Source organism: Sedimentimonas flavescens, assembly GCF_025154035.1.
Classification (GTDB): Bacteria; Pseudomonadota; Alphaproteobacteria; order Rhodobacterales; family Rhodobacteraceae; genus Rhodobacter; species Rhodobacter flavescens.
Window position 1 is genome coordinate 1 of the sequence record NZ_JAOALJ010000001.1, and the last position, 114,058, is coordinate 114,058.

At 63.2% G+C, this 114,058-nt stretch carries 105 protein-coding genes, 1 tRNA gene and 1 pseudogene (1 of these 107 cut by a window edge); 45 read left to right on the forward strand and 62 right to left on the reverse strand.

Features of this window, described 5'->3' with window-relative positions:
• Positions 1–2 precede the first annotated feature (2 nt).
• The gene (locus tag N3C64_RS15255) at positions 3–95 is read left to right on the forward strand and encodes an integrase core domain-containing protein (RefSeq protein ID WP_375546091.1); all 93 of its coding nucleotides are present in this window, start codon (positions 3–5) and stop codon (positions 93–95) included.
• Positions 96–143: 48 nt separating this feature from the next.
• Here N3C64_RS15255 and N3C64_RS00005 read toward each other — a convergent pair whose 3' ends face one another.
• Positions 144–1,052, reverse strand: a complete 909-nt coding sequence (locus N3C64_RS00005) for an ATP-grasp fold amidoligase family protein (protein ID WP_260010531.1) — start codon at positions 1,050–1,052, stop codon at positions 144–146.
• Between the two features lie 656 nt (positions 1,053–1,708).
• Between N3C64_RS00005 and N3C64_RS00010 the strand changes: the two genes are divergently transcribed.
• Positions 1,709–4,498 carry a bifunctional aconitate hydratase 2/2-methylisocitrate dehydratase gene (locus N3C64_RS00010; protein ID WP_218631044.1) on the forward strand — a complete coding sequence of 930 codons (2,790 nt, stop codon included), beginning with the start codon at positions 1,709–1,711 and terminating at the stop codon, positions 4,496–4,498.
• Between the two features lie 634 nt (positions 4,499–5,132).
• Positions 5,133–7,301, forward strand: coding sequence for a SulP family inorganic anion transporter (locus N3C64_RS00015; protein WP_260010535.1), 2,169 nt, complete (start codon positions 5,133–5,135; stop codon positions 7,299–7,301).
• A 64-nt stretch (positions 7,302–7,365) separates the two neighbouring features.
• On the opposite strand, the gene pta is transcribed toward N3C64_RS00015, so the two are convergent.
• The 9 genes from pta to N3C64_RS00060 form a co-directional block, all read right to left on the reverse strand.
• Positions 7,366–8,409, reverse strand: coding sequence for a phosphate acetyltransferase (pta, locus tag N3C64_RS00020; RefSeq protein ID WP_260010536.1), 1,044 nt, complete (start codon positions 8,407–8,409; stop codon positions 7,366–7,368).
• A 3-nt stretch (positions 8,410–8,412) separates the two neighbouring features.
• Positions 8,413–9,426, reverse strand: a complete 1,014-nt coding sequence (locus tag N3C64_RS00025) for a YeiH family protein (RefSeq protein ID WP_260010537.1) — start codon at positions 9,424–9,426, stop codon at positions 8,413–8,415.
• Positions 9,427–9,528: 102 nt separating this feature from the next.
• Entirely contained in the window at positions 9,529–11,310 is a 1,782-nt protein-coding gene (gene xsc, locus N3C64_RS00030; RefSeq protein ID WP_260010538.1) for a sulfoacetaldehyde acetyltransferase, read from the reverse strand.
• 26 nt (positions 11,311–11,336) lie between these two features.
• Positions 11,337–12,734, reverse strand: coding sequence for an NAD(P)/FAD-dependent oxidoreductase (locus tag N3C64_RS00035; protein ID WP_260010539.1), 1,398 nt, complete (start codon positions 12,732–12,734; stop codon positions 11,337–11,339).
• Between the two features lie 27 nt (positions 12,735–12,761).
• On the reverse strand, positions 12,762–13,151 hold the full coding sequence (locus N3C64_RS00040) for a nuclear transport factor 2 family protein (protein ID WP_218631050.1): 390 nt from the start codon (positions 13,149–13,151) through the stop codon (positions 12,762–12,764).
• Positions 13,152–13,168: 17 nt separating this feature from the next.
• Entirely contained in the window at positions 13,169–13,660 is a 492-nt protein-coding gene (locus N3C64_RS00045; RefSeq protein ID WP_218631051.1) for a universal stress protein, read from the reverse strand.
• Positions 13,661–13,671: 11 nt separating this feature from the next.
• Positions 13,672–15,012 carry a TRAP transporter large permease gene (locus tag N3C64_RS00050; RefSeq protein WP_218631052.1) on the reverse strand — a complete coding sequence of 447 codons (1,341 nt, stop codon included), beginning with the start codon at positions 15,010–15,012 and terminating at the stop codon, positions 13,672–13,674.
• Positions 15,012–15,548, reverse strand: a complete 537-nt coding sequence (locus N3C64_RS00055) for a TRAP transporter small permease (RefSeq protein ID WP_218631053.1) — start codon at positions 15,546–15,548, stop codon at positions 15,012–15,014. The genes N3C64_RS00050 and N3C64_RS00055 overlap by 1 nt, the downstream gene beginning before the upstream one ends.
• 54 nt (positions 15,549–15,602) lie before the next feature.
• Positions 15,603–16,607, reverse strand: a complete 1,005-nt coding sequence (locus N3C64_RS00060; protein ID WP_260011767.1) for a TRAP transporter substrate-binding protein — start codon at positions 16,605–16,607, stop codon at positions 15,603–15,605.
• Between the two features lie 128 nt (positions 16,608–16,735).
• On the opposite strand from N3C64_RS00060, the gene pdxR reads away from it, so the two are divergent.
• Positions 16,736–18,244 (forward strand): MocR-like pyridoxine biosynthesis transcription factor PdxR, encoded by a 1,509-nt coding sequence (pdxR, locus tag N3C64_RS00065; RefSeq protein WP_260010541.1) that lies wholly within the window; start codon positions 16,736–16,738, stop codon positions 18,242–18,244.
• On the opposite strand, the gene N3C64_RS00070 is transcribed toward pdxR, so the two are convergent.
• Entirely contained in the window at positions 18,204–18,521 is a 318-nt protein-coding gene (locus N3C64_RS00070) for a hypothetical protein (RefSeq protein WP_260010543.1), read from the reverse strand. The genes pdxR and N3C64_RS00070 overlap by 41 nt on opposite strands.
• 248 nt (positions 18,522–18,769) lie before the next feature.
• On the opposite strand from N3C64_RS00070, the gene N3C64_RS00075 reads away from it, so the two are divergent.
• From N3C64_RS00075 to N3C64_RS00100, 6 genes are all read left to right on the forward strand, one after another.
• Positions 18,770–25,108: a hypothetical protein gene (locus N3C64_RS00075; RefSeq protein ID WP_260010545.1), complete on the forward strand. Its 6,339-nt coding sequence runs from the start codon at positions 18,770–18,772 to the stop codon at positions 25,106–25,108.
• A 66-nt stretch (positions 25,109–25,174) separates the two neighbouring features.
• Positions 25,175–26,890 (forward strand): type I secretion system permease/ATPase, encoded by a 1,716-nt coding sequence (locus N3C64_RS00080; RefSeq protein ID WP_260010549.1) that lies wholly within the window; start codon positions 25,175–25,177, stop codon positions 26,888–26,890.
• Between the two features lie 15 nt (positions 26,891–26,905).
• The gene (locus tag N3C64_RS00085) at positions 26,906–28,348 is read left to right on the forward strand and encodes an HlyD family type I secretion periplasmic adaptor subunit (RefSeq protein WP_260010551.1); all 1,443 of its coding nucleotides are present in this window, start codon (positions 26,906–26,908) and stop codon (positions 28,346–28,348) included.
• 93 nt (positions 28,349–28,441) lie between these two features.
• A complete protein-coding gene (locus N3C64_RS00090) occupies positions 28,442–29,011 on the forward strand; it encodes a glycosyltransferase family protein (protein WP_260010553.1) in 570 nt (189 codons plus the stop codon).
• Positions 29,012–29,062: 51 nt separating this feature from the next.
• Positions 29,063–29,887: a ferritin-like domain-containing protein gene (locus N3C64_RS00095; RefSeq protein WP_260010555.1), complete on the forward strand. Its 825-nt coding sequence runs from the start codon at positions 29,063–29,065 to the stop codon at positions 29,885–29,887.
• A 95-nt stretch (positions 29,888–29,982) separates the two neighbouring features.
• Positions 29,983–31,110 carry an aminotransferase class V-fold PLP-dependent enzyme gene (locus N3C64_RS00100; protein ID WP_260010557.1) on the forward strand — a complete coding sequence of 376 codons (1,128 nt, stop codon included), beginning with the start codon at positions 29,983–29,985 and terminating at the stop codon, positions 31,108–31,110.
• 41 nt (positions 31,111–31,151) lie between these two features.
• Here N3C64_RS00100 and N3C64_RS00105 read toward each other — a convergent pair whose 3' ends face one another.
• Positions 31,152–32,801: a thiamine pyrophosphate-binding protein gene (locus N3C64_RS00105; protein WP_260010558.1), complete on the reverse strand. Its 1,650-nt coding sequence runs from the start codon at positions 32,799–32,801 to the stop codon at positions 31,152–31,154.
• 243 nt (positions 32,802–33,044) lie between these two features.
• Here N3C64_RS00105 and N3C64_RS00110 point away from each other — a divergent pair, with 243 nt between their 5' ends.
• Positions 33,045–33,212 carry a hypothetical protein gene (locus N3C64_RS00110; protein WP_260010560.1) on the forward strand — a complete coding sequence of 56 codons (168 nt, stop codon included), beginning with the start codon at positions 33,045–33,047 and terminating at the stop codon, positions 33,210–33,212.
• A 118-nt stretch (positions 33,213–33,330) separates the two neighbouring features.
• Here the strand turns inward: N3C64_RS00110 and N3C64_RS00115 are convergent, their stop codons facing one another.
• Positions 33,331–33,519 carry a DUF1127 domain-containing protein gene (locus tag N3C64_RS00115; RefSeq protein ID WP_260010562.1) on the reverse strand — a complete coding sequence of 63 codons (189 nt, stop codon included), beginning with the start codon at positions 33,517–33,519 and terminating at the stop codon, positions 33,331–33,333.
• Positions 33,520–33,606: 87 nt separating this feature from the next.
• Here N3C64_RS00115 and N3C64_RS00120 point away from each other — a divergent pair, with 87 nt between their 5' ends.
• The gene (locus N3C64_RS00120; protein WP_218631063.1) at positions 33,607–35,019 is read left to right on the forward strand and encodes an aminotransferase-like domain-containing protein; all 1,413 of its coding nucleotides are present in this window, start codon (positions 33,607–33,609) and stop codon (positions 35,017–35,019) included.
• 104 nt (positions 35,020–35,123) lie between these two features.
• Here N3C64_RS00120 and typA read toward each other — a convergent pair whose 3' ends face one another.
• The 4 genes from typA to N3C64_RS00140 form a co-directional block, all read right to left on the reverse strand.
• The gene (gene typA, locus N3C64_RS00125; RefSeq protein WP_260010564.1) at positions 35,124–36,941 is read right to left on the reverse strand and encodes a translational GTPase TypA; all 1,818 of its coding nucleotides are present in this window, start codon (positions 36,939–36,941) and stop codon (positions 35,124–35,126) included.
• Positions 36,942–37,012: 71 nt separating this feature from the next.
• A complete protein-coding gene (locus N3C64_RS00130; protein WP_218631065.1) occupies positions 37,013–37,345 on the reverse strand; it encodes an SMR family transporter in 333 nt (110 codons plus the stop codon).
• Positions 37,345–37,959: a YitT family protein gene (locus N3C64_RS00135; RefSeq protein ID WP_218631066.1), complete on the reverse strand. Its 615-nt coding sequence runs from the start codon at positions 37,957–37,959 to the stop codon at positions 37,345–37,347. Before N3C64_RS00135 ends, N3C64_RS00130 begins: the two co-directional genes overlap by 1 nt.
• Positions 37,960–38,027: 68 nt before the next feature.
• The gene (locus N3C64_RS00140; RefSeq protein WP_260010568.1) at positions 38,028–38,645 is read right to left on the reverse strand and encodes a YitT family protein; all 618 of its coding nucleotides are present in this window, start codon (positions 38,643–38,645) and stop codon (positions 38,028–38,030) included.
• 403 nt (positions 38,646–39,048) lie between these two features.
• Here N3C64_RS00140 and N3C64_RS00145 point away from each other — a divergent pair, with 403 nt between their 5' ends.
• Positions 39,049–39,288, forward strand: coding sequence for a hypothetical protein (locus tag N3C64_RS00145; RefSeq protein WP_260010570.1), 240 nt, complete (start codon positions 39,049–39,051; stop codon positions 39,286–39,288).
• Positions 39,289–39,351: 63 nt separating this feature from the next.
• Here N3C64_RS00145 and N3C64_RS00150 read toward each other — a convergent pair whose 3' ends face one another.
• The 4 genes from N3C64_RS00150 to N3C64_RS00165 form a co-directional block, all read right to left on the reverse strand.
• The gene (locus tag N3C64_RS00150; protein WP_260010573.1) at positions 39,352–40,566 is read right to left on the reverse strand and encodes an NADP-dependent isocitrate dehydrogenase; all 1,215 of its coding nucleotides are present in this window, start codon (positions 40,564–40,566) and stop codon (positions 39,352–39,354) included.
• Positions 40,567–40,661: 95 nt separating this feature from the next.
• Positions 40,662–41,258 (reverse strand): HD domain-containing protein, encoded by a 597-nt coding sequence (locus tag N3C64_RS00155; protein ID WP_260010575.1) that lies wholly within the window; start codon positions 41,256–41,258, stop codon positions 40,662–40,664.
• Positions 41,259–41,522, reverse strand: a complete 264-nt coding sequence (locus N3C64_RS00160; protein ID WP_218631071.1) for a hypothetical protein — start codon at positions 41,520–41,522, stop codon at positions 41,259–41,261.
• Complete coding sequence (locus N3C64_RS00165; protein WP_218631072.1) at positions 41,522–42,181, reverse strand: alpha/beta hydrolase; 660 nt, start codon at positions 42,179–42,181, stop codon at positions 41,522–41,524. Before N3C64_RS00165 ends, N3C64_RS00160 begins: the two co-directional genes overlap by 1 nt.
• A 199-nt stretch (positions 42,182–42,380) precedes the next feature.
• Between N3C64_RS00165 and iscR the strand changes: the two genes are divergently transcribed.
• The 5 genes from iscR to N3C64_RS00190 all read left to right on the forward strand — a co-directional run bounded on the left by iscR (position 42,381) and on the right by N3C64_RS00190 (position 47,216).
• Entirely contained in the window at positions 42,381–42,839 is a 459-nt protein-coding gene (iscR, locus tag N3C64_RS00170; protein ID WP_218631073.1) for a Fe-S cluster assembly transcriptional regulator IscR, read from the forward strand.
• A 28-nt stretch (positions 42,840–42,867) separates the two neighbouring features.
• On the forward strand, positions 42,868–43,947 hold the full coding sequence (locus N3C64_RS00175) for a cysteine desulfurase family protein (protein ID WP_260010577.1): 1,080 nt from the start codon (positions 42,868–42,870) through the stop codon (positions 43,945–43,947).
• A gap of 13 nt (positions 43,948–43,960) precedes the next feature.
• Positions 43,961–45,481, forward strand: a complete 1,521-nt coding sequence (gene sufB / locus N3C64_RS00180) for a Fe-S cluster assembly protein SufB (protein ID WP_218631075.1) — start codon at positions 43,961–43,963, stop codon at positions 45,479–45,481.
• A gap of 50 nt (positions 45,482–45,531) precedes the next feature.
• A complete protein-coding gene (locus tag N3C64_RS00185) occupies positions 45,532–46,428 on the forward strand; it encodes a component of SufBCD complex (RefSeq protein ID WP_260010578.1) in 897 nt (298 codons plus the stop codon).
• A gap of 239 nt (positions 46,429–46,667) precedes the next feature.
• On the forward strand, positions 46,668–47,216 hold the full coding sequence (locus N3C64_RS00190; RefSeq protein ID WP_218631077.1) for a hypothetical protein: 549 nt from the start codon (positions 46,668–46,670) through the stop codon (positions 47,214–47,216).
• Here N3C64_RS00190 and N3C64_RS00195 read toward each other — a convergent pair.
• Positions 47,153–47,599, reverse strand: a complete 447-nt coding sequence (locus tag N3C64_RS00195; protein WP_260010579.1) for a hypothetical protein — start codon at positions 47,597–47,599, stop codon at positions 47,153–47,155. The genes N3C64_RS00190 and N3C64_RS00195 overlap by 64 nt on opposite strands.
• On the opposite strand from N3C64_RS00195, the gene sufC reads away from it, so the two are divergent.
• From sufC to N3C64_RS00230, 7 genes are all read left to right on the forward strand, one after another.
• A complete protein-coding gene (sufC, locus tag N3C64_RS00200; protein WP_260010580.1) occupies positions 47,576–48,346 on the forward strand; it encodes a Fe-S cluster assembly ATPase SufC in 771 nt (256 codons plus the stop codon). The two genes, N3C64_RS00195 and sufC, sit on opposite strands and share 24 nt — an antisense overlap.
• Positions 48,346–49,638: a SufB/SufD family protein gene (locus tag N3C64_RS00205; protein ID WP_260010581.1), complete on the forward strand. Its 1,293-nt coding sequence runs from the start codon at positions 48,346–48,348 to the stop codon at positions 49,636–49,638. The genes sufC and N3C64_RS00205 overlap by 1 nt, the downstream gene beginning before the upstream one ends.
• A 1-nt stretch (position 49,639) precedes the next feature.
• Positions 49,640–50,131 (forward strand): YIP1 family protein, encoded by a 492-nt coding sequence (locus tag N3C64_RS00210; protein WP_218631080.1) that lies wholly within the window; start codon positions 49,640–49,642, stop codon positions 50,129–50,131.
• Complete coding sequence (locus N3C64_RS00215; protein ID WP_218631081.1) at positions 50,128–50,718, forward strand: YIP1 family protein; 591 nt, start codon at positions 50,128–50,130, stop codon at positions 50,716–50,718. Before N3C64_RS00210 ends, N3C64_RS00215 begins: the two co-directional genes overlap by 4 nt.
• 11 nt (positions 50,719–50,729) lie before the next feature.
• Positions 50,730–51,950 (forward strand): cysteine desulfurase, encoded by a 1,221-nt coding sequence (locus N3C64_RS00220; protein WP_260010584.1) that lies wholly within the window; start codon positions 50,730–50,732, stop codon positions 51,948–51,950.
• Between the two features lie 130 nt (positions 51,951–52,080).
• Entirely contained in the window at positions 52,081–53,784 is a 1,704-nt protein-coding gene (locus N3C64_RS00225; RefSeq protein WP_260010587.1) for a tetrathionate reductase family octaheme c-type cytochrome, read from the forward strand.
• Positions 53,777–54,427 (forward strand): cytochrome b/b6 domain-containing protein, encoded by a 651-nt coding sequence (locus N3C64_RS00230; protein WP_218631084.1) that lies wholly within the window; start codon positions 53,777–53,779, stop codon positions 54,425–54,427. Before N3C64_RS00225 ends, N3C64_RS00230 begins: the two co-directional genes overlap by 8 nt.
• Before the next feature lie 114 nt (positions 54,428–54,541).
• Here N3C64_RS00230 and mepK read toward each other — a convergent pair whose 3' ends face one another.
• Positions 54,542–55,102 carry a peptidoglycan L,D-endopeptidase MepK gene (gene mepK / locus N3C64_RS00235; RefSeq protein ID WP_260010591.1) on the reverse strand — a complete coding sequence of 187 codons (561 nt, stop codon included), beginning with the start codon at positions 55,100–55,102 and terminating at the stop codon, positions 54,542–54,544.
• Between the two features lie 342 nt (positions 55,103–55,444).
• Between mepK and N3C64_RS00240 the strand changes: the two genes are divergently transcribed.
• The 4 genes from N3C64_RS00240 to N3C64_RS00255 are packed head-to-tail and all read left to right on the forward strand — an operon-like array spanning position 55,445 to position 59,658.
• Complete coding sequence (locus N3C64_RS00240) at positions 55,445–57,016, forward strand: L,D-transpeptidase family protein (protein ID WP_260010595.1); 1,572 nt, start codon at positions 55,445–55,447, stop codon at positions 57,014–57,016.
• 46 nt (positions 57,017–57,062) lie between these two features.
• Complete coding sequence (lpxD, locus tag N3C64_RS00245) at positions 57,063–58,163, forward strand: UDP-3-O-(3-hydroxymyristoyl)glucosamine N-acyltransferase (protein WP_260010597.1); 1,101 nt, start codon at positions 57,063–57,065, stop codon at positions 58,161–58,163.
• An 8-nt stretch (positions 58,164–58,171) separates the two neighbouring features.
• On the forward strand, positions 58,172–58,447 hold the full coding sequence (locus tag N3C64_RS00250) for an acyl carrier protein (protein ID WP_218631088.1): 276 nt from the start codon (positions 58,172–58,174) through the stop codon (positions 58,445–58,447).
• A 2-nt stretch (positions 58,448–58,449) separates the two neighbouring features.
• Positions 58,450–59,658, forward strand: coding sequence for a beta-ketoacyl-[acyl-carrier-protein] synthase family protein (locus tag N3C64_RS00255; protein ID WP_260010600.1), 1,209 nt, complete (start codon positions 58,450–58,452; stop codon positions 59,656–59,658).
• Between the two features lie 59 nt (positions 59,659–59,717).
• Here the strand turns inward: N3C64_RS00255 and N3C64_RS00260 are convergent, their stop codons facing one another.
• Positions 59,718–60,326, reverse strand: a complete 609-nt coding sequence (locus N3C64_RS00260; protein ID WP_218631090.1) for an invasion associated locus B family protein — start codon at positions 60,324–60,326, stop codon at positions 59,718–59,720.
• A 428-nt stretch (positions 60,327–60,754) separates the two neighbouring features.
• Here N3C64_RS00260 and N3C64_RS00265 point away from each other — a divergent pair, with 428 nt between their 5' ends.
• Positions 60,755–62,320, forward strand: a complete 1,566-nt coding sequence (locus N3C64_RS00265) for a helicase HerA-like domain-containing protein (protein ID WP_260010602.1) — start codon at positions 60,755–60,757, stop codon at positions 62,318–62,320.
• On the opposite strand, the gene N3C64_RS00270 is transcribed toward N3C64_RS00265, so the two are convergent.
• Positions 62,307–62,618 carry a DUF6477 family protein gene (locus N3C64_RS00270; RefSeq protein WP_260010604.1) on the reverse strand — a complete coding sequence of 104 codons (312 nt, stop codon included), beginning with the start codon at positions 62,616–62,618 and terminating at the stop codon, positions 62,307–62,309. The two genes, N3C64_RS00265 and N3C64_RS00270, sit on opposite strands and share 14 nt — an antisense overlap.
• A 219-nt stretch (positions 62,619–62,837) precedes the next feature.
• Between N3C64_RS00270 and N3C64_RS00275 the strand changes: the two genes are divergently transcribed.
• The 3 genes from N3C64_RS00275 to lipA all read left to right on the forward strand — a co-directional run bounded on the left by N3C64_RS00275 (position 62,838) and on the right by lipA (position 65,936).
• Positions 62,838–63,950 (forward strand): DUF6456 domain-containing protein, encoded by a 1,113-nt coding sequence (locus N3C64_RS00275; protein WP_260010606.1) that lies wholly within the window; start codon positions 62,838–62,840, stop codon positions 63,948–63,950.
• Between the two features lie 56 nt (positions 63,951–64,006).
• The gene (locus tag N3C64_RS00280; protein WP_260010608.1) at positions 64,007–64,906 is read left to right on the forward strand and encodes a hydrogen peroxide-inducible genes activator; all 900 of its coding nucleotides are present in this window, start codon (positions 64,007–64,009) and stop codon (positions 64,904–64,906) included.
• Between the two features lie 79 nt (positions 64,907–64,985).
• Positions 64,986–65,936: a lipoyl synthase gene (gene lipA, locus N3C64_RS00285; RefSeq protein ID WP_218631095.1), complete on the forward strand. Its 951-nt coding sequence runs from the start codon at positions 64,986–64,988 to the stop codon at positions 65,934–65,936.
• A gap of 97 nt (positions 65,937–66,033) precedes the next feature.
• On the opposite strand, the gene N3C64_RS00290 is transcribed toward lipA, so the two are convergent.
• Positions 66,034–66,110, reverse strand: a tRNA-Arg gene (locus N3C64_RS00290).
• 158 nt (positions 66,111–66,268) lie between these two features.
• Here N3C64_RS00290 and N3C64_RS00295 point away from each other — a divergent pair.
• On the forward strand, positions 66,269–68,494 hold the full coding sequence (locus tag N3C64_RS00295; RefSeq protein WP_260010612.1) for a glycosyltransferase family 2 protein: 2,226 nt from the start codon (positions 66,269–66,271) through the stop codon (positions 68,492–68,494).
• A gap of 28 nt (positions 68,495–68,522) precedes the next feature.
• Here N3C64_RS00295 and N3C64_RS00300 read toward each other — a convergent pair whose 3' ends face one another.
• From N3C64_RS00300 to N3C64_RS00325, 6 genes are all read right to left on the reverse strand, one after another.
• The gene (locus N3C64_RS00300) at positions 68,523–70,463 is read right to left on the reverse strand and encodes a glycosyltransferase family 2 protein (protein WP_260010614.1); all 1,941 of its coding nucleotides are present in this window, start codon (positions 70,461–70,463) and stop codon (positions 68,523–68,525) included.
• 14 nt (positions 70,464–70,477) lie between these two features.
• Positions 70,478–72,049, reverse strand: coding sequence for a class I SAM-dependent methyltransferase (locus N3C64_RS00305; protein WP_260010617.1), 1,572 nt, complete (start codon positions 72,047–72,049; stop codon positions 70,478–70,480).
• Between the two features lie 151 nt (positions 72,050–72,200).
• The gene (locus N3C64_RS00310; protein WP_218629018.1) at positions 72,201–73,517 is read right to left on the reverse strand and encodes an HlyC/CorC family transporter; all 1,317 of its coding nucleotides are present in this window, start codon (positions 73,515–73,517) and stop codon (positions 72,201–72,203) included.
• 32 nt (positions 73,518–73,549) lie between these two features.
• Positions 73,550–74,500 (reverse strand): site-specific tyrosine recombinase XerD, encoded by a 951-nt coding sequence (locus N3C64_RS00315; protein WP_260010619.1) that lies wholly within the window; start codon positions 74,498–74,500, stop codon positions 73,550–73,552.
• A complete protein-coding gene (locus N3C64_RS00320) occupies positions 74,497–75,990 on the reverse strand; it encodes a hypothetical protein (RefSeq protein WP_260010622.1) in 1,494 nt (497 codons plus the stop codon). The genes N3C64_RS00315 and N3C64_RS00320 overlap by 4 nt, the downstream gene beginning before the upstream one ends.
• A 70-nt stretch (positions 75,991–76,060) precedes the next feature.
• Positions 76,061–76,207: a hypothetical protein gene (locus N3C64_RS00325; protein WP_218629021.1), complete on the reverse strand. Its 147-nt coding sequence runs from the start codon at positions 76,205–76,207 to the stop codon at positions 76,061–76,063.
• Positions 76,208–76,397: 190 nt separating this feature from the next.
• Here N3C64_RS00325 and N3C64_RS00330 point away from each other — a divergent pair, with 190 nt between their 5' ends.
• Together N3C64_RS00330 and aroB are read left to right on the forward strand one after the other, a co-directional pair.
• The gene (locus tag N3C64_RS00330; protein WP_260010624.1) at positions 76,398–76,961 is read left to right on the forward strand and encodes a shikimate kinase; all 564 of its coding nucleotides are present in this window, start codon (positions 76,398–76,400) and stop codon (positions 76,959–76,961) included.
• Position 76,962: 1 nt separating this feature from the next.
• Positions 76,963–78,075, forward strand: coding sequence for a 3-dehydroquinate synthase (aroB, locus tag N3C64_RS00335; protein ID WP_260010627.1), 1,113 nt, complete (start codon positions 76,963–76,965; stop codon positions 78,073–78,075).
• Between the two features lie 8 nt (positions 78,076–78,083).
• Here aroB and N3C64_RS00340 read toward each other — a convergent pair whose 3' ends face one another.
• From N3C64_RS00340 to N3C64_RS00350, 3 genes are all read right to left on the reverse strand, one after another.
• Positions 78,084–79,241 carry a multidrug effflux MFS transporter gene (locus N3C64_RS00340; RefSeq protein ID WP_260010629.1) on the reverse strand — a complete coding sequence of 386 codons (1,158 nt, stop codon included), beginning with the start codon at positions 79,239–79,241 and terminating at the stop codon, positions 78,084–78,086.
• Between the two features lie 159 nt (positions 79,242–79,400).
• Positions 79,401–80,042, reverse strand: a complete 642-nt coding sequence (locus N3C64_RS00345; protein WP_260010631.1) for a DsbA family oxidoreductase — start codon at positions 80,040–80,042, stop codon at positions 79,401–79,403.
• Positions 80,039–81,571, reverse strand: coding sequence for a class I adenylate-forming enzyme family protein (locus N3C64_RS00350; protein WP_260010633.1), 1,533 nt, complete (start codon positions 81,569–81,571; stop codon positions 80,039–80,041). Before N3C64_RS00350 ends, N3C64_RS00345 begins: the two co-directional genes overlap by 4 nt.
• 48 nt (positions 81,572–81,619) lie before the next feature.
• Here N3C64_RS00350 and N3C64_RS00355 point away from each other — a divergent pair, with 48 nt between their 5' ends.
• Positions 81,620–82,243, forward strand: a complete 624-nt coding sequence (locus tag N3C64_RS00355) for a helix-turn-helix domain-containing protein (RefSeq protein ID WP_218629027.1) — start codon at positions 81,620–81,622, stop codon at positions 82,241–82,243.
• Here the strand turns inward: N3C64_RS00355 and N3C64_RS00360 are convergent, their stop codons facing one another.
• The 3 genes from N3C64_RS00360 to N3C64_RS00370 all read right to left on the reverse strand — a co-directional run bounded on the left by N3C64_RS00360 (position 82,244) and on the right by N3C64_RS00370 (position 84,607).
• Entirely contained in the window at positions 82,244–82,567 is a 324-nt protein-coding gene (locus N3C64_RS00360; protein ID WP_218629028.1) for a hypothetical protein, read from the reverse strand. It abuts the gene before it with no gap.
• 103 nt (positions 82,568–82,670) lie between these two features.
• A complete protein-coding gene (locus N3C64_RS00365; RefSeq protein ID WP_218629029.1) occupies positions 82,671–82,787 on the reverse strand; it encodes an entericidin EcnA/B family protein in 117 nt (38 codons plus the stop codon).
• The gene (locus tag N3C64_RS00370) at positions 82,784–84,607 is read right to left on the reverse strand and encodes an extracellular solute-binding protein (protein ID WP_260010636.1); all 1,824 of its coding nucleotides are present in this window, start codon (positions 84,605–84,607) and stop codon (positions 82,784–82,786) included. Before N3C64_RS00370 ends, N3C64_RS00365 begins: the two co-directional genes overlap by 4 nt.
• Positions 84,608–84,895: 288 nt before the next feature.
• Here N3C64_RS00370 and N3C64_RS00375 point away from each other — a divergent pair, with 288 nt between their 5' ends.
• Positions 84,896–85,669, forward strand: a complete 774-nt coding sequence (locus N3C64_RS00375; RefSeq protein WP_260010650.1) for a 3-hydroxybutyrate dehydrogenase — start codon at positions 84,896–84,898, stop codon at positions 85,667–85,669.
• A gap of 53 nt (positions 85,670–85,722) precedes the next feature.
• Here N3C64_RS00375 and N3C64_RS00380 read toward each other — a convergent pair whose 3' ends face one another.
• From N3C64_RS00380 to N3C64_RS00390, 3 genes are all read right to left on the reverse strand, one after another.
• Positions 85,723–86,415, reverse strand: a complete 693-nt coding sequence (locus tag N3C64_RS00380; RefSeq protein ID WP_260010652.1) for a DUF502 domain-containing protein — start codon at positions 86,413–86,415, stop codon at positions 85,723–85,725.
• Positions 86,416–86,479: 64 nt separating this feature from the next.
• Positions 86,480–87,394, reverse strand: a complete 915-nt coding sequence (locus N3C64_RS00385; protein ID WP_260010654.1) for a pseudouridine-5'-phosphate glycosidase — start codon at positions 87,392–87,394, stop codon at positions 86,480–86,482.
• Positions 87,391–88,296, reverse strand: coding sequence for a PfkB family carbohydrate kinase (locus N3C64_RS00390; protein ID WP_260010657.1), 906 nt, complete (start codon positions 88,294–88,296; stop codon positions 87,391–87,393). The genes N3C64_RS00385 and N3C64_RS00390 overlap by 4 nt, the downstream gene beginning before the upstream one ends.
• Positions 88,297–88,486: 190 nt before the next feature.
• Here N3C64_RS00390 and rpsB point away from each other — a divergent pair, with 190 nt between their 5' ends.
• Together rpsB and tsf are read left to right on the forward strand one after the other, a co-directional pair.
• Entirely contained in the window at positions 88,487–89,242 is a 756-nt protein-coding gene (gene rpsB, locus N3C64_RS00395; protein ID WP_218629034.1) for a 30S ribosomal protein S2, read from the forward strand.
• Between the two features lie 72 nt (positions 89,243–89,314).
• Positions 89,315–90,226, forward strand: a complete 912-nt coding sequence (gene tsf / locus N3C64_RS00400) for a translation elongation factor Ts (RefSeq protein ID WP_260010660.1) — start codon at positions 89,315–89,317, stop codon at positions 90,224–90,226.
• A 267-nt stretch (positions 90,227–90,493) separates the two neighbouring features.
• On the opposite strand, the gene N3C64_RS00405 is transcribed toward tsf, so the two are convergent.
• From N3C64_RS00405 to N3C64_RS00445, 9 genes are all read right to left on the reverse strand, one after another.
• Positions 90,494–91,267, reverse strand: a complete 774-nt coding sequence (locus N3C64_RS00405; protein ID WP_260010662.1) for a LuxR family transcriptional regulator — start codon at positions 91,265–91,267, stop codon at positions 90,494–90,496.
• A 176-nt stretch (positions 91,268–91,443) separates the two neighbouring features.
• Positions 91,444–93,195 carry a SulP family inorganic anion transporter gene (locus N3C64_RS00410; RefSeq protein WP_260010665.1) on the reverse strand — a complete coding sequence of 584 codons (1,752 nt, stop codon included), beginning with the start codon at positions 93,193–93,195 and terminating at the stop codon, positions 91,444–91,446.
• Positions 93,196–93,216: 21 nt separating this feature from the next.
• On the reverse strand, positions 93,217–93,645 hold the full coding sequence (locus N3C64_RS00415) for a TIGR01244 family sulfur transferase (RefSeq protein WP_218629038.1): 429 nt from the start codon (positions 93,643–93,645) through the stop codon (positions 93,217–93,219).
• Positions 93,646–93,669: 24 nt separating this feature from the next.
• On the reverse strand, positions 93,670–94,536 hold the full coding sequence (locus N3C64_RS00420) for an MBL fold metallo-hydrolase (RefSeq protein WP_260010669.1): 867 nt from the start codon (positions 94,534–94,536) through the stop codon (positions 93,670–93,672).
• A gap of 59 nt (positions 94,537–94,595) precedes the next feature.
• Positions 94,596–95,273 (reverse strand): phosphoglycolate phosphatase, encoded by a 678-nt coding sequence (gene gph, locus N3C64_RS00425; protein ID WP_260010672.1) that lies wholly within the window; start codon positions 95,271–95,273, stop codon positions 94,596–94,598.
• Between the two features lie 2 nt (positions 95,274–95,275).
• Positions 95,276–95,827 (reverse strand): thioredoxin family protein, encoded by a 552-nt coding sequence (locus N3C64_RS00430; protein WP_260010674.1) that lies wholly within the window; start codon positions 95,825–95,827, stop codon positions 95,276–95,278.
• An 86-nt stretch (positions 95,828–95,913) separates the two neighbouring features.
• Positions 95,914–96,822 carry an MBL fold metallo-hydrolase gene (locus tag N3C64_RS00435; protein ID WP_260010676.1) on the reverse strand — a complete coding sequence of 303 codons (909 nt, stop codon included), beginning with the start codon at positions 96,820–96,822 and terminating at the stop codon, positions 95,914–95,916.
• Between the two features lie 68 nt (positions 96,823–96,890).
• Positions 96,891–97,583 (reverse strand): ribulose-phosphate 3-epimerase, encoded by a 693-nt coding sequence (gene rpe / locus N3C64_RS00440; protein WP_260010678.1) that lies wholly within the window; start codon positions 97,581–97,583, stop codon positions 96,891–96,893.
• A 66-nt stretch (positions 97,584–97,649) separates the two neighbouring features.
• Positions 97,650–98,636, reverse strand: coding sequence for a class 1 fructose-bisphosphatase (locus tag N3C64_RS00445; RefSeq protein WP_260010679.1), 987 nt, complete (start codon positions 98,634–98,636; stop codon positions 97,650–97,652).
• Between the two features lie 122 nt (positions 98,637–98,758).
• On the opposite strand from N3C64_RS00445, the pseudogene N3C64_RS00450 reads away from it, so the two are divergent.
• Together N3C64_RS00450 and N3C64_RS00455 are read left to right on the forward strand one after the other, a co-directional pair.
• Positions 98,759–99,164 (forward strand): annotated as a pseudogene (locus tag N3C64_RS00450) (carboxymuconolactone decarboxylase family protein).
• A gap of 2 nt (positions 99,165–99,166) precedes the next feature.
• Positions 99,167–100,138: a quinone oxidoreductase family protein gene (locus N3C64_RS00455; protein ID WP_260010680.1), complete on the forward strand. Its 972-nt coding sequence runs from the start codon at positions 99,167–99,169 to the stop codon at positions 100,136–100,138.
• A gap of 205 nt (positions 100,139–100,343) precedes the next feature.
• Here N3C64_RS00455 and N3C64_RS00460 read toward each other — a convergent pair whose 3' ends face one another.
• From N3C64_RS00460 to N3C64_RS00490, 7 genes are all read right to left on the reverse strand, one after another.
• On the reverse strand, positions 100,344–100,673 hold the full coding sequence (locus N3C64_RS00460) for a DUF1330 domain-containing protein (protein WP_218629047.1): 330 nt from the start codon (positions 100,671–100,673) through the stop codon (positions 100,344–100,346).
• A gap of 47 nt (positions 100,674–100,720) precedes the next feature.
• Positions 100,721–101,206 (reverse strand): nucleoside deaminase, encoded by a 486-nt coding sequence (locus N3C64_RS00465; RefSeq protein ID WP_260010681.1) that lies wholly within the window; start codon positions 101,204–101,206, stop codon positions 100,721–100,723.
• Entirely contained in the window at positions 101,206–101,919 is a 714-nt protein-coding gene (locus tag N3C64_RS00470; RefSeq protein WP_260010682.1) for a dimethylsulfonioproprionate lyase family protein, read from the reverse strand. The genes N3C64_RS00465 and N3C64_RS00470 overlap by 1 nt, the downstream gene beginning before the upstream one ends.
• Positions 101,920–101,997: 78 nt before the next feature.
• Positions 101,998–102,774: a helix-turn-helix transcriptional regulator gene (locus tag N3C64_RS00475; protein ID WP_260010684.1), complete on the reverse strand. Its 777-nt coding sequence runs from the start codon at positions 102,772–102,774 to the stop codon at positions 101,998–102,000.
• A 53-nt stretch (positions 102,775–102,827) separates the two neighbouring features.
• On the reverse strand, positions 102,828–104,246 hold the full coding sequence (locus N3C64_RS00480) for an aminotransferase (protein WP_260010687.1): 1,419 nt from the start codon (positions 104,244–104,246) through the stop codon (positions 102,828–102,830).
• A gap of 291 nt (positions 104,247–104,537) precedes the next feature.
• Complete coding sequence (locus tag N3C64_RS00485) at positions 104,538–106,163, reverse strand: alpha-D-glucose phosphate-specific phosphoglucomutase (RefSeq protein ID WP_260010690.1); 1,626 nt, start codon at positions 106,161–106,163, stop codon at positions 104,538–104,540.
• Positions 106,164–106,948: 785 nt separating this feature from the next.
• Positions 106,949–107,995 carry an ATP-binding protein gene (locus N3C64_RS00490; RefSeq protein ID WP_260010693.1) on the reverse strand — a complete coding sequence of 349 codons (1,047 nt, stop codon included), beginning with the start codon at positions 107,993–107,995 and terminating at the stop codon, positions 106,949–106,951.
• A gap of 172 nt (positions 107,996–108,167) precedes the next feature.
• On the opposite strand from N3C64_RS00490, the gene N3C64_RS00495 reads away from it, so the two are divergent.
• Positions 108,168–108,566, forward strand: a complete 399-nt coding sequence (locus tag N3C64_RS00495; protein ID WP_260010696.1) for a hypothetical protein — start codon at positions 108,168–108,170, stop codon at positions 108,564–108,566.
• A 3-nt stretch (positions 108,567–108,569) separates the two neighbouring features.
• Here the strand turns inward: N3C64_RS00495 and N3C64_RS00500 are convergent, their stop codons facing one another.
• From N3C64_RS00500 to N3C64_RS00515, 4 genes are read right to left on the reverse strand one after another with little or no spacing between them, the layout of a single operon-like run.
• Positions 108,570–108,740: a hypothetical protein gene (locus N3C64_RS00500; protein ID WP_218629055.1), complete on the reverse strand. Its 171-nt coding sequence runs from the start codon at positions 108,738–108,740 to the stop codon at positions 108,570–108,572.
• Positions 108,740–109,261 carry a gamma carbonic anhydrase family protein gene (locus N3C64_RS00505; RefSeq protein ID WP_260010699.1) on the reverse strand — a complete coding sequence of 174 codons (522 nt, stop codon included), beginning with the start codon at positions 109,259–109,261 and terminating at the stop codon, positions 108,740–108,742. The genes N3C64_RS00500 and N3C64_RS00505 overlap by 1 nt, the downstream gene beginning before the upstream one ends.
• On the reverse strand, positions 109,258–109,893 hold the full coding sequence (gmk, locus tag N3C64_RS00510; protein WP_218629419.1) for a guanylate kinase: 636 nt from the start codon (positions 109,891–109,893) through the stop codon (positions 109,258–109,260). The genes N3C64_RS00505 and gmk overlap by 4 nt, the downstream gene beginning before the upstream one ends.
• A gap of 12 nt (positions 109,894–109,905) precedes the next feature.
• Positions 109,906–110,811 (reverse strand): YicC/YloC family endoribonuclease, encoded by a 906-nt coding sequence (locus tag N3C64_RS00515; protein ID WP_260010702.1) that lies wholly within the window; start codon positions 110,809–110,811, stop codon positions 109,906–109,908.
• Between the two features lie 163 nt (positions 110,812–110,974).
• Between N3C64_RS00515 and N3C64_RS00520 the strand changes: the two genes are divergently transcribed.
• The gene (locus tag N3C64_RS00520) at positions 110,975–111,625 is read left to right on the forward strand and encodes a PAS domain-containing protein (protein WP_260010705.1); all 651 of its coding nucleotides are present in this window, start codon (positions 110,975–110,977) and stop codon (positions 111,623–111,625) included.
• Positions 111,626–111,677: 52 nt separating this feature from the next.
• On the opposite strand, the gene N3C64_RS00525 is transcribed toward N3C64_RS00520, so the two are convergent.
• Positions 111,678–113,048, reverse strand: coding sequence for a class II 3-deoxy-7-phosphoheptulonate synthase (locus tag N3C64_RS00525; RefSeq protein ID WP_218629058.1), 1,371 nt, complete (start codon positions 113,046–113,048; stop codon positions 111,678–111,680).
• Positions 113,049–113,216: 168 nt separating this feature from the next.
• On the opposite strand from N3C64_RS00525, the gene N3C64_RS00530 reads away from it, so the two are divergent.
• Positions 113,217–114,058 carry the 5' portion of a GlxA family transcriptional regulator gene (locus tag N3C64_RS00530; RefSeq protein ID WP_260010709.1) on the forward strand. Its footprint extends 253 nt past the window's final position, so 842 of the gene's 1,095 nt are visible here — the first part of the coding sequence; it begins with the start codon at positions 113,217–113,219; its stop codon lies beyond the right edge, outside the window.

Below are 114,058 nucleotides of genomic sequence, written 5' to 3' on the forward strand. Positions count from 1 at the left end.
TCATCGGCGACTGGATCGCCTTCTACAACCACCGCCGCCCTCATCAGGCCCTTGCCATGCGCACACCGGCCGAGGCATTCACATTAGCGGCTTAACCTGAGCAGATTCCGCTGGGTCGATACAAGAACTCTAAACGACTGCTCTCAGATATCAAATATACCCGCTTCTGTCGGGTTGAAGCAAGGTGATGTCTGATGCCACATCTCGCCGAGTTTGAAGTCCCATTCGACCGGCTTGATTGGTTTCTTTCCACCCCCGCCAAAGGGAGAAACTTCGCCCAAGTACACTTTGCCTTCACTTAGGAATAGATCGACCCGAATGTAGTCAAAGCCAGCGGCGATTTGCTTTGCAATTCTGAACATCTCGTCAATCTGATCCGGAAAGCGCGGAAGTTCGTCATGCTCCCTATGAGTTCCGTACTCGATTGAAAGCTTTTCAAGAGCCTCATCGAACCAAGTCAGGCGCAGCTCCTGTGAGCGTCCATCACCATATCTCAGTAGTGCTTCGTAGCTGCCATCTTTCTGCCGAAAGCAGTGGAATTTGTAGTCCGCAGCCGGCTCTCCGTATGCCGGACCTAAGTGTTCATCAAAAACAGCACAGTAATATGGAAATTCATGGCGATGCGCGTTTTTCCTATGTGGCAGGATGCGGTTGAACCTTTCACAAACTGCCGGAACATCCAGCGATGCCTTGTCATTCACGATTTCAGTAAGGCCGGAGCCATAGGATGTTTTGACGACGAAGCGATTGGGAAGGTCGTCAAAATCCGATGGGACCAAGGTGCGCCGGACTTTGAACCTTTTGGCGAAGTGTAGGCCTTCAATCTTGCGCTGCCCGAAGAAGATTGGCGCGTATGCCTTGTTTCCATACAAAAGATAGTAGGGTTCGTGATCAAACAAGATACGCTTGATAAGTTTCTCAGAGAATCGCTTTGGATTATCAAAGTTCGGCGTGTATCCGTGCTGCTTTTCGAATTCCCGAACTTTCATATTCTTGTAATCCCATCTTCTTAGAAACGGGATATTCGCAAGATTAATGAATTCCTTGGGCATTTCTTACCGCGCTTTGATGAAGCGTTCGTCTTGGAGCACGCGCGGACCAGCACCATGGGGTTTACCGCTATTAAGGCCCACATGGCGAGCGTCCAGCTTGCTATCTTGTTTGATTGTGGGCCACAAACGTGTTTTCCTCAAGTGCCCAAGGGGGCTGATCGCGGGGCTGGAGAGGTCGCTTCGGCACTGTCAGGCAAACTTGGCTTGAGGCGGGGCAGGGTGCCCGCTCGCGTCTGTCCATGCCAGACTCAATCCTTTCAGCGGTTTGAGGCATCGCCAAAGGTCGTGCGGCGCTCCACAAATGCGGTATACGCGAGTGCCAGCAGATAAGCCGGTTGATGTAGAGGCGCGCGGGAATTCACATTTGCCAACCGCGCTGCCGCTCTTGCCGAGTGGCGCGGCTTTCTTGCTGCCTGACATACTGCCAAGGCTGGGAAACTGAGGCGACTTGGCATTCGCCTGACTGCTCCCTCTTGCAGAGCGGCGCGATCTCTGCGTGGAATAAGAGGCCGCTCTACTGACCTTGTGGAGGCCGGTTCGAGTTCGTCTGGCAGCCCTTTCCCCGAAGGCTTGCGTTTTTCCGTATAGTCTGTATACAACTGCATACCGAAGCTGCCGCGCTCAGCCGTCATGTCATTCAGCCATTGGGAACGCAGATGACTCTCTATGCACGCTACCTCGAAGAGATCGAAACCCGCAAAGCACAAGGCCTCAGCCCCAAACCGATCGACGACGGCGCACTGACCGCCGAAATCGTCGCGCAGATCCGCGATGCCGCGCATCCGCACCGCGCCGACTCGTTGCAGTATTTCATCTATAACACTCTGCCCGGCACCACCGCTGCCGCGGGTGTGAAGGCGGAGTTCCTGAAAGAGATCGTGCTGGGCCAGGTTGTGGTGCCGGAGATCACGCCTGCCTTCGCGCTGGAATTGCTGTCGCACATGAAGGGCGGGCCCTCGGTGCGCGTTCTGCTCGATGTGGCGCTTGGTGCGGACAAGGCGATCGCCGAACAGGCCGCCGCCGTGCTCAAGACCCAGGTCTTCCTCTATGACGCCGATACCGACCGCCTGAAGGCCGCGCATGAGGCGGGCAATGCGATCGCCACCGATATTCTGCAAAGCTATGCCCAGGCCGAGTTCTTCACCAGCCTGCCCGACGTCGAGGACGAAATCGAGATCGTCACCTTCGTCGCGGCCGAGGGCGACATCTCGACCGACCTGCTTTCGCCGGGCAACCAGGCGCACTCGCGCGCCGACCGCGAGCTGCACGGGCTGTGCATGTGCGACGAGGCTGCCCAGAAGACGATCCGCGAGCTGAAGATCCAGCATCCCGGCAAGCGCATCATGATGATCGCCGAAAAGGGCACGATGGGCGTGGGTTCGAGCCGGATGTCGGGCGTGAACAACGTGGCCCTCTGGACCGGCAAGCAGGCCAGCCCCTATGTGCCCTTCGTCAACATCGCCCCTGTAGTCGCGGGCACGAACGGCATCTCGCCGATTTTCGCGACCACGGTCGACGTGACCGGCGGGATCGGGGTCAACCTCAAGAACTGGGTCAAGAAGACCGATGAGAATGGCAAGGCGATCCTGAACAACGACGGCAACCCGGTCCTTGAGCAGAAGTTCTCGGTCACCACCGGCACCGTGCTGAAGATCGACACGAAGAAGAAGAAGCTGCTGAACGAGGCCGGCGAGGAAGTGGCGGATCTGTCCTCGTCCTTCACGCCCCAGAAGGTCGAGTTCATGAAGGCTGGCGGCTCCTATGCCATCGTCTTCGGCAAGAAGCTGCAGACCGTCGCGGCCGAGATCCTCGGCGTCGAGGCGCCTGCGGTCTTCGCCCCCTCGAAGGAAATCAGCATCCCCGGTCAGGGTCTGACGGCGGTTGAGAAGATCTTCAACGCCAATGCCCGTGGCGTCGCGCCCGGCAAGGTGCTGCATGCCGGTTCGGACGTGCGTGTGCGCGTCAATATTGTCGGCTCGCAGGACACCACCGGCCCGATGACCGCGCAGGAACTCGAGGCCATGGCCGCCACGGTCATCTCGCCGCTGGTTGATGGCGCCTATCAGTCGGGCTGCCACACCGCCTCGGTCTGGGACAAGAAGGCGCAGGACAATATTCCGAAGCTGATGTCCTTCATGAACAGCTTTGGCCTTGTCACCGCGCGCGACCCCAAGGGCGAGTATCACGCGATGACCGACGTGATCCACAAGGTGCTCAACGACATCACCGTGGATGACTGGGCGATCATCATCGGCGGCGACAGCCATACGCGTATGTCCAAGGGCGTGGCCTTCGGCGCCGACTCGGGCACCGTGGCGCTCGCGCTGGCCACCGCCGAGGCCGAAATGCCGATCCCGGAATCGGTCAAGGTCACCTTCAAGGGCAAGATGGCCGAGCACATGGACTTCCGCGATGTTGTCCATGCGACCCAGCAGCAGATGCTCAAGCAGTGCGGCGACAACGTCTTCCAAGGCCGCGTGATCGAGGTTCATATCGGTACGTTGCTGGCCGATCAGGCCTTCACCTTCACCGACTGGACCGCCGAGATGAAGGCGAAGGCGGCGATCTGCATCTCGGAAGACGAGACGCTGATCAAGTCGCTGGAACTCGCGAAGTCGCGCATCCAGATCATGATCGACAAGGGCATGGAGCAGCAAAGCGGCATGCTTGCCAAGCTGATCGGGCTTGCTGACAAGCGCATCGCGCAGATCCGCTCGGGCGAGAAGCCGGCGCTGGCGCCCGACGCCAACGCGAAATACTTCGCCGAGGTGGTGGTCGATCTCGACATCATCGACGAGCCGATGATCGCCGACCCCGACGTGAACAACGCCGATGTCTCGAAGCGCTACACCCACGATACGATCCGTCCGATTTCCTACTATGCGGCGGAGAAGAAAGTGGATCTGGGCTTCGTGGGTTCGTGCATGGTGCACAAGGGTGACATCAAGATCGTCGCTCAGATGCTCAAGAACCTTGAGGAACAGACCGGTCGCGTCGAGTTCAAGGCGCCCCTCGTGGTGGCCGCGCCGACCTACAACATCATCGACGAGCTGAAGGCGGAAGGCGACTGGGAGATCCTCGAGAAATACTCGGGCTTCGAGTTTGACGACATGTTCCCGAAAGCCAAGGCACGCACCGAATACGAGAACATCCTGTATCTCGAGCGTCCCGGTTGCAACCTGTGCATGGGCAACCAGGAAAAGGCCGAAAAGGGCGACACGGTGCTGGCCACCTCGACCCGCCTCTTCCAGGGGCGCGTCGTGGCCGACAGCGAGACCAAGAAGGGCGAGTCGCTCCTGGCCTCGACGCCGGTTGTCGTGCTCTCGGCGATCCTCGGGCGTACGCCCACCGTTGAGGAATACAAGGAAGCGGTGAAGGGCATCGACCTGACCAAATTCGCGCCGCCGGTGCAGGCGCCGCTCGACAGCAAGTCGGTCCATTTCTGAGGACTAGTGCTGAACAGAAAGAACGGCCCGCGCACAGCGCGGGCCGTTTTGTTTCATGGGCTTCCGGCAGAGCCAAGCCCCTGACTGCGCGCGCTCAGCGGTGCCACCATGCTGGTCAGCCCTTTGCAAACCAGACCGTTTGAAGCGGGAGTTCTCCTGTCTGATTGGAGACGCGCGAAGACTGATGCTGGCCCCGTCCCAAGGCTTGCGTTCGGCCAGACTGCGAGAGGGGCTCCCCCGAAAGACGGGCCTGCCGCGTCGAATCTTACCCGAGCGATTGGCTGGTTTTTCCGCCCTGGCGGCAACACGACGCTGAATCCTAAGCGCTTGTCGAGGGGCTCGCTGACGCGGATCGGTCGTCGTTCCCGGCGGGTTTCCGATCTGCCGGACCACAGGTTTTCGACGTGCTCGGGGGTGCCGGGCGCAGAGCAAAGCCCCGCCTGGGGCGATCATCCGGGCGGCTGGCCCGCTGCGTGCAGGCGATAGCTGGCATGGCCCGCAGACCCGGATTCAGACGCTTGCTGACTTTTACGAGCAGGCTGAAAAACCAAGGGTGTCGGGTCTAAGTGCTTCCCAAGCATGGCCATATCGGGCAAGCCTAGTGATTGTGGGGGAAAAGTGTGAAGGCGGCCTGATGACGGCAGGATTGAAAAAGGTCACTCAGCCAGGTGCGCTGCTTGCCGTCGCCGTCGCGATGAGCGTCATCGCGATCCTGACGGTTTCCTTCGCGATTGCCTTCGCCTCCATCATCTATACCGGACCGTTGGCGGCCTACGCCCATCAGGGGATCGGTCTTGCACTACTGGGCGGGATATTGCTTCCCATCGTTGCGGCGCTGCTCAGTTCCTATCGCGGTATCGTCTCGCATCTGCAGGAGGTGCCCGCGGTTCTGCTGTCGATATCTGCGGCGTCGATCATGGCCAAAGCATCCTCCCCGGATATCGGCTTTGCTTCGGTCGTTACCTTCATCGGTTTCACGTCGATCATTACCGGCCTGGTCATCTATCTTGCCGGTTCCCTGAAGCTGGGGTTTGTCGCCCGCTTCATACCTTATTCCGTGATTGCGGGTTTCCTTGCCGCGACCGGGCTTTTGCTGGTCCTCGGTGCGCTGGCCATGATCACCAAGCAGGAGGTCTCCGTCGTCCATCTCGCGCGGATCTTTGGCCCGGGGATGCCCGCAACCTGGTTGCCGTGGATGGGCTTTGGCCTCGGTGCCGTTGCTCTGACCCGGCTGATCAAACACTCGCTGGTATTGCCGGGGATCATTGTGCTGGCGGCCAGCGCCTTCTACCTCGTTCTGTTTATTCGCGGCGTCAGTATTGAGCAGGCCGGGCAGATGGGTTTGCTGATCGGACCTTTTGACGGTGCCGATCTGCTTGAGGGGCTGTCACCGACATTGGCGCTCGAAGCCGACTGGAATGCCATTCTCGCGCAGATGCCAACGATCTTTGCTGTGGCGTCGATGGCGTTACTGGGGCTGTTGCTGAATGTCAGCGGAATCGAGATCTCCATCGGGCGAGAGCTGAACCCGGAGCGGGAGCTTAAAGCGCTCGGCGTGGGGAATGTGCTGACCGGGCTGACTGGTGGATCGATCAGTTACCATCTGCTTGGGGAAACCACCCTGGCGAACAAGATGGGCGTAACCGGCTTGGCCGCGCCCTTTGCAGTCGCCATTAGCAGCGCCTCCGTCCTGTTCTTCGGTGCTTCGCTTATCGGAAATCTTCCGGTCGGACTCATGGGCGGGATTGTCGCCTATCTGGGGTTTGATTTTCTGTACGAGTGGGTCTGGAAGAAACGCGAGAAGCTTCCGGCGGCCGACAGGGTGGTCATCCTTCTGATCGTCGCTATCGCGGGTTCAGTCGGCTTCCTGACAGCCTTCAGCGTGGGGTTGATCTTGGCCACCGTCCTCTTTGTCGTCTCCTATGCCGGGATCGATATCGTTCGCCTGCGCTCCACCGGTGCTGTGCGAAGATCCTCGGTTGAACGCGGTGCCGAAGACCTGGCGCGTCTGGAAGTAGAGGCGGCGGATGTCGTCATTTACGAACTCGCAGGGTTTCTCTTTTTCGGAACAGCAAATGGGCTCTACGAGCGTATCAACAGCGAGATCCATTGCGGGGCGCCCCCGAGACACGTGATCCTGGACTTTCGCGGGGTCAAGGGACTCGATACCTCCGCCAGCTTTGCCTTGACCCGTATCGCCGCCTTGCTTGATCGATCTGGGCTTGAACTGACGCTGACCGGCTTGAGCCCGAAGGTGAAAGCCGATGTCTTGCGCCCAAGCGATTTTCCTGACCGCGTCACGATCATGGACACGCTGGATGATGCCTTGATGCAGATCGAGGCGGGCATTCTGTCTGACGTCGTTCCCGAAGGGAGCCCCGAAGAGATCCTCAATGCGCTCTCGGAGCGTTATCCTTCGTTTGATTTCTCGACCTTCGCCAGCGTGGTGTCGCTGGCTCCGGGCGAGACGCTGTTTGTTCAGGGGGCCGCGTCGAATGAAGTCTTTCGGCTGGTCTCTGGCGTTCTGAGGGCGGAAGCGACTTCCGGCGACGGCCAGCCGCTTCTCATCGCGCGCTTTCTGCCCGGAGCGATCATCGGCGAGATTGCATATTATGCCGACATACCGCGTACCGCTTCGATGCGTGCGGATACCAAGGCAGTCGCCCTGCGTTTCGATCTTGATCGCATTGCGGATACGCCAGACGGTCTCCGGCTAGCGAACGAATTCCATCGAGAGGCCGCGCGCCACCTTGCGCTTCGTCTCAATCGAATGACGCTATTGCTGCGGCAAGCGGGGATCTGATGACACGCCATTTCAGAGCATGGGCACGCGGCGGGGTATTCAGCGAACACCCCGCCTTTCGAGCTTAGTAGTAACGCGCGCAGCCCAATCCGTAGACCCCCTTTGCCTGCGGATGCATCTGGGACTGGACCGCCGTGATCGCGATTGCGCTGACGACATCTTCGACCGAACAGCCGCGCGAAAGATCGTTGGCCGGATGGGCAAGACCCTGAAGGACCGGGCCGATGGCCTGCAATCCGCCAAGCCTTTGGGCGATCTTGTAGCCGATGTTGCCCGACGCGAGATCGGGGAAGATGAACACGTTGGGCCGACCGGCAAGACGGCTGCCGGGGGCCTTGCGCGCCCTGATTTCCACATCCAGCGCAGCGTCGAACTGGATTTCACCGTCGATATTCAGATCCGGCTCCTCCTCGCGCACAATCGCAAGCGCCTGGCGGATACGGTCGATGCTCTCGTGACTTGCCGATCCGGCAGTCGAGAACGACAGCATCGCGACCTGCGGTTCGACCTTGAGCAACTGGCGGCAGCTTTGGGCGGCGGCGCGGGCAATCGCGGCCAGTTGGCGCGCGTCGGGCGACACGACGAGGCCGCAATCGGAGAAGATCATGCCGCCCTTGAAGGGTGCGGTGTCGGCGCAGGCCATCATTAGAAAGAAGCTTGAGACGACACTGTTGCCGGGCGCGCAGCCAAGGGACTGCAGCGCGACCCGAACCGTTTCGGCAGTGGTTGCGACGGCGCCACCGACTGTGCCATCGGCATGGCCCAAGCGCACGCGCAGCGCAGCCTGCAACATCGGATCGGCGACCGCGCGTCGGGCCTCGTCCAATGTCGTTCCCTTGTGGGCGCGCAAGGCGTGCCACGATTGGGCCAAGGCCTCGTAGTCGGCGCAGGTTCGAGGGTCTTCCACCTCAATCTCGCCCGGCGCTGCGCCAAGCTCGCGCAGGCCGCTCTCGATTGCGGCGACATCGCCCAGTAGAACGGGGCTGGCGATCTCAAGGCGCCGGGCGCGCAGCGCGGCGGCCTGAATGCGCGGGTCTTCGCCTTCGGGCAAAATGATGATGCGGTTATCCGTTCGGGCGGCCGCGTAGATATCGTCCAGAACTTTCATGTCTTACCCCAGGAAACGAAGGCCGATCAGGACGAATGCCCCGATGAACACGGTCTGCGCGACGATGGTCGCAATCGCGCCGGTGCCGACAGAAAGCACTTTGGCAAGCGACGTCTTGACGCCGACGGCGGCGATGGCAGTCAGCAGGGCCCAACGCGAGACCACATTGGCGGCTTCCGCGACAACGGAGGGGATCAGCCCGAAGGAGTTCAGCGCGGCAAGTGCCAGGAAGCCGAGCACGAAGCCGGGCAGGATCGGGGGGCGTTTGCCCTCGGTCCCGTTATGCGCGCCGCTGGCCCGGATGATGAGCGACGCCCCCAGAACGACGGGTGCAAGCATGGAGACGCGGATCAGCTTGACCAGCGTGGCGGTCTCGCCGGTTTCGGGGCCGATTGAGAAGCCGGCGCCGACAACCTGTGCAACATCGTGGATCGTGCCGCCAAGGAACACGCCACCCGCGCGCGCATCGAAACCGAGCTGTGCGGAGAGCATCGGATAAAGGACCATGGCGATGGTGGACAGGACGGTCACCGACAGGACCGTGAAGCTCAGGTCGCGCTCGGCCCGGTCGTGGCGCGGAAGGATGGCCGCGATAGCCATGGCCGCCGACGCACCGCAGATGGCAACCGAGCCTGCGGTCAGAAGCGAGAAGCGCCAGTCGCGCCCGGTGATCTTGCCAAGGACAAAGCCAAAGGCAATCGTGGCCAGAACACCGCCGACCACCAGCGTGATCAACTGCGGCCCCAGTTGCGCCAGCATCTCGACAGAGATACGCGCGCCAAGAAGTGCCACGCCGAACCGAAGCACCGTGCGCGCCGTCATGGCGATGCCGGGGGCCGTGGCGCTGCCGTCTTCGGCCAGAAAGTTCAGCGCAAGCCCCAGTAGCAGCGCCATCAGCATCGCCGGCGCGCCGTAGTGCTCGGACAGGAACTGGGCGGTCACCGCGATCAGCAGGGCGACGACAAAACCGGGGAAATGGCTGCGCATGGCAGCCTGAGAAGCCAGCAGGGCGGTCATGGAAGATCCAATCTGGTCAAGACGGGGTGTTGCCCGGCCCCGGGGTAGGGTGGAGGGGGGCCGGGCAGGTTCTGGGGGCGGATGGGCGCCGCCCCCAGTGGCTCAGAGTGCGCCTTTCTGCGCACGCATATCCGCGGGGTCGATGCCCGCCACGACGACCGGCTTCTTCATCGCGTCGCGACGGAAGGGCTCACCGAGTTCCTGGTTCAGGAGAACCTCGATGAAGGTGGTCTCTTTCGAGGTCATCTGACGATCGACTGCCTTGCGCAGCTCCTCGGTCAATTCCTCGGTCGAGCGCACCTGCACGCCATGTGCCCCGCAGGCCCGGGCGATCCCGGCATAGGTGGTGTCGCGGTCCAGTTCGGTGCCGACGAAGTTGTTGGCATACCACAGCGTGGTGTTGCGCTTTTCCGCACCCCACTGGTAGTTGCGGAAGATCACCATGGTGATCGCTGGCCAGTCGTCGCGACCGCAGGCGGTCATCTCGTTCATCGAGATCCCGAACGCGCCGTCACCCGCAAAACCGATGACCGGGACATCCGGGCAGCCGATCTTCGCGCCAAGGATCGACGGGAAGCCGTAACCGCAGGGGCCAAAGAGGCCGGGCGCCAGGTATTTGCGGCCCTTCTCAAACGCCGGGTAGGCGTTGCCGATGGCGCAGTTGTTGCCGATATCCGACGAGATGATCGCATCCTCGGGGATAGCAGCCTGAATCGCACGCCATGCCTGACGCGGGCTCATCAGATCGGCGTCGCGGGTGCGGGCGTCCTCGTTCCAGACCGTGCCCGGATCGTCCTGCTCATGGTCGAGCGAGGTCAGTTCCTGCGCCCAACGCGACTTGGTCTGGGAGATCAGCTCACGCCGTTCCTTGCGGCCCTCGTCACCCGCGGTGCCCGACAGTTGCGCGAGGATTCCGCGCGCCACCTTGGCCGCGTCGCCCTCGATCCCCACGGAGACCTTCTTGGTCAGGCCGATGCGGTCGGCGTTGATATCGACCTGGATGATCTTGGCCTCCTTCGGCCAGTAGTCAATGCCATAGCCCGGCAGGGTCGAGAACGGGTTGAGGCGCGTGCCCAGTGCCAGAACCACATCGGCCTTGGCGATCAACTCCATCGCGGCCTTAGAGCCGTTGTAGCCGAGCGGACCAACCGCCAGACGGTGCGAGCCGGGGAAGCTGTCGTTGTGCTGGTAGTTCGAGCACACCGGCGCGTCCAGACGCTCGGCCAGGTTCGCGAGATCGGCGATTGCTCCCGACAGCACCACGCCCGCACCCGACAGGACCACCGGGAAACGCGCCTCGGACAGCAGGCGAGCGGCTTCGGCCACGGCCTCTTCGCCACCGGCGGGGCGCTCGAACTTCACGATCTGCGGCAGATCGACGTCGATCACCTGGGTCCACATGTCGCGCGGGATGTTGATCTGCGCCGGGGCCGAGCCACGCAGCGCCTTCAGGATCACGCGGTTCAGCACTTCGGGGATACGCGAGGCATCACGCACCTCTTCCTGGTAGCAGACGCTGTCGGTGAACAGGCGCATCTGCTCCATCTCCTGGAAGCCGCCCTGGCCGATGGTCTTGTTGGCGGCCTGCGGGGTCACCAGCAGCATCGGCGTGTGGTTCCAGTAGGCGGTTTTCACGGCAGTCACGAAACCGGTCACGCCGGGGCCGTTCTGGGCGATGGCCATCGCCATCTTGCCGGTGGCGCGGATGTAGCCGTCGCACATCAGCCCGCCATTGGTTTCATGGGCGCAATCCCAGAACTTGATCCCGGCCTTGGGGAACAGGTCCGAGACCGGCATCATGGCCGAGCCGATGATGCCGAAAGCCTGATCGATGCCATGCATCTGGAGGACTTTGATGAAGGCCTCTTCAGTGGTCATTTTCATGTGTGTTTCTCCTTGTTCACGCGGGTTCAGCCGCGCTCGTCCTGAAAGTGGTAGAGTTTGTAGAGGCCCCACTGGCCAAGGCGCCGGAACGGCGTCTTCCAGCCTTCGTGCGGCAATTCGCTGCGAAAGATCGGCAGTTTGGGAATGTCGGCGGCGCGGCCCGCGACCAGTTGCGCCATGCGCCGCCCGGCTTGTGCGGAATACATCACCCCGTTCCCGCCGTAGCCCATCGCGTAATAGGCATTCGGCACATCGGGCATTGCGGTGATGCGCGGCATCATGTCGTGGCTGACATCGACCCAACCCCACCAGCTGTAGTCCAGCGGGATGCCGCGCAGCGCGGGGAACTTGCGCGCCAGCCCCTCGCGCAGGGCGGCGAGGTGCGCGGGATTATCCGCGTCGCGCCCGGTGATCGCCGCGCGCGAGCCGATCTGCACGCGGTTATCGGGCAGCAGCCGGTAGTAGTGGCGCAGCGTCCGCGTATCGGTCAGCGGCGAGGTCACCTTGAAATCGCAGTCGGACAGTTCCGACGCCGTCAGAACCCGCGTGGTGATCGAGTTCGACATGATCGGCATGATCCGGTCGCGCAGCCGACGATGCAGCCCGCGCGGCGCATAGCCCGCCGTTGCGACGGCGACGGCGCGGGCGCGAACGATGCCACCCGGCGTGCGCAGGTGGTGCACGCCGTTCTTCGTCTCCCATCCCTCGACGGGGCTGTCGACATGCACCTTGGCGCCGAGTTCCCGTGCGATCCGCAGATAGCCGAAGGCCAGCTTGGCGGCATGAATGCCAGTGCCGTCGGGCTCCCACATTGCGCCATGGGCTTCCATGTCCTTGACGGCGGTCTCGTGCAGCTCCTCTCGGCTCAGCATGCGCGTGCCATAGCCGAAGGTTTCGCGCAGAAGCGCGGCCTCTTTGGCCAGCTTGGGCATCATCCAGGCCTTATGGGCGATGTAGTAATGCCCGCCATCCTGGGGTTCGCACTCGATCGCGTGGTCACGGATCAGGCCACGGAAGAGATCGAAGGCTTCCGTCACCTCGGCGTGCAGTCCCTTGGCGACATCAAGGCCCCAACGCTCGATCCACTGCGAGCGCTTGAGCCGCCCCGACGAGATCTGCGCCTGCCCGCCGTTACGGGTCGAGCAGCCATAGGCCACGCCGTTGGCCTCAAGCACATGGGCCTTGATGCCGAATTCCTTGGCCAGATGGATGGCGCAGCTCAGCCCGGTATAGCCCGAACCGATGACGACGACATCGACGTCCATGTCCTGGGAGACCGGGCCGTCATCGGCGGGAGGAGTGCCAGCCGTTCCGATCCAGTAGGTCGGCGCATAGGCGCTGCCATGGCCGATCGAGCGGTCGGTTACCGGATCGTAGCTTGGGTTGTAGGGCGCGCTGGCCCGCCGTTGGGTGAAGGCATTCATTGCCGTGGTTCCTGCGCTGGAGGGGGATTACTTCGGGTCGAGCACGGGCCGCTGCTTGCGGAAGGCTTGTTTCATCACCAGCTGGCCGTCGCGGATGGTGAACAGATCGACGCCCTTGGCCTCGATCCGCCGCCCTTCGGCGTCGGTGCCGCGGAAGGTCCATTCCGACACGCCGCGATCGCCGCAGACGAAGTGATGATGATCCGCCCATTCGGCATCCGGCATGGCGGTCCAGACGCCGACAAAGGCCTTGGCGATGGCGTCGCGGCCAACGATGCGCGCGCCGAATTCTTCGGGGCCGGCAACGGTGGTGAACTCGCAGTCATCCGCAAAGTGGGTCATCACGGCGTCGATGTCGTGGCGGTTGAAGGCGTCGAAGGTCGCCCGCAGGTCTGCTGCGGTGAGGGTCTTGGTCATGGTCTTGTCCTTGTGGTTCAGTCTTCTGCGTAGGGCACGATCAGGGTCGGGATGCGCGAGCGGCGCAGAACCCGCTTGGCGACCGTGCCAAGGAAAGTGTGGGAGATGCCGTGGGCGTGGCTGCCCATCAGGATCATGTCGGCGGGCAGGGTTACGGCGCGCTTCAGGATGGCCTCGGCGGCGAAACCCTCGATCACCTCGATCTCGTCTACCCGGTCGCGCAGCGCCTTCTCATCCGAGGGCATCTGGGCCCAGAACGCCTCCTGCCGTTCGTTCAGCAGGTCGCGGGCGTTCTCGAAGCGGCGGTTCAGGGCCTGCTCGCGCGCCAGCGGATCGTTGATGAAGAACTGCAAGGTGACGCGCGCATCCTCGCTCATCGGTTCGACCACGTGCAGGATATGCAGCCGCGCATCGAGCGCCTTTGCCAGGCAAACCGCGTAGCGAAAGGCATAGACCGAGGTGTTCGACAGGTCAGTCGCGTAGAGGATCGTCTTGATTTCTTTCAGCATTCTATCCTCCCTCAGTAACCGACGACGCGCGGTAGCCAGAGTGCGATTTGCGGGAAACAGGCGATGATGTAGATCGCGACGGCCCCGGTGATGGCGAAGGGCAGCGCCCGTAGCGAGATCTCTTCCATCGACACGTTCGAGATGCCCGAGGCGATGAACAGGTTCTCTCCCAGAGGCGGGGTCTGGAACCCGATCGAGAGCGTGCAGATCATCACGATGCCGAAGTGAACCGGGTCGACCCCCATCTGATAGGCGACCGGCAGCATCACCGGCACGAGGATCATGATCGCGGCCAGCGTCTCCATGAACATGCCCACGATCAGCAGCAGAGCGATGACGAGGATCCAGATCACGTAGAGGCTGTCGGTCAGCGACAACATGCCCTTGGCGATGACGGCAGGCACACCGTTCTCGACCAGGATGCGGCCGAAGATGGTGGCGGTGAACAGCACCAGCAGCACCCGCCCGGCAAGCCAGGTCGTCGTTTCTAGCGCGGCGACCATCTGGCGCAGGGTCAGCTCGCGGTAGATCACCACACCCACGAAGAGCGTGTAGAAGATCGCCACGATTGCCGCCTCGGTCGGGGTGAACATCCCGGTGTAGATCCCGCCAAGGATGACCACCGGAGCCATGATCGCCCAGAAGCCCTTGTAGATCGCATGCGCAATCTTGGAGATCGACAGCGGCTCGGCCGACCCGCGATAGCCGGCGGCGCGGCATCGGATGTAGTTGTTGGCCAGCAGCATCCCCGCCATCAGGCAGCCGGGGAAGAAGCCCGCGATGAAGAGTTTCGAGATCGAGACGCTCTGGAAGGTGCCGAACTTCTCGACGGCTTCGACCGGCGGCTGAAGGCCCATGGCCGAGATGCCGAAGATGACCATCGGGATCGAGGGCGGAATGATGATACCAAGACCGCCTGACGCCGCCGTCACCGAGGCCGCATAGCCCCTCGCATATCCGGCCCGCGCCATTGCCGGGATCATCAGCATCCCCACGGCGGCGGTCGTCGCCGGGCCGGAACCCGAGATCGCGCCGAAGAACAGGCAGGCCAGCACCGTCGCGGCCGAGATGCCGCCCGTGAAAGGCCCGGCCATGGTTTCAGCCACCGCGATCAGTCGCCGCGACAGGCCAGCGGCCTCCATCAGCGCCCCCGCAAGGATGAACGAGGGCAGTGCCATCAGCGGGAAGGAGCCGACCGACGACCACGCGATTTGCACCATCTTGATCGGGTTGTCGCCCAGATACCACATCGCGGCCAGCGCCGAGACACCCAGTGCCACGGTGATCGGCGCGCCGACTACCATCAGGAAGGCAAAGGTGCCGAAGAGAATTTCTACCAGGTAGCCGTCCATTACGCGCGACCTCCCTCGGGGGTGTCGCCCATACCGTCGATCTCGACCTTGTCGGGATCGCGCGGGTCCTTGCCGAGCACCAGTTTCATGTAATTCACCTGCAGGATGCGCAGCGTCATCAGCGCGAAGGCAATCGGCAGAACGATGTAGACCCACCGCATCTGCCACCCCAGGGTCTGGGCCTTCACGAAAGGCTTGAGCAACGAGATGAACGTGATCGACTGCCAGATGAACACGGCATTGAAGCCAATCCAGAACAGGTCGCCGAAAGCCTCGATCAGGCGCGCGCGGCGGCGGTCCATGCGATTGAGGTGGAACGAGATCCGGTTATGCGCCGCCATCCGGGCTGCGTAGCTTGCGCCGAAATAGGCAAACCAGACGAATAGGATGACCGACAGTTCCTCGATCCAGGTGATCGAGCTGCCAAACACCTGCCGCGAGACGATCTGCACGAAGAGCAGGCCGACGAATACCGCCAGCAGCGCTTGGCATATGTAGCTCTCGAGCTTGTCGAGATGACGCAAGAACGAAGTCATGTGAGCACCTGCTTGGGGACAAGGTCGGGGCCGACAGGGCCGGCCCCGTGCCGATCACTCGACCGTCGAACGGCCCAGGGCGGTCAGAACGCCGTTCAGCACCTCTTTGCCGCCGATCGTGTCGTAGAACTTCGGCCAGACTTTTGCGGTGGCGAGGTCGATGAACTCCTGCTCGCCATCGGCCGGGTCAGAGATCTCCATCCCGCGGGCGGCAAGCTCGGACTTGATCTTGGCTTCCTCGGCGCGCAGGAACGCCCCCGAGGCCAGCGTCGCCTCGTGGCCCGCGTCCAGAACCTGCTGCTGTTCATCGGCAGAAAGCGACTGGAACAGGCTTTCCGAGACGATCAGCGGTTCGATCGAGAAGATGTAGCGGATGTTGGTGACATACTTCTGCACCTCGTCGAACTTCATCGCGTAAACGGTCATGTAGGGGTTGTCCTGACCGTCCACGACCTTCTGCTGAAGCGCGGCGAAGGTCTCACCCCAGGCCATCGGCGTGGGATTGATGCCCCAGGACTTGTAGGTCTCGATCATGATCTCGTTCTTGGGCACGCGGATCACGAGGTCCTGCAGGTCGGCGACGGTGGTCACCGGGTGCTTCGAGTTCGTTAGGACGCGAAAGCCCGAATAGGCCCAGCCGATGATGCGCACGCCAGCGTCCTCGACGGTCTTGTCCACCATCTGCCGGCCGATCTCGCCCTGGGTGATGTTCTCGGCATCTTCCAGCGACAGGATCACATAGGGCAGCGTCAGCGTGCCGACCGAGGGCGAGAAGGGCGTGATGTTGTTGATCGCGAGGATCGAGAAATCGAGCGTTCCGGTCGCGGCGGCGGAAACCGTGTCCTGCTCGTCGCCAAGCTGGCCGTTCAGGAACAGCTTCGCGGTATGGGCGCCGCCCGTCTTGGCCTCGAGCGCTTCAACGAAGGCAAGGCCAAGCGCTTCCTGGGTGCCGCCCGCGCCATCGCCTACCGCCACGCGAAATTCCTTTGCGGATACAGGCAGTGCGGTGGTTGCCAGCAATGCGGCAACCATGGCGCCCGAGAGCGCCTTGAACGTCATTTTCATTGTATTTCTCCCTGAGTGCGGCCGATTCTTCCCAACGGCCTTGCGACACATTGTCACCACGTCATGACTGGGGTTATATCCAGATACGACTACTCTTAGGTCCAGAACGGAGTCCTGCCGCCATGAGCGAGAATCTTGTTGGTCGGCTCTCGTCGGAAATGTTCTTCATTGATCGGCAGGATCGGCGCAGCCTGCAGATGCAGCTCACGACATCGATCGTTACCACGATCCTTGAGGCGCGCGCCCAACCCGGCACCCGTATGCCGTCAACCCGGCAACTGGCCGAGCATCTGGGCGTATCGCGCCTGACGGTGACGCTTGTGTATCAAGATCTCGTCGCGCAGGGGTATCTCGACAGTCTCCCGAGATCCGGGTTCGCCGTATCGCAAAAGGTTCCGCATCGGCGCATCGGCCGCGAGGATGCGCTGAGCTTTTCTCAGCCCGTGGACTGGGGGCGCTGGCTCAAACAGGATCTGACGGCCAGGCGGCGCATCGCAAAGCCGCTGAACTGGCGCAGCTATCCCTATCCGTTTCTCTACGGTCAGGCCGACCCGACGCTGTTCGATCATGCCGCCTGGCGGGACTGTGCGCGCCGGGCCCTTGGCGCGCGCGAGTTTACCGACCTTGCCGATGAACGGATGGCCGTGGACGACCCGATTCTGGTAGACTTCATCTGTCGCAACACCCTGCCGCGACGGGGCATCCGCGCCCGACCCGAAGAGGTGCTGATAACGCTTGGCGCGCAGAACGGGATCTGGCTGGCGGTTCAGCTTCTTGCCCGCAAGGACCGGGTGGCGGTGATGGAGGATCCGGGCTTCCCCGATTTCGCGGCGACGTTTCAATTTGCGGAAATGCAGATCCAGTATGTTCCCTGCACCGCCGAAGGGCTGGAACCCGCGAGTTTGCCCCCCGACACGGGGCTTGTCGCGGTCACACCCAGCCACTCGATCCCGACCGGTGCGACGATGCCGCTCCAGAAGCGCCGAGAGCTTTTGACGCTGGCGGACAAGCATGACTTCCTGATCATCGAGGATGACTACGAATTCGAGATGAGTTTCCTTGAACCTCCGTCTCCGGCGCTCAAGTCGCTCGATGGCGGGGGCAGGGTGATCTATATCGGCAGCTTCTCAAAGGCGCTCTTTCCGGGGCTGCGCATTGGCTATGTCGTGGGACCTGCGCCGTTCATCGAACAGGCGCGCGCTCTGCGCGCGATGATGCTGCGCCACGCCCCGGGGCATATGCAACGAGTGACCGGGTATTTCTTGGCCCTTGGACATTACGATGCGCATATCGTGCGTCTGCGCGAAACTTTTCGCCGCCGCCGCGAAGTGCTTACCGACGCCTTGGAGAAAACCGAGTTTCGTATCGCTGGCGCCGCCCGGCACGGAGGATCAAGCCTTTGGATCGAAGCGCCGGGGGGTGTCGACTCAGCGGAATTCGCGGCCCGGCTGGCCGATCGAGGTGTGCTCATCGAGCATGGCAGACCGTTCTTCTCGAACCCGCCCGACCCATGCCCGTTCTTTCGCGTCGGCTTTTCGTCGATCTCGGAAGAGAAGATCGAGGCGGGAATCAAGATCATGCACCAGACCCTCACGAGCGATCTGGCAGATGCGCCTGCGGGTGCAGGCTAAGGAATGCTTGCCGACCTTGGCGTGTACCGAGAGAGCCCATTGTTCCGTGAAGGAGACCTCTTTCGCGATACAGCGCACCGGTGGGATCAAGCAGCTTCGGCGCGCGCACTATCTTGCGAAAGCGGGGCAGGCAGGTCGCGCGGGCCTGCCGCCGCCACGACTTTTGCGCGAATTGTGCATTCTGGATACAGCTTGACTTGGGGATAATAGAGGAGGATTGTTTTTGTAATGAGAACGGACACAAACGCATTTCCTTTTGTTTTTTCGTCTTCGACATAAGTCTCCCTGAGACAAAGGGAGGTTAAGCATTCCGCCGTGCAAAACCGGCGTGAGGCAGTATCCCGGCACCTAGACGCAGCAGCTCAGTTTCTGATGACGGTCGGTTAAACTCCGGCCGATCACATTTTCGGGTTGGTTTTGAGGGCTACCTAGATTGGTGCCGGCTCCGGGCGAAGCTCGGTGCACTACCCGCTGACGGCACGTCTTTCGCGCCTTCCCTGCTGACCTGTCAGGGAGGATAAAGAGATGACGATCAACATTGATTTTGGTGACTTCGAAGGCTTCTTTCTTGACGAAAGCCTCGGTCAACAGACTGCCCCGCAGGACAATCCGCCCGGTGACGGTGACGACATCGCCTGGGGCACGCTGCCGCTCGGTCTGCGCGATCTCGTTGGGGCGCTTGATGACAGTACGGCCTTCGGCGACGACACGGGTGCGACCAACCCGCTACAGACATTCGCCTCGGCAGGTCGTATTGCGCGCAGCCCGCTCAACGCGGTCAGCGTGACCTCGACGGGCGTCATCGAGAACGTCTCGATTGCCGGGTACAACTCGGGCGGGGGAACTGCGGTCCCGCTTGCAGTGTGGGACAGCGAAGCATCATTTAACTGGGCCGGGGATCTTTCTGGGTTGTACGACAGCGGCCTTCGGACGCTTGTTGACAGCGACACGGACGGAACCAACAACCGGATCTTTTTCTTCTCGGACATTACCTATGACGACGGCGGCGTGACCAAGAGCTACACGACCGAGGCCGGTCTGGAAGCCGGAAACATCATCTACGGGATCGAAGAGGGCACAGGTGATCTGGTGATGATCATCTATGTCGACGAGACCCAGGTTTCGGCCAGCCAGATCGATCTGACCTATTACATGATGACCTTTGAGGCGGTCTACGACCCGGAGGCGGGTGAAACGCAGGCCGATACCGACCACTCGATCGACCTGACGGGCAAGATCGGCCTTCTGGTCGATGACGCGGTGGGGTTCGACTTCTCCGATGCACCTGCGGGCAAGAGCTTGTTCCTGCTGGGCGTTCAGACGGGGTCGCTGACGCCTGACACCGAGGATCCGGACGATGAAGGCGGTTCAAACGACTTGCGCGGTCTTTTGGTGACGGGCCAGACGGCGGTGGTCCAGATCAACACCTCGAAGGTTGGCGACACCACCATCGGCTATGGCAACCAGGGCATCAACCCCGGCGAGGTGGTCGTTTTCACCTATGTTCAGGGAAATCTCGACCCCGACTACGTCATTCCCAATTTGACGCAGACGACTGCGGACATCGCCGCCAATATCGAGTTCGATATGTACGACCCTGCCTCGGAAGGGCAGTTCGACATCGCCCAAACCGTGAGCGGGGCGACGCAGGCGCTGCTGTTGCGCGCCTATGACATCGACTCTGGTGTCGAGGACAGCGAATTCTTCCATGCCACCAACGGGTTCATGTCTAACCGCGTTGACGTGGATTTCCTGATGGTGTCGGTTGATCTGGTGGGAGGCGGCACGGCCGAGTTCGACGTGAGCGCCGCGACGCTCAACAGCCCGGTCTCCGATGGCCGGATCACGTTTACGCTGACCGCCGACGGGGTCAAGGTTTCGGGGCTGGAAGCGGGCGACACGATCCTGTTCACGACGGACGGTCCGCATGATCAGGTTGAAATCGAGGGTTTCAGCGGCAATTTCGACGTGGGTGGTTACAAGACCACCACGACCAATGCGATTGCGACCGATATCGGTGGTCAGTTCAATATTGAGGATGCCGGCATTGCGGTGAGTGTCAGCACGACGAGTGCGACGCTGAGCGGGCTTGAGGTTGACGAGACGGTTGGCACCGACCGCGCGGATGAGGCCAATAGCGAAACGGCGAATGGCAATAGCGATGACGCGGTTGGCAAGCTTGGCGTCGTGACCTCGGTCGAGAAGATCGGGACGCTGTTCACCGAGACGGTGACGGAGGATACCGACGGCCATGACAGTGCCGCCGACAGCGACAGCTACAAGCTTGTGCTGGTGGATACCTCGGGCGCTGAACCCGATCCGACGGCGACGACGCTGGCGACGACGCTTTCGGTTTCGGGCGGGGCCACGGGGTATGTCGCGGGAACCGCGTCGATCACGCTCGTACTGTCGAGCGGGGTCGTTTACGGCATGTATAACGGCGACACCGACCCGACCGACGGCAGCGCGAATATTGCCTTCACCGTCGAGCTGACGGCGACCGACGAAGACGGCAAGGTCAAGGTCACGCTCTATGAGCCGATCGCGCACAATGGCACGAGCGCCCATGACGAGGTTCTCGATCTGGTCGCGACCGACGGCTACCTGGGCGTGCAGCGCGACTACACCGTCTATGACCATGACGGCGATTTCGCCAGCGACAGCGCGATCAAGGACATCACGCCCTTCATCGACTTTGGCGATGACGGCCCGACCGCTTCGGTTTCGGCCAGCGGCAACGCGGTATCCACGTTCGCGCTGAACCTCGATGAGACCGAAGGCAGCCCCGACCGCTATGGCTTGGGCGATGCGGTGCAGGACAATGACTCGGGCGCGGATGATGTGACCAACACCGACATCGGCGGGATCACGCCCTTTGGGCAGAAGACGACGACGGTCTCGGGCGGGCTCAAGACGCTGTTCACGGTCTCGACCGACCCCGGGCAGGACGACCCTGGCGCGACCTCCTACAAGTTCGAGTTCGTGCTGACCGATGGCGATGCCGATGGGGTGGAGACCACGCTGAAAACCAGCATCAATGGCGAGACGATCGTTCTGACGCTGGAGGATCTGGACGGCGACGGGGTGAATGAACTTGTCGGGCGCGAGGAGACCTCGGTCGCGGTCGCCTTCGTGGTCAGCATCGAGAACCCGACCTCGGGGACGGATGCGCAGCTGACCTTCCGGCAGATGCTCGCCTTCGAGCACCCGACCTCGCCCAGCACGTATGATGAGCTCGCCTCGATCCTGACGGCGCAGGACAATGACAGCGTGGGCATCAAGCTGACGGTGACGCAGACCGACTCGGAAGGCGACAGCGAGGCCGCAACCCATACGCGCACCATCGTCGATGACACCAACACCATCTTCTCGTCGGATGACGATGGGCCGACGCTGACCGCCGATGCTCTGGAGGGGAGCGAACTGGCCACCGAGCTTTCCGATATCGCGCTCAATCTGGATGAGACGACTGGCTGGGTTGGTGCCGATGATCTCTATAACGGCGCCGAGACCGAGTCGAACCAGGTTGCGCCAAACGGGAACGCCGATGATCCCACGCCGGTTCAGCAAACGCCGGTCTATGTGCTCAAGGCGGATTTGGACGGTGCCAGTTACATCGGACGGCTTACGACTGACGTGGCGAGCGGCGAGGACATGACAAGCGATGTCGCCGATCTCTTCGCGGACATCGTCGCCGATTACGGTCGCGACGGCGAAGGTGACTTCAGCGGCGACGGCAGCGTGAAATACGCCTACAGCCTGCTGCTTTCCTCGGAAGATCCAATTGCCACCAATCTCTATGCGACGGCGCAGGGCGATCACGCGGGGGCCTCCATGGCCGAGCGTCGGATCTACCTGATCGAGGAAGACGGGGTGATCTATGGCGTTACTGCCGGCGTTGACGGGATCGGTGACGCGGACGAGTTCGATGGTGTCGACACGACGCAGGACGAATACGTTGCCTTCAAGATCGAGCTGCTCAATGCGAGCGATCCTGAAAACGTCCAGCTTCAGGTGACCCATTATCTGGCGATCGATCATGGCGGCACCGAAGATCCTGCGGTGTTCGATGAAGAACTGGTCATGACCCTCGCAACAGGGGAAGATCTGTCGCTGAAGCGGACCGTGACGATTATTGACGGTGATGATGACGAAGTCAGCGCCAATGACAGCGTTGCGATTGCGGACGATGCGGGCGGCTTCCTCAGCTTCGATGACACGGGCATCGCGGTGAGTGTCAGCACGACGAGTGCGACGCTGAGCGGGCTTGAGGTTGACGAGACGGTTGGCACCGACCGCGCGGATGAGGCCAATAGCGAAACGGCGAATGGCAATAGCGATGACGCGGTTGGCAAGCTTGGCGTCGTGACCTCGGTCGAGAAGATCGGGACGCTGTTCACCGAGACGGTGACGGAGGATACCGACGGCCATGACAGTGCCGCCGACAGCGACAGCTACAAGCTTGTGCTGGTGGATACCTCGGGCGCTGAACCCGATCCGACGGCGACGACGCTGGCGACGACGCTCTCGGTTTCGGGCGGTGCCACGGGGTATGTCGCGGGAACCGCGTCGATCACGCTCGTGCTGTCGAGCGGGGTCGTTTACGGCATGTATAACGGCGACACCGACCCGACCGACGGCAGCGCGAATATTGCCTTCACCGTCGAGCTGACGGCGACCGACGAAGACGGCAAGGTCAAGGTCACGCTCTATGAGCCGATCGCGCACAACGGCACGAGCGCCCATGACGAGGTTCTCGATCTGGTCGCGACCGACGGCTACCTGGGCGTGCAGCGCGACTACACCGTTTATGACCATGACGGCGATTTCGCCAGCGACAGCGCGATCAAGGACATCACGCCCTTCATCGACTTTGGCGATGACGGCCCGACCGCTTCGGTTTCGGCCAGCGGCAACGCGGTATCCACGTTCGCGCTGAACCTCGATGAGACCGAAGGCAGCCCCGACCGCTATGGCTCGGGCGATGCGGTGCAGGACAATGACTCGGGCGCGGATGATGTGACCAACACCGACATCGGCGGGATCACGCCCTTTGGGCAGAAGACGACGACGGTCTCGGGCGGGCTCAAGACGCTGTTCACGGTCTCGACCGACCCCGGGCAGGACGACCCTGGCGCGACCTCCTACAAGTTCGAGTTCGTGCTGACCGATGGCGATGCCGATGGGGTGGAGACCACGCTGAAAACCAGCGTCAATGGCAAGACGATCGTTCTGACGCTGGAGGATCTGGACGGCGACGGGGTGAATGAACTTGTCGGGCGCGAGGAGACCTCGGACGCGGTCGCCTTCGTGGTCAGTATCGAGAACCCGACCTCAGGGACGGATGCGCAACTGACCTTCCGGCAGATGCTGGCCTTCGAGCACCCAACCTCGCCCAGCACGTATGATGAGCTCGCCTCGATCCTGACGGCGCAGGACAATGACAGCGTGGGCATCAAGCTGACGGTGACGCAGACCGACTCGGAAGGCGACAGCGAGGCCGCAACCCATACGCGCACCATCGTCGATGACACCAACACCATCTTCTCGTCGGATGACGATGGGCCTGATATCGGCGGCGTCGACAATGATATCGCCGATGCCGATATCAAGTTCGTGTCTTCGGGCGCGAATTCGAGCGCGGAGGTCGATCTTGAAGCCGCGATGGGCCGAGACTTTGTCGGCTCCTCGGGTGGGGTGACGATCACCGATTTCGAACCGACGCTGGTCTATTCCTATCCGAACCTCACCCTGACGCTGACCGGCGACTACACCGACGACACGATGAAGGAGGTTGTCTATTACATCGAAGACGGAACTGCCGGATACGACGGCACCGAGACGGTCTATTTCCGTATGCTGCTGGACGACAGCGACGCAGATCCGACGAACTGGACCTACACTTGGAGTTCCGAGCAGGACCCGCCCGAGCCGAACCTCGAATTCGACTTTGACGGATTCCCATCGGGGCAGCAGATCTACGGCGTTTTCGGACCGAACTCTCCGACCGGCAATGGCGATGCGCTGTTGGTCATTCCTGACGGGATCGTACTGAAAGCGAACGGGACGCGGGATTCCTCGGCTTCGACCTCGCTCAACTCCTCGAATGCCGAGGCCTCGGGCACGGCTCTTGGGATCAGCGGCCAGTCCGTGGATGACGGCGAGACGATGTATTTCTTCTCGATCGAGGAGCCCACGGACGCGATTACCGTTGGGGCGGCGGGCTTTGACAAGACATCCTACAAGAACGGCAACACGCTGGATTTCGATGGTTTCATCGACCGTACCAGCGCGCAGATCGAGATCGCCCAGACCACGCCGAACGGCTCGGAAGTCGATTTGACGATTGCGGCCTACAACATGACGAGTAACGACGCACCGGTCAGTTCGACGACCTTCCTGCAAAATCCGCTCGGAGTGGCGCACACGACCGTTCAGATCACCTCGGTGAAAATCTACGACGGGGAGCCGATGGAGGATGAGTCGAACCTGGTCGCGACGGCCACGATCTCGGGCGATGGCTCGACCGAGAGCTTCGTGATCGAGGCGGCCTATGCCGGGATCTACACCGGCACCGTGATCGATAACGGTGACAAGACAGTAGAAGTCACCGACGTGCTTGATGACTATACCGTCGAGGTCGGCACGGCATCGGGTGCGGATACGTTCGGGGTGACCAATACCGACGATGACGGCGACAGCTTCGATATCGGCGGGGTGAACTTCCTTGAGGCGCAGCTGACGCCCGACAAGCAACTCGATTGGGAGATCACGATCACCGATTTCGATGGCGACACCGATAGTGTCGATATCACGACCGGCATCGATGGCACCGATCCGACCGATACGCTCGTGGTCATCTAGTGATCGCATGGGCCGGGCAGGCAATTGCCCGGCCTCATCAATTCCACCGCGGAAGGGGGATGCAAAATGGCGATCGAAAAGACCGATTTTCGTGCCACGATGCGCTCGGTGCACAGGCTGACGCCCATCCTGATCTTGCTGAGCGCGGCGCTCAACCTGCTCCTGCTGGTCGGGGCGATCTACATGCTCCAGATCTATGACCGTGTGCTGACCAGCGGCTCGCATGACACGCTGATCTGGCTGACGGTCATCGCGGTTTTCGCAATCGCGGTGTATGCCGTGGTCGAGCGATCGCGCCGCATCATCCTGTCGCGCGCGGCCTTCTGGTTGGATCGGGAGCTGACGGCCCCCGCGATCCGCCGCCGGATGGAAGCACGGCTTGCAGGCACGCCCTCGCAGGCGGGGCCGCGCGAGGTGGCCGATCTGCGGAACTTCTATCGCGGTGACGCGGTGATGGCGCTCTATGACGCGCCCTGGGGTGCGATCTTCATCCTGTTCATCTGGGCGCTGCATCCGGTTCTGGGGATGATCGCGCTTGGCGGGGCGGGGGTGCTGTTCGGGCTGAGCCTGCTCAATGATCTGCTCACCCGCAAGCAGCAGCGCGAGGCGATGCAGGCCGTTCATGGCGCCAACGATCTGGCCATCCGCTACGTCGATGCGGGCGAGACGATCCGGCCGCTCGGCATGGGGGCTGCGCTCTTCGACCGCTGGCAAGGCCGCGCCGCCATCGCGCATGGGCGCGAGGCCGCGTTGCAGGAGCGCACCTCAAGCATCGTCAGTATCTCGCGCGGCATTCGCCTTGCGTTGCAGGTGATGATCCTTGGTGCGGGCGCGTTTCTGGTGCTGCGCGGGGATCTGACGGCAGGCGCGATGATCGCGGCCTCGATCACGCTTGGCCGGGCGCTGTCGCCCATCGAGCGGCTCACCGCCGCGTGGCGCCAGTTGCAGGCTGCGCGTGTGGCCCGTACGGCGCTGGATGCGGCGCTGAAAGTGGGAGAGGGTGGAACCCGGCTGGCGCTGCACCGCCCCAAAGGCGCGCTCTCGCTGGAGGGGGTTCATTTCGCCGCGCCCGGCAGTTCCGAGCGTATTCTGAAGAACATCAGCTTCGCGATCGAGCCGGGTACCTGTCTGGCCATCGTTGGCCCTTCGGGCGCGGGCAAGTCGAGCCTGTGCCGCCTGCTGGTCGGTGCATGGGCACCAACTGCGGGGCACGTGCGGCTGGACGGCGCGGATGTCTTCAGCTGGGACCCGGATGAGCTTGGCCACCACATCGGCTACCTTCCGCAGCGGGTGGACCTCTTTCCCGGCACCATCGCCGAGAATATCGCGCGCTTTGGCAAGATGGAGTCCGACGCCGTGATTGCCGCCGCCGAGGCCGCCGGGGTGCACAAGCTGATCCTGCGCTTCCCGAAGGGCTATGACACGGTGATCGACCCCTCGGGCGAGCAGATCTCGCTTGGACAACGCCAGCGCATCGGCCTCGCGCGGGCGCTCTACGGCGGGCCGTCCTTTGTGGTGCTCGATGAGCCGAACTCCAATCTCGATCGCGAGGGCGAGGAATGCCTGCATAACGCCATCGCCTTGCTGAAACGCGCGGGGGCGAGCGTGGTCGTGGTTTCGCACCGCGCTTCGATCCTCAAACTGGCCGATCTTGTGCTGGCCCTGAGCGAGGGGCAGGTCGAGCAATTCGGCAAGAAGGGCAGCAAGCCGCAGGTTGTCGCCGAAACCCGCGAAGTGGGTGCGGTGCGCGGCCCACGTGTGCGTATCGCGCCAGCAGGTTAGCCGTAGGGAGGGAACATGTCGTTGCCTGATGCAGAGTGGTTTCGCGCGGCACTGGGCGAGGTTCTCTCGAAGATCGAGGGGGCGACGGGCTCAGGCGCTTATGTTGCGGCGGGTGTGGCGCTGCTTCTTGGTGGCGCTTTCTGGATGGTTTTCCGGCGTCAAGCGGGGACAGGCGTTCTGGCGGGCGCGGTGCGAGCGCCCGTCCTAACCGGTCTTGTCGCGCTTGGCCTCTTTATTGGCGTGATGGGGATGTGGTCGTGGCTCGTTCCGCTTGCCGGGGCCGCCGTTGCGCCTGGGGTTTTCAGCCCGATGGGCGACACCAAGACGGTGCAGCACCTCGAAGGCGGGATCGTGAAAGAGATCCTCGTCGCCGATGGCTCGAAAGTGACTGCGGGCGCGCCGCTGATCTTGCTTGATGACACCGAAACGCGCGGGGCGCTTTCCGCGAAGACCGAGCGATATATCTATCTGCTCGCGGTCGAGGCCCGGCTGGCGGCCGAGTTGCAGGGCACCGAAATGCACGATCCGCCCGCGGCCTTCGCTGACCTGCCGCCCGAGGCGATGACGGTCTTCACCGGCCAGCAGGAGCTTTTGCAGACCCGCCGAACCACGCAGCAGGCGCGAGAGAACGTGCTGCTGGCGCGCGCCGAGCAGCTACGCACCACCGCGCACGGGATCGAAGGCGTGGTCGAGGCCAAGAACCAGGAGCTCGACATCCTGCGCGGCGAAATCGCCACAGCGCGTGACCTTTATGACAAGGGCCTGCAACGGCTCCCGCAAGTGCTGGCGCTGGAGCGCGAAAGCGCGAGTGTGCGTTCGGAAATCGCGCAGTCCCAGACCGAGATCGCCCGCATCGGCGAGCAGGTCGCCGAGACGCAGCTGCAAATGCAGACCCTGCGCGAGGAGATGCTTGAGGCCGCAAGTGGCGAGCTTGCGCAGACCCGCGCCGAACTGGCGCTGACCCGCAGCGATCTGCCCGCCTATCGGGACCGGTTGGAACGACTTGTCATTCGTGCCCCGGTCTCGGGTACCGTGGCGAACATGCAGGTCGCGACCATGAGCGGGGTGATCAAGCCGGGGCAGGCGCTGCTGGACATCGTGCCCGCCGATATCGAACTGCTGGCCGAGGCGCGCGTGCGCCCGACCGACATCGACAGAATCTACACCGGTATGCGCGTTCGGGTCGTGCTGACGGCCTACCGCCAGCGCAACCTGCCGCAGATCTTTGGCCAGGTGCGCTCGGTCTCGGCGGACCGCATCATCGACGAGCGCACCGACGTGCCCTATTTCATGGCCGATGTCAGCGTAGATCAGGAGGCACTGAGAAGTCTGCCCGACGTGGTGCTCACCTCTGGGATGCCGGTCGAGATCATCTTCCTCGACGACGAACAGACGCTGGTCAGCTACCTGCTCGATCCGGTCAGGACCTCGTTCAACCGCAGCTTCGTGGGGCACTAGAGAGGGTCTGCTGGTCGCGCTGCGCAAGAGCTTGATGTACTGGGGTCGAGCTATCGGCGGATGGGTGGCTACAGCATGTTGCGTCGGCGTGGTGTGAAATCGCTTCCCACTCAGCACGAGGATATCGTGCGGGCTCTGCCTCTGGCGAACCAGATCTGCCACCCCGCAGTGATGATGCGCCGCAGCGCGATTGCCGAAGCCGGCGGATATGATCCGCGCTTCCGACTGGCGCAGGACTACGATCTGTGGCTGCGCATGATCGGCTCGGCGCGCTTCGGGAATCTGCCCGAGCCGCTTTTGAACATGCGGCGGCATGTGGGGCGCAGTTCAGGTCCGGCGAATCGCGCGCGGCACACGCATTTCAGCATCACAGCCTCGGTCAATCATTTCCGCCGGCAGTCTGGTCAGCCCGAGTTTGATCCGGCCTGCACGGCGGAGGATCTCGCGCAGGGGATGCTGGATCTGCTGAGCCTTGGCTCCGAGGTGGATCATGATCGCAAGGCGCTTGTCCGCCACGCGGAACGATTTATCCGCAACTGTCCCTGCGACCCGGCTATCTGCGCGCGCCTCGCGCAGGCAGTACTGTCGCTGTCGGGCCTGAATGACCGCATCAAGCTGCGCCTCTACCGCTTCTTGCAGCGCAGTCACATGCGCGGGGCATAGGCGGGGCAGCACCCCCTCGCAAGAGTGCGGCGGATTGGGTAGGTGATAGGGATGATACAGATTCCCGATACCCTTGCCGCCTGTGCTGTTGATGTTCTGACCACCGCCGACGCGATGGAGAAAACCGCGAAGTCGCGGCTTTATGCCAAGGCCTGGTTCGAGGGGCGCGCCGCTGGCCAACCCATGCCCATCGGTAGCGCCGAGCCGCCCGCGCGACCGGCGCGGCCCGAGCGCCCCGAATTGCTGGCACCGCGCGATGTGCCGCGCCGCAGGCCTGGAACCCCTGCGGGACGCAAGGCGCTGCTGCACGCTGTGGCGCATATCGAACTGAACGCCGTCGATCTGCACTGGGATATCATCGCGCGCTTCACCGCGACGCCGATGCCGCTAGGTTTCTACGACGACTGGGTGAAATCGGCCGACGAAGAGGCCAAGCATTTCCGGCTGATCAGCGACTGCCTTGCAACGCTTGGCAGCTACTATGGCGAGCTTCCGGCCCATGCCGGCATGTGGCGCGCAGCCGAGGACACTGCAACGGACCTCATGGGGCGCCTGACGGTCGTGCCCATGGTGCTTGAGGCGCGCGGGCTTGATGTGACGCCGGGCATGATCGAGATTTTCCGCAAGGCCGACCAGCCTGATGCTATCGCCTCGCTTGAGACGATCTACGCCGAAGAGGTGGGGCATGTCGCCTATGGCTCGAAATGGTTCCACTTTCTCTGTGGACGGCACGAGATGGACCCGAAAGAGACGTTCCACGCCCTGGTGCGCAAGTATTTCCATGGGGCGCTGAAGCCGCCCTTCAACGAGGAAAAGCGCGCCGAGGCGGGCATTCCCCCCGATTTCTACTGGCCACTGGCCGAGCAGGCCGAGTAGCGCGGCATCCTGTCCGGGGGCGCGGGCGGTTTTTCGCTGGCCCTGCGCGGTTGCCCAAGACTAGGGTGATCGCAAAGAACAGGAGGAACCACGAAATGCCCGGTCTGCGTCCCGATGTCGATCCCGATGGCCTGAGCGAGTTCTCGGTCGTTTTCACCGACCGCTCGCTGAACCATATGTCCGCACGTTTTCAAGGTGTTATGCGCGACATCTCATCCATGTTGCGAGAGGTTTATGGCGCCGGGGCCGTCGCCCTGGTGCCCGGTGGCGGCACCTTCGCGATGGAGGCCGTGGCACGCCAGTTCGCCGGTGGGCGTCACGCGCTGATCGTGCGCAACGGCTGGTTCTCTTATCGCTGGACGCAGATTTTCGAGGCAGGTGGTTTTGCCAGCGACACGACCGTGGTCATGGCGCGCCCGGCCGGGAATGTCCCGCAGCCCGCCTATGCGCCGCCGCCCATCGAAGAGGTCATCGCGCGTATCCGCGAGGCGCGGCCCGAGGTTGTCTTTGCGCCGCATGTCGAAACCTCCTCGGGGATCATCCTGCCCGATGATTATATCCGTGCCATGGCCGAGGCCGCGCATGAGGTGGGTGCGCTGCTGGTGCTCGACTGTATCGCCTCGGGGTGCATCTGGGTCGATATGCAGGCGACGGGCGTCGATGTGCTGATCTCAGCGCCGCAAAAGGGCTGGTCGGCCTCGCCCTCAGCGGGGATGGTGATGATGTCGGCACGCGCCGCTGCACTGCTGGAAGAGACGGTATCGAACTCTTTCGCGATGGACCTCAAGAAGTGGCGCGCGATTATGGCGGCCTATGAGGGGGGCGGTCACGCCTATCACGCAACCATGCCGACCGATGCACTGGTCGGCCTGCGCGATGCGATGGCCGAGACACGGGTGCTTGGCTTCGACGCGATGAAAGAGGCGCAATGGGCGCTTGGTCGCGCGGTGCGCGAGATGCTGGCGGAGAAGGGTGTGCGCTCGGTCGCGGCGCAGGGGTTTGGTGCGCCGGGGGTTGTGGTGTCCTATACCGACGACCCGGATATTCAGAACGGCAAGAAATTCCTCGCCGAGGGGATGCAGATTGCCGCCGGTGTGCCGCTGCAAGTGGGCGAGGGGGCCGAGTTCCGCACTTTCCGTCTTGGCCTTTTCGGGCTCGACAAGATCACCGACATCGATGGCACGGTGGCCCGCCTGCGCGCCGTTGTCGATCGGGTTCTGTAAAGCGATGGGGCAAGGCGCCAAGCCTTGCCCCGCTCATCCGTTCAGGTGCCGCTGCGGATCTGGCTGAGCGTGCGCGCCGGCGTGATCGCCTCGGGGTCAAGGCGCACCTCGATGATTGCGGGCTTGCCGCTGGCGCGGGCGCGCTCGAACGCGGGACCGAAGTCTTCGGTGCGTGCGACCAGCTCTCCGTGACCGCCATAGGCCTCGGCGAAAGCCACGAAGTCGGGGTTCACCAGATCGGTTCCGCTGACACGACCGGGGTAGTCGCGTTCCTGATGCATGCGGATCGTGCCGTAGATGCCGTTGTTCACAAGCACGGTGATCAGCGGAAGGCCGTAGCGCACGGCGGTAATGAATTCCTGCCCGTGCATCATGAAGCAACCATCGCCCGCGAAACAGATTACCTCGCGCTCGGGGAACAGCTTCTTCGCGGCAACGGCGGCAGGCAGTCCGTAGCCCATCGACCCCGAGGTCGGCGCCGCCTGCGTGTTGAACTGCCGGAAGCGGTGATAGCGATGCACCCAGGTCGCGTAATTGCCTGCGCCATTGGTGAAGATCGCATCTGGGGCGGTGTTGGCCTCGATCCACTCCATGATCGGGCCCATCTGCACGTCGCCGGGGCCGGTTTTCGGAGGGGTGGACCAGGCAAGGTAGCTGTCATGCATTCGCGCGGTGCGCTCAGCCCAGACCGGCGCGGCTGCGGGTTCCAGCGCCGCAAGGGCAGCGCAAAACGCATCGGGCGCGGCGCAGATCGGCAGGTCGGCACAGTAGACGCGACCCAGTTCATCCGGGTCGGGATAAACGTGAACCAGCTTTTGCGCGGGGTAGGGGACATCGATCAGCGTGTAGCGCGACGAGGGCATCTCGGACATCCGTGCGCCGATCAGGATCAGCAGGTCGGATTTCTTGATCTCCTCGGCCAGCGCCGGGTTGATACCGATCCCGACATCGCCCGCATAACTCGGGTGCAGGTGATCAAACAGCATCTGCCGCCGGAACGAGCAGCCGACCGGAAGCTGGAAGCGTTCTGCAAAGCGCGTGATCTCGGCTACGGCGGCGTCGCTCCAACGAGTGCCGCCAAGGATCACCATCGGGCGCTTGGCCTGCGCGAGCGCCTCGGCCAGTGCCGCGATCTGCTGCGGGCCGGGATGGGCCTCGACGGGCATATAGGGCTGCGCCTCCGGCGCCTCGACCAGATCGTCGAGCATGTCTTCAGGCAGCGTCAAAACGACGGGACCGGGGCGCCCCGAGGTCGCCACCGCGAAGGCGCGGGTCACGAATTCCGGGATGCGGCTGGCGTCGTCGATCTCGCCCACCCATTTGGCGAACTCGGTGAAGGCACGGCGGTATTCGACCTCCTGAAAAGCCTCGCGTTCACGTGCCGGGCGCTGGACCTGGCCGATAAACAGGATCATCGGGATCGCGTCCTGATGGGCGATATGCAGACCAGCGCTTGCGTTCGTCGCGCCCGGCCCGCGCGTTACCATGCAGATGCCGGGTTGCCCGGTCAGGCGGCCCCAGCAGTCGGCCATCATCGCCGCGCCGCCTTCCTGACGGCAGACCATGACATCGATCCCGCTGTCATAGAGCGCGTCCAGCACGGCCAGATAGCTCTCGCCGGGCACACAGCTGATCTGCTTCACGCCGTTCGCCTTCAGCGCCTCGACGATCAGTTGGCCACCTGTCTTCATCGTATTCCTCCGGTCCTTCGGGCTCTGCACGGCCCCGTTTCGCGATTCCTATACCCTGCGCGCCGTGCCGACCAGTCCGGTGCGGTTGTGTGGGTCCGCAATCGCCTCTTTCGTGCAAGTGAATTGATCGGAGTAAGACGGGCACGAATCCGCGACAAACCGATACAATTCTGACCTCTGATGGTTTCGTTTGGCACAATCCGAATTCCAAGACCCCTTCAGGCGGGACCGGACGTTTTTGGAATGCCGCATAGCCGTCTCGGTGGCGTCGAAATCGCGGGTGACGACGGTGAGGCGCAGCGCATGGTCAGACACGTTCAGGGGCTGGCGAATGATCGTTCGCTGGTCGTGGCGCAGTCGCGCGCTGCGCGGCAGTTCAAGGCCATCCGGACGCTCGCAGCCGAGCTTTGAGGGCCTCTGATTGTTGCTGAGTAGATCTCCGGATAAGGCTCTAAATTTAAACAAAAAAAGGCCGGGCTAAGCCCGGCCGAGGAAGAGGATCCGACAGGGGACTGCGGCTCCTGAAACTTTAGAACGTGCGGCGCGCTTCGGCCGTAGCCCGCGCTGAATCCAGCCCGATATCGCGCAGCAGGTGCGGGTCCAACCGGGCAAGCGCTGCGCGGGTCTGGCGCATCTCAAGCCACTTCGTGACATGCGCACGCAGGCCGGCGCGCTTGGCGCGGAGCGGGGCAATGTGACGAAGCGAATGGCTTAGCATGACGCACCTTTTTCGTATTGATACAATTCTGTCATCTGGGTTAAACTGATCATATAAAACCCATACAAACGTATCCAGAGAAATATTGTGACTGATACAAATTGGGCTCCAGCCCTCACGCATCAATCGGGACCGAAGTATCTCTCGCTGGTGAGGGCGCTGCGCGAAGGCGTACGCCGCGGTGATCTCGCGCCCGGTACACGCTTGCCAACAGTACGTAATTTGGCTTGGAAACTCGGGGTGACACCGGGGACAGTCGCGCGTGCCTATCAGATCGCAACTCAGGAAGGGCTGCTCGAGGCCGCGGTCGGCCGTGGTACATTTGTATCGACACAATCGCGCCGCCTTGGGCCGACCGAGCCGCTCTACCGCCAGCCATTGACCGATCCGAGTGACGATGATGGCGTCGTCGATCTGCGCTCGCCGCAGTTGCCCGACGTTGGTCAGACCCAGGCGCTGGCGACGGTCATGGCGGAGGCAGCGCAAGAGCTTGGGCGGCAGTATCTCGAATACCCCGGCCTGCGCCGCGATCAGTATTGCCGCGAGGCCGCGCTGGAGTGGTTCTGGGGCTACGCGATCTCGTCCGTGATCACCGCTGATGACCTGGTTCTGACGCATGGTGGGCAGAACGGGATCAATATCGTTATGCAGTGCTGCCTTCGTGGCGACCGCCCCGTCGTTCTGTGTGAGGAGCTGGCCTATCCGGGCTTCCGCCACGCCGCGCGCCTCAATCGGGCCGAGGTTATCTCGATCGCGCTCGATGAGGAGGGCATGATTCCCGAGGCGCTCGACGCGGCCTGCCGCAAGCATGGCGGCCAGATCGTCTGTATCACGCCCGACGCGCAAAACCCGACGACGGCCCGGATGGGAAGCGCCCGACGCATCGCCATTGCCGAGGTCGCCCGCAAGCACGACCTGCAGATCATCGAGGACGATTGCTACACCGCGCCCGTCTCGGGCTTGGAAAGCCTGCGTGTGATCGCCCCAGAGCGGTCCTGGCATGTGACATCGCTCTCCAAGACGATCTCGGCCGGAATGCGGTTCGGCATTGTGGTGGCCCCCGAGGGCATGGGCGAAGCCGGGCGCCTCACCGCGCAACACAGCTACTTCGGTCTGCCGCGCCCGGTCACAGATATTGTCACGCGCCTCTTCAGCTCGGGCGAGGCCATGCGTCTGCGCCAGGCCGCTCAGGACGTGATGAGCCGCCGCTTGCAAATGGTGGTGCAGGCCTTCGGTGACCAGGATGTCTCATGGCAACCCGGCCTCAGCTTTGTCTGGCTCAGGTTGCCGCTTGGCTGGCGCGCCTCCACCTTCGCGCGCGAGGCCGAAGCCGAGGGCGTCCTGCTGCGCTCGGCCGATGAATACGTCCTGCAAGATGGTCATGCCCCGAACGCCGTGCGCATCGCCATGGCGGGTGGTGTGCCCGAAGAGCGCTTCCAACGCGCGATCCGTCGCCTCGTGCGGCTGCTTGAAAATCCGCCCGGTGACCTGCCGGTCTGATGCAAAACCCCGCGCCGGTCGGGCGCGGGGCTAAGACTGCTCTGCCTTCAATGTGGCCGAAATATCCCGGGGGTGCGGGGGCAGCGCCCCCGCTCCGCAATCCGTTACTCGGCGCGCGAGGCGCGCTTGCGCTCATGCGGGTCAAGGTGGCGCTTGCGCAGACGCACGATCTTCGGCGTCACTTCAACCAGTTCGTCATCGTTGATATAGGCGATCGCCTCTTCAAGGCTCATACGCACCGGCGGGGTCAGGCGCACGGCTTCGTCCGTGCCCGAGGCGCGCACGTTGGTCAGCTTCTTGCCCTTGAGCGGGTTGACCTCAAGATCGTTGTCGCGCGAATGCTCGCCGATGATCATGCCGGTATAGACTTGCTCCTGCGCGCCGATGAACAGCTTGCCGCGCTCCTCGAGGTTCCACAGCGCATAGGCCACCGACACGCCGTTCTCCATCGAGATCAGCACGCCCTGACGACGGCCCTGGATCGCACCCTTGTAGGGCGCCCAGTCGTGGAAGATGCGGTTAAGCACGCCGTTGCCGCGCGTGTCGGTCATGAACTCGCCCTGGTAGCCGATCAACCCGCGCGAGGGCACATGGGCGACGATGCGGGTCTTGCCGTGGCCGGCGGGGCGCATCTCGACCAGATCACCCTTGCGGTTGCCGGTCAGCTTCTCGATGACAACGCCCGAGTATTCGTCATCCACATCGACGATCACCTCTTCGATGGGCTCCATACGCTCGCCGTTCTCTTCGCGGAAGATCACGCGCGGGCGCGAAATCGACAGCTCGAAGCCCTCGCGGCGCATGTTCTCGATCAAAACGCCCATCTGCAATTCGCCGCGGCCCGAGACGACGAAGGCATCGCCACCGGGGGTGTCCTCGACGCGGATCGCGACGTTGGTTTCCGCCTCTTTCATCAGGCGCTCGCGGATGACGCGCGACTGGACCTTGTTGCCGTCACGGCCCGCCAGCGGGCTGTCGTTGATGCCGAAGGTGACCGAGATGGTCGGCGGGTCGATCGGCTGTGCGGGGATCGCGGTGTCCACGTCCAGCGCGCAAAGCGTATCGGCCACGGTGGCCTTGGTCATGCCCGCGATGGTGACGATGTCACCGGCTTCGGCCACGTCGATGGGCTGCTGCGTCAGGCCGCGGAAGGCCAGGATCTTGGTGCAGCGGAACTGCTCGATCCGCTCGCCGGTGCGCGAGAGCGCCTTGAGCGCATCGCCCACGCGCAGACGGCCCGCCTCGACGCGGCCGGTCAGGATGCGGCCGATGAACGGGTCGGCCGAAAGCGTGGTCGCGAGCATCTGGAAGGGCTCGTCGGCGCGGAACTCCTGCTTGGGCGGCTCGACATGCTTCAGGATCAGATCGAACAGCGCCGAGAGATCCTGGCGCGGGCCGTCCAGTTCTAGATCGGCCCAACCGCCGATGCCCGATGCATAGACATGCGGGAAATCAAGCTGCTCGTCGCAGGCGCCGAGGTTGGCGAAGAGGTCGAAAACCTCGTTCAGCGCGTTTTCCGGGTCGGCGGCGGGTTTGTCGACCTTGTTCAGCACCACGATCGGCTTGAGGCCAAGCGCGAGCGCCTTCGAGGTCACGAATTTGGTCTGCGGCATCGGGCCTTCGGCGGCATCGACCAGCAGGCAGACGCCATCGACCATCGACAGGATGCGCTCCACCTCGCCGCCGAAATCGGCGTGGCCGGGGGTGTCGACGATATTGATGCGGGTGCCTTTCCACTCGACCGAGGTCGCCTTGGCCAGAATGGTGATGCCGCGCTCACGCTCAATATCGTTGCTGTCCATGGCGCGCTCGGCCACTGCCTGGTTTTCGCGGAAAGCGCCGGATTGTTTCAGAAGCTGGTCAACCAGGGTCGTCTTGCCGTGGTCAACGTGTGCGATGATCGCAATGTTGCGAATGTCCATTTCGTCCGCCTGTTCGTGGTTTGGGGCGGCCATAGAGGAAATTGGTCGCCAGCGCCAGCCCGAAGCGCCGCTTAGTGCGTAGAGGAGTTGGAAAACAGGTTTATGACGAGAATGCCGGCAATGATCAGCCCGATGCCAAGCGTTGCGGCAAGGTCCAGTTTCTGCCCGAACAGCATCCAGCCCGACAGGGCGATCAGCACCATTCCGATGCCCGACCAGAGCGCGTAGGTCACCCCAAGCGGCAGCACCTTCAGCACCAGCGTGAAGAACCAGAACGCCGCTCCGAACCCGACGATCACCCCGACCGAAGGCCAGAATCGTGTGAACTGCTGGCTGGCTTGCAGGCAGGAGGAGCCGAAGGTCTCGAACACGACGGCGATCAGGAGATACAGGTAGGTCTGCATCAGGTCACGATATACCAGTCGCGGCGGTGATTGAAGGCGATCACGAGGTTCACGATCACCGCGCCGAGCAGTGACCACAGGACCCGGTCGATGGGCAGGATCCACAGCGCGACGGCAAACAGCACCAGATCGTGGGTCAGCTGTGTCCAGCCTGCCTTGATGCCGAACTTATCCTGCAAGATCACCGCGACGATGGAGACCCCGCCAAGGCTGCCCGAGTGACGAAAGAGCCCGAGCAGTCCGACACCTGCGCTGACACCGAAGAGAACCGCGGCGATGCCGGGGTGGATGGAGCCCACGGCAAAGAGCGGCTTGAGCGCCTCGGCCAGCAGCGACACGAGCGTTACCGTCATCAGACTTTTCAGGCAGAAGGCCGCGCCGCGCGCCCAATAGGCAAAGCCATAGAAGGGGATGTTGATCACGAAGAAGACAAGGCTGAAACTCCAGCCCGTGAGATAGGAGATGATCAGCGCAAGACCCGCCGTGCCACCCGTGACCAGCCCGGCCGCTCGCAGCAGGTGAATGCCCAAGGCCGCCTGGGCCGATGCGATCAGCAAGCCTTGGATATCCTCAAAGAGGGAGTAGTGCTTCTCGATTTTAAGGTCAGCAATCATGACCCACTAATGCCGCAACGCATCGGTCACGTCCATTGCCGCGCGCGCATGGCGGGAATGCGTCGGCGTCAGAGGGCGATGTAGCGATCGCGGCGATGATTGAGCGCGATCACAAGGTTCAGCACCAGCGCGCCAAGCGCCGACCAGGCGATGGTCTGCCAGTCGCGCAGGGTCAGGGCGATCGCAAAGACGCAGGCGTCGAACAGCAGTTGCGTCCAGCCCGCCTTGAACCCGGTCTTATCCTGCAAATAGAGCGCAAGAATGCCGACGCCGCCAAGGCTCGCACCATGGCGGAACAGCGCAAGCAGCGCCGAGCCGGAGACGAAGCCGATCAGAACGGCGCCTATGGCCGGGTGCAGGTTCTGGAACGAGATATACTGCGGCAGCACCATCGTCAGCGCCGAGAGAAGCGCGACCGCAAGGAAGGTCTTGAGCACGAACCCGCCTCCAAGCCGGCGATAACCGAACCAGTAGAAGGGCAGGTTGATCACGAAAAACACCGGGCCAAAGCCCCAGCCGGTCGCGTAGGACACGAGAATCGCAAGCCCCGCCGTCTGGCCCGTAACGAAACCCAGATGCGTTAGCATAAGCACGCCAAATGCCGCCATGAGGCTGCCAAAGGCGATGCCTTGCGCATCATCCAGCGGGGTGTGTCGGGCGGGGTTTTCAGCGATGATCTCGGTCATGGCGCTTTCTGTCACGCGGCGCGAGGGCCGACAAGAGCCTGTGGCGCGTCCGCAACGCGAGACGCGCAGCGGCGCGATCCATTGCATTTCCATTTGCCGCGACTCGGTCGCCTATGGTTTCTGGCGCCATCCGGCTAATTCAGACAGGAGGGCGGAACATGACTGTACACGTTTACGCCCAAGCAGCCGGCTGGCATCGCGCAGGGGCAACTGCCACCCGCACCGGAGCACGCCGACAGGCCTGATCCGTCGCCCGGACCTCAAGCGGTCCATGTCTGAACCCTCCACCGGACCTCATTGCTGATCCCGACACGGCGTTTGCGCTTTGTCACGGCTCGTCTCGGTCCGGTTTCTTCACCACAAACCAGAGGCCGGGGGCGTTTGCGCGCATTCCGGAAATCACATGACCAGACTGACCCATCATGCCGGGCCCGTGCCCGCATCCTCCATCGAAGCCGCAATCGCGATCCACGGCGCGCGGCGCGTTCTGATCGCGGCCCTGCTTGCCACGCTGCGGCCGCGTGCGGCGCGCCCTCTGGCCGCCAACTTCGTCGATCTCGACGATCACATGCGCCGCGACATCGGCCTGCCGCCGAAATCCACCTCGCCCCCAAGGCCATACTGGCAGCACTGCGGTTGGTAGCGGAGCAAATGAAAAGGGCCGGCGCTGTGCCGGCCCTTTTCATTTGCTAAGAGATTGGCTGTCTTAACCGACCAGCGCCTTGTTCAGATACTCGTCGATCTTCTCAAGGAAGCCCATCGTGGTTAGCCATTTCTGATCGGGGCCGACCAGCAGCGCCAGATCCTTGGTCATGAAACCATCCTCGACCGCCTGCACGGTGACCTTCTCAAGCGTCTCGGCAAAGCGCATCAGCTGTGCGTTGTTGTCCAGCTTGGCACGGTGCTTGAGGCCACCAGACCAAGCGTAGATCGACGCGATCGAGTTGGTCGAGGTCTGCTTGCCCGCCTGATGCTGACGATAGTGACGGGTGACGGTGCCATGGGCTGCCTCGGCCTCAACCGTCTTGCCATCGGGCGTCATCAGAACCGAGGTCATCAGCCCGAGCGAGCCGAAGCCCTGCGCCACGGTATCCGACTGCACATCGCCGTCGTAGTTCTTGCAGGCCCAGACGTAGCCGCCTGACCATTTCAGCGCCGAAGCGACCATGTCGTCGATCAGACGGTGCTCGTACCAGATCCCGGCGGCCTTGAACTTCTCTTCGAACTCTTCCTCATAGACCTTCTGGAACAGGTCCTTGAAGCGCCCGTCATAGGCCTTGAGGATAGTGTTCTTGGTCGAGAGATACACGGGCCAGCCGAGGTTCAGACCATAGTTCAGCGAGGCCCGTGCGAAGTCGATGATCGAGTCGTCGAGGTTATACATCCCCATGTAGACGCCCGAGGAGGGGGCCTTATAGACCTCTTTCTCGATCACGGTTCCGTCCTCGCCGACGAATTTCATCGTCAGCTTGCCCTTGCCCGGGAAGCGGAAATCGGTGGCCTTGTACTGGTCGCCGAAGGCGTGGCGACCGACAACGATCGGCTTGGTCCAGCCGGGAACCAGACGCGGCACGTTGCGGCAGATGATCGGCTGGCGGAAGATCACGCCGCCCAGGATGTTGCGGATCGTGCCGTTGGGCGACTTCCACATCTGCTTGAGGCCGAATTCCTCGACGCGGGCCTCGTCGGGGGTGATCGTGGCGCATTTCACGCCAACGCCGTGTTCCTTGATCGCCAGGGCGGCGTCGATGGTGATCTGGTCCTCGGTGCGGTCGCGCTCTTCGATGCCCAGATCGTAATAGAGCAGGTCGAGGTCGAGATAGGGCAGGATCAGTTTCTTCTTGATGAAGTCCCAGATGATCCGCGTCATCTCGTCGCCGTCGAGTTCGACGACGGGGTTTTCAACCTTGATCTTCGTCATGACTTGCTCCGCGCATGAATAAGTGATGCGCGGCTCATACCCCATTCCGGAGGAAAAGGCCATAGTCGGTATGCATTGGTATACCGAAAATTATCTCAGCGGCCGCGAAGTGTGAACCAGGGGCGAATGCGGTCCTGAACCCAGGCCCAGACCGCGGGCAGTCCGTGCGACACCTTGGCGCCGACGCGGGATTCAAGCTGTTCCCAATTTACATCGTACTCCAGCCAGCTGCCGCCGCCGCCTTCGAGGTTCAGCATCACGGGCTGCACCCGATCAAGGCTTTTCGCAAAGATCGCGGTGGGGGTCTGGGCGGCCTCAAACTCGTGCCAGGTCGCTTCAAGTTCGGCGCGTAAGTCGTTGGGGAGAAGTCCGAATAAACGCTCAGCCGCGGCCGCTTCGGCGGCCTGAATATCGGCCGAGCCATGGGCCGTGCCGTCCGAGGAATGGATCGGCACGTCACCCACGTCGATCTCGACCAGATCGTGCAGCAAAAGCATCCGGATCGCGCGGTTCACGTCCACGCCGGGGCCGGCCTGATCGGCCAGCACCAGCGCGTAAAGCGCAAGCGTCCAGCTATGCTCGGCCGAGTTCTCGCGGCGCGAGTTATCCGCAAGCGGGGTGGCCCGATAGACGGATTTGAGCTTCTCAGCCTCCAGCAGAAAGGCGAATTGCTGCGAGAGGCGCTCGGTCATCTAGTGCCCGCCCTCGGTGTCGCGAGGCGCGGCGGGGGCCTTGGTGCCCTCGCGCCGGGCGCGGATCGTCTCGTCAAGGAACTTGCGCGCGCGCTGCTCGGACAGGCGCAGGCGGCACGAGGTGTTGAAAGCCTCTTGCAGCGAGGGCGAGGAGGTGCCGATGACCTTGCTCACTTCCATGTAAAGCCGGTCATCGTCGAACTCCTTCATGGCCGCCATCACATCGGCGGCCAATGCGTCGGCCAGTTCGTCGAGCAGAGCCATCAGCGCGAGCCCTCGGTCAGGCGACGCTTCACATAGCCCTGAACCGAGTCGATCATCGGCTTCATATGTGCTTCGTCATCCTTGAAGAAGTGGTCGGCGCCTTCGACTTCCTCGTGGGTGATGGTGATGCCCTTCTGCTCGCGCAGCTTGGACACCAGCGTATGCGTGTCCTTCGGCGGCGCCACGCGGTCGGCGGTGCCGTTGATGATCAGGCCGGACGAGGGGCAGGGCGCAAGGAAGCTGAAGTCATACATGTTCGCGGGCGGCGCGACGGAGATGAATCCGGTGATCTCGGGGCGGCGCATCAGCAGTTGCATCCCGATCCAGGCGCCGAACGAGAACCCGGCCACCCAGCAATGTTTCGAATTCGGGTTCATCGCTTGCAGGTAATCAAGCGCCGAGGCTGCATCTGACAGCTCGCCAATGCCCTGGTCATACTCGCCCTGGCTGCGGCCGACGCCCCGGAAGTTGAAGCGCAGAACGGTGAAGCCGATCTTATGGAAGGCGTAGTGCAGGTTATAGACGACGCGGTTGTTCATCGTGCCGCCGAACTGCGGATCGGGGTGCAGGATGATCGCGATCGGCGCGTCCGGCATGGGCTGCGGATGGTAGCGGCCCTCGAGGCGTCCTTCGGGACCGGGGAAAATGACTTCGGGCATCGGCTCTCGCTGCTTTATTCTCTGGGTCCGGGGGTGCGACGGTGCGTATGCTTGACGCTTTCGCTCAGACACCCTAGGACGGGGCAATCCCCGGCGGGATGCCGGGAATATGGGTGGAATTGAGTTAAGCGGCCCAAGGCGCGGCGTCAATGCTTTGCCCCGCATTTGCAATGCGAACGGGCGCTTGGGGGAGGCGGCGATGAAACTTTCGACCAAAGGACGCTATGCGATGGTGGCGTTGGTGGATCTGGCGATGGCCGGCCCCGATGCGATGACCTCGCTTGCCGCGATCTCGAAGCGTCAGGATATCTCGCTGCCCTACCTCGAACAGTTGTTCGTGCGGCTGCGCCGCGCGGGGCTGGTGGAGTCGGTGCGCGGCCCGGGTGGCGGCTATCGCCTGGCCCGCAACCCCGAGGAAATTCGCGTCTCCGAGATTTTCGAGGCGGTCGATGAAACGGTCAGCGCGCTGCATGTGGGGGCGGGCGCCTCGGGCGGCATTTCGGGGTCGCGCGCGCAATCGCTGTCGAACCGGCTGTGGGAGAGCCTGAGCGCGCAGGTATTCGTCTTCCTGCACCAGACCACGCTGGCCGATGTGACGAAGAACGCGTTGAAACCCTGTCCGGCGGTGCCGTCGCTGTTTTCGGTGGTGGACGAGTGACACAACTGCGCCAAGCGAAAGGCCGGGGATGAGCCGACGGGTCTATCTTGACTGGAACGCGACCGCGCCGCTGCGCCCCGAGGCGCGCGCGGCGATGATCGCGGCGATGGATGTGGTGGGCAATCCGTCCTCGGTCCATGCGGAGGGGCGGGCGGCCAAGGCGCTGATGGAGCGCGCACGCGCCCAGGTGGCGGCAGCTTTGGGCGCCGAGGGACAGGACATCATCTTCACCTCCGGCGCCACCGAGGCGGCATCGCTTGCGCTGGCCGGGCGCGGATATGCCTGCGCGGCAATCGAGCATGACGCGGTCTCGGCCTGGTGTGCGGAGGATCTGGCGGCGGACGGGTTCGGCCGGGTCTCTGTGCCCGATCCCTCACGCGCGACGCTGCAATTGGCTAATTCCGAAACCGGCGTCATCCAGCAATTGCCCGAGGGGCTGGCAGTCAGCGACCTGACGCAGGCCTTTGGCAAGATCCCCTTTGCCTTCAACTGGCTTGGCGTGACGGCGGGGCTGGTCTCGGCCCACAAGCTGGGCGGCCCCAAGGGGATCGGTGCGCTTGTCGTGCGGCGGGGCACCGATATCGCGGCGCAACTGCGGGGTGGCGGGCAGGAAATGGGCCGTCGTGCGGGCACCGAGAACCTGATCGGAATTGCGGGTTTTGGCGCGGCCGCCGAGGCTGCCGCGCGCGATCTGGCGGCGGGCGTCTGGGAAGAAGTCGCTGAAATTAGAAATATTCTAAAGAATGCTCTGGAAGAGAGCGGTGAGACGCTCTATTTTCCGGGTTGGGAGACATCGGGAGATCATTCGGCGGACGGAGGCCAGGGGCCTGCGATCCTGCCTAATACGCTTTCGATTGTCAGCCCCGGCTGGAAGGGCGAGACGCAGGTGATGCGGCTGGATCTGACGGGGTTCGGCGTGTCGGCAGGCTCGGCCTGTTCCTCGGGCAAGGTCCGCGCGAGCAAGGTTTTGCGCGCGATGGGTTGGTCCGAGGATATGGCGGCATCCGCGTTGCGGGTCTCGCTCGGGCCGGGGGTTACGAAGGATGAGGTTCTGCGCTTTGCCGAGGCTTTCGGCGCGGCACTTAAAAAACATCGCGCAAGAGTCTGACGCGGAAAGGAATATGGCTTTGGAACAGGAACTGGACGTCCGTGAGGGCGTGGATCGTGAAACGGTCGAGACCGTCCAGAACATGGGCTCCTACAAATATGGTTGGGAGACCGAGATCGAGATGGAATACGCCCCCAAGGGCATTTCCGAAGAGATCGTGCGCCTGATTTCGTCCAAGAATGACGAGCCCGAGTGGATGCTGGAATGGCGCCTTGCCGCCTATCGCCGTTGGGTGACTATGGTCGAGCCGAAGTGGGCGATGCTGCATTACCCCGAGATCGACTATCAGGACCTCTACTACTATGCCCGCCCCAAGAGCATGGAGAAGAAGCCCAAGTCGCTCGACGAGGTCGATCCCAAGCTGCTGGCAACTTACGAAAAGCTGGGTATCCCGCTGAAGGAGCAACTGATCCTTGCCGGCGTCGAGGGTGCCGAGAATTTCGTCGAGGGTGAGCGTCAGGTCGCCGTCGATGCGGTCTTCGACTCGGTCTCGGTCGGCACCACCTTCAAGGCCAAACTGGCCGAGGCGGGGGTGATCTTCTGCTCGATCTCCGAGGCGATCAAGGAGCACCCGGAGCTGGTCAAGAAATACCTCGGCTCGGTCGTGCCGCAGTCGGATAACTTCTTCGCCACGCTGAACTCGGCCGTGTTCTCTGATGGCTCGTTCGTCTACATCCCGCCGGGCACCCGCTGCCCGATGGAGCTGTCGACCTATTTCCGCATCAACGCCGAGAACACCGGGCAGTTCGAGCGCACGCTGATCGTGGCCGACAAGGGGTCGTATGTCAGCTACCTCGAAGGCTGCACCGCGCCCAAGCGCGACACTGCGCAGCTACACGCGGCCGTCGTCGAGATCGTGATTCTCGAGGATGCCGAGGTCAAATATTCGACCGTGCAGAACTGGTTCCCAGGCGACGAGGAAGGCAAGGGCGGGATCTATAACTTCGTCACCAAGCGCGCCGATTGCCGTGGCGACCGCGCCAAGGTGATGTGGACCCAGGTCGAGACCGGCTCGGCCATCACCTGGAAATACCCGTCCTGCATCCTGCGCGGCGATGATACCTCGGGCGAGTTCTACTCGATCGCCATTGCCAACAACTACCAGCAGGCCGACACGGGCACCAAGATGATCCATCTTGGCAAGAACTCGAAGTCGCGCATCGTGTCCAAGGGGATCTCGGCGGGGCAGGCGCAGAACACCTACCGCGGGCTGGTGACGATGCACCCCAAGGCCAAGAACTCGCGCAACTATACGCAGTGCGACAGCCTGCTGATCGGCGACAAATGCGGGGCGCACACCGTTCCCTATATCGAGGTCAAGAACAACTCGAGCCGGGTCGAGCACGAGGCGACGACCAGCAAGGTCGATGACGATCAGCTGTTCTACTGCCGCGCGCGTGGCATGGACGAGGAAGAGGCCGTCGCGCTTGTCGTGAACGGTTTCTGCCGCGAGGTGCTGCAAGCCCTGCCGATGGAATTTGCCATGGAGGCGCAGAGCCTCGTGGCGATTTCGCTTGAAGGCAGCGTCGGCTGATCGACGCTGTCTTGCCAATCTTGGGCGCCTGACGCTGCCGGGAACTCGACTTGAAAACCATTGCCGCCATACGAACGAACCACTGGGGGGAGGATGCCGAGCGCGTCTTCGCCCAGCTGGCGCCCGTATGGGGCGATCGGCTGGTGACAGTGTTCCACAACCGGCCTGAGGGGATGGCACTACCGTTGCCGGTGGTGGACATCAACGACGCTTGGGTTGAGCAGAACGGGTTGCGCGTGCTGCCCGACTGGGGCTGGCGCTGCGGCGATTACTGCCTTTACGCGCTGCGGCAAGCCTATCCAGATGCCGAGCACTTTTGGCTGATCGAGCCCGATGTGTTCTTCAAAGGCGATGTCGGGGCGTTCTTTGACCGCTTTGCGGATCGCGACGAGGATTGTCTTGGGGTTTCGATTGAGGAGTTGCCGGTGGGTAACGTCTCATTCAAGCCCATACCGGGCCTAACACTCCTTCGATCCATATTCGCGCTTGTTCGCTTCTCTGGCCGCGCGATCGAGATGCTTCGGATCAAGCGGCAAGAGTATTTTCAAACTCCGGTTCGGCCGTTTCGGGCGCTGAACGACGAGTGCTTTTGTTTTTCGTTCTTGCACGCTTCCGATGGCTTCAGCCTCGGCAGTATGGCTTCTATCGCGCCAGATTTGATTCAGTCGGCAACGATGCGGACAGACCCTGACCGCTTGCCAGAGTCGGTGCCTAGCAGTGTACCCCAAGGCGTCTTCCACCCTGTGCGCTGCCACGGCTCATTTCGTGCTGCGGTGTCCAGGCGTCTCGCCGCACGGGGAGCGCCTTTTGGTTTGCTTGTTCATCAGTTGCAGTATCTGGAGTCGTGGGAGATTGACGAGCTTGCGCGCGAGGCGGCAGAGCATCTCAAAGCAACGATGCATCAGCAGAGGCTTCAGCAAATCAGAAAGAACCAGCGCCGTGGATAAGCGAATTGCGAAATATCCGGGGCGGGAGGTTGGCGGGGCTGCTGCCTCGGGGCGGCACGCGCCAATGCTCTCAGCGTTCGTGCCAACCCTTTGGGGGGGCAGCATTCTTTCTTGGGTTCCTGCTCAGATTGTTGCCGCTTCCGATACTGTTCGTCACGGCTCCGGCGTTCGTTCGCCGTATTTCTGGCGTAATCGCGTGATTTCTTTGTCCAAACAAGGAATTGGGGACGAAGCGCCGCATGTCTGTGTCAACGACGACGTTTGCCGAGCGACTGAAGCGTATCGAGGCAAGCCGCGAGAACGCGAAGGGCAACATCATCCTGCATGTCGGCGAAAACGAGATGCGCGTGCGCTCGCTCGAGGAAGTGCGGCGACCGTCGCGTGTCCGCGAGCTGATGCAGGGCGCGCTCTATTCGCTGAACCTCGTTTGGGCCTTCCTTATCGGGTTGTTCGCGGTGGCCTTCGTGGTCGCGTTGCAGGCGCATGTCTTCACGCTCCCGCAAACAGCGTCGGAGATGTTCGGCGACGGGCAGATCATCCTTTCGATGGCTCTGGGGACGTCCTTCGCCTATGTGCTGCGCTGGATCTTGCGTCTGCGCGGTCGCAGCCTGAACGTCGTGCAACTGGTCGCGGTGGGCTTTGCGGTTTGCTCGCTGCACAATCTCGCGTTCTGGATGCCCGAGGTGTCGGCCGTCCTCTTCACGCCGAGATGGGTGGAAATGTATCAGGCGTCGGCCTCGCCCGACACGTTCGTGTTCCGCGGCACGGTGATCGGCTTCGGCGTCTGACCGGCGCAGCGCTCGGCGCGGGCAGCCTTGACGGCGCAAGTGACCGCAATTGGCCGCAGACAGCGCGGCATTCTCATCATTCTATGCGTTGCGCCCGGTTCGCCCCCCGGCACGTTGGCGCTGCGAGCATTCTGACGAGACATACGCTGAACAAGCGCCCGGTAGTGGCTCTTTTCGGCCATTACGCGATGCGCGATGACCTCCGCAAGATCCAGCAATTCTCCGCTCCGACTGGAATGATCGGCCGAATGGCCGTATTCGAACTTCAACCCACTCCGATCCCGGCTGAACAGCTTGGCCGGATCGTGACAACTTACCTGCGTCCGCTTTGACCGGCGCCGAACATCGGGAACATAAAGATGCTTGAAATCAAGAACCTGCACGTCAAACTTGAAGAAGAAGACAAGGTCATCCTGAAAGGGGTGGATCTGACCGTCGAAGCAGGCAAGGTCCATGCGATCATGGGGCCGAACGGCTCGGGCAAGTCCACGCTGTCTTATGTGCTCTCGGGTCGCGACGGCTATGAAGTCACCGAAGGCTCGGCCACGCTTGAGGGCGAGGAACTGCTGGATATGGACCCGGAAGAGCGCGCGGCGGCGGGCCTGTTCCTGGCGTTCCAATACCCGGTCGAGATCCCCGGCGTGGGCAACATGACCTTCCTGCGCACCGCAGTGAACGCGCAGCGCAAGGCGCGCGGCGAGGAAGAACTCTCGGCGGGTGATTTCCTCAAGCTGGTGCGCCAGAAGGCCAAGACGCTCAAGATCGACGCCGATATGCTCAAGCGTCCGGTCAACGTGGGCTTCTCGGGCGGTGAGAAGAAGCGCAACGAAATCCTGCAAATGGCGATGCTTGAGCCGCGGATGTGCATTCTCGACGAGACCGACTCGGGCCTCGACGTGGACGCGATGCGTCTGGTGGCCGAGGGCGTGAACGCGCTGCGCGACGAGAACCGCAGCTTCCTGGTGATCACGCACTATCAGCGCCTTCTGGACCACATCAAACCGGACGTGGTGCACATTATGGCGGATGGCCGCATCATCAAGACCGGTGGGCCGGAGCTGGCGCTTGAGGTCGAGAACAACGGCTATGCGGCAATCCTGGCCGAACACGGCATCGAGGGGGTGCTCTGATGACGGCGGTCGAGAAGCAAACTCCGCTGGAGGCGCGTCTTGCGGCGATCGAACTGCCCAAGGGCGGCGCCTTCGCGGCCATGCGCGCCGATGCACTGGCGCGGCTGGTAGCGATGGGCCTGCCCGGGCGGCGCGACGAATACTGGCGCTATACCGATCCGGCGGCGCTGAACGCGCCGCTGGCACCCGCCGCCAAGCCTTTCGAGGCAAGTGACGAGACCCCGCTGTTTGATGGCATGGACCGCGTCAAGCTGGTCTTCGTGGATGGTGTTTTCGATGCCGAGGCCTCGGATTCTCTGGAACTGGCCGGGGTTGAGATCGCGCGTCTGGCGGAGGCGGAGACCGCCGACATCCACTGGGCGCAGGGACTTTACGGCACGCTGGAATCCGCCGGGCAGTCGCCCGTCGTGCGACCCTTCGCGGCGCTGAACTCGGCCGCTGCGAGCGACGGGCTGTTGATCCGCGTGACCGGCAAGGCCGCGAAACCGGTCAGCCTGATCTATGTGCACCGCTCCGAGACCTCGGACCCGATCCTGCACCACGTCATCAAGCTGGAGCCGGGCGCGGAATTCACCCTGCTTGAAAACGGCCCGGCGGGTGCGCGGTTCAACAAGGTCATGGAAGTCGATGTCGGCGCCGGTGCGCGCTTCCATCACATCCGTGCGCAGGGCCGCGATCATGAACGTCGCGCCGTGACGGGCATCTTCGCCCGTGTGGCCGAGGGCGCGCTGTTCAAGAGCTTTACGATGACCGTCAACGGCGTGCTGACGCGCAATGAATGCGTGATCGACATGGTGGGCGACGATGCGGTGGCCCATGTCGCCGGCGCGGCGCTTGGCGATGGCGCGAGCGGCGCGTTCCACCATGACGACACCGTCTTCGTCACCCATGGCGCCGAGCGTGGCGAAAGCCGCCAGGTGTTCAAGAAGGTGCTCAAGCACGGCGCGGTCGGCACGTTCCAGGGCAAGATCCTAGTCAAGCCCGGCGCGCAGAAGACCGATGGCTATCAGATCAGCCAGTCGCTGCTGCTCGATGACGACAGCCAGTTCCTTGGCAAGCCAGAGCTTGAGATCTACGCCGACGACGTGAAATGCTCGCACGGGTCCACGACCGGCGCGCTGGATGAGACGGCGATGTTCTACCTGCGCTCGCGCGGGGTGCCGCATGAGGAGGCGACGGCGCTGCTGGTTCTGTCCTTCCTGGCCGATGCGATCGACGAGATCGAGGACGAGGCGCTGAAGGACGAGATCGTTGCGCGGCTTGAGGGCTGGCTGGCGCGGCACAGGGGCTGAGATGGCGGCAGTCGATGACATCCTGCGCAGCTACCGCGCGCCTCGGGTGGTGATGCGCGCGCATCTTGCGCGTACGCCGTCCGAACCGCGGGTGCTGACCTTCCTGATGGCCGCGCTGGTCGTCATCTTCGTCGCGCAATGGCCTCGGCTGTCGCGGCTGGCGTTCGAGCAGCCGGACCTGCCGCTGACCGGGTTGATGGTGGGAACCGGGATCGCGCTGGTCGCGACGATCCCCGCATTCTACCTGCTGGCCGCCGTGGCGCGGCTGGTGGCCGGGGTCTTTGGCGGAACGGGCAGCTGGTATGGTGCGCGGCTGGCGCTGTTCTGGGCGATGCTGGCGGTGTCACCGCTGATGTTGCTTCAGGGGCTGGTTGCAGGATTCATCGGGCAGGGCGCGCAGCTTGTTCTGGTCAGTGGGTTGACCTTCGTGGCCTTCGTGCTGATCTGGGGCGGCTGCCTGCGCGTGGCCGAGTTCGAGGCGAGTGAAAAATGATTGCAGGGCTTGATCTGCGCCAAATGATCGTGCGGACCTTCCGCGAACCGCGCGTTGTCGCGCGCGAACTGATCGCGCTTAACCTGCCGCCGCGCGCGCGCGCGCTGGCGCTGGCGATTGTCATCGTGGTTTCAGCGGCGCTTGGCAGCTTTGCCGAGATCCTGTTCGCCTTCGTCACCGATCTCGATTTGGGCGAACCCACAAGCCCGGTGCCGATGGCGCTCGCGCAGGCGGCGCTGATCCTTTACGGGGCGTCGGCCATGACCGTCCTGGGCCGCAAGTTTGGCGGTCGCGGGCAGTTCCGCGATGCGTTGCTGCTGCTGACCTGGATGGAGTTTGTGCTGATCGTCGCGCAGGTCGTGCAGGTCTTGGTGATGGTGTTCTTTCCCGTCACCTCGGTCATCGCGATGATGGCAATGATGGTGCTGCTGTTCTGGCTTCTGGTGCAGTTCACGGCCGCGCTTCATGGGTTCGAAAATCTCGCCAAGGTCGCTTTCGGGGTGATCGTGGGCTTTCTGGTCAGTGCGATGGTCGCGGGAATGCTGATGGTGAGCCTTGGGTTCGTGCCTGTGCCCGTCACAGGCTGAGGAGACAGACAATGTATGATGTGGCCAAGATCCGGGCCGATTTCCCGATCCTGTCGCGGCAGGTGAACGGCAAGCCGCTGGTCTATCTGGACAATGGCGCCTCGGCGCAGAAACCGCGTTGCGTGATCGACGCGATGACCCGCGCCTATGAGGACGAATACGCCAACGTCCATCGCGGTCTGCATTACCTCTCGACGCTTGCGACAGAGAAGTACGAGGGCGTGCGCGAGATCGTGCGCCGCTTCCTGAACGCGCCGAGCGAGGATCACATCGTCTTCACCACCGGTTCGACCGAGGCGATCAACCTTGTCTCCTACGCATGGGCCGCGCCGCGCCTTGAGGCGGGTGACGAGATCGTGCTGAGCGTGCTTGAGCACCATGCCAATATCGTGCCTTGGCATTTCCTGCGCGAACGCCAAGGCGTTGTGCTGAAATGGGTGGAGCCAGAGGCCGATGGCTCGCTTGATGCGGCGAAGGTGGTCGAGGCGATCGGGCCGCGCACCAAACTGATCGCAATCACCCATATGTCGAACGTCACCGGCACGCTGGTCGATGTGAAGGCCATCACCGAGGGCGCCCATGCCAAGGGCGTGCCTGTTCTGGTCGATGGCTCGCAGGCGGCGGTGCATATGCCCGTCGATGTGGCCGATATCGGCTGCGATTTCTACGCGATCACGGGCCACAAGCTTTACGGCCCCTCGGGGTCGGGTGCGATCTACATCCGCCCCGAGCGCATGGCCGAAATGCGCCCCTTCCTGGGCGGCGGCGATATGATCGACACGGTGACGCGCGATGCGGTCACCTACAACAAGCCGCCGATGAAGTTCGAGGCGGGCACTCCCGGCATCGTGCAACAGATCGGCATGGGGGTTGCGCTCGATTACCTTATGGGGATCGGGATGGAGAATATCGCCGCGCATGAGCACGACCTGCGCGCCTATGCCGAAGAGCGTTTCAAGGGCCTGAACTGGCTGAACATCCAGGGTAACGCGCCGCAGAAGGGTGCGATCTTCTCGATGACGCTGACCGGTGCGGCCCATGCGCATGACATCTCGACCATCCTCGACAAGCGCGGGATTGCTGTGCGCGCGGGCACGCATTGCGCGATGCCGCTGATGGATTGGCTGGGTGTTTCGGCCACGGCGCGCGCCTCGTTCGGGATGTATAACACCCGCGAAGAGGTCGATGCGCTGGTGTCGGCGCTTGAGCTTTGCCACGAGCTTTTCGGCTAAGACGCGAACTGGCTGCGACCTGATGCCTCAGCCCTGCGGCGGTATTGTCGCATGGGCATAGCGTTCACATTCTCGTAATCGAATATATGGGAGGCATCCTTCGGCCATCTCCTTATTATTCGGAGCGAAGATGAAACACGCATTTTTTCGAACGGCCGTGCTCGTCTCGGCGGTCGTTCTGGGGGTAGGGGGCGCACTTGCGCAGCAAAGCCCCACCACAAATGAGACCGAGGTGGGGGCGCAGTCGCGCCCGGCGCCGGGCGCGCTGGCCGCGCGTATGAGCGATCCGGTGAAGGAACTCACCGCCGACCACACGAAATTCGAGATCCTCAAGGGCCCGTTCGCGTCGGGCCCCGAAGTGACCGCCGCCTGTCTGAGCTGCCACACGGAAGCCAGTAATCAGGTGATGCACTCGGTCCATTGGAAGTGGGAATATGAGAATCCCGCGACCGGGCAGGTTCTGGGCAAGGCCAAGGAGCTGAACGCGTTTTGCGGCAACGTCGCCTCGAACGAGACACGCTGCACCTCGTGCCATACGGGCTATGACTGGGTCGATGTGCGCCAGCCGATGCCGGACGATCCGACCAAGGTCGACTGCCTCGTATGCCACGATACCTCGGGCCAGTACGCCAAGCAGGATAACCTTGCCGGCAACCCGCCGCTTGAGCCGGTCAAGGAGGGCGCCAAGACGATCACCGGGGCCAAGGCCTCGCCCGTCGATCTGGTGAAGGCGGCGCTGTCGGTGGGCGAGCCCTCGCGCCAGAACTGCGGCAACTGCCATTTCTACGGCGGCGGCGGCGATAACGTGAAGCATGGTGACCTCAGTTCGGCGCTGTTCGATCCGCCCAAAGCGGTCGATGTGCACATGTCGAAGGACGGTGCGAATTTCGCCTGCGAAGCCTGTCACGTCTCGGACAAGCACGTTCTCGCGGGCTCGCGCTACAATACAGACGTGGTCGACCCCCACGCCGACGAGCGTAAGCCGGGCGAGGCGCGTGATGTGGCCTCGTGTACCTCGTGCCACTCGGATGAGCCGCACGAAGGCCCGAACCCGGTGTTGGCGCTCAAGCTGAACGACCACACTGACCGGGTCGCCTGTCAGACGTGCCATATCCCCGAATTCGCGCGCGGCGGCGTTGCCACCAAGACTTGGTGGGACTGGTCCACCGCGGGCAAGCTCAAGGATGGCAAGCCCTATGGCGAGGAGAACTTTACCCAGTCGGACGGCAAGCATCTTCATACCTACCTCTCGACCAAGGGCGATTTCGATTGGGCTGAGAACGTGGTGCCTTACTACGCTTGGTCGAATGGCGTCATGAGCTACACGCTGCCTGAAACCGAGATCGACCCCACGCAGATCGTCGAGATCAACTCCATCGGCGGCGAGCCGGGTGCCAAGGATGCGCGCATCTTCCCGTTCAAGAGAATGGGTGGCAAGCAGGCCTATGACACGGAACGCAACGTGCTGCTCTACAACCATGTCTACGGTCCGGGTGATGGCACGGCGCTGTGGTCCTATTTCGACTGGGAGAAATCGCTGAAATTCGCGATGGACTATGTCGGGCTGGAGTATTCGGGCAAGTTCGACTTCGTCGAGACCTACATGTACTGGCCGATCACCCATATGGTGGCGCCCAAGGATGACGCGCTGAAATGCGACAGCTGCCACAGCGAGAATGGCCGGATGGCCAATGTCGCGGGCATCTACGTCCCCGGCGGTGGTATCGGGATCGGCGGCAAGCTTGGGCTGGTGGTGTTCCTGATGGTGGTGCTTGGCGTCGTCGGTCACGGGGTGCTGCGCCTGTTCGGTCGCAAGGGAGGCCATCATGGCTGAGCATTTCGTCAAGGTTTACACCCGCTTCAACCGCGTCTGGCACTGGTCGCAGGTGGTCTCGATCATGCTGCTGTTTTTCACCGGTGCGCGGATGCTCGGGTTTCACCAGTTGGGCCCCTTCGGCCTGGCGGTGACGGTGCACACGCTCGTGGCGCTGGCGCTTTTGCTGCTGTGGGCCTTCGCCACCTTCTGGCTGTTCACCACGGGCGGCTGGCGGCAGTTCATTCCGCGTCTGGCCGGGATGGTGAAGGTCGCGCGCTTCTACGCCTTTGGCGTCTTCAAGGGCGAGGAGCATCCCTATCACAAGACCTTCGAACGGCGGCACAATCCGCTTCAGGCGCTGGCCTATTTCGCGCTGAAGATGGCGCTGTTCCCGGCGATCTGGATCTCGGGGCTGCTGTATCTGAGCTATAACCTCTGGGGCGCGAATGATGCTCAGGCGTTCTGGCTGGGGCTGGTGGCGAATATCCACGTTCTGGCAGCCTTCGCCATCGCGGCCTTCGTTGTGGCGCATGTCTATCTGCTGACCATCGGCCACGGCTTCCGCGAGCATGTCCGCCCGATGCTCACGGGTTATGACCGCGTCGATCTGACGCCCGAGGCCGAAGCCTATCTGGGGCAGAAGGGTCTGCTCAAGGATTGATCCCCGATCGTATCGCGAACCCCGGCACCTCTGGCGCCGGGGTTTTCCTTTGTCCGCGCAAAGAAAAAGCGCCGCGAATGCGGCGCTGGTTTCCTGGCATCGGTCAGGGCTGGATCAGCCGCCCCAGGTGCGAACCGGGCCGCAATCCATATGCACGAAGTTCGAGCGGGTGTATTTGCCGACACCGCCAGCGTGACACGCAGCAGCGGCCGCATACATCTGCGGTACCGAGCGCGACTTGAGGCGCAGGTCAGCGGCCATGCCTTTCATGTGCAGCGAATTCTTGGCGACGCCGCGCGACTTCGACCGCAGCATCGCGTTGGTCTTGGGGGAGCGGTAGCCCGACAGCATCATGTAAGGTTCGTTCACGTCCATCAGGCGATGCGAGGCAGCAGCGATGTCGATGGTGCGCGGGTCGATGACAGTTGCGTCGTTCGTGCGCCAGTCGCGCATGAAGTGGTTGATCTCTTTGAGGGCTTCCTTGATGTACTCGCCCTCGATCCAATAGACGGTATCGACGCTCTCGCCGGTCCGGCCCGAGTACATGCGGATGCGACGCACATCACCGGCGCCGCGGAGGATCCCGAAAGCGTTGCTCATCGTAGGGGCGGCCGTAACCATCGTCGCCGCAAAGACCCCAAGGAGCCCACGCCGGGTCGTCGTTATCATAGTCATATCGTTCGCCTGTCCTGCCTCATCGCTGTACCGTTATCTCGGCCGTGCGTAATTATTAATTCTCAAACGATGACAGTGTTATGCCATGACCTAAGTCACCTTCCAACAGTTGTTTTCGCGGTTTTGTGAGCATTTGTGAGGTTTCGGCGGTTTTTTGCGCAACTGGCGGGCTGTGGCGCGGCTGCATCGGTCGGCCTGCGGAAAAACTCGGCAGAAGCGGGTTCTGGGCAGGTGGTCTGGACAGTTCCGGCCTTTTGTTTGAACGTTGTTTCCAACGGGAGTTCATTCTTTTTCGGAGTTCTGATGTTGTCGGCATTCGGTTTGCGTCTTTCCACAGCGATCATGGTTGCGACCCTGGCCGTGGGCTTGGATGCGCCGCGTGCCGAGGCGCAGATGATTTCGGGCTTTGCTCAGGCGATTGCCGAGGTGTCTTCGGCCGATACCGCGCTTTCAGCCTTCTACGCGCAGCGTAACTATGAGCCGATCTGGACCGGCGCAGATGATGCCGCGCGCCGCGCGGCCCTGTTCGGGGCGCTCAAGATGGCCGGGGCCCATGGTCTTCCCGCCGCACGCTACGATGCCGAGGGCTTGCGCGCCCAGTTCGCCACCGTGCGTTCCGAGCGCGAGCGCGGGATGCTTGAGGTCGCGATGTCGCGCGCCTTCCTGACCTATGCGCATGACGTCTCGAACGGTGTGCTGGAGCCCAAGAAGGTCGATTCCGGCATTGTCCGCGAGATTCCCCGGCGCGACGGGCTGGTTTTGCTGCAAGGTCTGGTCGCTGCGTCGGATGAGCCGATGGCCTATATGCATGGCCTCGCGCCGCGCGGGCCGCAATATGCCCAACTGATCAAGGCGCGGCTGGATTTGCAGCGGCAGATCGCGCGCGGTGGCTGGGGGGCAACCGTGCCCGCCAAGGTGCTGCGCCCCGGCGACGATGGCCCCGCCGTCGTCGCGCTGCGCGAACGTTTGCAGGCGATGGGATACCTTGGGCGCTCGGCCACGGCGATCTATGACGTCGAAATGCAGAAGGCCGTCCAGCAGTACCAGTTCGATCTGGGCATGACCGCCGACGGCGTTGCAGGCGAAAGCACCCTCAAGGAAATCAACCGGGCGCCCGAAGAGCGGATGAAGTCCATCCTTGTCGCGATGGAGCGGCTGCGCTGGATGAACGGGCTTGAGCTTGGCACGCGCCATGTTTGGGTGAATATCGCCGATTTCTCGGTGCGGATCTTCGATAACGGCAAGCAGACCTTCGAGTCGGTGACCGTTGTCGGGCAGAACCAGGCGGACCGCCGCACGCCCGAGTTCTCGGACCAGATGGAAATGATGGTCATCAACCCGACCTGGCACGTTCCGCGCTCGATCACGGTCAAGGAATACCTGCCGATGATGCAGCGCAATCCGAACGCGGCGGGACATATCAACCTGATCGACTCGCGCGGGCGGACGGTTCCGCGCTCGGCGGTGGATTTCGCGGCCTATAACGCGCGCAACTTCCCCTTCGCGATGAAACAGCCACCCTCGGATGGCAACGCGCTCGGGCTGGTCAAGTTCCTGTTCCCGAACCCTCATAATATCTACCTGCACGATACGCCCTCGAAGTCGCTCTTCGAGAAAGAGGTGCGCGCCTATAGCCACGGCTGCATCCGGGTGGGGCGCCCGTTCGATCTGGCCTATGCGCTGCTTGCGCTCCAGACAGATGACCCGGAGGGGTTTTTCAAGAAGGTGCTGAACACCGGCGCGGAAACCACGGTCAAGCTTGAAAAGCCCGTGCCCGTGCATCTGGTCTATTTCACCGCATGGCCCACTGCGCGCGGCAAGATGGAATACCGGCGCGATATTTATGGGCGCGATGCCGCGCTTTGGTCGGCGCTGGAAAACGCCGGGGTGGAATTGCAGCTGCTGGCGCATTAAATCGGGGTAGGGCGCAGGATGGTGCCCGCTTCGAAAGGTCCGGCTCATGGCGCAAACCGTTGAAACCATTGCCAAGGCGTTGAACGCCCGGGCGGAAGGCGATTTGCAGTTGCCGATCGAGGGCGCGTCCGAGCCCTCAGCTGCGGGCGAACGTCAGATCGCCCTTGCGATGGACCCGAAATATGCGCCCGGCATTGCACTGGGCAAGGCGCGCGCGGCAATCCTGTGGGAGGGGGCCGACTGGCAATCCTACGGTCTGAGCGCAGCGATTTTCGTGGCGCGGCCCCGGCTTGCTATGGCGGGCCTGTCGAAAGCCTTTGATCCCGGCCCCGAGATCGCCCCCGGCATTCATCCCACGGCAGTCATCGACCCCACCGCCGAGATCGGCGCCGACCCCGCCATCGGGCCTTTCGTGGTCATCGGTCGGGGGGTGCGCATCGGTGCGAATGCACGCATCGCTGCGCATGTGATGATCTCCGAAGGCGCGCGGATCGGTGCGGACGCGTTGGTGCTTCAGGGCGCCAAGATCGGCGCGCGCGTCGTGATCGGTGATCGGTTCATCTGCCAGCCTGGCGCGGTGATCGGGGCGGACGGTTTTTCTTTCGTCACCCCGGAGAAATCCGGGATCGAGGAGATCCGCGAAACCCTTGGCCACCGCGAGGAGATCCGCCAGCAAAGCTGGACGCGGATCCACTCGCTCGGCACGGTCGAGATCGGCGACGACGTCGAGATCGGCGCGAATGCCTGTATCGACCGGGGTACGGTGCGCGCGACCGCGATCGGGCGGGGCACCAAACTCGATAACCTCGTGCATGTTGGGCACAACGTTCAGGTGGGCGAGGATTGCCTGCTCTGCGGTCAGGTCGGCATCGCCGGCTCCACCCGGATCGGCAACCGCGTGGTTCTGGGCGGGCAATGCGGTGTGTCCGACAATATCTTCGTGGGCGATGACGTGATTGCAGGCGGCGCCACCAAGATCATGTCGAATGCGCCGGCGGGGCGCGTGCTGCTGGGGTATCCGGCGATCAAGATGGATACCCATGTCGAGGCGTGGAAAAACATACGCCGCCTGTCGCGATTGTTTGCACAAGTCTCAGAGCTTCGGGAAACTGTTACAAAATTGGCCCAGAAGGGGAGTGCGGAGTAACCCCACAGATGAGGCCCGACGTGCAAGACCAGATCATCTCCATCATCGCCCGTGAAGCGATTCTCGAGCCCGCCGCCGTTCATCCCGACATGACCCTCGACGAGCTTGGGCTGGACAGCCTCGGCCTTGTCGAAGTGATCTTCGCCATCGAGGAAGCCTTCGACATTTCGGTTCCCTTCAATGCGAACGAGCCGAGCCAGTCGCATTTCGACATCTCCTCGGTCGGTGCCATCGTGCGCGCGGTCGAGCGGATGATCGCAGGGCAAGCGCCCGCGGCCGCCTGAGAATGAGGCGAGTTGTCATCACGGGTGCGGGCACGGTCAATGCGCTGGCGCAGGACGTTCCCGGCACCCTGAAAGCCTTTGCGGAGGGCCGCTGCGGAATTGGCCCTCTGGATTTCCCGGATGTCGAGCGGCTGAGCGTGCGGATTGGCGCGCAGGTGCGTGACTGGACGCCCGAGGCGCATTTCGAGCGCGCGCAACTGACCCTGCTCGACCCTTTCGCGCAATTCGCGCTGGTCGCCGCACGCGAGGCGATGGGGCAGGCCGGTCTGGGCAAGGCCCCCGGCGTGCCCGAGCGTTGGGGCGCGGTGATGGGCACCGCAGGCGGTGGCAACTCGACCGTCAATGACGCCTTCCGCGCGGTCTTCGCCGAGGGCAAGAACCGGGTGCATCCGTTGACAGTTCCGCGCCTGATGAACAACGCGGCGGCCTCGCATCTGTCGATGGAATGGGGGCTGATGGGCCCGTCCTTCTCGGTCGCCACAGCTTGCGCGAGTTCGAACCATGCCATCGGCCTTGCGTTCCAGATGATCCGTTCGGGAATGGCCGATGGGATGTTGGCGGGCGGCTCGGAATCGATGCTGAATTTCGGCGGGCTGAAGGCCTGGGAAGGCCTGCGTGTCATGTCCCCCGATGGCTGCCGACCGTTCTGCGCGACACGCAACGGGATGGTGCAGGGCGAAGGCGCGGGTGTCTTCGTTCTGGAAAGCTATGAAAGCGCCTCGGCGCGCGGCGCCGAGATACTGGCCGAGGTGCGCGGTTTTGCGATGACCTCGGATGCCGGCGATATTGTGGCGCCCTCGGCCGAAGGGGCTGCGCGCGCGATCAGCGGCGCATTGGCGGATGCGGGCCTAGCGGCTGATGAAATCGGCTATATCAACGCGCATGGCACCGGAACCTCTGCGAACGACCGAACGGAATGCGCGGCGATCCACGCGGCGCTTGGCGCCTCGGCCGAGCGGGTCATGGTGTCCTCGACCAAGGCGATGCACGGCCACTGCATCGGCGGCACCGGCGCGGTCGAGTTGCTGGCCTGCCTGATGGCGCTGCGCGACGGGATCATTGCGCCCACGATTAACCATGTGCAGGCGGATCCGGACTGTGCGCTGGACATCGTACCCAATACCGCGCGTCAGGTGCCCGTGCGGGCAGCGCTTTCAAATGCCTTCGCCTTCGGCGGGTTGAACGCGGTATTGGCCCTGTCGAAAGTCTAAAGAAAACGCCGCCCGAAGGGGCGGCGTTTGTCGTTCAGATGCGGCGCTGAGAGCCCCGATCACTGATTGTCGGCATTGGCCTTCTCGACGGCTTCGTAAGCGGCAGTAAAGCCCTTGAGCGAAATCGCGAGCTGCACTTTCTTGTCGGGCGCGGCCATCGGTACGATGATCATCTGAAGCTGGTTGCCCTTCTTATAGGCCGCCAGTTCTTCCTCGGTCAGGCCGATGCGGCTCACGCAGCCCATTTGCGCGCAGAAGGTGAACGGGTAGTAGCGCGGCTCGGCGGTGTCGACTGCAAGCGAAACGTTCTGCGTCAGCATCGTCTCGAGCGGCGTGACGATGGTGGCGCCCGCTACGGCCTTGCCACCCTTCGGCAGGGCGACCATGGCAATATCGGCCACGTTGTTGCCCTTGTCGTCCTTGAGCAGCTGGTACATCTGGCAGGGATCGTTGCCCTCTTCGGTACGCACGCACTGGATCGCCCAGTCGCCATGCGTCTCGGCGACATAGGTCGAGCCGGGGCCATCGGCCGCAGGCGCTTCCGGCGCGGCTTCGGTGGTCGCGGCGGGTGCCTCTGCGGCGGGGGCGGTCGCGTCTTGCGCCTGCGCAGTGACGGCCGCGAGGCTCAGGGTGAGGGCGATGAGGAGGGAGGTTTTCAGCTCGGTCATTGTTCTTTCCATCCGTTAGGAATTGCGCGCCTCTTAGCATGTCGGGCCCGGCAAGTCAGGGGAGAAATGCTCCCTCCGGGCTGGATCTGCTTGCCCAGGCAACCACAGTTGCGTGATCAAGGTGGCGGAATAGAAAAAGGGCCCCGCAAGCGGAACCCTTTTCCATTTACCCCTGTCGGACTGGCCGACTTTCTCATTGCGCGAACGCTAATTCGGAAGAAACCATACGTCAACAGTCAATTCGATCAATCCAACCAGCTGTTTTGGCAGAAAAAAGCCGCGCCTTGTGGCGCGGCCAGTCCGACAGGGAGGAAGCGCCGCGCCACAAAGCAGCTTGCCTGCGCGACAGATGCATGGTGGCACTGGCGCGTTAAGTTAGTATTGTGCGCAGCGAACGCTATTGGCGTAATTTTCTGAGTGAGGGCAGCATGACCGGGGTATTGACTGACAAGGGTGTTTTCGTGGGCGGAGGCGGCGAGGGTTATGCGACGCCGCAGGAAATGCTGCTCAAGTACGGCAATCGGCACGGGCTGATTGCAGGCGCGACGGGCACGGGCAAAACGGTCACGCTGCAAATTCTTGCCGAGGCGTTTTCCAGCGCGGGCGTTCCGGTCTTCATGTCCGACGTCAAGGGCGACCTCGCGGGGCTGGCCATGCCGGGCTCGGCCACGGCCAAGCTACATGACGCCTTCCAGAAGCGCGCCGATACCATCGGCTATGAGCTGACCTATCGCGACTACCCTGTCACGTTCTGGGATCTGTTCGGCGAACAGGGGCATCCCGTGCGCACGACGGTGTCCGAGATGGGGCCGCTGCTGCTGTCGCGCCTGATGGGCCTGACCGACGCACAGGAGGGCGTGCTGAACATCGCGTTCCACCTGGCCGATGCGGAAGGGCTTGCGTTGCTCGATCTGGCCGATCTGCGCTCGATGTTGGTGTATGTGGGCGAGAATGCCGACACGCTCTCGCTGCGTTATGGCAACGTCGCGACCGCGACGGTGGGTGCGATCCAACGCCAGTTGCTGGTGCTGGAAAACCAGGGCGCGACGAAGTTCTTTGGTGAACCCGCGCTCGATCTGGCCGATATGATGACGCTGGCACCCGACGGGCGCGGGCGGGTCAATATTCTCGCTGCGGACAAGCTCATGGCCTCGCCCCGGCTTTATGCAACCTTCCTGCTGTGGCTGTTGTCCGAGCTGTTCGAGGAACTGCCCGAGGTCGGTGATCCCGATCAACCGCGTTTTGTCTTCTTCTTCGACGAGGCGCATCTGCTGTTCGATGACGCGCCCAAGGCGCTGGTGGACAAGGTCGAGCAGGTGGCGCGCCTGATCCGCTCGAAAGGGGTGGGGGTCTATTTCATCACTCAGAACCCGGCGGATGTGCCCGAGGGCATCCTTGGCCAGCTTGGCAACCGGGTTCAGCATGCGCTGCGCGCCTTCACCGCGAAGGACCAGAAGGATCTCAAGCGCGCGGCCGAGAACTACCGCCCCAATCCACGGTTCGAGACGGAAGAGGCGATCAAGGAGGTTGGCACCGGCGAGGCAGTGACTTCGTTCCTTCAGGCGAAAGGTGTGCCGGGTGTGGTCGAGCGCACGCTGGTGCGCCCGCCGCAATCACGCCTTGGCACGCTGGCGCCTGATGAGCGGCGCGTTGTGGTGCAGTCTTCACCCTATGGGCTGAAATACGACAAGGCGATCGACCGTGAATCCGCGCATGAGATCCTAACGGCGCGGGCCACTGCGGCAGCCAATGAGGCCGCCGAAGCCGAAGCCCGCGCGGCGGAGGAAAAGCGCGAGCGAGAATTCCAGAAGGCGCGGCGCTACGAGTCGGGCAAGTCGCCGAAGGTCACGAAGTCCTCGACGACCCGGCGCAGTTCGTCGCGCTCGGATTCGGTCTTCGAAGCCTTCGGCAAGAGTCTCGCGCGTCAGATCGGAAACCAGGCCGGTCGGCAGATCGTGCGCGGGGTCCTCGGGTCGCTGTTCAAATCGCGCTAAGCTTCGGCTGCGTAGCCGGGGTGTGCGGCAGCAGCCGTGCCTCGGCCATCACGGCGATCAGAAGATCGACATGGCGCGAGATGCTATAGGCGGCATCGCCTTCCTGGCGGGCCGCCTCAAGGCGGGCTTCCTCATCGAGCAGACGCGCCAGCGCATGCTCGGGCGCTGGCGGTGCGGGGACGCGCATCAGGCGGCGCAGGTCGCGCGCTCGGCTATAGTCGCGCTGACCGAAGCGCGCAGCGCGGATCAACAGGCGCGGGCGGCGCAGCGCGGCGATTTGGGTGGCGAGTTCGGTCATGTGCATGTCTCCGGGTTGTTTTGAGGAAAAATCGCACAACCTAAACGGGTGTTGCAGATTCGACCGCTCAACCGAACGCCGGGTTTCCAGATCTTTAGAAATTTTAAAGAAATCTCGGGATCGTTCCGTTTCTTAACGGACAGGTAACCAAAGCAAACCACGGTTAAGCGGGAAGGATTGCGGCGTATTCCAATGACTTGCGCCACATTTGGGGAACGAATGACGATGACTGTATCGGTCAAGGCGGAGCTTCCCGCCTGGCTGCCCGATTATGCCCGGCTCTATCTGCGCCACGTCGAGGAAGGCGTGCCGATCCGGGAACTGGCGCGGCGCGAGGGGTGTCACGCCTCGACCGTCCTGCGCCGGGTGCGTCGGGTTGAGTCGCGTCGCGACGACCCTTTGGTCGATGAGGCGCTAGCGCAGCTTGGCGCGCGTTCGGCCCCCGATTCCCGCTTGGCCGATCAGCACAAGGACCAGGCGTCAATGACTGCAACGATCCGCACCCCGGAGATCCCGGCCGATGAAGAGATGCTTGCACGCGAGGGGCGCCGGATCTTGCGCCGTCTGGCGGAGCAGGGCGCGCTCCTGATCGTCGCGGGCGATATGGACAAGGCCGTAGTGCTGCGCGGCACGGTACGCACCGCCGTTCTGGAGCGCGCGGTGGCGCAGGCCTTCGCCTTGCAAGACTGGATCCAGGTCAAACATGCTGGCCGGGTTACGAGCTACGATATCTCGATGGCCGGGCGCGCCGCGCTCAAGCGCATGATCGAAGAGGACGCCTCAGCCTGCGGGGATACGCCCGAGGGCGAGGGAAACCCCTTCGGGGCGCAGCACCGCGACTGGGGCACGCGCGAGGTTCCCGCCGAGGAAGGCCGCCGCCGCCGGATGCGCGCCAACCTAGCTGAAAGCCCGCTTGGCGTGCTTGCCCGTCGGCGCGACGCGAATGGGCAGCCCTTCCTGACGCATGAACTCGTCGCGGCGGGAGAGCGCCTGCGCGAGGATTTCGAGCTGGCGCAGATGGGGCCGCGCGTCGCCCAGAACTGGGAGCGGTTCATGACCGGCGGTGACCGTGGTCAGTATCGCCCCGACCTCGGCCATGGCGGCGGGTCTGAGCGCGCGCGGGATCGCGTGGCGGCAGCGCTGCGCGATCTGGGGCCGGGCCTTGGCGATATGGTTCTGCGCTGCTGCTGCTTTCTTGAGGGGCTTGAGGCGGCTGAGCGGCGCCTTGGCTGGTCGGCGCGTTCGGGCAAAATCGTGCTGCGTATCGCTTTGATGCGGCTCAAGCGGCACTATGACGAGACCTATGGGGGGGCCTCGCCGCTGATCGGATAACGGTAACTTCCATCAATTGAAATTGCGCGCGGCAGCGAATGCGATAAGTGTTCGTTATGAACATCACGCTTCGCCAACTCAGCTACCTTCTCGCGATCGCGCGCACGGGCTCGTTTTCCCGCGCGGCCGAGTCGGTGCATGTCACGCAGCCCGCGCTGTCGATGCAGATAAAGGAACTGGAGGCCGAGCTTGGCCTTCAGCTCGTCGAGCGCAGACCGCGCGAGGCGCGCCTGACCCGTGCAGGGCGCATGGTCGTTGCCCGGGCCGAGCGGATCGAGGCCGAACTGCGCGCGCTCCAGGCCGAGGTGCGGACGGGCAGGGGGCAGGTCAACCTCGGGGTGATCCCGACTATCGCGCCCTATCTGCTGCCGCGCGCCTTACCGCAACTGCGCGCGCAAACCGAGGGGCTGCGCCTGCGCGAGGCGCGCACCGAAACCCTGCTATCCGAAGTCGCCTCCGGGCGTCTCGATGCAGCGATCATCGCAACGCCCGCGCCCGAATGCCACGAGGAGATCCTGTTCGACGATTGCTTCCTGTTGGCCGGAACACCCGAGTTGCTGGACCAGAATCGGGGCCTGCCGCCGAACGCGCTCGACCCCGGCGAGTTGCTCTTGCTTGAAGAGGGGCATTGTCTGGCCGATCAGGCGCTGGCGCTCTGCGGGCTGACGCGCGCGGCGCAGACGGTTGATCTGGGCGCCTCCTCGCTATCCACGCTTTGCGCGTTGGTCGGGCAGGGGATGGGGTTGACGCTGATGCCCGAGATCGCCGCCTCGGTCGAAACACAGGCCACCCCGGGCATCGCCCTTTTGCGTTTTGCTGAACAGCCGCACCGCACCCTGCGCCTTGTGCGCCGCCGGGACTGCCCCGACTGCGGGCAGTGGTTTGCACCCTTGGCCGAGGTTTTGCGCAGCGAGGGGCGCGCCTTGCTGGCCGAGATCCGCGCAAGCTTTCCCTGAGGCCGTTCCGTAACGGCATTGCCTGCCGGACCGTTTGGGCCTATCTAGGCGAAACAGCCCATATGAGGGGGAATATACCGTGCGCGAATTCAATATCCCCGGCCAGCGTCACCCGGAAAAGGCCCATAAGCCGGACCAGAGCCAGCCGAAGAAACCCGACTGGATCCGCGTCAAGGCGCCGACCTCGCAGGGATACAAGGAAACGCGCGACATCCTGAAGTCGAACAAGCTGGTTACGGTTTGCGAAGAAGCGGGCTGCCCGAACGTCGGCGAGTGCTGGAGCCACGGCCACGCCACCATGATGATCATGGGCGAGATCTGTACGCGGGGCTGTTCGTTCTGCAACGTCGCCACCGGCAAGCCCGACGCGCTTGATACGTTCGAGCCGGGCCGCGTCGCCCATGCGGTGAAGACGCTTGGCCTCAAACATGTCGTCATCACCTCGGTGGACCGCGACGATCTGGATGACGGTGGGGCCGAACACTTCGCCCAGACGATCCGCGCGGTGCGCCACCGCTCGCCCGAGACGACGATCGAGATTCTGACGCCCGACTTCCTCAAATGCGATGATCGGGTGCTTGAAGCGGTGGTCGAGGCCAAGCCTGATGTGTTCAACCACAACCTTGAAACCGTGCCCGGGCTTTATCCGACGGTTCGCCCCGGTGCGCGCTATTTCCACTCGCTGCGGCTGCTTCAGCGCGTCAAGCAGCTTGACCCGACCATGTTCACCAAATCGGGCATCATGGTCGGCCTGGGCGAGGATCGCCAGTCGGTCCTGCAGGTGATGGATGACATGCGCTCGGCCGATATCGACTTCCTGACGATCGGCCAATATCTGCAACCGACGCCCAAGCATCACCGGGTGGACCGCTTCGTCACGCCCGAAGAGTTCAAGGATTATGAGAAAGCGGCCTATGGCAAGGGCTTCCTGATGGTCTCGGCGACGCCCCTGACGCGGTCGAGCTACCATGCCGGCGATGACTTCGCCCGCCTGCGCGAGGCGCGACTGAAAAAGCTGGGCCTGTCCTGAGCGATGCACGAAAGGGCCGGAAACGGCCCTTTTTCTTTGCACATCAAATGGATGCGGCGGACGGGCCGATGGCAGGTCTTTGAGATCGTTGGAGGTTTGGCGCACCCAAGAGGATTCGAACCTCTGACCTCTGCCTTCGGAGGGCAGCGCTCTATCCAGCTGAGCTATGGGTGCCTTGCTGGTGATATAGACGAGGCACATACCCCCTGCAACCGACAAAATGAGACGCACCCGGCGATGCAGCCGCACGTTGTGAAGCCGCGCGGGGGCGTTTAGTTTGGCGCGACAGGAATAGGCGGATCGGAAGTTCAGCGGTGCTTTTGTTTGGGGAAATGTGTTCGGTCTCGGCGGGCGGCGTGACGCTGCTCGACGCGGTCGAGCGCCCGGTAGATGACGGAACGCGCCGGGTATCCCTTTATTTTGCCGCTGGAACGGATGTCGCGCAGATCGGCTTTGGGCCGGGGGTGGAACTTCTGTCCACCGCTTGGGTGATGTCGGCCCCGGTTCTGCAGGTCAGGATTGCCGAAGGCGCGCCGCTTGAGTGCGTCTTTGGTGCGGTTCGTCTTCGGGTAACGCCGTTTCGCCCGGACCTCGGCCTGCTGCGCGGCAAGAACACCTTCGCGGCCGTCCGAAATGGTGAGAGCGCCGAAACCATTGTTGACTGGCTGGCCTATCACACAGCAACGCAGGGGCTGGACGGGGCAGTCATTCTCGACCGTTCGCCGCCGGGGGAGGATACGGCCTTCGATGCCGCGCTAGAGGGCGCTCTGGCGGAGAGCGCGCTTGTGGTGATGCTGCTCCGCGCGCCGCTTCCGCTTGGCAAACGCAGCCAGCCGCCCGAGCAACACCCCTATTGCGCCCCGGAAAGCCCCGGCAGGGACCGGATGGACCTGCCCGAGCCAGACCCGTGGCGCGCCCCTCTAGGTGAGGTGATCTGCTATGAGATCATGCGCCAGCGCTACCTGGGGCAGGCGCGCGCCGTGGCGAATATCGAGGTGCATGACCTGCTGGAGGCGCCGGAGGGGCGCTCGGTCTTCGATGCGGCCGTCGCGGCTGACACCGGGGTCGTGGCGTTGACGGGGCGCTCGGCCTACCCTTGGCGCGTTCGCGCGGGTGACCCCATCAGCTTTGGCGACCATATCTGCGTGCAGTTCGACGCCAGCAAGGTCTGGAACCGTTGGTGCATCGCGCCTTCCAAGGCCAGCCCGCAGGCGGTCTGGCGCATGACACGCGTGGGCAATGCGGCGGCCGACCCGCGCGTTCCGGCCTGGCGCTTCCACCGCTGCATGAACCTGCGCCACCCGGTGGAGACCATCGCCAGCATCGTCCCGCGTGCCGCACTGATCGAGGACGCGCAGCTTCTCGCGCTGGCCGAGGACGCCTTCGAGCACAGGCCCATTCGCATGCCCGCCCCCGAGGCATCCTCGGCGCCGGGCAAGACTGGCCGCCGCGCCATCGTGACCACGATGAAGAACGAGGGTCCGTTCATCCTTGAGTGGCTCGCCTATCACCGTGCGATCGGCTTCGACGATTTCCTGATCTACACCAACGACTGTACCGACGGCACGGACAGCTTCCTGAGCTTGCTAGAGCGTAAGGGCCTCGTGCAGCATCGCGACAACCCGTTCCGCGCGATGGATATGCGCCCGCAACACGCCGCCCTTGCCGTCGCACCGGATGAGCCGGTGATCGGCAAGGCCGCCTGGGTGGCCTGTATCGACGTCGATGAGTTCATCAATATCAAGGTGGGGGACGGCACTCTGGATGCGCTGTTCGCCGCGGTGCCCGATGCCAATCTGATTTCGATGACCTGGCGGCTGTTCGGTAACGCAGACGTTGCGGATTTCAACGACGCCTTCGTGACGCAACAGTTCACCCGCTGCGCCCCCGAGTTTACGCCCAAACCGCATCAGGCCTGGGGCTTCAAGACGCTTTTTGCCAATGTCGGGATCTTCCGCAAGCTTGGGGTGCATCGCCCCAAAGGCTTCTCGGCGCAAAAGCTGGATAAGATCCACTGGGTCAACGGCTCGGGGCGACCCCTGCCTGAAAGCGAGTATCGCGGCGCGTGGCGCTCAAACGCCCAAACCTATGGCTACGACCTCGTGCAACTCAATCACTATGCCGTCCGCTCGGCCGAGAGCTTTCTGGTCAAACGCGATCGCGGCCGGGTGAACCATGTCGAGCGCGATCAGGGCCTCGCCTATTGGTTCCGCATGAACAATAATGCGCAGGAAGATCTCTCGATCCAGCGGGCGCTGCCGAAGGCGCAAGGCGAGATGCGACGCCTGCTAGCCGACCCCGAGATCGCCGCCGCCCATGCCGAATGCGTCGCCGCGCATCGCGCCAAGATCACCGAGCTACGGGCCGATCCCGGTTACGGGGCATTCTTCGACGAGATCACCAGCCAGAAGATGCAGCGCCTCTCGCGCTTGCACGGGCATTTCGGGGCGAATGTGTTTCTGGCGGGGCCGACCTGCATTCCCGATGAGATCGCCGCGAAGGATCCTGCCGAACGGTTCTTCTTCACTGTCGAGCGGCAAGAGACGGTCCATTCCTGAGCGGCCCGCCGGTCGATGCGGGAACGTGTCAGACACTACCCGGAATCTTTCGCCCCTGTCTGACCAGCTCCTCGTTCGCGGCATTCAGGTGTTTGCGGAACATCGGACCGCGACGCGTTGCAAGGTAATGCTGGCAATACAGAGACATAAGCCAGGGGTTGCCACGCTTGTCCAGCCTTGCCAGCATCTCCTTTAGATAGCGCGCGTAGGTCCGCCGCCTGCGCAGGGCGCCATAGAAATCGGCTGCGGTCAGGCTACCGTCGATCGCGCTTTCGATAACGGGCTTGAGGATATCCATTCCCTGCATCGCCGAGGCAATCCGGTGCCCCATCATACGGCAATGCAAAGTGTTGATGTTCTCCCCCTCGAAGAGCGCAGCATGATTTGCGTCCAGCTCGGCAAGCGGATCGAACAGAAGATAGACCTTTTCGGCGGAGCGCAGGCTATCCGGCGCAAAGCCGTAGCGATCCGAGAAATCACGATGCCAGGCCTTCGAATAGCGCGTCTCCCAAGGCACGATGGTCTTGTCGAGCGTGGCTTGCGGGCTGATGGTGATCACGGTCGCCCCCGGTGCTGCCGCTGAGAATGCCGCCGCAGCGTAGCCGCCCATTGACGCGCCGTAAAAGATAACCCGCGAGAATTGCTTAAAAAAACCTTCATCGCGAAGCGTATCGAAGAAGTTATGCACTGCAGGGTCACGATACCAAGTCCAGTCATGGGCCATCAGCCCGAGAACCGACCAGCCGTGCGAACGTAGGAAATCAAAACCCCAAGGCAGGCGATCTTCCGCCCGCTCCATTACGTGATCCAGATTGTCGAAGGTTACCACCAAAGTGTCTCCGGCTCGGACATGCAGGGCGGAGTGTTGCTCGCCCAACTCCCTATAAAAGCCTCCTTCGGCTCCTATCCGGGTGATCACCTGTTCCCATTCGGGGCGTTTCGGTGGGGACGTGCGCGCGGGTTGAACCGCTCTTTCTGGAGCTTGCGTAATGGCCGCAAACATTTGTGCGAAATCTGGGCGCGAAAGGGTCTCATCAATCTTAGTGAGATACCATGCGCGGGCGGTCTCATCCAACTGTCGCAAGACTGGGTCGGCAATGAGTTGGCTATGGATTTCGCGCGCTCGCGCCAAACGCTCGATGATCGAACGATCTTCGGTTTCGTTGCGGTTCATGATCTCCCAATAGTGAGAACCGCGGTCCATACCGCCATGAGGCGCGCCGCGCAGGGACTTCATCAGGAACGACTGGGCGTATTTGACAGCGTAATGATTGACCTGCCCAAACTCGTAACTGATACTGTCACGTGCGAACCGCCAGTTGCCCTTCGTGAGCGCATGAAAACGTTCGGGCATACGGACGCCGCCAGCATTCACCCAAAGCACCTCGTTCCAGTCTTTTCCGATCGGCACTCTGGGACGGTGAACTCCGAATACGTCGAAGGCTGCCGTTCGAAAGAGCGTTTTCATGGCCCAAGCCTGGCTTGGGCGAAACGCTTTCTCGGATGCGGCCCGCGTCAGGTTTTCTGTTATGAAACCAGGCTCGAACGCTACTTTTCCGCCCGCGCCGAATAGCTTCCACGGTAACGAAATGGCGTCCGGCACTTGGCCTTGAACGTTGGTTGTCGCGAAAATGAGCGCTGCAATTGAACCATCGCCGACCTTGATGTTCAGAAATTCATCCGCGTCAAGGATCGCGGTATACTCGAAATCGGCGAGCAGCGGTTCGCGCCTGGCATTGCGGAATGCGCGTACCTGGTAGCTTTTTCCGTCACCGGGTTGACGGGTGTTGTCTCGATGACTGGCCAACCCGAGTTCCGCAAGCCGCTCGAACATCAGATCTGTCCCGTCCTCGCAGTCATTCGTGTAGGCGAGGATGTGGTCGAAACCGATCGAGAGATTCCATGCCACCCATTCGAGAAGCCAGACCCCTTCGTTCTTCATGCAGGTCAGGACGAGATTGCGGCTCATCGTAGTAGTGTTCCTTAACGCTTGTGAATGACCAGAACCTGATCCCTCTTTTCCTTCAGGTAACGCACCTGATGCAGGAATGCGCCTGAAATCTCGGGGCGGAGGGCGTCGAACTCGGCGGCCAGTGCTGGGTCAGAGTGACGGAAGCTCCCGTGGTGCAGGTAGGATTGGAACAGATCCGCTGTCTTAGTGATCCCCGCGCGCTCATAGGTCTGCGGCTGCCAGCGCAGGTCTTCGATGATGTAAAGCCCGCCCGGCTTCAGCTTGGGGAACAGTTCAAGCAGCGCGAATTGCTGATGGTGCGACGCGTGCGAGGCATCGTCGATGATGATGTCGAAGGGGGCCGCATCCTTGAACGCATCGCGGATGTTTTCGCGCCGGTCCATGTCGCAGCGGGTGAAGCTGAAACGCGGATGCTCGAACCAGGAAAAATCGGAAACATCGAGGCCATGGATTTGCGCCTGCGAGAAGAACTCAAGCCACATCCGAACCGAGGGCAGATCGGTCGTGTCGCGATCGGCGCTGATGCCATGTTCCGGGCCGCCGATGAACAGACCCATTTCAAGAAAACGGATCGGCTGATCCCGGTAGGGGTGGAACAGCATGTTGTAAAGCTCGGTATAGCGATGCTTCGCCGGCCCCTTGTCCGAGCCGTATTTTTCCGCAAGATCGCTCAGGTTCACACCGGCCGTGCTGGTCGTCTTTGCTATCGGCACCGCAGGCTTCGGGGTGTCGGCTTGAGGCTGTGCCGGGGCGGGCAGGGGCGCCTCACGCGGGTCAATGCCATGCTTGGCCAACAGCCGCCCGATCAGGCTGTCGGGATGGGGCAGGCCGTTCTCTTTCTCGACCAGACGCTTGCGCATCCGGCGCCCGTAGAAATGCGCCGAGTAGCTGTCGGGCCGGATATAGGGCGAAGTGTCGAGCCCCGGCTTCAACATCATGCGCCGCTGTTTGAAGGTAAACGGATAGAGCATGTGTTGGGCGAAGGAATGCTGCACCTCGCCGGTCTTGTGCAGGAAATGCGTCAGGGCATGCGGCCCCCAGACGCCCCAGGGCATCTCGCTGGCGTGTACGGGCTGGCCTGCATCGGTGCTTGCCCGCAATTGTTGAGCGTAATCGGGACCATACCAGTCGGGGATTGCGAACTCGTCGGACGTGAATTCAAGCAGCGCGGCAAGCGTATCACTGCCGCGCGGGAGCCCGAGCACGCCGCCATTCACATGCTTGTCCGACTCCCATCCGTGGAAATGCCCGGTCTCGGTTTCGAACCGACGCAGGCAGTAGGCGTCAGTGTCGGCCCAGATCGTGCGGTCATTCTTGGCCAAGAGGTGATAGCGGAACAGGTCAGAGTGCAGGGCAGGGCTTCCGGTGCGCTCATGCTTGAGGAAGTCGGTACGCGGCAGGATCTCGTCGGCCGAGGCGACCTCGATACCCTCGGGGATGCCAGTGACCGTGCCGTAGGTGTAAAGGCGAACGTGATGGCCCGCATCGCGGAAGGATGCGATGCAAAGCTGTTCAAGGAAGCTCAGCGGTCCCTCCATCCACAGCATCGCGATCTGGTACTCGGTACGGCTGGACGTCGCCACTCTTTACACCTCATGCCCGCTTGGCCGCTTGGGGGATCGCACGGGCCGATGCGATCCGGGGCGAGTAGGTCCTGGCGCGTCAGGCAATCGCCCGGAAGAATGCGCGGCCCTGCTTAGCTTGTTTCGCGCCGCGCTGTCCACAGCGGCTGGCTCATCCCAACAGCGCCAGAAGCGGGCGGATCTTTATCTTGGTGATGCGGTTGTCCTTGCGCTCGATCACCTCGAAGCGGAACCCGTGGAATGAAAAGACCTGTCCCGCGTCGGGGATGGTCTGGGCCTCGTGGATGACCAGGCCGGCGACGGTATTGGCTTCGTCGTCGGGCAGGCTCCAGTCGGTTTCGCGATTCAGGTCGCGGATCGTCATAGCGCCGTCCACGATGTAGTCGCCCGACTCGGTGGGCTTGAGCTGACGCTCCGCCTTGGGGTCAAATTCGTCAGTGATCTCGCCGACGATCTCCTCAAGAATATCCTCAAGCGTAAGCAGCCCTTTCAGATCGCCGTATTCATCAACGACAAGCGCGAAGTGCGTGCGACGCTTGAGGAATTCACGCATCTGCTCGTCCAACGGTGTGGTTTCCGGGACGAAATAGGGCTTCATCGCCACCTTCATCACGTCAAGGTCCGACACGCTGTCAAGCTTGCCGTCGCCCGTGCGCAGGAAACGTTCCACCGCGCGCAACAAATCCTTGGCGTGGATAACGCCCACGACATTCTCTCGCTCGCCCTTGTAAAGTGGCAGACGGGTGTGGGGCGAGGCCAAAACCTGAGCCAGTAGCTCGCTCGGGTCGGCCTCGGCGTCGATCATCTCGATCTGGCTGCGGTGGCGCATGATCTCTTCCACCGTGCGGTTGCCCAGATCGAGCGCCCCCAGCAAGCGGTCGCGGTCTTCCTTGTCCACCGTGCCCTCGGAGGTCCCGATCGCCAGCGCCCCGGCGATCTCTTCATGGATCGAGAACATGTGTTGGTCGGCATCGGTGCGGTAGCCGAACAGGAACAGGATGCCGCGCACGATGGTGCGCACGATCGTCACGATCGGGGCAAGCAAGACGATCAGGAAGCGGATCGGGCGGGCGACCCGCGAGGCCACGGTCTCGGGGTTTGAGATCGCGTAGGTCTTGGGAAGAACCTCCGAGAAGATCAGCACAAGCGTGGTCATTACCAGCGTGGCAAGCGCAACGCCGGAATCGCCGAAGAGTCGGGTGAACAGCGCCGTCGCGAGCGAGGCCGAGAGGATGTTCACCACGTTGTTGCCCAGAAGGATCGCGCCGATCAGACGCTCGCTATCCTCGGTTACGTTCAGTGCGGCCTCGGCGCCCTTTTCGCCCTTGTCGGCGCGGTTGCGCAGCTTGGCGCGGCTCGCCGCGGTCAGCGCCGTCTCGGAACCCGAGAAGAAGCCGGACATCAGCAACAGGCCAATAATGGCGGCGGCGGTCAGCCAGAAGGCGGTGTCGAGAATAGGGGTCTGCATGACTGCCAATTAAGGATGAGGAAGGGTCAGGATCAAGTGCCATCCGTCGGGCGCGACAAGGGATGGTGGCGCAGCACCAGTTCCTTGAGATGTTCGTCGAGCACATGGGTATAGATTTCGGTCGTCGAAAGATCGGCATGACCCAGCAAGGTCTGGATTGCGCGCAGGTCTGCACCGCCTTGCAGCAGATGCGTGGCGAAGGCGTGGCGCAACACGTGGGGCGTGACCCGCGCGGGCGAGATACCGGCCGAAACGGCAATATCCTTGAGCAGCCCGTGGAACCCTTGCCGCGTCATGTGCCCCTCTTTGCTGGTCGAGGGGAACAGGAAGCGCGAGGGTGGCGTACGCCGGCTGATGCGCGCCTCTTCCTCGGCTGCGTCGCGCAGCTTGAGCCAGTCGCCAAGCGCCTCTCGGGCAGGAGTGGACAGGGGCACCATGCGTTCCTTGCCACCCTTGCCGCGGATCAGCAGCACTGCCGGATCGCCCCGCGCGGCTGAGACGGGCAGCGAGACCAGCTCGGTCACGCGCATTCCGGTGGCGTAGAGCATCTCCATCAGGCAGCGGTTGCGGATCTGCTCGGGCAGGCTGCGGCCCTGATCGCGCGCGGCTTCCAGAAGGGCGTCAACCTCGGCCACGGTCAGCGTCTTGGGCAGGCGCTTGGCCTTGCCCGGTCCGCGCAGGCGGATGGAGGGGTTGTCGGCGCGCCAGCCTTCCTCATATGCGAAGCGAAACAATTGTCGGATCGCCGACAGGCGCCTCGCGCGGGTCGATTGCGCAAGGCCCTCTGCTTCGCAGCGGATCAGGTACTGCTCGATATCGGACTGTGAAAGCGTCTCGAAGCTTAACGATTTCGCATGAGCATAGTCAGCGAAGTAGCTGAGATCACGACCATATCCCAAAAGCGTGTTGCGCGCGGCACCGGCCTCGGCGGCTTGCGCTTCGAGGAATGCGGAGATCCAGCGCGGATCTGGCGGCGCGCTCATCCGCGGCGCTCCAGGATGATCAGTTGCAGGCCGGTGCGCCGGGCCACATCGTCGAGCCCCACGTAGCGCATCAGCGACAGCCCCGCGACAAGGCGGCGGTAGTCGCCCTTGGCGCCCTCGGTGATGTCATCAATGGCGTTCAGCAGGGCTTCGCCCAGCTTGCCCGGCACCAGATGGGCATAGGGCGCGGGAACCTGGCCGGGCGTGATGTCGAAGACCTGCTTCAACGCAAGGCCAAGCTGGTCCTGCACGGGAATGCCTGTTGTGCCGCCGCGCGCAATGCCGATCAGCAGCCGCTCGTCGAGATTGGCCGGGCTGCGCGCCGCAGCGATATCCTGATAATGGTCGGTCAGGAGGCCGAGCCGGAAAGCCAGCGCGCCTGCATCGCCTTCAAGGCCCGCCTGCGCAACGCGCGTCCCGTAAAGCGCCGCCAGCGCGGGCTCCAGCTCTAGCGCCTGCATCGCCTCGTAGGCGGCGGGCAGCACTTCGGACAGCGCGTCGGTGTCTTCGCGTTCAAGCGCGGTGTCGAGATCGCCGATGATCCGCACGCGATCCCAGACCCCGCCCGAAGCGGCCGCGCGCCGCTCGGTGTAAAGGCCCAGAAGCTGGTTGGGGTCGAGCGCGCCCATCCGCGTCAGCCGCTCGGCGGCCTCAATGCGGGCTTTCCAGCCGGTGTTCGCGCGCAGGTCCGATTGCGCGAAGGCGACAGGTAGCGGGCCGGTCGGCATCGGCTGACCGATGGCCTCCATCATCCGGAAGACCAGCGGAGAGGGGCGGCTTGGCGGCGGCAGATCCTCGGTGTCATCCGCCAGTTCGGGTTCCAGAAAACGCTCCAGCAGCGCCGCGACCTCATCGTCGATCTTGCCAAGCGCGCGGCCGGTGCCGAGGGTCAGCACCGCGGTATCCCAGTTGCCCTGACGCGCAAGGCAGAAAATGCGCGCCGAATAGGAGGGGGCGACCGAGGGCGTGCGCTCCATGATCTCGCAAGCTGCGCCTTCCTCGCCCAGCAAGAGCGCGACGTCGAAATGGCGGCGGAAAATCTCGGGGTCGGTGGGGTCGGATTGTTCGAGCATCGCCAGCGCGGGTTCCAGCGCGCCAAGATCCAGCAGCCGGTCGATACGCGCCAGAAACAGCACGTTGCGCCCATCAGGCGCGCGCAGGCGGGGGGGCTGCAACTCGGCCAGCAACAGCTCGATCAGCAGCGACTGGATTGCGGGCAGGGTGTCCAGACGCTCCTTGCGCAGCGCCTCCGCCAGATCGGTTTCGGGCGTGTTCCCCCAAAGGCCAGGCGGAAGCCCGGTCTGCGATGGCGGCAGCAATCCCAGACCGTTTGCAGAAGGCCGATCGAGCGAGCTGATCGCGACATCCTCGGTGCCGACACCTTCGGTCACGGGCGGTTCGCTCAGTGGTTGACGCGATGCCGCCGACGTTCCCGGCGCCATCACCGCAGGGGTCACGACCGAGCGCGACAGCCAATCAATGGCCGACATCGGCTCTGTTTCGGCCGAAGCGGACGAGGCAAGAAACGCCCCGAAAAGAATGGGAATCAGAGCTTTGCGCTCAGTTGCCACTCGTGCCCCCCGGGAGGGAGATCTCGACGGTCTGCTCGGAGCTTTCCGGGGACATGTCGCCGAAATAGGCGAAGCCCACGACGGCCAGCGCGCCCAGAACTACCAGCGTGAGAATGGCCTTGAAGATGCGCCCCATGGTCTGCCTTTCGTTTCTTCTTTTGGTTCGGTGCGGTTCGTTTTGCCCGATGGGGGCCGGAAAGCCCATATCCGATGCGATTATATATGGCATTTCTTGGAAGTTCACGCCATTCAAGGCGCAGACGATCACGATTGCGCAAGGGACCGCCGATTGGCGCGAATTTGCGCAAGCCAGACGGAGACCCGACGTGTCCAAGACGAGTTCCAGACCGCAAGCCCTGCGCAAGACGGTTGTCCTCGTGGGGATGATGGGGTCGGGCAAGACGGCCGTCGGCACTGCCTTGGCGCGACTGCTTGGGGTGCCGTTTCTGGACAGCGACGAAGAGATCGTGAAGGCCGCGCAAATGCCGGTGGCCGAGATTTTCGAGCGCGACGGTGAGCCCTTCTTCCGCGCCCGCGAATCGGAGGTGATCGAGCGGCTGCTTTCGGGTCCGCCTGCCGTGGTCTCGACCGGCGGCGGGGCGTTCATGTCCGAACGCAATCGCGAGATGATCGCGCGGCTTGGGGTTTCGGTGTGGCTGAAGGCCGATCTTGAGCTGCTGTGGAACCGGGTGAAACACAAGAACACGCGCCCGCTTTTGCGCACGGCCGATCCGAAAGCGACGCTGACCAACCTTCTGGCGCAGCGCGAGCCGGTTTACGCGCTGGCTCAGGTCGCCGTCGAGGCCGAGCCTGCCCTGCCGATCGAGGCGATGGCGCAGAAGGTTGCAGATGCTTTGCAGGCCCAGGGCGGCCTGTTCGAGGAGGAATAAGATGCGCGAAACGGTGCGGGTTGAGTTGGGCGAGCGCGCCTATGAGGTGCGGATCGGCTCGGGGCTGGTAGCAAATGCCGGGGCCGAGATTGCGCCCTTGCTGCGCCGTCCGCGCGTGGCGGTGATCACCGACGAGACCGTCGGCGCCCTGCATCTTGAGGCCCTGCGCGCCGGTCTTGGCGATGTCGAGATGGTCAGCCTTGCGTTGCCCGCGGGCGAGTCCACCAAAAGCTGGCCGCATTTTGCCCGCGCGTGCGAATGGCTGTTGGAACAAAAGGTCGAGCGCAAGGATATCGTTGTTGCTTTCGGCGGTGGGGTGATCGGCGATCTCGTCGGTTTCGCGGCGGCCGTACTGCGGCGCGGTGTGCGCTTTGTTCAGATCCCGACAACGCTCTTGGCGCAGGTGGATAGCTCGGTCGGCGGCAAGACCGGGATCAACGCACCGCAGGGCAAGAACCTGATTGGCGCGTTCCACCAGCCCTCGCTGGTGCTGGCCGATATTGACCTGCTCGACAGCCTACCCAAGCGCGACTTCCTGGCCGGCTATGGCGAGGTGGTGAAATACGGCCTTTTGGGTGATGCAGCCTTCTTCGATTGGCTGGAGACCAATGGCCCGCTGCTGGCGGCGGGCGACAAGGTTGCCCGGCTGCGCGCGGTGACGCGCTCGGTCGAGATGAAGGCCGAGATCGTCGCACGTGACGAGACCGAAGAAGGCGACCGGGCGCTTTTGAACCTTGGGCATACCTTCTGCCACGCGCTGGAAGCCGCCACCGGTTATTCGAGCCGCCTGCTGCATGGCGAGGGCGTGGCCATCGGTTGCGCGCTGGCGTTCGAACTTTCGCAGCGTCGTGGCCTGTGCAGCCAGGAGGCACCAAGCCGGGTGCGGGCGCATCTGGCCGCCATGGGCATGAAGGTGGATCTGGCCGATATTCCAGGTGACCTGCCGGAGAGCGAGGGGCTGATCGAGCTGATGGCGCAGGACAAGAAAGTCCTCGACGGCAAGATGCGCTTCATCCTGGCGCGCGGGATCGGGCAGGCTTTCGTCACCTCGGACGTACCGCGCGATGTGCTGAAATCGGTGCTCGATGACGCGCTGCGTAGCCGTCAGGGCTGAGCGGCGCTTCAGTCGAACTCTGCCGTCCGCCGCATCAGCAGCGCCGCGGCGGCCGAGCAGATCAGCGTGGCCACAACAATTGGCGTGGCGGTCCCGTTGAACAGCAACCCGACCGGCGCTGCGATCAGCACCGCGCCCACGGTCGACACAGCGGTCACCGCCGAGGCCACCGTGCCCGCGATATGGCCCATCTTCTGCATCGCCAGCGCATTCAGATTGCCGAAGGTCACGCCCGCCATGAAGAACACGCTGACCGACCAGGCAAACACAACGGCAAAGCCGAACCCGTCTTGCGGCAGGCCAAGGCCGAGCAGACCGAGCATCAGTGCGGAAGATACCACCTGCATGAGATAGGCTGCGCTTACGATCGGGCGCATCCCGACATGCACGACGAAGCGGGCGTTCAACACCGACCCCGTTCCCGCCAGCAATGCCATCAGCGCAAACCACTTGGGGAAGCTGTCTCCCGCGCCATAGGCCGCAAAAAGCTGCTGCGACGAGGACAGAAGCGCGAACATCTGCCCAAAGCCGAGCGTCAGGACCGCCGCGTAAAGGCGCACTGCGCGATCAGAGAACACTTCTTTGACACCGGCGAACACCGCAGCCGGTCGCAGCGAGCGCCGGGCCGCGCGCGGGAGGGTCTCTGGCTGGCGGAGATTGACCCAGGAAAGGCCGAAGATGCCGAAGACGACAAAGGCCCAGAAGACGCCGCGCCAGTTGCTCAGATGAATGATCATTGCGCCGATCGAGGGCGCAATCGCGGGCACAAGGATGAAGATCATCATGATGATCGATGTCACGCGCGCCATCTCGCGGCCGGCGTAGATGTCGCGCACCAGTGCCATCGACACGATCCGCGGCGCGGAGGCACCGAGGCCCTGGATGAACCGCGCGGCCAGAAGGGTTTCCAGGCTGCCCGCCTGTGTCGCGAGCATCGCTCCAACAACAAAGATTACGATGCCCACGTTGATCGTCGGCTTGCGTCCGAACGCGTCCGAGATCGGTCCGACGACGAAGGTGCCGACCCCGAGACCCAGTACAAAGGCGGTCAGCACCAGTTGCGCGCTGTTCACATCCTCGGGCGAGAGGGCCGCAGCGATCTGCGGCAATGCCGGCAGCATGGCGTCGATCGAGAAGGCGACCGTTGCCGTCAGCGTGGCGAGCATAGCGGTGAATTCAGGCAGGCTGAGGTGCCGCGACGCGACGGGCGGAGGCGATGCATGGGTCACAGAATAGATCCTTTACGGCGCCTAACTTAGCGCCGTCAGCGTCAATAGCCATATGCAGCGGTGCTCCGCCCCGCGCAGGGGGCTGTGCAGAAATGCTCAGTCCGCGGGGCTGTCCTGCGCCAGCAACTCGTCGATGACCTGCAGCCAGGTTTCGGTCGGTTGCGCGCCAGACAGGACATATTGATTGGCGATGACGAAGGTGGGCACGGCGTTCACACCGCGCTCGCGCGCATGAGTTTCGCGCTCGGCGATGACATCCAGATCGGCGTCCGAGGCCAGCAGGCGAGCAACCATGTCGCGGTCCATTCCCATCTGCGCACCGACATCGGCCAGCACTTCGGCGTCGCCGATATCGCGCCCCTCGCGCCAATAGGCGCGCATCAGCGCTGCGAAGACGGGGGTCTGGCGCCCCTCGATCCCGGCCCAATGGATCAGGCGATGTGCATCGCGGGTATTGGGCATGGTCTGGATCGAGGCGACGTCCAGCTCGATCCCGGACTCTTTCGCGGCGTCTAGGACTTGCACATAGTAGCGCGCGGCGTCGGCGCGGCCGAACTTGGCCTCAAGGTAGGCGGCACGCGGCATCCCGCCCGCGGGCATCGCCGGGTTTAGCTGGAACGGATGCCAGGCGATGACGAAGGGATGGTTCGGGCGGGCCTCCAGCGCGCGGTCAAGCCGTGCCTTTCCGATCAGGCACCAGGGGCAGACGGGGTCGGCAAAGATATCGAGGCGGATCATTGTTCGTTCTCCGGCGGCAGAGGCCAGCCTGCGCGCAGGGCGCGGCGGTCGATCTTGCCATTGGCGTTGCGGGGCAGGGTGGCGACGTGGCGCCACAGGCGGGGCTGTTTGTAGCGCGCAAGGTTCTGCGCGGCATGCGCGGTCAGGGATGCTTCACTCGCCGCTCCGGTCCAGGCAAGCGCGATCACCGAGGCCTCGGCCTTGACGCGGATCTCGACGGCGGCGACCTCTCCGGCATCGGGGCAGGCGGCTATCGCGGCCTCGACCTCAAGCGGCGAGACCCGGAAGCCACCCGCGTTCATCATGTCATCGTCGCGCCCAAGGTAGGAGATCGCACCATCCCCGGCCATTGCAGCGCTGTCGCCGGTCAGAAACCATTCACCGTCAGGGGTGAAGCGCGCGGCCGTTTCCCCGGGTTGCTCCCAATAGCCAAGAAACAGGCCGGGGTCGGTGCGGTGCACCGCCAGTATGCCCGCCGCGCCACGGGCCACAGGCACGCCGGTTGGGTCCAGCACAGCGATGCTGCGGCCGTCTTGCGGGTATCCCATTGCGCCCTCTGGCGCCGGACGCGTGGGTGAGGCCGAGATGAAGGTCGAGCATTCGGACATCCCAAGTGCCTCGAAAATCTTGGCCCCGGTAGCTTCGTTCCAGCGCGCACGGATCGAGGCGGGCATGGCTTCGCCCGCCGTCAGGCAATGGCGCAGGCGCGGCAGAGACAGCTTCGCATGTTGCTTGAGGATCTGTCGATAAACACCGGGAACAGCAGCGAAAATGGTGGCATCAAAGCGACGAAGCAGCAGCGGTAGCTTGTCGGGTGTCACCCCCGCGCCGGGGATCAGGGCGGTCGCGCCAAGCGTCCAGGGGTCCATCAAACCGGTGCCGAGCGTATAGGTCCAGTTGAAGGCCCCGGCGTGCAACAGGCGGTCAGCGCCGGTCATGCCATACCATCCCTGATGCATCATCTGGCGCGCCCAGATTGCGCGATGGGCATGCATCACGGCGCGCGCCCGCCCCGAGCTGCCCGAGGTGTAGATCAGGTAAGCCAGCCGGTTCGGATCGCCCATCGCATAGTCGCAGGGGGGCAGAGCCTCGAACCCGCGCAACGCCGCCTCGGGGATAATCAGCGCGGGCCAGTCGGGCAGGGCGATCCCTTCGCCCGCGATGATCGCGGCGGGGCGGATCTCCTGCGCGATGCGTGTCACCTCAGGCACCGTCAGCTGCGACGACGTTGGCACCGGTACAAGGCCCACGGCAATGGCGCCAAGGAAGGCCACGGGAAACTCGGGCGTGTTGCCAAGCCGCAGCAGGACGCGGTCGCCGGGGGCGAGACCTGCGGCCAGAAGGCCGGTGCCCGCGCCGCGCACGGCGGCCTCAAGGCGAGCGTAGGACCAACGCTCCGCCCCGGTGGGGCGCAGGATCTGCATCGCGCTGCGCTCGCCCATGCTTGGCGCGCAGGCCAGCACATGCGCCGCGAGGTTGAACGCGGCGGGCGGCGGGGCAATCGGGGGCGAGGCATAGACAGCGATCATATAGGTCTGCTACGTCCAAGCCGGTTCCGATGCAAGTCAGAGGCCAGGATGGGCGAGATCGAGCAGGCTAAAATCATTCGCATCGCGCGCGAGAGCGGCGAGGAAATCTCGCCCGAGCCGATCGATCTGGCTTCGCGTGTGCGCGAACTGCGCCGCGCCCGTGGCTGGACGCTGGAGCAGGCGGCGAATGCCGTGGGGCTGGCGCGCTCGACGCTCTCGAAGATCGAGAACGGGCAGATGTCGCCGACCTATGAGGCATTGAAGAAACTGGCCGAGGGGCTGGAGATCTCAGTTCCGCAGCTGTTCACGCCGCCCTCAAAGGGGCAGGTGATGGGGCGGATGGCGGTGACCAAGTCGGGCGAAGGTGCCGCGCATATCACCACGACCTACGAACATGAACTGCTGGCGGGCGCGCTGCGCACCAAGCAGATGCTGCCCTACCGTGCCCGCATCCGCGCGCGCAAGGTCGAGGAGTTCAACGGCTGGGTGCGCCATGATGGGGAAGAGTTCCTCTATGTCCTGACGGGCGTCGTGCGGCTTTACACCGAGTTCTACGAGCCCGTCGAACTCAAGCGCGGCGACAGCGCCTATTACGACGCCTCGATGGGCCATAACCTGATCTCGGTCAGCGCCGAGGATGCGACCGTGCTCTGGGTAACCTCGCTTAGCTGATCACTCGCGCCCGTCGTCGCCAAAGCGGGAATCGTCATCATACTCATCCTCGCCCTCGGGGACGTATTTGGCCGAGAGGGCGATGGAATGGTTGTCGTGACGCGGGTCCATCACCACGTCCGAGGGTAGCTCGCCCATCATCCATTCGCGGATTTCCTCGCGCGCGTCGCCGGGTTCCTGACCGGACAGTTCGGCGATATAGACGATGAAGGCGCGCTGATCACCGTCGATCTCTTCCAGTTCCGCCTCGTCGGCCTCAGGCCAGCGATCCAGAATGGCGTCGTAAAAGGCTGCCCAGTTTTCCTGTATGTGATGCCATTTCATTGACAACTCCTTGCCGGGGCGCGACTCCTTCGCTCGCACGCCCTTGGTAAAGTTTGCGCCTCAACGTCTCGAAAGAAAAGGAAAATCGCGCGGGCAGAAGGTGTCAGAACCAGCCCTGAACCGTGCGCGCGCCGCTTGAGACGTCATCGCCCACACCCGCGACAGTGTTACAGCCAGCCAGTGCCCCCGCCAGGGCTGCCAGAAGGATCAGTTTCTTCATTGCGCTTCCTCATACCACCAGACATCGGGCTGAAAGCCCGGCCAATCCCCGTATAGCGGAAGCCGCTCGGGGAAGTGAAGTTCACGAATATGTGCCAGCCGCGACACGCGCGAATACCAGCCGGGGATCACGTAGCGCCCGGCGGTCAGAATGCGGTCGAGCGCCTGGGTTGCAGCGACGAAATCCTCGGTCTCGCGCGCGCTGACCATGGCGGTGACCATGGCCTCGGCGGCGGGCACATTCATGCCCATCCAGTTGCGCGAGCCCGGCTCCGCCACGCCGCGCGCGCCCCAGTAGAGCATCTGCTCATTGCCCGGCGAGAGTGACAGCGCGCGCACATACCAGGCCATGTCGAAGTCATAGGAGTTGGTGCGCGCAGTGTACTGCGCGTCGTCGATATTGGTCACCTTCGGGAAGATGCCAAGCCGCGAGAGCCCCTCGACGTAGATATCAACAACCGAAGAGGTCTCGGCGGCACCCTGTTGCAGGACGATTTCGAAGGTGAAGGGAGTGCCGTCCGCGTTCTTCAGCACGCCGTCCTTGTCCACCTGCCAGCCGGCCTCCTCAAGCAGCTTGATGGCCTTGCGGGTATTGCCGCGGTTGAGTTCCGACCCGTCCGACGACGGCAGTTCGTAGCCATCGATGACGCCGGGCAGCAGATCGGCCGCGAAGGGCGCAAGCAGTTCGGCAACCTTGCCCTGCGCTGCGCCCGGCTGCATCCCCAGAACCGAGTTCGAGAAGAACGAGGTGATGCGCGGTTCGCTGCCGTCATTCAGCGTGGCGTTGATGAACTCGAAGTTGAAGGCGAGCATCATCGCCTCGCGCACGCGCCAGTCTGCGAAGACCGGTTTGCGGGTGTTCATCACCAGACCCTGAATGCCCGAGGGGCGCTGGTGCGGGATCTCGGATTTGACGACGCGGCCATCCTGAACCGCCGGAAAGTCGAAATCGCGCGCCCATTTCGCGGCGTTGGTTTCGCGCCAGGTGTCGATCTCGCCGCCCTTGAAAGCCTCGAAGACGACCCCGCCATCGCCGAAATAGTCGTAACGGATCTCATCGAAATTGTGCTGGCCGCGGTTGAAGCCCAGATCTTTACCCCACCAGTCGGGGTTACGCCGCAGGCTGATGTATTTGCCCTGCTCGACCCGGTCGATCAGGTAGGGGCCGGAGCCGACGGGCGTGGTCAGCGTTTCCTCGGCGAAGGTCTTTCCGTCCCATTGCGCCTTCTTGAGCACGGGGCGCATCCCCATCAGCAGCGCAAGCTCGCGATCGGGCTCAGAGAAGGTGAGACGCAGGCTGCGCGGCCCGGTCTGCTCCATCTTGGCAACCTTGCGCCAGGCGTTCTGGTAGCGCGGGTGGCCCTGGGTGCCGAGGGTCTCATAGGACCACATCACGTCTTCGACAGTGACGGGCGAGCCATCTGAAAAGCGCGCGCTTTCGCGCAGGGTGAACTCGACCCACGAGCGCGCCTCGTCGGTCTCAACGCTTTCGGCGAGCAGCCCGTAGAGGGTGAACGGCTCATCATAGCTGCGACCCATGAGCGATTCGGTGACATAGGCGGAAATCCCCTGCGCGGCGCGCCCCTTGAGGATCCAGGGGTTGAGGCTGTCGAAGCTGCCCGATTCGCCCATCCGGATTCTGCCGCCCTTCGGGGCGTCCGGGTTGGCATAGGGAAGGTGTGCGAAACCCTCGGGCAGGGCGGGGGCACCGTACATGGCGATCCCGTGCTGCGGCTCTGCCCAGGCGGTGGCCCCAAGCAAAACAGGGCTAAGCGCCAAGAACGCGGCCCGCAGAGCACGAATAATCACCGATCTCACCATTGCGACACACCCTGTCTAACGTCCGAATTTGAACTGCAAGCTAAACGCCGACGCGGGGTTAGGCAAACTTTTCCCTTGGATAGGCGAGAGGTTAGGCGTATATAGAAAGCACTGCTCGATAGGTTTCTTGCCTGTATGAAACCTGCCTCATGACTTAACGCCCGCCTTGTGCGGGCGTTTTTTTCTGCCTCGCTCCTCCCTTCACAGTTTTTTGTTCAAGCGGCATGGATATTGCCGCGCAGTGGGATAATCTCGCGCCGGAAATCCGTTGGAAGGAGAGAGATGACCATGACGCTCAAGGGAAAGACCGCCATCATTACCGGCTCTAATTCGGGCATCGGGCTCGGCGTGGCGCGGGAGCTGGCAAGGGCGGGGGCGAATGTTGTGCTGAACTCCTTCACGGACCGGCCCGAGGACCACAAGCTGGCCGAGGGTCTTGGGAAGGAATTCGGCGTCGTCGCGCGGTATATCAAGGCCGATATGTCAAGCGCCGAGGACTGCCGCGCGTTGGTCGAGCAGGCGGGTATCTGCGACATCCTCGTGAACAATGCGGGGATCCAGTATGTCTCGCCGATCGACAGCTTCCCGGTGGACAAGTGGAACGCGATCATCGCGGTCAACCTCAGCTCGGCCTTCCACACCACGGCTGCGGCGCTGCCGATGATGCGCGAGGCCGGTTGGGGCCGCGTCGTCAACATCGCATCTGCGCACGGGCTGACGGCTTCGCCCTACAAGTCGGCATATGTCGCGGCCAAGCACGGCGTCGTCGGGCTGACCAAAGTCACCGCGCTTGAGACGGCGGAAGAGCCGATCACCTGCAACGCGATCTGCCCGGGCTACGTGCTGACCCCGCTGGTCGAGGCCCAGATCCCCGATCAGATGAAGACCCACAACATGGGCCGCGAAGAGGTCATCAAGAAGGTGATGCTTGAACGCCAGCCCTCGCGCGAGTTCGCAACGGTCGAGCAACTGGGCGGCACTGCTGTCTTCCTGTGCTCGGATGCGGCAGCGCAGATCACCGGGACGACGATCTCGGTCGATGGCGGCTGGACGGCACTCTAATGAACGCGGCGCCGGGGCGAGGGCCTCGGCGCCGTGATCGCTGAGGGCGGGCCTTATTGCGGCGCGCGCTCTTTCGTGGCGGGTTTGTCGGGCGATTTCGGGCTTGGATAGACCAGACCGGCCGAGATGATCAGCTTCGCGGCATCCTCGACACCCATGTTGAGGTAGGTGATCTGCGACTGCGGTACAAACAGCAGGAAGCCCGAGGTCGGGTTCGGCGTCGTCGGCAAGAACACCGAGATCAACGGATCATCCGGATCGGCATTGCTGGCGATCTCACCCTTCGCGCGCGAGGATACAAAGGCGACCGCCTTGAGCCCCGGGCGGGGATATTCGATCAGACAGGCCTTGTCGAACTTGGCCTCGCCCTGCGACAGGACGGTTTCGGCGATCTGCTTGAGCCCGTTATAGACCGAGCGCACGACCGGCATACGATCCACCAGCCGCTCTCCGGCGCGCAGCAGCGATCGACCGATCAGACCCTTGGCGAGCCAGCCCACGATGATCGTGAAAAGCAGGAAGATCAGAACGCCGATACCGCGCAGGTTGATGCCGACATACTGCTCGGGGCGCCACGGGTGCGGCACCATCGGCAGCACCCAGCTATCGACCCATCCGGCGACGGTCCACATGATCCAGACCGTCAGGCCGATCGGTGCAATGACCACAAGCCCGGTCAGGAATGAGGCCCGCAGCCCCGCGAAAACGCTTCTGCGGCGGTGGGGCTCGGGGGGCGGCGTGGTCATGTGGTGATCCCTATGGGTGTTTCCCGTTAGTTAGGGGTGCCCAATTCAAGGCGCAATGGGCGCGCTAACGCCGCGCGCAGATTTCGGCAGCTATGCGGCTTGCAAGCCGCGCATTGTTCAGAACAAGGGCAATATTGGAGGCCAAAGAGCGTCCATCGGTCAGCTCAAAGATGCGTTGCAGAAGAAAGGGAGTCACAGCCTTCGCGGCAATCCCCCGTGCGGCAGCCTCGGCCAGCGCGGTTTCGATTACCGGAACGATCTCTTCGCGCGCGATCTCAGCCTCGGGCGGGATCGGGCTGGCAACCAGTTGTCCACCGTTCAGGCCCAGTTGGGCGCGCATCAGATGCGCCTCGGCGATCTGCGCGGCGGTATCGGCGCGTAGCGGTGCCTTGAGCCCCGAGTTGCGCGACCAGAAGGCCGGAAACTCGTCTTGGCCAAAGGCGATCACCGGCACGCCATTGGTTTCCAGAACCTCCAGCGTCTTGGGCAGATCGAGGATCGCCTTGGCGCCCGCGGCGACGACCGTCACCGGGGTCAGGCCGAGTTCCGCGAGGTCGGCCGAGATGTCGAAACTGTCTTCGGCCCCGTGATGCACGCCGCCGATGCCGCCCGTCGCGAAAACGGCGATGCCCGCAAGCGCGGCGCAAATCATCGTGGCGGCGACGGTCGTCGCCCCGGTCCCGTTCGCGGCAAGGCATACCGCCAGGTCAGCCCGGCTGAGCTTCATCACATCCTCGGCCTGCGCAAGGCGCTCCAGTTCCTCGTCCGTCAGGCCAATATGGATATGCCCGCCCATGATCGCGATGGTCGCGGGGGTGGCGCCGGCAGCGCGCACCTCGGCCTCGACCGCGCGGGCGGTCTGCAGGTTCTGCGGATAGGGCATCCCATGTGTGATGATCGTGGATTCGAGCGCCACGACAGGTTTGCCCGCATCAAGGGCGGCGCGGACTTCGGGGGCGAAGGTGAGGGGGGCGGTCATATGGCCATTTCTCCGGAAACGTAACGCGCTGCGGCCTTGAGCGCGCAGGCAAGGGCTTCGGCGCGTGGGGCACCGTCGCGTTCGGCGACAAGATGCGCCGCCATGAAAGTATCACCCGCGCCGGTGACCCGGGTCACCATGACGGCGGGCGGGGCTGCAACCAGAACGCTTTGCTCATCCCCAATACGCGCACCGTCCGCAGCCGCCTTGCCGCCATCGGTCACCAGCGCACGTGTCGCCCCGCGCGCCAGCAGACCGCGCGCGGCAGCCTCGGCGCTGTCGAATTCGCGCTGGCACAGGATGCCGGCCTCTTCGAGGTTCACATAAAGCGTCGTTCGCGGGTGGCGCAGCAGGGGGGCAAGACGCTCGGCCTTGCCGGGGCTGGCGGGGGCCACACGCAGATCTGCGCGCGCGAAGAGGGGCGAACGCGCGATCTCGGACAGCAGCGCCTGGGTCAGGTTGCCATCAAGCGCAATCGGCCCGGACCACGGGGCCGCAGCGCTGCCTAGGCGACCGTCGGCCAGCGGGCGCAGGATCTTGTCGCCTGCCTGCTCCAGTGAATGCGCATCGGCAATGGCGGCGATCAGGCCGTTCGCGCCCTCGATTGCCATGTAGCGGTCGGTCGGCAGGTCGTCCGAGCGGTAGAGATAGCGGCAGTCGATGCCCTGCACCTCGGCCTCGGCAATCAGGTCGGCGCCCTGGCTGTCGCGTCCGATGGCGGTCAGGATTGCCGGGCGCAGGCCAAAGCGAGTCAGCGTCATGGCGATATTCATTGCCACACCGCCCGGCAGGCGCAGGATATGGCCTGGCACATCCGAGCCCGCGCGCATATGAACCGAGGCACGCCCGATGATGTCCCACAGGACCGAGCCGATGCAAAGGATGTCGGGTTTGTCTGTCATGCCTCTTGGTGCATCTCATTGTTGGCCGACGCAAGAGGGCAGGGGGTTGCCATGGCGATCAATGGGGGCTATATCGCGCGCACTTCACAGGCGGAGGCGGGCCTTCGGGGGAGAAATCCCCGTTCGGTCCACCGGTTGGGGTAATCCCCCTGATCCTCCGCTCAGGCGCAAACCGGAAAAGGAATTGGACATGGCGCTTCCTGAATTCTCCATGCGTCAGCTGCTCGAAGCTGGCGTTCACTTTGGCCACCAGACGCAACGCTGGAACCCGCGTATGGCGGAGTTCATCTACGGCGACCGCAACGGTATCCACATCGTCGACCTGACCCAGACCGTCCCGATGCTGGACGCTGCTCTGCAAGTCGTGCGCGACACCGTCGCCAAGGGCGGCCGCGTTCTGTTCGTCGGCACCAAGCGTCAGGCCTCGAAGGCCGTCGCCGAAGCCGCTGAAAAGTGCGCCCAGTATTACATGAACCACCGTTGGCTGGGCGGCACGCTCACCAACTGGAAGACCGTTTCGCAGTCGATCCAGCGTCTGAAGCAGATCGACGAAGTGCTCGCCTCGGGCGCCGAAGGTCTGACCAAGAAAGAGCGCCTCCAGATGGAGCGCGAGCAGACCAAACTGCAAGCCTCGCTCGGCGGTATCCGCGAGATGGGCGGTCTGCCGGACCTGCTGTTCATCATCGACGTGAACAAGGAAGACCTCGCCATCCTCGAAGCCCAGAAGCTGGGCATCCCGGTTGTGGCCGTGGTTGACACCAACTGCTCGCCCAAGGGCGTTGACTACATCATCCCGGGCAACGATGACGCCGCGCGTGCCATCGCGCTCTACTGCGACCTCGTGAGCCGTGCGGCTCTCGACGGCATGACCGCCCAGATGGGCGCTGCCGGCGTCGATCTCGGCGCGCTCGAAGAAGCGCCCGTCGAGGAAGCTGCCGAGGCCTGAGGCCTCGTCCGTCACACGGATGACATCGGGCGGGGGTAACCCCGCCCAGACCCAATTCAGAGGAGAGATCCCATGGCGATTACCGCTGCGATGGTGAAAGAGCTGCGCGAAACTTCGGGCGCAGGCATGATGGACGCCAAGAAGGCGCTGACCGAGACCAATGGCGACATGGAAGCCGCCATCGACTGGCTGCGCACCAAGGGCCTGGCGAAAGCCGCCAAGAAAGCCGACCGCGTGGCCGCCGAAGGCCTGATCGGTGTGGCTGTTGATGCCGGCCGTGGCGTCGCCATCGAGATCAACTCGGAAACCGACTTCGTCGCCAAGAACGCCGACTTCCAGAACCTGGTCCGCGAGATCACCAAGATCGCGCTGGAAACCGGTGAATCGGTTGAGGTCGTCAAGGCCGCCGATCTGAACGGCGAGACCGTCGAGCAGGTCCTGACCAACGCCATCGCCCGCATCGGCGAGAACATGACCTTCCGCCGCATGCACATGCTCGAAGGCGACAGCGTTGTGTCCTACGTTCACAACTCCGCGGCCGAAGGCATGGGTAAGATCGGCGTGCTCGTCGCGCTGAAGGGTGATGCGGCCAAGGCGCAAGAGATCGGCAAGCAGTTCGCGATGCACATCGCGGCGACCAACCCGCTCTCGCTCTCGGAAGCGACCCTCGATCCGACCGTTGTCGAGCGCGAACTGCAGGTGCAGACCGCCAAGGCGCTGGAAGAGAACGCGACCTCGGCCAAGCCGAAGCCGGAGCAGGTGATCCACAACAACATCATCCCGGGCCGGATGAAGAAATTCCTCGCCGAGAACACGCTGCTCGGCCAGGCTTTCGTCATCAACCCGGATCTGACCGTCGAGCAGGCCGCCAAAGAGGCCGGCGTCGAGATCACCGGTTATGCCCGCGTCGCCGTTGGCGAAGGCATCGAGAAGAAAGAAGAGGACTTCGCCGCCGAAGTCGCCAAGACCATGGCTGGCGCCTGATCTTTCGCCTCGCACAAACAGAACGCCGCCCCGACCGGGCGGCGTTTTGCTTTGTCTGGGTCCGTTTCTCAGCCTCAGAAATGAGAAAGGCCGGACGTCCGAGAATACGAACGCCCGGGCCTAGTCCGGAAAACCGGAGAGCTAGTCCGCTATCGGAACAATCATCGACCTCGTTCCAGCCCTTGTTCCTGGCCAAAGCCACCACTCACGGAACCATTCTAGGAAACCATATCGGCAGAAAAACGCCAGTCCGGTTTTCCTGACCTTTCAGTAGTTTTTGCTGCGTTGCGGCGGCGGCCCTGCAAGGAATATCTGTTTTTGCACTGAGGCCTTCAGAACTGCCTGCGCTGTCGTCTCGACATCCAGCGCATCGCGGGTCAGGCGCAGGTGTTTTTCCACGGTCGCGACCGTCAGGCCCATGATCGTCGCGATGTCGGCCGCCGTTTTGCCGTCGGCGACCCATTCGAGCACCTCGCGCTGCCGAGGGGTCAGCGAGCCACGCTTGGTCTTGTAGGGCAGGGACGATATCCGCAGATGGGTGACATTGTTGATCACCATGAGTTCACGGCCATACTCGTTCCAGATCGCGTCGACCTCGTGCTGGCGCAGATCCTCGCGCGCGCAGAGGCCAATCCCCCCCTTGGTGCGCACATTGACATCGGGAAAGCTGATCGACACGCCCGCGCGCACGCCGTGGCGCAGGTTGAGTTCGACCACTTTCATCTCGGCCGCGTCAAGCTTGCCTGCCTCCATCTGCTCGGCGATCCAGCGCCACGAGCAATAGCCGACATTCTGCGCGGCCCATTTGACCATCGGGCCGTCGTTGAACGCGCCAGTGTCTAGGAACGCGGTCAGATAGGCCGGATCATGGTTCGACAAGATCAGCGTATCGTCGAGATTCCCAAAGCCGTTGGAGGTATGAAAACGGGTGAGTGCATAGAGAAGCCGGTCAAATCCGTATTGCGCCATGCGCTCGCAATGCAGCGCCCAGATGGAGTCGATGTCCTCGCAATTCAGAATCTGTTCGAGGTGTTCGAGCATTTGCTCTCCAAAGGGCGATCCATTGTAGCCTCAGCCGCCCCGGCCATGGCGGAGGCGATTGTTGCAGTAAGGGAAACGGTAACTGTGCGCGTTGCGCTGAATCTATAACCTATCTAATTCGTCCGCCGCAAGTTGCAGCAAGAAAACAAATCAAAACGGCTGGAAAACGAAATATGCTATCGCGCGGTCTCGCAGCGGGGGGCGCTTTGGATTCCCATCGTCAGGTCGGGCGAAAGGGCGCAGAGCGCGTCATGATGGGTCAGGAACACCTGCCCGCCGAGATGCGTGATGAGGTCGGAGCGTTTCAGACGGTCCATCACCGGCCCCTTGACCTCGGACAGATGCAGCAGAACGCCCGCGTCCTTGAGCTGCTGGTTCACCGCCTCAAGTGCCTCAAGCGCCGAGGAGTCGACGAAGTTGACCGCCGGGCAGTTCAGAACCACGTGCCGGATGGCGGGATCGCCGGCGACGGCGCCATAGATCGTGTCTTCAAGAAAGCGCGCATTGGGAAACCAGAGGCTTGCATCGACGCGCAAAGACAACACATCCGGCGCGGTGATGACGCGATGGCGGTTGATGTTGCGGAAATGCTCGGTCCCCGGAACCTGGCCCAACACGGCATAATGTGGGCGCGAGCTGCGCCACAGTTGCATGAGCACCGATAGACCAACGCCGGCAGAGATCCCGGCCTCGACGCCGATACCCAAGGTTACAATGATCGTCGCGACCATCGCCAGAGCGTCGCCGCGCGAATAGTTGTAGGTGCGCCGGATCGCGCCCAGATCGACAAGGCTGAGCACCGCGACAACGATGGTCGCAGCAAGGGTCGCTTGCGGAAGGTAGTAAAGCGCCGGGGTCAGCAGCAGCGTGGCCAGCCCCATGCCGATCGCAGTAAAGGCCCCTGCGGCGGGCGTTTCCGCCCCGGCATCGAAATTCACGACCGAGCGCGCAAACCCGCCGGTGACCGGAAAGCCCCCCGAGAAGGCCGAGGCCAGATTTGCCCCCCCAAGCGCCACCAGTTCCTGATCCGGGTCGATCCGCTGGCGCCGTTTCGCGGCCAGTGTCTGCGCGACCGAGATTGTCTCGACATAGCCGACAATGGAGATCAGCAGGGCTGGCACTGCCAGTTGCGCCCAAAGTGCGAGGTCGAGCGGCGGCATTGCGGGGGTGGGTAGTCCTTGCGGAACGCGGCCCACGACGCGCACTCCTTCGGCCTCAAGGTTAAGCCCCCATGTCGCCAGAATCGTTACGAAGACCGCGAAGACCGGAGCCGCCCGCACCATCAGCCCTGCAAGTCGCGCCCGCAGGCCGAGCGCCATCAATGCGCCGCGCAGGCCGTTGCGCGCCCAGAACAGGAAGGCGACGGCTCCGATGCCGATGATCAGTGTCGGTGTGTTTGTCGCGCCCAACTGCTCGGTCAGTGACCCGACGATCTCGGGCAATGTCTTACCATTCGCCGAGATGCCCAAAAGGTGCTTGATCTGACTGGCGGCGATCAGGATGCCCGAGGCCGAGATGAAGCCGGAAATGACCGGGTGGCTCAGGAACGACGCGATGAAGCCAAGGCGCAGGAAGCCCATGGCCAGCAGCATCGCGCCAGACAGGAAGGCCAGCGCGATGGCTGCGCCCAGATACTCGGGCGTGCCTTTGGCGGCGATCTCACCCACCGCGGCGGCGGTCATCAGCGACGCCACCGCAACCGGCCCGACGGCAAGCGCGCGCGAGGTGCCTAAGAGCGTGTAAAGCAGCAGCGGCGCGATCGAGGCGTAGAGGCCCACGTGTGCGGGGAGCCCGGCCAGCAAGGCATAGGCCAGCGACTGAGGGATCAGCATGATCGTGACTATCACTGCCGCGACCAGATCGGCCTCAAACGTCGCGCGGTGGTAGTTCGGCGCCCATGTCAGAATCGGAAAATATCTTTTCAACATGGGCGCTTGCGCGGCCTTTCTCTAGCGATTGGCGGCGTGCTGCGCCAAGAGCGGCACGAGACCCGAATGGTCGTAGCCCGCCTTCGCCGCCAGCGAGACGATCTCGTCGATCGGGCGCGCGCCAGCCTCCGACATCGCCCAGAGATGCGACGAGCGCGTGCCAGAACGGCAATAGGCAAGCACCGGCCCCTCGATCTGCGACATGGTGGCCTCGAAGGCGGCGACCAGATCGGGCGTCATCGCGCCCGGGTAATAGGGCAGGTGAACATAGACCATGCCGACCGCAGCGGCAGCCTCGGCCATGGCGTGGCTGTCGAGCTGCGCCTCGATCTCTTCATCGGGGCGGTTGTTGATCAGGGTGCGATACCCCATGCGGGCCAATTCGGCCACATCCTCGGGGGTGATCTGCGGCGCCACCGCAAACTCCGGCGTAATCTGCCGCAACTCCATGCCTGTCTCCTGCCACGCGTTCCGTTAGAGCCCGTTGACCGGAACCTTGAGATAGGTCCTTCCGTCATCCTCGGGCGGGGGCATCTGCCCGGCTCGCATGTTTACCTGCAGCGAAGGGATGATCAAGCGCGGCATCGCAAGGGTTGCATCGCGCTCGGTCCGCATCTTGACGAAATCGTCCTTGGACTTGCCGCCGCCGATATGGATGTTGCGAGCGCGCTCTTCGGCGACGGTGGTTTCCCACTGGTAGTCCTCGCGCCCCGGGGGCAGGTAGTCATGCGCCACGAAAACGCGCGTCGCATCGGGCAGGGCGAGGATCTTCTGGATCGAGACATAGAGCGCCTCGGCCGATCCCCCGGGGAAATCGCAGCGCGCAGTACCGTAATCGGGCATGAAGAGCGTATCGCCCACAAAGGCCGCGTCGCCGATCACATAGGTCAGACAGGCCGGCGTGTGCCCCGGCGTGTGCAGGACATGGCCGTCCAGCCCGCCGATTTCGAAGCTGTCGCCCTCGACGAAGAGCTTGTCGAACTGCGAGCCGTCGCGCTGGAATTCGGTGCCCTCGTTGAAGATCTTGCCGAAGGTGTCCTGCACGATCTTGATACGGTCACCGATACCGATCTTGCCGCCGAGACGCTCCTGGATATAGGGCGCGGCCGAGAGGTGGTCGGCGTGCACATGGGTTTCGAGGATCCAGGCCACGCTGAGGCCGTTTTCGCGGATATAGGCGATCACCGCATCGGCCGAGCGCGTATCGGTGCGCCCGGAGGCGTAGTCGAAATCAAGCACGCTATCGACCACCGCGCAGGCGGTGCTTTGCGGGTCCTTGACCACATAGGTCACGGTATTGGTCGCCTCGTCGAAAAAGGCCTGAACGACGGGTTTGAGCATTTTCTCCTCCTGCGGTCGGACGGATTTCTGCGCTTCATATGGGGTCGGCGCGGGCGCGATCAATCGGCTGCGGCGGTGACCCAAGGAAAGTGCGACACAATGCCGGGCAGCATAGCATAGTCCGAAAAGGCGATGGCATGGGGCAGATCGGCGACCGGGGTCTTTCGGTAGCCTTCGGTGTACAGCAGGAACGGCTGACCTGCGGCGGCGGCGGTTTCGGCATCGACCTCGCTGTCGCCGACATAGAGCATCCGCTCACGCCCAAGCACCTGATGCGCCGTCAATAGCGGCAGCGGGTCGGGCTTGCGTACCGGCAGGGTGTCACCGCCGATCACGACATCAAAAAGCGTATCGAGCGCGAAATGGCGCAGCACGGCCATGGTGGGCGCAATCGGCTTGTTGGTGCAGATCCCGAGCGGATGACCCGCCAGTGCCAGGGCCTCAAGCGCCCCGCGCACGCCGGGATACAGCGCGGTCAGGGTCACGGCCTCTTCGTAGCGTGCGGTGAAATCGGCGACCATGCGGGTATGTAGCGGGCCGTGCGGGTCGGCCTCGGACGCCTCCAGCAGGCGGTGCACCAGATGCGGCACGCCCTTGCCCACGAAGCTGCGCACCTGTGGCAGCGTCAGCGGGGCAAAGCCATGCTCGGCCAGAACGGCGTTCGAGGCGGCGTGGATGTCGGGCGCCGAGTCGATCAGCGTTCCGTCGAGATCGAAGACGATCGAGGGCAGCGACATGGTCAGACCTTCCACTTGATCGAGCAGCCCATCGAGGCGACCTGTTCGCGCGGGCCCTGGCCGGTCTCGGCCACCAGCATCATCGCTTCGAACAGCTCGCGCCGCGCATCCGTGGGGCCGGGGTTGCGCCCCGAGGCATCCAGACGCCCGCGGTATTGCAGCTCATCCTGTGCGTTGAAGCCGAAGAAATCAGGTGTGCAAGCAGCGCCGTAGGCGCGGGCGACCTCTTGGGTTTCGTCATAGAGATAGGGGAAGGAGAAGTGCTTTTCGCGCGACATGCGGAGCATATTGATGAAGCTGTCGTCCGGGTAGGCATCGGCATCGTTCGCGCTGATCGCGGCCACCCCGATCCCTGCGGCTTGCAGGGCGGCGGCGTCACGCAGCAACCGGTCCATGATCGCCAGCACATAGGGACAATGGTTGCAGATGAACATGATCAGCGTGCCCTTCGGGCCGCGGATGTCGTCGAGGCTCCAGTTCTTGCCATCGGTGCCGGACAGCACGAAGCCGGGCGCTTTCCAGCCGAAATCGCAGACGGGAGGGGTGACGGCCATGCTGTGCTCCTTCGTGCGGCTGATCCGGTGTCATCGTCAACCTAGCCAGAGCGCCGCGCAAGGCAAGCCTTGGCGGCGCCCTTTGGTCAGGCTTCGGGGATGAAGCGGAAGGCGTCGCCCGCGCGTTCGACGCGCCCGACGCCGCCTTCGGGCAGGTGGAAGCCGACCATCGGCATGGTGCCGTCGGCAAGCATCCCAAGCAGATCGAGGCGCGTCTTGGCGCCCATCTCTGCGTCCTGATCCGAGCCGGAGGCCCAGGACGGCGCCTCAAAGGCCATATGCGCGTTGGCGATGGCATCACCGACGATCAGTGCAGATGTATTGCCCTGGCGTACCTCGAACGACATATGGCCCGGCGTATGGCCGTAGCTTGCACGCGCGCCGATACCAGGGATTATTTCCTCACCATCCTCGAATGTTACGATGCGATCTTCAAGTGTCTGTAGGCGTCGGATAGCGCCTGCGGCGAAGGTCTCACGCCCACCGCTGATAGTGCTGACGGTGTTCGGGTCGGCCCAGTAATCATACTCGGCGCGGCCCATCAGATGGGTTGCGTTCGCAAAGATCGGCTCGTCGAAATCGTCGAGCACACCCCAGAGGTGGTCGGGATGGGCATGGGTGAAGACGACATGCGTGACCTCATCGGCAGTTACGCCAAGCACATCGAAGGCTTCCGCAAGCTTGCCGGCAGTGGGCATGAAATCCGGGCCCGAGCCGACGTCAAAGAGAACCGTGTTGGTGCCGTCGCGGTAAAGCGTGACATTGCAGGGGGATTCGATCTCCGGGCCGCTCAGCCCATGCCGAGCAAGCAGATCGGGCGCGCCCGGATTGTCCGAAATGAACCCGATCGGCAGCACGAGATGCCCGTCCGAAAGTGTGTCGAGCGTTGCTGTGCCCAAAGCCAGTTGGCTGGCGGCGAAGCTGCGTGCGGGCAAGAGCCCGCCGACCCCGGCCGCCAGGGCCGTTCGTAGAATCGTGCGGCGCGTAAGTTGCATTCCAGTCCTCCCTTACTGGCATTCATGCATTCGAATATGAATGCATTTACCGGGAGGAGCAAGCAGCCTTAGCGCGCGGCCTCGGCGGCGGACCGGATTGCGCGGATATTCTCGCCATAGGGGGCAGGGTTGTTGACCGAACCGCCCTTGAAAACGGCCGAACCCGCCACCAGCACATCCGCACCGGCCGCAGCCATCAGCGGCGCGGTTTCCGGCGTGATGCCGCCGTCGATCTCGATATGGATCGGACGATCGCCGATCAGCGCGCGCAGCGCGCGCACCTTGTCGATCTGCGAGTGGATGAACTTCTGCCCACCAAAACCGGGGTTCACTGTCATCACGCAGATCAGGTCGAGTTGGTCGAGCAGATATTCAATGCCGTCGATGCCCGTGCCCGGGTTGATCGCAAGACCGGCCTTGCACCCCGCGCCACGGATCGCCTGAAGCGTACGGTGGATATGCGGACCGGCCTCGAGATGCGCGGTGATAACGTCGGCGCCCGCATCGGCGAAGGCGTCGATATAGGTATCGACCGGCGAGATCATCAGATGAACGTCCATCACCGTCTTGATGTGCGGGCGGATCGCTTGGCACAGCGGCGGCCCGAAGGTCAGGTTCGGCACGAAATGCCCGTCCATGACATCGACATGGACCCAGTCGGCGCCCTGCGCCTCGATGGCCTGAATCTCGCGACCGAAATCGGCGAAATCGGCGGACAGAATCGACGGGGCAATCTTGATAGAGCGATCGAAGCTGGTCATGGCATCCTCGGGGCAGGGCGGGGTTGTCTGGGCGCCTTTTCCCTCAAAGCGCCCGGTAACGCAAGCTCAGCGATGCAGCTCCTCGTCGGGGATCAGCGCCGCTTCTTCGGGGTGGTCGTGATAGCGCGCGATGCGTCGAACCTTAGGCGCGGTGCCGAAGACGAAGGGCGTGCGGGCATGCAGGCTGTCGGGGATCGCATCGAGGATCGGGAGATAGCCGTCGGTCGCCGCGCCGCCCGCCTGCGTGACGACAAAGGCGATCGGCGCGCATTCGTAGAGATGGCGCAGGCGGCCGCGCTCATATCCGCGGCGGCTGTCGCCCGGATAGAGGAAAACGCCGCCGCGCTTGAGGATGCGGTGCGTCTCGGCCACCAGTGAGGCGATCCAGCGCATGTTGAAGTTGCGCCCGCGCGGGCCATCGGCACCGGCGATCAGGTGGTCGATAAAGGCCTGGATCGGCGCTGGCCAGTGCCGCTTGTTCGAGGCATTGATCGCGAATTCCGAGGTTTCAGGGGCCATCGGGGGCAGATCCGCAAGCCGCTCGAAACGTCCCGTATTCGGATCAAGAACCCATTGCAGCACCCCTTGGCCAAAGGTCGCGATCAGCGAGCATTGCGGGCCAAAGATCATGTACCCGGCGGCGAGCTGCTCGGACCCTGGGCGCAGGAAGCTTGCCTCGGCGGTTTCCGCCTTGTGGTAGATCGAGAAAATCGTGCCAATAGAAACGTTTACGTCTATATTTGAAGAGCCGTCGAGCGGGTCTATTGCCAGCGCCAGAAGGCCGTCGCCGAAGGTCAGGATGTCGTCCTGTTCTTCCGAAGCATAGTAAGCCACCGCCGAGTCCCGCAGCGCCGCCATGAACGCCTCATCCGCCAGCACATCGAGCGCCTTTTGGCCGTCACCGCCCGCGTTGGTTCCGGCGCTGGCGCCAAGATCGCCGTCGATCCCGTTGCGCGCAATCAGTCGCTGCAACTCGGCGCCGACCTGGGTCAGGCGCTGCATGACATCCGTCAGCTCCGGGCCAAGCGAAAGCCCCGTAAGATCGAGTGACATGCCATCCTCCTGTCCAGTTCCGGCACGCGTTCTATCGCGCCAAACCGCCACGGTTTCAATCGGGAAGCGTGATTGACGGGGTAGGGCGCGCGCGCCATTCTCGGGGCAAAGACGAGGTACACATGGCGACCGTAACGCCCCCGAGCGACCCCGAGTCCGACCCACGCGTCAAGGCCGTGTTCAACGATATCCGACAAACGCGTGGCAGCGATTTCATCAACAATGTCTGGCGTTACCTCGCGTTCGATCCTGCGCTTCTCGAGCAGACCTGGGCCGAGGTGAAGGCGGTGATGGCCACGCCATCAGCACTGGAGCCAAAGGTGAAAGAGATGATCTACGCTGCTGTTTCGATTGCGAATTCCTGTGAATACTGCACACACTCGCATCTTGCGGCTGCGCGCGAAGGGCATGACCCCCGAAGAGTTCACGGATTTCCTGCGCGTCGTCTCCTCTGCAGGGAAAACTAATCAACTTCTCAATGCCTTACGCATTCCGGTTGATGCGGCATTCCAGATGGACAAGGAGTGAACATGGCCTACGCGATGGTGATTGCATCCCCGGGCGGCGCGGAGAAATTCCGCCGGATCGAGATTGATCCTCCCGCTCCAGGGCCTGGAGAGATCCTGATAAGACATACCGCTATCGGATTGAATTTCATAGATGTTTACTTTCGAACCGGGTCTTATCCTTGGCCGGTTGAGCGCGATCTTGTGACTGGCGCGGAGGCTGCGGGCGTTATCGAGGCCGTCGGTGTCGGTGTGGATCTTAAACCGGGGCAGCGTGTTTGCTATGCCATACCGAACGGCGCATACGCGTCCCATCGCGTTATAAGTGCCTCGCAAGCTGTTGTTATGCCTAGCAATGTATCGGATGAGATTGCGGCGGCCGCAATGCTCAAAGGGCTCACGGCGCATTATCTCTTGTATCATTCTTATGCCGTAAGCCGCGGAGAAAGCGTTCTTTTCCACGCCGCAGCCGGAGGTGTTGGCTTGATCGCGGTGCAATGGCTCAGCGCGCTCGGAGTGCGTGCGATCGGAACTGCGGGCGGACCCGAGAAATGCGCGCTGGCGTTGCGGCACGGTTACGATGCGGTGATCGATTATCGAAGCGAAGACTTTGTCACGAGGGTCATGGAGCTGACCGATGGTGCTGGTGTGTCTGCCGTCTACGACTCGGTTGGAGCGGATACGGTCATGAAATCATTGGAGGTTTTACAGAGGTTTGGCTCGCTGGTGTGCTTCGGGCAAAGCTCTGGTCCCGCGACCGATTTCAAGATCGGCGATCTTGCACGCGGCTCGTTGCGGCTCACGCGGCCGACGTTGTTCCATCACACGGCGGTGCCTGGTTGGCTGCAAAGTGCAAGCGCAGATTTGTTCGCCATGATTGGAAGTGGAGCGATTTCGATTGAGATCGGCCAGACGTTTGACCTGTCAGACGTGGCACGAGCGCATGAGATGCTGGAGGCGCGTATGACGACCGGGAGTACAGTTTTGGTTCCGTAGCGCATCTGAATGGCACAATAAGCTACATAATACCGATTATGGGGTATATGCTTGTGCCAAGCAGCACATGTAAAAGTGCCTTTCCTGAGACCCCTCTTGGAAAACTGTATTCGACGCGCCCCCGACCTCCGACCAGATTGGCAACTAGCTTCAAGCCAACATCAAACTCCGCCGCTCGTCGCATCGCATCCGATGATCGAAGCGATCAAGACGCATGTGGTGCTCGCCCGGCAAGGACTGCCGAACCAGAATCCAGCGCGACCAAAGTGCTTTTGGCTGATCGGAGCCGCACCTCCCGCACCGGCGCGTATGCTGCGGAGTTGTACCACTTCTTGAGTGCCGGCATGTCTGGGAACTCGATGATGACCATGCGGCCCGGCACCCAGTCTTTCCCGGCTTCGAGAACGTCGAGGGCGCCGCCGCGGGACAGGAAGCGCCCGCCAAACTGCTCAATCAGCGGAAGGACTGCGCGCTTGTATTCCTCAAACGTGTCCGGGTCGGTGATTGTTTCATCCGCGATGAGATAAGCAGGCATGGCGTATCCTCCATTCGCCCTGTGCGGCGGTGCATCATGCGCCGCCATCACCAGAATCCTTCGTGCCCCTTGATGATGTCCGGTTCGAGTTCCGGATATGGCCCGCGAACTGCGACCTGTCTGCGTCCGGCGGCAAAGACTTGGTGGCAACTCAGGTCAAGGGTCAGGTTTTCGGGATTGTCACCGGTCAGTTCCGCAAGGCGCTTTTCGGTAAGGCCATAGACCACGGTTCCGATGCCAGCCCAATAACAGGCCCCGGCGCACATGCAGCAGGGTTCGACCGAGGTCACCAGCGTGCATCGTTCAAGAAACGATGGCTCGTAGTTCTGTGCCGCCACCCTTGCCACGTTTGCCTCGGCATGGCCGACGCCTCGGTCGTGCATATAGGTGTTGCCCGAAGACAGAAGGACTTCCCCATCCGGGCCAACGAGAATGGCGCCAAAGGGATGATTGCCAGCCTTACGGCTTTGCGCGGCGACCTCGGTCGCAATTCGCAGATATTCCACGTCACCTCGCATGATCGCATCCTCCATCAGGTGGGTGTTGGTGCTCCAGAAGCCTTGCGTGTGGCCGTCAGTTTCATGCCCGGCGCGGCCAGCCGATCTTGCGCCCCGATCCAGGCATAGGCCAGCAGGCAGGGCTCTTCTTCGCCGGTTGTGATGCGGTGCTCGAATCCGGGCTTGTTCAGGATGAGCGATCCGGGCGCATGGACAGCCGCGTCGTTCTCTGACCAGGCTCCGGCGATCGAGATGTAGCTTTCTTCGATGCCCGCGTGGCTGTGCTGTGGGTAGGTCGTGGCGGGCGCAAATAGGACGAAACCAAGGATCAGGTCGTTGCTGCGGACCGGCCCCTGCGGGCCGAGCACCTCGCAATAGGCGAACTTGCGGGCCAGCGGCTTGGGCATTCGCTCATAGCCGTATTCCCAGGTCAGTTGCCCCCTCACCTCGCGCAGCGCGCGGGCCATGCCCTGCATGACGCCCCGCTCGCCCAGATCAAGCGCGCGCGGCAGATGGGCCGTCACCGGTTTGCTTGCAGGTGCGCGTCTATGGATGATCGCGTTGGATGAGAATGTCGCGGATAGCGCCGCGCGCACCTTGCTCCGGTGGCTGCGGATCAGCGCGCTACCGCCAGCCGAGCCAAGCCGAAACAGCGCATCGAACTCGCGGAGCAGGTAGAACCAGTCGGGCGCGTCGCGCAGGCGCAGCACTTCGGCCTCAGGCATGTCCGGGATCGGCGTCATGGACATCTCACTCTCCGTCATCGGAAAACTCGGGTGCAGGCCCCTGCCCTTACTGGGCGCGTTTGGGCGGATCGCGCCGGGCAGTTACTCGTAAAGATCGTCGATGAACGTCACCAACAGCTCGACCTGCGAGCGGACATTCAGCTTGCGATAGATGCTCTTGATGTGGTTCTTGGCGGTTCCATGGCTGATCTCAAGCAGGCCCGCGATCTCGGCGGCGGTGTAGCCCTTGAGCAGAAGGAACACGATCTCACCCTCGCGCGCGGTCAAGGCGGTGGCGCCGAAGCCCGCCAGTTTTCGCCCGATCACACGGTCAATCGCCGGAACCTGTGGCTCCTCGACATCGGTGCGCTCATAGAGTGCGAAGACACTGGAGACGACGCTGACCAGCGAGGCAAGGAACTGCACCTCATCGCGCTCGAACGGCGGCAGATCGTGCGAGCGCGACACCGACAGATGCACGCAGCGCCCTCCGCCGATTGGCACGAGATAGCCGACCTCGTCGCGCGTATCCCATTTGCGCAGGTAGCGCTCGAAATAGGGCGAACGGGCGGAATCTCCGGGCCTTGCGAGATCGCCAAGGCGATGGACGCTCGGCTCGGGGCTGCGGCGATACTGCTGGTAGAAGGGATCGAGCAGGTAGAGCCCGTCTTCGTAATCGTCCCTGCCCTGCTTGATGCCGCGAAAACCGATCCGCTCGGCAGGTTCATGGCGGTGAAACAGCGCCGCATACCACTGATCGAAATCGACGCAGTTCGACAGATGCGCAAGGAACCGGTCGACAATGTCTGACCGGTCGCGATGGATCAACAGATCCGCGACCCCGTCATTCCAGCGCTCGAGCATCGAAACGGACTGCATGTGTGGCAGGATAGGACCCGGCAGAATACCTGTCGAGTCTCTCCCCTTTCCCATCACCCGCGCGCCGGCGGCGACCAGATACCCTCGGCAATCAGGTCGTTTTGCGTGGCGATAAGGCTGTCGCGCAGGATCGAGACAATCCGGTCGATATCCTCCTTCGTCACGATGAGCGGCGGAGACAGGATGCACAGGCTTTCGAATGGGCGCAGGATCAGCCCCCGCTCCTGCGCATGGGCATCGACACGCGCGGCAACCGCCATATCGGCCTCACCCGGTTCCGCGCCGATCTTGCGCACGACGCATTCCAGGCAAGCCATTAGCCCCATGCCGCGCACGTCGCCGACGATGGGCAGATCGCGCAGTTTTTGCAGCTCGGCCTGGAAATAGGGCCCGGTGTCACGCACCTGCTCAAGGATGCGGCCGCCCTCAAGGATCTCGAGGTTCTTCAGCGCCACCGCAGCCGCGACCGGATGGCCGGAATAGGTGAACCCGTTGGTGAAATACGGGTGATCGACCGCATTCTCGCCGCTGATCGCCTTGATCAGTCGGTCCGAATAGATTGTGGCGCCCATCGGGATATAGCCCGAGGTCAAACCCTTGGCGCAGGTGATGATGTCGGGCGTGATGCCGAAGACGTCCTTTGACGCGAAGATATGACCAAGCCGCCCGAAGGCCGTGACGACCTCGTCCGAGATATAGAGCACATCGTATGTGCGGCAGATCTCAAGGCAGCGCGGCAGATACATCTCTGGCGGCACGATGACCCCGCCCGAGGCTTGGATCGGCTCCGCCACGAAGCAGGCCACATTCTCGGGGCCGAGTTCGAGGATCATCGCCTCAAGATCGGCGACCTTTTCGTTCGCGAAATCCTCCAGCGACTGGCCCTTGGGGCGGCGGAAGGCGTTGACCGAGGGCAGGAAGTGCACCAGCTCGCGCGCATAGTCGAACTGGCTCCAGTCGCGTCGCTTCCCGTTCATCGAGGCCGTCAGGTAGGTCGAGCCGTGGTAGCTGTCCATCCGCACGATGACTTGCCGCTTGCTCGGCTGGTCAAGGCAGTTGAAGTAGAAATGCGCAAAGCGGATCGCGCTGTCCACGGCGCCAGAACCCGACGTCGCGAAACTGACGGTGTTCAGATCGCCCGGCGCGCGCTCAGCCAGCGCTTGCGCAAGCTGCGCGGCGGGTACGTTCGCCATGGCGCCAAAGGGCGTGTAGTAGCACAGGCGGCGGGCCTGCTCGGCCATGACCTCAATCAGTTCCTCGCGGCCGTAGCCGACCTGAACGCACCACATCCCGCCGATCCCGTCGATATAGCGGTTCCCTTCGGCATCGCTGATATGGATGCCTTTGGCCTCGGCCAGAACCAGCGGGTCTTCGGTGTGCATGGTCTTGAGGTCGGACCAGGGGTGCAGGACGTGACGCTTGTCCGCTTGTGCGATCTCTGCCGGATCGAGGTTATGGTGCTTGGCGAACATCTGTCTTCTCCGTCGTCGTTTCGCGGCCTGCGCGTTCGTCGCTGCTGCCGACAGAAAACAGCGCGATCCGCGCCGGGAATACACCCGCGCTGAACGCAACGTTGAATACCGCCGGCGATGACCGTGACTCTGATCGCTCGCCCGAGTGAAAGGAATGTCCCCAAGGGGCTATTGCGCGGCCGCACCAGAAGGGGATGCCGCCCTCCCCGCGATTGGCGTAAACGCTTCGCGAAGCGCGGAACATGGCCCGTGCCCATCCGCGCACCTGCCGTTGGATACTAGACTCAAGTCTCAGGTGATGACGTCAGGCCCCGTGCGGCCGGTGCGGGCGCGGATGCCGACGATCTCTTCGGTCGCGCGGATGATCGGGCCAAGCGCCTCTTGCGGGTCTTCATTCAGTCCCGCCGGGCCGGGAACATACCGCTCGAGGTAGACCCGCAGCGTCGCGCCCTCGGTTCCGGTGCCCGAAAGCCGCAGCACGACGCGCGAGCCGCCCTCGAACAGGATGCGGAACCCCTGCTGCGCCGAGATCGAACCATCGACCGGGTCGGTATAGGCGAACTCATCTGCGTTCTCGACGATAAGGCCGTGATTTTGCGTGCCCTTCAGCGAGGCCAGCCGGTCACGCAGATCATTCAGCATGGCATTGGCCTGATCGACTGGCAGGGCCTCGTAATCGTGGCGCGAGTAGTAGTTGCGCCCGAAGCGCGCGAAATGCTCTGCCAAGATCTCGGCCACGCTCTGCCCGCGCGCGGCGATGATATTGAGCCACATCAGCACCGCCCAAAGACCGTCCTTCTCACGCACATGATCCGACCCGGTGCCGAAGCTCTCCTCGCCGCAAAGTGAAACACGGCCCGCATCCATCAGATTTCCAAAGAATTTCCAGCCGGTTGGCGTCTCGTAACAATCGATTCCAAGCGCCTTAGCCACGCGATCGACAGCGGCCGAGGTCGGCATCGAGCGGGCCACGCCTTTCAGCCCCTGCGCATAGCCCGGAACGAGATGAGCATTCGCCGCGATCACGGCGAGGCTGTCGGAGGGCGAGACGTAAACCCCGCGCCCAAGCACCATGTTGCGATCGCCATCGCCATCTGAGGCTGCGCCGAAATCCGGGGCGCTCTCGCCCATCATCTCAGCCATCAATTCATGTGCCCAGGTTGGATTCGGGTCTGGATGCATCCCGCCAAAATCGGGCAGCGGCGTTTCGTGCACGACAGTCCCCTTGGCGGCGCCGAGGCGTTTTTCGAGAATCTCGACCGCGTAAGGCCCGGTGATTGCGCACATCGAATCCATCCGCATCGTGAAGCCTTCATGAAAAAGGCCGCGCAATGCTTTGAAATCGAATATCTCTTCTATCATGTCGGCGTAAGCACTGACCGGATCGACCACCTCGACCACCATCGCGCCCAGATGACTTTCACCGATCGCCGTCAGGTTCACATCCGGCGCATCAAGCTTGGCGTATTCGGTGATCTCCTTGGTGCGGGCGAAAATCGCCTCGGTCACCGATTCCGGCGCGGGACCGCCATTGGCCATGTTGTATTTCACGCCGAAATCCTCGTTCGGCCCGCCGGGATTGTGGCTGGCCGAAAGGATGATGCCGCCATCCGCGCTCCGCTTGCGGATCAGGTTCGAGGCGGCCGGTGTCGAGAGCCATGCGCCCTGCCCGACGATCACGCGCGCAGCCCCGCTTGCCGCAGCCATCTTAAGGATGACCTGCGCCGCTTCAGTTCCGAAGTAGCGCCCGTCACCGCCCAGAACCAGGGTCTTGCCCCGCACGCCACCTATGGCGTCGAAAGTCGCCTGAACGAAATTCTCAAGGAAATTCGGTTGCATGAAGACCGCCGTTTTCTTGCGCAGGCCCGAGGTTCCGGGTTTCTGGCCGTCGAACGGCGTGGTCGGGTGGGTCGTCATGATTGCTCCTGTTGGGCGGTGGGCCGCGCGAACAGTTGAACAGATTGTGGCGCAACGCAAGTGACAGCCGTGTCATGTCGCAAGGCCTGCGCCTCGGAGAAATTGGCGCCGTGGCCATCCCGGTTCATATCTCCATTCGCCTCGTCGCGCTCTTCGGAGAAGGACACGAGCTCTTGCAGGGTGAAACCGTCGTGTGCGGGCGCGAAGTTAGCGCTGGTCAAAGGGGCACGGCCCGCATCGTCGAGGATCTCGGCGGAACCGGCGAGCCGCCGTCAGGGTTTTTCTTGAACCACGATGTGAACCTGCATGTGACGCGGCGGTCCGCGTTCGGCACGACAGATGTCATCGCGCGCCCGGGCTGCGCTTCTGGCCCGAGAACAAGGGCCGCGACGGGTGCCGTACCTCGATGGTCTGGGATGGCTCCGCCCATACGGGCTTCTCGACGGCCAAGCCCTTGCTGCCCGTAGGCCCCACAGGCCGCACTTGATGTGGCTGCGCGCCGGGTTCGTCCGACACTCCTACCGCGCGATACTTGCGTTCCGCCGCGCTCAGCCCGCGCTGCGTTCCGGCAAGACCGAATTTCAGGAGACGCTCGAGCCTGTCTTGGCCTTCCGGCCCACGCAAGGCGCCGAAAGGCTGACCTGTTTCTTCAATCTAGGACCCGGCAGCGTCACCCTGCCCGCTCCGCCCGGTTCGCCCTTTGGTCCGGTGCTGGCCCCAAAGATAGACAGGGGTGCGTTGAGGCTTGGCTCCAACGCGGCAATCTGGCTGCGGGGCCTGAGCCGTCACGCCGCGGGCAGGATCACACTGAAACGCGAGCCCTTGCCCTTCTCGCTTTCAATCTTCAGGCGCCCGCGGTGACGCGCGACGATATGCTTGACGATGGCAAGGCCAAGCCCGGTGCCGCCCTGCTCGCGTGAGCGGTGGGTATCGACGCGGTAAAACCGCTCGGTCAGGCGCGGAATATGGATCGGGTCGATCCCCTCGCCCGAGTCGATTACGTCGACCCGGTAAGCCGGGCCGCGCTGCACCGGTTCATGTGCGATCTTCTCGACGACCACCCGCACCTCGCCACCCGCACCACCGTATTTCACCGCGTTCTCGATGAGGTTCGAGAAGACCTGCGTCAGCTGGTCGGCATCGCCCGTCACCCGCAGCGGCCCCGGCTCGCCCTCGCGCAGGATGCACACCTTGGCGGTCTCGGCGACGGGTTGCAGGGTTTGGATGGCGCCACGCAGGACATTCGCCAGATCAACCTGCGCGGTCGGGCGGCGGCGTTCCTCGGCCTCGACGCGGCTGAGCGAAAGCAGATCGCCGACAAGGCGGTTCATCCGCCCCGCCTCGCGCGCCATGATCGTGAGGAACCGATCGCGCGCGACCGGATCATCCTTGGCGGCGCCGCGCAGCGTCTCGACAAAGCCGATCAGCGCGGTCAGCGGCGTGCGCAACTCGTGGCTGACGTTGGCCACGAAATCGCGCCGCATCGCCTCGGCCTCTTCGGTAGCGGTGATATCCTCGATGGACAGAAGCGCGGCGACGTTCCCCGCCTCGTCCAATTCGATCGGTGCGACCGAGACAAGCGCGACCATCTCGCGCTCGGGGCTGGAAAGCCGCAACCGCACCCGATCCGAGGCCCGCGCGGTCAGCGCACGCTCCAGCGCCTCGTTCAGCGCGGGTTGGCGCAGGACGGTAACGAAGGGACGCCCTTCAAGCCCCTGTCCAAGCAGAGCTTGCGCGCCCCGGTTGGTCGCGACAATCTTTTCGCGCGCATCCACGACCAGAACCGGAAGCGGAACCGCCTCCAGGACCGGCAAGATCGTTGCCATGCTCATATGCGCCCCCGTTTGTCTCGCCCGCGCAGAATCTACAAAACCTCGGTTTTGTAAACCTTTGAACGCTTTGTTCTTGAGATAGCCTAAAATTCGCCTTAAACCGGAGCGTGTAATTAGTGTCAGGCTCCTCGCCTAAGTTTGTCGAATTAAGGCATTCGTTCAGGAACGCTTGATGGCCAAGATTGATCCGCCCCGGCCGGACACTCGTAGAATTCGTACTGAAATTCGCGACGATCTTGGCGGGCGCCGCATTTTGATTGTCGAGCCAAGCGGGGATCTTCCCAATACGCTGAACAATCTCGCAGGCGGCGCGGTTACGATCGCGCGGTTTTCCTCGCTGACGGCAGACCTGCTGATGACGACGGCACCCGAGGTGGTTCTGTCACCCCTGATGACCAGCGATCACGACATTCTCGACCTGGCCAAGCGGCTTGAAGAACTGGGCTTTAAGGGCGCACTGCGCGCCTTCTGCGCCCCGCTGCCGAATGCACGGGTGATCCTGACCGAGGTGCGCCAGATCTGGCCAGAGGGAGACTTCGACATTTTCGAAGTGCATCCCCGCCCGGATTGAGGATCAGGGCAGGAAGAGGCGGCGGAACACCCAACCGCTGACAATCGCGAAAAACGCTCCGAGGAAGACATAGCCAGTCCGGAACGAGGCGGCCGCCGCAAGCAGCGGCACCGCCGCAATCAGGATGCGGACCCAAAGGGCGCGGAGGGCGGGGCTTTGCGGATCAAGCAGCATCAGTTCACCACCTTCATGCCACGAGCGTACCGCGCGGCGTTCTCACGGTAATGCTCAGCTGATTTCAGAAGTTGCGTTTGCGCCTCGGCATCGAGTTGCCGCACGATCTTGCCCGGCGCGCCCATCACGAGGCTGCCGTCCGGGATCTCCTTGCCCTCGGTAATCAGCGCACCCGCACCGATCAGACAACCCTTGCCGATCTTGGCGCCGTTCAGAATCGTCGCGCCCATGCCGATCAGGCTGCCCTCGCCGATGATGCAGCCATGCAGCATCGCCTTGTGCCCAATGGTGCAATTCGCGCCAATCACCAGCGGATAACCCATATCGGTGTGGATCACGACGTTCTCTTGCACGTTCGAACCACGACAGACGCGGATTTCCTCGTTATCGCCGCGGAGCGTGCAGCCGAACCAGACCGAGGCCTCGTCTTCCAGCACCACCTTGCCGATCAGGTTGGCATCGGGCGCGACCCAGGCGCCCTGCCCCAGAACCGGCACCACTCCGTCGAGTTCATAGATCATCGCGCTTCAAACTCCTTGTTCAGGCCACGCACGAACTCCGTTAGACCGGGGCGACGGTCGGCGCGGGCGCGCTCGGCCGTCAGGATGGTCTTCAGTTCCGCCTCGGCAGTATCCACATCGCGGTTGATGATGACATAGTCATATTCGCCCCAGTGGCTGATTTCATCGCGGCTTTTTGCCATCCGGCCGGCGATCACCTCATCGCTGTCCTGCGCGCGGCCGCGCAGGCGCGATTCCAGATCGGTGATCGAGGGCGGCAGGATGAAGATCGACACGACATCCTTGGCTAGCGTCGAGCGGCGAATCTGCTGCCCGCCCTGCCAGTCGATGTCAAAAAGCGTATCGCGCCCCTCAGCCATCGCGGTCTCGACCGGTCCTTTTGGCGTGCCATAGAGATTTCCGAAGACCTCGGCATGTTCCAGCATCTCGCCTGCGGCGACCATCGTCTCGAACTCGGGCTTGGTCTTGAAGAAATACTCGCGCCCGTCCACCTCGCCGGGGCGCGGTGCCCGGGTCGTGGCCGAGACCGAGAATTTCAGCGTCGGATCCCAGGCCATCAGGCGCTTTGCCAGCGTCGATTTGCCCGCACCCGAGGGCGAGGACAGGATGATCAGCAGGCCACGGCGCGCGATTTCGGTCATTGGTCACTCCACGTTCTGGATCTGCTCGCGCATCTGGTCGATCACGTGCTTGAGGTCAAGCCCGATGGCCGTCAGCCGCGACGAGCCGGATTTCGAGCACAAGGTATTGGCCTCACGCACGAATTCCTGCGTCAGGAAGTCAAAGCGCCGCCCCACGGGCTTCGGATCGGCCAGCAGATCGCGTGCGGCAGCGATATGGGCGCGCAGGCGGTCGATCTCTTCTGTCACGTCGCCCTTGACGGCGATCAACGCAAGTTCCTGCGCCACGCGGTCAGGGTCGGCGCCGCCTGCGCCCTCGATTACGCGGGCAAGGGCTGCGGTGATGCCTGCCTCCCAATCGGGGCGGCGGGCCTCGGCGGCCTCGGCGGCGGCTTCGGTCAGTTCAGCGATCCGGGTCAGTTGCGCGGATATCACGGCGCCGATCTGCGCACCTTCCGCCGCGCGCATCGCAGCAAATTCGGTCAGCACGCCTTCGAGCGAGGCGATCAACGCGGTCCGTAGCGCGGCCGGGTCTTCCATCTGGACGGGGCCTTGCTCTAGCACGCCGCGCAGCGTCAGCACATCAGCGGCAGTCGTCTGCGCCAGAGCCATTCCCTCGGCGGCGGCCACGCTCTCAATGTCACGCAGTGCGGCAAGCGCGGCGCGCAGGCCACTCGCACTCAGCCGCAGCCCCTCGGCCGCATCAACGCGCGTCAGGCGCAGGTTGGCCGAGATATTGCCCCGTGCGGCAAACCGCCCGACCGCTGTGCGCACCAGCGGCTCCAGCCCCTCGACATCGGGCAGCCGAAACCGCAGATCCAGCGCCTTGCCATTGACCGAGCGGATATCCCAGCTCCAGTCGTAGCCCTGCGCACCGCCCTGCCCGGCGGCGAAACCGGTCATTGAAATCGTTGCGATCTGCTTTTCCATCCGAGGCTTAACCATTTGGATACTTATTTTCCCATAGCGCCCCGAGACGGGGTATTAAGAGTTCAGTAAGCATTTCGCTCCTGCGGTCAACCGTAAGACCGAGTCGGCAGAAGTCCATGGAGCTTTTTGGCCGCTCCGCGCGGCCCGACCGACTGGTGAGCAGATGACACGCGATGACGATACCCCCTGGAATTCCCCTCGGCCAGCCGAACCGACCGACCGTGTCCTTGCGGACCTGCACGGATATTGGGAGGGATTGCGCTGCGGCCGCGTTGTCCCCGCGCGCGCCGATATTGACCCGCGTCGGATCGAGGAGCAGTTGGAATTCGCCTTCGTTCTGGAACGCATCGCCCCCGGCATCGCCCGGTTTCGCATCGCCGGGCAGCATCTGACCCGCCTGATGGGCATGGAGGTGCGCGGCATGCCGCTGTCGTCGCTGGTCACACCGCCGACGCGCGACCTTCTGGCGCAGGTGACCGAACGCGTCTTCGCGACCCCCGCCGTGGCCGAGATCGAATTGCGCGCGCAGACCGGGCTCGGGCGCCCTGCCCTGACGGGCCGGATGCTGCTGCTGCCGATGTCTTCGGGCTCAGGCATGATCGACCGCGCGCTCGGTTGCCTTGTGACGGATGGGCGCCAGATCGGCCTGACGCCCCGGCGCTTTGGCTGGGCGGGTAGCTCGGTCACGCGCATTGCGGCGGCCTCGGAAAGCGCCGCGCAAGGCTTTGCCGAACCGCCTGCCCCGTTCGAGGCACAAGACGAGACCCCGGAAATGCGCCGCGCGAAGTTCCGCATCGTGACCTCGGGCGAATGAATAAGGCCCGAGGCTTGCGCCACGGGCCTTGTTGTTCAGCCGATCACAGCGATCAGAGCGAGGCGGCCTTGGCCAATGCACGGCGGTCTTGCAGTTCTTCGGCGACCAGGAAGGCCAGTTCCAGCGACTGCGAGGCGTTCAGGCGCGGGTCGCAGGCGGTGTGGTAACGACTCGACAGATCTTCGTCCGAGACGGCGCGCACGCCGCCGGTGCATTCGGTCACGTCCTTGCCGGTCATCTCGAAATGCACGCCGCCGGGGATCGTGCCCTCGGCCTTGTGGATATCGAAGAACTCACGCACCTCGCGCAGGACCGAGTCGAAGGGCCGCGTCTTGAAGCCCGAGGCCGACTTGATCGTGTTGCCGTGCATCGGATCGCAGGTCCAGAGCACATTGGCGCCCTCTTCCTGAACCGTGCGGATCAGGCGCGGCAGGTTGTCGCCAACCTTGCCCGCGCCGAAACGCGCGATCAGCGTCAGGCGGCCTGCTTCATTCTGCGGGTTCAGCTTGGCCATCAGCACCTTGAGGTCTTCCGCCGTCGTGGTCGGCCCACACTTGAGACCGATCGGGTTCTGCACACCGCTGCAGAATTCGACATGCGCGCCGTCGGGCTGACGGGTGCGGTCGCCGATCCAGATCATGTGGCCCGAACCCGCGACCGGCAGGCCGGTGGTCGAGTCGATGCGGCACAGCGCCTCTTCATATTCCAGAAGCAGCGCCTCGTGGCTGGTGTAGAAATCGACCGTGCCAAGCTCATGCGCGGTTTCCGAGGTCACGCCCGCCGCTGCCATGAAGTCCATCGCGTCCGAGATCTGCTGGGCCACCTTGCGGTAGCGCGCGGCCTCGTCTTCATCGGTGAAGTTCGAGATCCACGACTGCACACGGTGGATATCGGCATAACCACCGGTCGAGAAGGCGCGCAGCAGGTTCAACGAGGCCGCCGCCTGCGTATAGGCCTGAAGCATCCGGTTCGGATCCGGCAGGCGGGCCTCCATCGTGGCATCAAAACCGTTGATGATGTCGCCGCGGTAGCTCGGGTATTCCACGCCGCCGATCATCTCGGTGGGGGCCGAGCGCGGCTTGGCGAACTGACCCGCCATGCGGCCGACCTTGATGACCGGCACCTTGGCGCCCCAGGTCAGCACGATCGCCATCTGCAGCATCACCTTGAAGGTGTCGCGGATATTGTCGGCCGAGAATTCCGAGAAGCTCTCGGCGCAGTCACCGCCTTGCAGCAGGAACGCCTCGCCCCGCGCGGCCTTGGCCAGATCGGCCCGCAGACGCCGCGCCTCGCCCGCAAACACGAGCGGCGGCATTTTTCCCAACTGCGCCTCGACCGCGTTCAATGCCGCCTGGTCGGGATAGTCCGGCATCTGCACCCGCGGTTTCGCGCGCCAGTCCGATTTCGTCCATCCCTTGCCCATCTTCGCCTCCGAGCATTCAAAAACTGTCTGGCGCTTATATGACGTGCCGTTAGCGAGAACAAACCTGTTTTTCGCCCGGGGTCAGGTTTGTGCCGTCATCTGATCCCCTCTTGCGAGACTTCGCGTTCCCTGCTTCTCTCATTTGAAACGACAACGAACAGGTCGCAAATGCGCATCCCCTCGACGGCCCCCCGCACCCATACGCGCCCTGCGCCCTCTCAGGGGACCGTTCGGCTACCGCCGCTAGCGCGCCCGCGCCGCTACGTTTTTCTGCTTCTCGACCGCTTCACGATGATGGCGTTCGCCAGCGCGGTGGAGCCTTTGCGCCTTGCAAATCAGGTGTCCGGACAGAAACTCTATGACTGGAAGCTGGCCTCCGAGGATGGCCAGGACGTGACCTGTTCCAACGGCGTGCGGATGCGCGTCGATATGGGCCTGACCGAGATCACCCGCGACGACACAGTGATGGTCTGCGGGGGAATCGATGTCGCCGAAGCGACGACCAAGCCGATCCTGAACTGGCTGCGCCGAGAGGCGCGCCGGGGTGCGGCGGTGGGCGGGCTTTGCACCGGGGCCTGGGCGGTGGCGAAAGCCGGGCTGCTCGACGGCAAACGCGCAACCATCCATTGGGAGAACCAGGACAGCTTCTCGGAGGATTTCGAAGAGGTAAAGCTGACCAAGTCGGTCTTCGTGATCGACGGCAACCGGCTTACGACGGCGGGCGGTACCGCCTCGATCGATCTGATGCTCAAGCTGATCGCGCGTGATCACGGCGAGGGGCTGGCCAATACCGTGGCCGACCAGTTGATCTACAACTCGATCCGCACCGATCAGGACAGCCAGCGCCTGTCGATCCCGACCCGCATCGGCGTGCGCCATCCCAAGCTCGCGCAGGTCATCGCGCGGATGGAAACGAATATCGAGGAACCGATCAGCCCGGCCCGCCTGGCCGAGGAAGTCGGCATGTCCACGCGCCAGCTTGAGCGGCTGTTCCGGCGCTACCTCAACCG

Coding starts and splice junctions, on each gene's coding strand:
- N3C64_RS00005 (WP_260010531.1), bottom strand. CDS start 1,052: ATGCCCAAGGAATTCATTAATCTTGCGAATATCCCGTTTCTAAGAAGA.
- N3C64_RS00010 (WP_218631044.1), top strand. CDS start 1,709: ATGACTCTCTATGCACGCTACCTCGAAGAGATCGAAACCCGCAAAGCA.
- N3C64_RS00015 (WP_260010535.1), top strand. CDS start 5,133: ATGACGGCAGGATTGAAAAAGGTCACTCAGCCAGGTGCGCTGCTTGCC.
- pta (WP_260010536.1), bottom strand. CDS start 8,409: ATGAAAGTTCTGGACGATATCTACGCGGCCGCCCGAACGGATAACCGC.
- N3C64_RS00025 (WP_260010537.1), bottom strand. CDS start 9,426: ATGACCGCCCTGCTGGCTTCTCAGGCTGCCATGCGCAGCCATTTCCCC.
- xsc (WP_260010538.1), bottom strand. CDS start 11,310: ATGAAAATGACCACTGAAGAGGCCTTCATCAAAGTCCTCCAGATGCAT.
- N3C64_RS00035 (WP_260010539.1), bottom strand. CDS start 12,734: ATGAATGCCTTCACCCAACGGCGGGCCAGCGCGCCCTACAACCCAAGC.
- N3C64_RS00040 (WP_218631050.1), bottom strand. CDS start 13,151: ATGACCAAGACCCTCACCGCAGCAGACCTGCGGGCGACCTTCGACGCC.
- N3C64_RS00045 (WP_218631051.1), bottom strand. CDS start 13,660: ATGCTGAAAGAAATCAAGACGATCCTCTACGCGACTGACCTGTCGAAC.
- N3C64_RS00050 (WP_218631052.1), bottom strand. CDS start 15,012: ATGGACGGCTACCTGGTAGAAATTCTCTTCGGCACCTTTGCCTTCCTG.
- N3C64_RS00055 (WP_218631053.1), bottom strand. CDS start 15,548: ATGACTTCGTTCTTGCGTCATCTCGACAAGCTCGAGAGCTACATATGC.
- N3C64_RS00060 (WP_260011767.1), bottom strand. CDS start 16,607: ATGACGTTCAAGGCGCTCTCGGGCGCCATGGTTGCCGCATTGCTGGCA.
- pdxR (WP_260010541.1), top strand. CDS start 16,736: ATGAGCGAGAATCTTGTTGGTCGGCTCTCGTCGGAAATGTTCTTCATT.
- N3C64_RS00070 (WP_260010543.1), bottom strand. CDS start 18,521: ATGTCGAAGACGAAAAAACAAAAGGAAATGCGTTTGTGTCCGTTCTCA.
- N3C64_RS00075 (WP_260010545.1), top strand. CDS start 18,770: ATGACGATCAACATTGATTTTGGTGACTTCGAAGGCTTCTTTCTTGAC.
- N3C64_RS00080 (WP_260010549.1), top strand. CDS start 25,175: ATGGCGATCGAAAAGACCGATTTTCGTGCCACGATGCGCTCGGTGCAC.
- N3C64_RS00085 (WP_260010551.1), top strand. CDS start 26,906: ATGTCGTTGCCTGATGCAGAGTGGTTTCGCGCGGCACTGGGCGAGGTT.
- N3C64_RS00095 (WP_260010555.1), top strand. CDS start 29,063: ATGATACAGATTCCCGATACCCTTGCCGCCTGTGCTGTTGATGTTCTG.
- N3C64_RS00100 (WP_260010557.1), top strand. CDS start 29,983: ATGCCCGGTCTGCGTCCCGATGTCGATCCCGATGGCCTGAGCGAGTTC.
- N3C64_RS00105 (WP_260010558.1), bottom strand. CDS start 32,801: ATGAAGACAGGTGGCCAACTGATCGTCGAGGCGCTGAAGGCGAACGGC.
- N3C64_RS00110 (WP_260010560.1), top strand. CDS start 33,045: ATGCCGCATAGCCGTCTCGGTGGCGTCGAAATCGCGGGTGACGACGGT.
- N3C64_RS00115 (WP_260010562.1), bottom strand. CDS start 33,519: ATGCTAAGCCATTCGCTTCGTCACATTGCCCCGCTCCGCGCCAAGCGC.
- typA (WP_260010564.1), bottom strand. CDS start 36,941: ATGGACATTCGCAACATTGCGATCATCGCACACGTTGACCACGGCAAG.
- N3C64_RS00130 (WP_218631065.1), bottom strand. CDS start 37,345: ATGCAGACCTACCTGTATCTCCTGATCGCCGTCGTGTTCGAGACCTTC.
- N3C64_RS00135 (WP_218631066.1), bottom strand. CDS start 37,959: ATGATTGCTGACCTTAAAATCGAGAAGCACTACTCCCTCTTTGAGGAT.
- N3C64_RS00140 (WP_260010568.1), bottom strand. CDS start 38,645: ATGACCGAGATCATCGCTGAAAACCCCGCCCGACACACCCCGCTGGAT.
- N3C64_RS00145 (WP_260010570.1), top strand. CDS start 39,049: ATGACCAGACTGACCCATCATGCCGGGCCCGTGCCCGCATCCTCCATC.
- N3C64_RS00150 (WP_260010573.1), bottom strand. CDS start 40,566: ATGACGAAGATCAAGGTTGAAAACCCCGTCGTCGAACTCGACGGCGAC.
- N3C64_RS00155 (WP_260010575.1), bottom strand. CDS start 41,258: ATGACCGAGCGCCTCTCGCAGCAATTCGCCTTTCTGCTGGAGGCTGAG.
- N3C64_RS00160 (WP_218631071.1), bottom strand. CDS start 41,522: ATGGCTCTGCTCGACGAACTGGCCGACGCATTGGCCGCCGATGTGATG.
- N3C64_RS00165 (WP_218631072.1), bottom strand. CDS start 42,181: ATGCCCGAAGTCATTTTCCCCGGTCCCGAAGGACGCCTCGAGGGCCGC.
- iscR (WP_218631073.1), top strand. CDS start 42,381: ATGAAACTTTCGACCAAAGGACGCTATGCGATGGTGGCGTTGGTGGAT.
- N3C64_RS00175 (WP_260010577.1), top strand. CDS start 42,868: ATGAGCCGACGGGTCTATCTTGACTGGAACGCGACCGCGCCGCTGCGC.
- sufB (WP_218631075.1), top strand. CDS start 43,961: ATGGCTTTGGAACAGGAACTGGACGTCCGTGAGGGCGTGGATCGTGAA.
- N3C64_RS00190 (WP_218631077.1), top strand. CDS start 46,668: ATGTCTGTGTCAACGACGACGTTTGCCGAGCGACTGAAGCGTATCGAG.
- sufC (WP_260010580.1), top strand. CDS start 47,576: ATGCTTGAAATCAAGAACCTGCACGTCAAACTTGAAGAAGAAGACAAG.
- N3C64_RS00205 (WP_260010581.1), top strand. CDS start 48,346: ATGACGGCGGTCGAGAAGCAAACTCCGCTGGAGGCGCGTCTTGCGGCG.
- N3C64_RS00210 (WP_218631080.1), top strand. CDS start 49,640: ATGGCGGCAGTCGATGACATCCTGCGCAGCTACCGCGCGCCTCGGGTG.
- N3C64_RS00215 (WP_218631081.1), top strand. CDS start 50,128: ATGATTGCAGGGCTTGATCTGCGCCAAATGATCGTGCGGACCTTCCGC.
- N3C64_RS00220 (WP_260010584.1), top strand. CDS start 50,730: ATGTATGATGTGGCCAAGATCCGGGCCGATTTCCCGATCCTGTCGCGG.
- N3C64_RS00225 (WP_260010587.1), top strand. CDS start 52,081: ATGAAACACGCATTTTTTCGAACGGCCGTGCTCGTCTCGGCGGTCGTT.
- N3C64_RS00230 (WP_218631084.1), top strand. CDS start 53,777: ATGGCTGAGCATTTCGTCAAGGTTTACACCCGCTTCAACCGCGTCTGG.
- mepK (WP_260010591.1), bottom strand. CDS start 55,102: ATGACTATGATAACGACGACCCGGCGTGGGCTCCTTGGGGTCTTTGCG.
- N3C64_RS00240 (WP_260010595.1), top strand. CDS start 55,445: ATGGTTGCGACCCTGGCCGTGGGCTTGGATGCGCCGCGTGCCGAGGCG.
- lpxD (WP_260010597.1), top strand. CDS start 57,063: ATGGCGCAAACCGTTGAAACCATTGCCAAGGCGTTGAACGCCCGGGCG.
- N3C64_RS00250 (WP_218631088.1), top strand. CDS start 58,172: ATGAGGCCCGACGTGCAAGACCAGATCATCTCCATCATCGCCCGTGAA.
- N3C64_RS00255 (WP_260010600.1), top strand. CDS start 58,450: ATGAGGCGAGTTGTCATCACGGGTGCGGGCACGGTCAATGCGCTGGCG.
- N3C64_RS00260 (WP_218631090.1), bottom strand. CDS start 60,326: ATGACCGAGCTGAAAACCTCCCTCCTCATCGCCCTCACCCTGAGCCTC.
- N3C64_RS00265 (WP_260010602.1), top strand. CDS start 60,755: ATGACCGGGGTATTGACTGACAAGGGTGTTTTCGTGGGCGGAGGCGGC.
- N3C64_RS00270 (WP_260010604.1), bottom strand. CDS start 62,618: ATGACCGAACTCGCCACCCAAATCGCCGCGCTGCGCCGCCCGCGCCTG.
- N3C64_RS00275 (WP_260010606.1), top strand. CDS start 62,838: ATGACGATGACTGTATCGGTCAAGGCGGAGCTTCCCGCCTGGCTGCCC.
- N3C64_RS00280 (WP_260010608.1), top strand. CDS start 64,007: ATGAACATCACGCTTCGCCAACTCAGCTACCTTCTCGCGATCGCGCGC.
- N3C64_RS00295 (WP_260010612.1), top strand. CDS start 66,269: ATGTGTTCGGTCTCGGCGGGCGGCGTGACGCTGCTCGACGCGGTCGAG.
- N3C64_RS00300 (WP_260010614.1), bottom strand. CDS start 70,463: ATGAGCCGCAATCTCGTCCTGACCTGCATGAAGAACGAAGGGGTCTGG.
- N3C64_RS00310 (WP_218629018.1), bottom strand. CDS start 73,517: ATGCAGACCCCTATTCTCGACACCGCCTTCTGGCTGACCGCCGCCGCC.
- N3C64_RS00315 (WP_260010619.1), bottom strand. CDS start 74,500: ATGAGCGCGCCGCCAGATCCGCGCTGGATCTCCGCATTCCTCGAAGCG.
- N3C64_RS00320 (WP_260010622.1), bottom strand. CDS start 75,990: ATGTCGGCCATTGATTGGCTGTCGCGCTCGGTCGTGACCCCTGCGGTG.
- N3C64_RS00325 (WP_218629021.1), bottom strand. CDS start 76,207: ATGGGGCGCATCTTCAAGGCCATTCTCACGCTGGTAGTTCTGGGCGCG.
- aroB (WP_260010627.1), top strand. CDS start 76,963: ATGCGCGAAACGGTGCGGGTTGAGTTGGGCGAGCGCGCCTATGAGGTG.
- N3C64_RS00340 (WP_260010629.1), bottom strand. CDS start 79,241: ATGCTCGCCACGCTGACGGCAACGGTCGCCTTCTCGATCGACGCCATG.
- N3C64_RS00345 (WP_260010631.1), bottom strand. CDS start 80,042: ATGATCCGCCTCGATATCTTTGCCGACCCCGTCTGCCCCTGGTGCCTG.
- N3C64_RS00350 (WP_260010633.1), bottom strand. CDS start 81,571: ATGATCGCTGTCTATGCCTCGCCCCCGATTGCCCCGCCGCCCGCCGCG.
- N3C64_RS00355 (WP_218629027.1), top strand. CDS start 81,620: ATGGGCGAGATCGAGCAGGCTAAAATCATTCGCATCGCGCGCGAGAGC.
- N3C64_RS00360 (WP_218629028.1), bottom strand. CDS start 82,567: ATGAAATGGCATCACATACAGGAAAACTGGGCAGCCTTTTACGACGCC.
- N3C64_RS00365 (WP_218629029.1), bottom strand. CDS start 82,787: ATGAAGAAACTGATCCTTCTGGCAGCCCTGGCGGGGGCACTGGCTGGC.
- N3C64_RS00370 (WP_260010636.1), bottom strand. CDS start 84,607: ATGGTGAGATCGGTGATTATTCGTGCTCTGCGGGCCGCGTTCTTGGCG.
- N3C64_RS00375 (WP_260010650.1), top strand. CDS start 84,896: ATGACGCTCAAGGGAAAGACCGCCATCATTACCGGCTCTAATTCGGGC.
- N3C64_RS00380 (WP_260010652.1), bottom strand. CDS start 86,415: ATGACCACGCCGCCCCCCGAGCCCCACCGCCGCAGAAGCGTTTTCGCG.
- N3C64_RS00385 (WP_260010654.1), bottom strand. CDS start 87,394: ATGACCGCCCCCCTCACCTTCGCCCCCGAAGTCCGCGCCGCCCTTGAT.
- N3C64_RS00390 (WP_260010657.1), bottom strand. CDS start 88,296: ATGACAGACAAACCCGACATCCTTTGCATCGGCTCGGTCCTGTGGGAC.
- rpsB (WP_218629034.1), top strand. CDS start 88,487: ATGGCGCTTCCTGAATTCTCCATGCGTCAGCTGCTCGAAGCTGGCGTT.
- tsf (WP_260010660.1), top strand. CDS start 89,315: ATGGCGATTACCGCTGCGATGGTGAAAGAGCTGCGCGAAACTTCGGGC.
- N3C64_RS00405 (WP_260010662.1), bottom strand. CDS start 91,267: ATGCTCGAACACCTCGAACAGATTCTGAATTGCGAGGACATCGACTCC.
- N3C64_RS00410 (WP_260010665.1), bottom strand. CDS start 93,195: ATGTTGAAAAGATATTTTCCGATTCTGACATGGGCGCCGAACTACCAC.
- N3C64_RS00415 (WP_218629038.1), bottom strand. CDS start 93,645: ATGGAGTTGCGGCAGATTACGCCGGAGTTTGCGGTGGCGCCGCAGATC.
- N3C64_RS00420 (WP_260010669.1), bottom strand. CDS start 94,536: ATGCTCAAACCCGTCGTTCAGGCCTTTTTCGACGAGGCGACCAATACC.
- gph (WP_260010672.1), bottom strand. CDS start 95,273: ATGTCGCTGCCCTCGATCGTCTTCGATCTCGACGGAACGCTGATCGAC.
- N3C64_RS00430 (WP_260010674.1), bottom strand. CDS start 95,827: ATGGCCGTCACCCCTCCCGTCTGCGATTTCGGCTGGAAAGCGCCCGGC.
- N3C64_RS00435 (WP_260010676.1), bottom strand. CDS start 96,822: ATGCAACTTACGCGCCGCACGATTCTACGAACGGCCCTGGCGGCCGGG.
- rpe (WP_260010678.1), bottom strand. CDS start 97,583: ATGACCAGCTTCGATCGCTCTATCAAGATTGCCCCGTCGATTCTGTCC.
- N3C64_RS00445 (WP_260010679.1), bottom strand. CDS start 98,636: ATGTCACTCGATCTTACGGGGCTTTCGCTTGGCCCGGAGCTGACGGAT.
- N3C64_RS00455 (WP_260010680.1), top strand. CDS start 99,167: ATGGCCTACGCGATGGTGATTGCATCCCCGGGCGGCGCGGAGAAATTC.
- N3C64_RS00460 (WP_218629047.1), bottom strand. CDS start 100,673: ATGCCTGCTTATCTCATCGCGGATGAAACAATCACCGACCCGGACACG.
- N3C64_RS00465 (WP_260010681.1), bottom strand. CDS start 101,206: ATGGAGGATGCGATCATGCGAGGTGACGTGGAATATCTGCGAATTGCG.
- N3C64_RS00470 (WP_260010682.1), bottom strand. CDS start 101,919: ATGTCCATGACGCCGATCCCGGACATGCCTGAGGCCGAAGTGCTGCGC.
- N3C64_RS00475 (WP_260010684.1), bottom strand. CDS start 102,774: ATGCAGTCCGTTTCGATGCTCGAGCGCTGGAATGACGGGGTCGCGGAT.
- N3C64_RS00480 (WP_260010687.1), bottom strand. CDS start 104,246: ATGTTCGCCAAGCACCATAACCTCGATCCGGCAGAGATCGCACAAGCG.
- N3C64_RS00485 (WP_260010690.1), bottom strand. CDS start 106,163: ATGACGACCCACCCGACCACGCCGTTCGACGGCCAGAAACCCGGAACC.
- N3C64_RS00490 (WP_260010693.1), bottom strand. CDS start 107,995: ATGAGCATGGCAACGATCTTGCCGGTCCTGGAGGCGGTTCCGCTTCCG.
- N3C64_RS00495 (WP_260010696.1), top strand. CDS start 108,168: ATGGCCAAGATTGATCCGCCCCGGCCGGACACTCGTAGAATTCGTACT.
- N3C64_RS00500 (WP_218629055.1), bottom strand. CDS start 108,740: ATGCTGCTTGATCCGCAAAGCCCCGCCCTCCGCGCCCTTTGGGTCCGC.
- N3C64_RS00505 (WP_260010699.1), bottom strand. CDS start 109,261: ATGATCTATGAACTCGACGGAGTGGTGCCGGTTCTGGGGCAGGGCGCC.
- N3C64_RS00515 (WP_260010702.1), bottom strand. CDS start 110,811: ATGGAAAAGCAGATCGCAACGATTTCAATGACCGGTTTCGCCGCCGGG.
- N3C64_RS00520 (WP_260010705.1), top strand. CDS start 110,975: ATGACACGCGATGACGATACCCCCTGGAATTCCCCTCGGCCAGCCGAA.
- N3C64_RS00525 (WP_218629058.1), bottom strand. CDS start 113,048: ATGGGCAAGGGATGGACGAAATCGGACTGGCGCGCGAAACCGCGGGTG.